The following is a 99161-nucleotide window of genomic DNA, read 5'->3' on the forward strand; positions in this document are numbered from 1 at the left end:
CCAAGGCACCTTGCTCTCCTTGCAAAGGCCGAAAGTGTAACCCATGTCTCCGGAATGAACTGTCACCCATCTCTCGGGAAGGGCACTGAACATCAAGGGCTTGACTTCCTGGCGCCGCACCGACGGATTCCTGATTTCGGCCTGCCGGCTGTGCCGGCAAGCCTGCGCAACCGAGTTATGAACTTTCGGGGCGCACGGTCTCCACGCGCAGCGAGCCGGCTGGAAGCGGCTGCAGCAGTTCGGGTTCCGGCTTCGTCAGACTGAGCCAAGCCGCCCAATCGCCGGGCCGAAGCACCACGACGTGCCGACTGTGATAGGGCGCAATATCCGGTCCAGGCTCGGTTGTCAGCATGGTGAAGGTTGGCGGCTTGTTGCCGGCAGCTTCACGCCAAAGCCCTGCGATGGCCATGAACGGCGAGCCGTTGAGCGTGAAGCGATGCTTTGCCTTCGGATACTTCGTGCCCGTGAACTCGAAGAAGGCGGATGCCGGAACGAGGCAGCGTTTGCTGCCGGCGAATTGCCTGCCTTCGGAGCGGAAGTTGAACACTGGTCCGCCTTTCGGGCCGGCCGGCGGAAATCCAAACGTCATCGACGTCAGTTCAACGACGCCAGTGTCGCCGGCGGCGCGCATGATCGGGGCTGGATCGTTGATATGGATGTCATCAACCCGCGGCAGGTCAAGTTCGGTCTGATGGGTCGGGATCTCAAGTGCCAGCGACTCCAGCATCCGGCAATATTCAGCCCAGAGAATATGCTGCTCATAGTCGTTGCACATGGAAGGCTCCCGACCGGTCTGCCAGTTTACCTCACGCCAAACAAAGAGGCGATGGACCGCTCAACCCTCGCGGTCGCGCTCGACCAGTATATCGGCCTCGATCGCCGCGTTGACGAAGGCGGCGCGGGCATAGCGCGCCTCTTGAAGGCCTTCCAGAACGCCAAGGCAGGCTTTGCGGGCGGCGACGTGATAGCCGCCTGTCTTCACGGGCCATCGGTTCATCAGGATATCGGCGGCCTGCGCGACACGCTCCACCTTGTAGATCTTGTTTCTGGATCTGCCGAGCGCCACGCGAACCGGCTCATCGAAATGCTGATCTTGCATGCTTCCCCTCCCGAACGCGATCGCGAGTCAATTCGGGGAGGCAAGTTCGGTTCCACGGGAGCGATCTGCCAACGCAATAAACCCGCCTTCTGAAATCACTTTGCGCGCATAGGCCAAATGGCGGATTTGATTTGCTTGGTGATCCCCTCTCCTTGGGGCAAACTACCTGCCGGGGCTGCAGGAGGAGAAATGCGAGCACGCGCAGCTACGATCGGCGATCTCGAAAGTGTCTTCCGTGATCTGTCCACGCGGATGTCGGACGAGTATGTGGCCGCCGGCAAGGACAGCAAGGTCGCCTACGACAATCTGATGATGAATTTGAAGGAAGGCCGGGCGCACGCGCTGGTCGACGGCGACAAGACGGTGGCGATCGTCGCCTGGCACGAAAACAGCGACGCCGCCGACACGCTGTTTGCCGCGCAGGAGGGTTTCTTCAGCGCCGCGACGGTCCGCTTCTGCAGGCGCCACATCCGCCACATTCAGGCGCTGGCCGGCAACCTGCCCATCCACTCGCGCAGCTGGCTGCAGCGGGCCGACGTCGGCAAATGGTTCCGCGTCATCGGTTATGTCGAACGCGGCCGAGAGAACGGCGCCACTGTGTTCGAATTGCCGCCGGCACGGGGAGCGTCAGCTGCGCGGGCTGCCTAGGGCTGCGCACCCACGGATGCCATCACGGAAAAGCCCCCGCCAGGATGGCGATGGGCCAATATCGCCTGCAATGGGCTCATATCGGGGGCTCAGATGTCGGGGCTCAGATATCGGGCTGATCCAGCGCCTCGAAAATCACCCGTTCCAGCGGACCGAGATCCTCTTCGATCTCGCTGACCTCAAGGCCTAAATGCCGAGCATCCAGGGCAGCTCGCGTGGTTAGGGTTCGAGCCGTTGCCTTGTCGGCAGGCAGTTCGCCCGGCAGGTGCTCGTGGATCCAGCCCTGCAGGAAATCAACGCCGCGCTCGCTCATCGATTTATCCCTTCCGTTATCTGGGGGATCATTCCCCCAGAATGACCCCAGAAGCGACGATCTGAGCCGTCAGGCTGGTGAGCCTGCCTCGCTTCACGAGCGTCGGCTTTTGGTAGATTTTCTTCATGGCGGTGCCTTTCGCGACAAATCGCTCGTCGGCAACAACGTCCGTCGCGGGGCAGCGTTCCATGGCGGGCTGTCAGGTCGCGCCAAGCACCTCCCAGGCCGAACCTCAGCTTCAGGCGGGTCCCGGACCGCCGGCTGGGGATCGACCCAGAGCAAGATCCCGAAAAGTGGAATCCGGTTTTCGGAAAAGATCATGCTCAAACTAGAAGATAGGGCTCCATCCCGATTTCCATCGGGATGGACCGGGCTCTAGCCGCGAAACCGGTTTGCCAAGCGCTTCTTGAGCCCGCGCAACGACAGGCTTCGCCTGAGGGAAAACCAGGCGATGCGCCGACGCACTTTGCGCATGGCATCGGCGTGGATTGCGTCAACGCTGCGGCTTCCGTCCCCAAGCTTCAGTGGCGGGGCGGATGATGCCGACCGGATGATGCCCTGCAGCGCCTTTGCGTGCAGATCGGCGTATCGGCCGTAATTGGCGCCCGCATCCCAGCCGGGAGGCCGCGCCAGGACGGTCGGGTTGTTGTTGATCTCGAAGGTCTGAATGCGGCCGCCGATCATGCCGTAGTCGATGCGGCCATAGTCGATCCCGGCTAGCGCGAACACCCCCTTGATCTCGGCCGCGTGCGGATTGTCAGCGACATAGGCGCGGCTTTCAGCCCTGTCCGCCTCAGTGAAGCGGGTGCTTGGAAACTTGATGTACCAGTTCTCGTTGATGAAGCAGTGCTGCGGATAAATGGTAGAACCGACCTTGTAGGCCGAATATTTGCGGAAGCGCCCATCGGCCGAGGGGGCGGCGCCATATTCGACGATCATCAGGTCCGGGTCATGCCGGATAGGCTCCGGCAGGGCGGCGATTGCCACTTCCAGCGCTTGCGCGCTGTCCAACAGTCCGGTCAGCGGCGGATCGTGCCGGCTTTCCCAGCGCACGAACACCGGAAAGCGCGAAATGGCCTGGCGCTGATCGAGGCGATGGACATCGAAACCGTTGAGGCTGGCTCCCTTCAACCGCTTCAGCAGGTCAAAGCGGCCAAGCGCCTTGGCGGGGTTGTTCAGCAGGAGCAGGCCGGGATCCTGGGCAGCGACGCTGTCGAACAGGTCAGTCGCCGCCTGCATCTGAACCGGCGTGAGCCTTTCGAAATCGGTAAAAATGAACGTTCCCGGCGCGACCGAGCCAAGACTGCCGGTCTCTTCATAAGGGATTATCCGCAAGACATCGCCAAGCCCATGCGGGTAATAGCCAAGGAACACACCTATCGTGTAAGCGTGCTGGCGGGTACAAAGGTAATAGACCGGGCTGAAGCCCGCGGCAACGGTCATGGCCATGACCCTGCCCGCCGGTCATAGTTCGACGGGTGGTTGTGATTCAGGGTGAGGTAACCGGGGTTATTCACAAGAAAATGCATGGAGAATTTCCATCGGCCGACCACAGCTGGCGGCAAGTACGCGCCGGTTGCTTCAATGGTTCTACAGACATCTACGCGATCTACGATGAGATGCGCCAGCAGGCGCCTGTTTGGCAGGCGCCGTGGGGCGACGTCTACGTAACGAAATACGATCTTGTTTCGGCCTGTCTTGTCAACCGGCAGCTGTCGCATGTCCCGCCGAGCGGCGAAGCCGATACCGGCCGATCAGCCATCAATGACTGGCTGATGTATCAGGAGGGACGCGCGCACGCCGCTATCCGGCAAGCCCTGCAGCAGCCCTTTGTAGGCAACGGCACGGCAGTTCTGGCGCCCGTGGTCGACGAGGCCATCGACCAGCTCGTTTCAAAGGCGGATCTGTCCGGCACGGTCGACGTCGTCGCCGCCTTCACGCGCGCGGTGCCGGAACGCATCATCGGCCGGCTGCTCGGCGTTCCAGCCGAAGACATGCCGACGCTGCGCGCCTGGTCGGCGTCGATCCGCACCATCCTCGACACTGGTTTCGATGACGCCTTCGGCTCGGCGCCGAACGCCGCCCACGAAATGTCGGCCTATTTCGCCGAGCTGTTGCGCAGCCACCTTGCCGGCGCCGTAATGCCGCCGTTGCTGGTCGGATTGCCGGCGCTGGTCGATGCCGTCGGGCTGACGGTTGCCGGCCGCAACATCGCCTTCCTGGCTTTCGCCGGGCACGAGACCACCGTGCATCTGCTTGGCAACATGCTGTTCCATCTCGCCCACGCGCCCGCCCAATGGGCTGCCTTGCGGGCCGATCCGCATCTAGTTGCCACTGCGGTTGCCGAGACCCTGCGGCTTGAAAGCCCGGTTCAGAAAATCTGCCGCTGGCCGCTGCAGCCTATCGAACTGAACAATCAGCCGATCGATAAGGAGCAGATGGTCGTCCTGCTCGTCGGCGCAGCCAATCGCGATCCGGCCCGGTTCAGCCAGGCCGAGCGCTTCGACATCAGCCGTTCGGGCAAGCAGAACCTCGCCTTCGGCCGCGGCGCCCATGTCTGCATCGGCAAGGCGCTTGCCGAAATGGAGGGAAAACGGCTGCTGGAGGCAGTGCTCCGTCGCTGGAGCAGCATCGAACCCGCCTCTGGACAGCCGACATGGATGGACAATTCGTCGATCCGCGGGCTGGAATCACTCGTCTTGCGGCTGGCTGCCTGACCGGCGCGGGGTCAAGCCCCGGTCGCCTCCAGCGCGGCGATGAGCTCACTGTCGGCCTGCCGCAACAGCACCGGCGCCTTCATCCCCGCAATGCTTATACCGCCTTTCAGGCGATGGCGTTTCAGCCGGCCATAGAGATCCTCGACCGGCGTCGCCTGGACAGGGCCAAGCTGGCCGATCCAGCGGGCATATTCGTATTGCGGGTTGGCGGCGAGTTCGGCATCGAGCTTTTCGTTAAATGCCGCAGCGGCCGGTCCGGCTTCGAGGAAGAGACGGTAGTGCGGATGCGGCTCTGTTGCCGCAACGACCAGCGCATAGGCCTGCTGCTGGCCAAGCCCGATCTTACCGATGCAATGAGCGACGAATGCCTCGGTCAGCTTCTCGCCGCAGAGATCGGAGACCATGCCGGCGCGACCGACGAATTGCAGACGCGGCGTGTCGCCGTCGAAGCCGACGACCTTCACCATGTCCTGCGTGTCATAGCGATAAAGGCCGGAGCCGGTGGTGACGATCAGCCGATAGGCCTGGCCGATCTCCAGCCGCCAGGCAAAATGGCTGGTGCCGCCATCGTCGACAAATTCGAAGAAGCCGCTTCGCGCGGCAAGGATCGATCCGGGACCGTCGCCATAGGGAAATGAAACGGCGGCTTCCGTCGACATCAACCCTTTCGACTGGATGAAGGCGGCGGGGAACAGGGCCTGCAGTTCGGCGGCGAAACCTTTGCTCGATGCATCGGTCCAGCAGCTGACGGTGTCAAGCTGCGGCCAGATAACCGAGAGGTCGCCTTGTGGGTCACGGAGCGCTTTCTCCAGCGTTTCGATACGGGTGCGCACCGCGGCGGCGGGGTGCGTTGCCGTCAACATCGAAGTCAACTGGGGTAAGAGGATGCCGGCATCGCGCCGCATCGCGCGGAGGATTTCGGTGAAATAGGTAGGGCTCCACACCCAGACCAGGGCAAGATCCTCGCAGGCCAGAAGATGCAGGCAGGTCTGCCGCTGCCAGCTCTCGAAATGGGCGAGCAGCCGCAGCTCCATGGGCACGGCAGACAGGGCGATCAGGCTGTCGCGCAAGGCGCCGAAATAGGCGAAAGGCACGGGGCTGCCGACCCGGTGCACGCCGATGCGCTGATCCAGCGACCGGCCGACGGGGCTGAGCGCGAAATAACTGCGGCCTCGCGTGACGCCGGGCCGGCGGCGGATCAAGTCGGCAAGCCAGGGATAAAGGCAGTCGGTGAACGATCTCAACCCGGTGTCCGTATAGGGGATGTTCTTGGAGCCGCCCGAACTGCCGCCGGTCTGCTCGATGAACCGGATCGGCTCGGTTGTCAGCACCCCATCCTCGCCGCCGATCGCCCGGTGGATGTAAGGCTGGAGCGCGGCATAGTCGGCGATCGGCACCAGATCGCGAAACGCTTCCGCCGAACGGATTTCGGCGAACCGGCGGTCCTTGCCGAACGCGGTCGAACCATTGGCACTGATGAGACCAGCCAGGGTGCCGCGCTGGGCCGTTTCGACGCCGCTCAGCCCGGCGCGGAACCCGGCGTCGGTAGCCGCGGTGAGATCGGCAATCCGCGACCAGGCGTCAATGACCATCCGCCAGGCCTTCGGCAAAGCTGGTCGCCCCGTAGCGCTTCAGGTTGGCGATGTCGAATTCGGCCAGGCAGGCAAGCTCGACACCACGAAAATGCCAGGGATTGGCCTTGAGGAAGAAGGCCGCGTAGCGGTTGCGCGCGGCGGTTTCCTCGACGCCTGCCCATTCGTGCCGCAGATGCCCATGCGACTGGCCGAAATCGATCAGCCCGGTCTCGGGATTGAAATACTGTCCATAGCGCACTGCGGCGATCTCGTTGCGTATCCGCGCCAGACCGCTGGTATCTCGTCCGTCGATCGAGGGAAAGAAGTCGCGGAAAAAATTGGGCAGGATGCGGAACGTGCGGTGGCCCATCATGATGGAAAACCAGAACAGCCGGCCCTCGCCGATCCTTGCCTTGACGGCGCCGGCAGCGCGAAACCAGGCGCGCAGCAGCACCGGATCGCCCCAGCGTGATGAATCCAGAACCGTGTCGCCGGAAAAGAGATAGTGAACCGTGTCGTCGGCAATCTCCTGGCTTCCGACGAAAATGGTCGAGAAGCCGATGATCTCGTGCCGGCGTCGGATAAGGACGACGACCTCTTTTTCAGCGAGATCGCGATCGAACCGGTCGCGATCGGCAGCATCGTAGTATTTCTCGTAAAGGCGGAACATCTCGTCACGATCGTCTTTGCTGAGATCGCGCACCGGCATCGTTCCGGATTCGGTCGAACCGGCGTCATGCGCCACGGTTTTCCCCCCGTCAATCGATGCCATGCGTGCGACATACGGGACAAGGCAGCGACACTTCAACCGAAAAATGCCTTCGATCCACGGTAAACGATCCCACCAATTGTCGGCAGGTTGCGAAGCCAATGCGGGGCGTGGCATTTGTCGATGCCGATCATTGGGATGGCAAGCAGGACATGGCACGGCCACCAGACACCGCCCAACACCAGACCGCGAGCGCAGGCGTCAGCCTGAACCGGGCGCTTTCTAAACTCGGCCTGTGTTCGCGCAAGCAGGCCGAGCTGCTGATAGCCGAAGGGCGCGTGCGGGTTGGCGGCAAGGTGGTGCGCGATCCGTCGCTGCGTGTCGATCTCGGCCGCGACCGCATCGCTGTCGACGGCGAGCAGATCGTCGGCGAGGCAAAAGTCTACCTGATGATCAATAAGCCGCGCGGACAGGTCACCACGCGCGATGACCCGCAGGATCGTGGCACCGTCTATAACTGCCTGGTGGAACTGGAGTTGCCTTTCGTGTCGCCGGTCGGCCGCCTCGACAAGGCCAGCGAAGGCCTGTTGCTGATGACCAACGACACGCGCTGGGCCAACCGCCTGCTCGATCCGGCCTCGCATGTCGCCAAGACCTATCATGTCCAGATCGGCACCGCGCCCGACGAAGCGATGCTGGCGCGCTTTCGCGACGGAGCGATCGTCGACGGCGAACTGCTGACCGCAAGTTCGATCGAACTGCTGCGCAGCGGCGGCCGCACTGCCTGGCTGGAAATCGTGCTCGACGAGGGCCGCAACCGCCAGATCCGCCGCCTGCTCGGGGCATTCGACATCGAGGTGCTGAGGCTGGTTCGGGTGGCGATCGGCGGTTTGCAGCTCGGCGAACTCGCCAAGGGCAAGGCGCGGCATCTGACATCGGAGGAATTGGCGGTGCTCGCGCGTTAAGAGGCAGGCTTGCCGCGAAACCCTACTTCTGGTTCCACCTGCGTATCACCGGCTCGCTCAGATCGTGCTCATAGCCGAGGATGCTGAGGCTCGCGGTATCAAGTACGAAGTGCGCACCGCCTTCGGGTGGCAGACCGAGCCAGCGCGCGGCCAGCACGCGCAGGAAATGCGAGCTTGAAAACACCAGCACATTGCCCTCGATTGCCCGCAGCCCGGCGATGATCCTGTCGGCCCTGGCGCCAACATCCGCTACCGACTCGCCGTCGGGACAGCCGTCACGGAACAATTGCCAGCCGGGGCGCTGCACAAGAATCTCCTTGGTCTTAACGCCCTCATAGGCGCCATAGTCCCATTCCTGCAGGTCGTCCTTCTTGACGGCAGCAGCGCCGAAGCCGGCAAGCGTGCAGGTGCTGAAGGCGCGCTGCGACGGGCTCGACCACACCGCCTGGAAGGACAGATCCTTGAGCCGGTCCGCCACGCCGCGAGCCGCCGCCTCGCCCTTTGGCGTCAACGGTATGTCGGTGCGGCCGGTGTGTTTTCCCGAAGCGCTCCACTCCGTCTCGCCGTGACGGACCAGATAGATCTCGGGGTATGCACTGCTCATTCGCCGGCCTTTCGGTTGAAAACCGCCGACATCCTAGCCGGGAAGCTTTGGCCAACACCAGCCGCCATGCGCGCCAAAACAAAAGGCCGCAACGGGCGAACCGGCTGCGGCCTTGTGGCGAACGTCTGCGTTCAGTAATCAGGCGGGCTGCAGATCGCCCGACAGCGCCAGGTCGGCTTCCTCGGACAATGTGCCGGCCATGGCGGCGGCGAACTTGGTCTGGTCGAGTTCGCCTTCCCAGCGCGCCACAACGATCGTCGCCACTGCATTGCCGACGAAATTGGTCAGCGCTCGGCATTCCGACATGAAGCGGTCGACGCCGAGGATCAGTGCCATGCCGGCAACGGGTACCGTAGGCACGACAGAGAGCGTGGCGGCCAGCGTGATAAAGCCGGCGCCGGTGATGCCGGCGGCACCCTTGGAGCTCAGCATGGCAACCAGCAGCAGCAGGATCTGGTCGCCATAGGTGAGCGGCGTGTCGGTCGCCTGGGCGATGAACAGCGCCGCCAGCGTCATGTAGATGTTGGTGCCGTCGAGGTTGAAGGAGTAGCCGGTCGGGATGACCAGGCCGACCACCGAGCGGTTGCAGCCGGCGCGCTCCATCTTGGCCATCAGGCCGGGAAGAGCGGCTTCCGAGGACGAGGTGCCGAGCACCAGCAGCAGCTCTTCCTTGATGTAGCGGATCAAGGCGAGGATCGAGAAGCCGTTGTACCAAGCGACAGCGCCGAGCACGACCAGCACGAAGAGCAGCGACGTCAGGTAGAAGGTGCCGATCAGAAAGGCGAGGTTGGCAATCGCGCCGATGCCGTATTTGCCGACGGTGAAGGCCATGGCGCCGAAGGCGCCGATAGGGGCGGCCTTCATCAGGATGGCGACCAGGCGGAAGATAGGCGAGGTCAGCGCCTGCAGGAAATCGACGACCGGGCGGCCGCGCTCGCCGACCAGAGCGAGAGAGATGCCGAACAGCACCGAGAAGAACAGCACTTGCAGAATGTCGCCTTGCGCGAAGGCGCCGGTGATGGTGTCGGGGATGATGTTGAGCAGGAAGCCGACGATGGTCGTGTCATGCGCCTTCTCGGTGAAGGTGGCGACCTTCGAGGGGTCGAGCGTCGCCGCATTGATGTGCATGCCGGCGCCCGGTTGGACGACGTTGGAGACGACCATGCCGACGACCAGCGCCAGGGTCGAAAAGACCAGGAAATAGATCATCGCCTTGCCGGCGACGCGGCCAACCTTTTTCAGGTCGGAGACGCCGGCAATGCCGGTGGTCACCGTCAGGAAGATGACCGGCGCGATCACCATCTTGACCAGCTTGATAAAGGCATCGCCGAGCGGCTTCAGCGAAGCACCGAGTTCGGGATAGAAATGACCGAGCAGCACGCCGGCGGCGATCGCCGTCAGGACCTGCACGTAGAGATGACGGTAAAAGGGTAGCTTGCCGCGCGGTTCGGCGGCAGCGAATGCTGGCTGCATGACGTCCTCCATGGCGCCCCGATCGAAAGCTCGACCTCCCGGGGCAGTTGTTTTCCGCAGCCTTGCGACTGCTGTATTGGTCACTGCAACTGCCGTGCCAGACTGTGCGGCATACCGCAGCCATTGATTTTGTTGGGTATTCGTCCGATCGAGGCTGCTGCCGCTCAACGCAAGTGCGGACATCCGCATGACTGAATTGTGCTTTGTGCGAAATCATGCACAAATAGGGAATGCTGCAACGCCCTGCCGCGGTCCTGTCGCCGACGCCCGAGCAACTCGGCAAACGCGCGCGTCGCGCCTGGCTGCTGTTTGCGGCGATCGCGCTGGTGATCGTTGCCACGGCGCTCACCGGCGCCGGCCTCTACGCGCGCCGCGCCGAGGTCGCGGCACTGGCGGCGCAAGGCCGCACCGATGCCAATCTGAAGGTTGCGTTGCTGCGCGCCGTGCTGGAAAGCCCGCGGGCGCTGCCGCTGCTCTTGTCCGAGGACCAGCAGGTGCATGACGCCCTGCAGAACAAGGGCGCTGTCACGATCGACGTGCTCAACCGCAAGCTCGAAGGGCTAGTCTCCGGCACCAAGGCTTCGGTGCTTTACGTCACCGGCGTCGACGGGTTTGCGATCGCCTCCAGCAACTGGCGCGAAACAACCAGCTTCGTCGGCAACGACTATGGTTTCCGCGCCTATTTCTCCGGCGCCATGCAATCGAGAACGGCCGAATATTTTGCGCTGGGCAACATCAGCAAGCGCCCGGGCCTCTATATTTCGCGTCGCGTCGGCAATGCGGCGGCACCGCTCGGCGTCGTCGTCGTTAAGATGGAATTCGACCAGCTTGAAGCCGACTGGCATGAGGCCAACCGGCCGGCCTATGTCAGCGACGACCACGGCGTCGTGCTGATCACCAGCGTGCCGTCCTGGCGCTTCATGACCACCGCGCCGCTGACCGGCCCGGTGGCTGCCACCATCCGGAGCAGCCAGCAATTCGGCAACGCGCCGCTGATCCCCTTGCCGATCACACGCCCCGAGGCATTGAGCCCTGACGTGTCGATGGTGCATGCGATAACACCGGGCGGCAGCGATGCCGAATATCTCAGGCTTTCGACACTGGTCCAATCGACGCCATGGCGGCTCGATTATCTCGTGCCGGTCGAAGCGCCGATCGCGGCTGCGGTGCGTGAGATGCGGCTGCTGGCGCTGGGCGTCGTGGTGCCGTTGCTGGCGCTGGCCGGCTATCTCCTGTGGCGCCGTCAGTCGGCGCAGATGCGCATCGCTGCCGAACAGGCAGCGCGCATCGAGCTCGAGCGCCGCGTCGTCGAGCGTACGCATGACCTCAGCCTGGCGCGCGACCGGCTGCAGGCCGAGATCACCGATCACCGCAGCACCGAAGCCAAGCTGCAGGTCATGCAGCAGGAATTGGTGCAGGCCAACCGTCTTGCTACCCTCGGCCAGGTTGCCGCCGGGGTCGCGCATGAGATCAACCAGCCGGTGGCGACGATCCGCGCCTATGCCGACAATGCGCGTGTGTTCCTGGAGCGCAAGCAGACCGCCTCGGCCGAGGAGAACCTTGGCGCGATTGCCGCGCTGACCGAGCGCATCGGAGGCATCACCGAAGAGTTGAAGGTCTTTGCCCGCAAGGGGCGCACGGCAGCCGAACCGGTCGAATTGCGCGGCGTCATCGAGGGCGCCGTGGTGCTGCTCAGAAGCCGCTTTGCCGGTCGGCTGGACGCACTCGATATCACGCTTCCGCCGGTAACGCTCAAGGTGATGGGCAACCGGCTGCGGCTCGAACAGGTGCTGATCAACCTGTTCCAAAATGCGCTGGAAGCGCTGGACGGGCGCGACGGCGCCAGGGTGCAGGTGTCGGCCCAGGAGACGGCCGACGGCGTGGCGCTTGCCGTCGCCGACAATGGGCCGGGCATTTCGCCTGCCATCCTCAAGTCATTGTTCACGCCGTTCAACACCTCGAAGGAAAAAGGCCTCGGGCTCGGCCTCGTCATCTCGCAGGACATCGTCGCCGACTATGGCGGACGCATCGAGGTGGCGAGCGACCAGGCCGGCACGCGCTTTACCATTCACCTCGCCAGGGCAGCATGATGGACACCGCACCGGTCGTATTGATCGACGACGACAGCGAATTGCGGAGGGCCACGCGGCAGACGCTGGAACTCGCTGGTTTTTCCGTCTCGGCCTTTGCGGTGGCGAACGAGGCGCTGGCCGGGCTCGACGCCAATTTTCCCGGCGTGGTGGTGTCCGACATCCGCATGCCCGGCATTGACGGCCTGCAGCTCTTCGACCGCGTCTTGCAGCTTGATGCCGACATTCCGGTCATCCTGGTCACCGGGCATGGCGACATCGCGGTTGCGGTCAAGGCGATCAAGGATGGCGCCTACGACTTCATCACCAAGCCTTTCGCCGCCGACCGGCTGGCGCAAAGTGTGGCACGGGCGGCGGAAAAGCGCCGGCTGGTGATGGAGAACCGCGCCTTGCGCGAAAGCGCCGAACAGGCGCAAGACGGCCTGCCGCTGATCGGGCAGACGCTGGCGATGGAGCGATTGCGCCGGACGCTGCGGCAAATCGCCGATACCGATGTCGACGTTCTGGTGACCGGCGAGACCGGCTCCGGCAAGGAGGTGGTGGCGAGCCTGCTGCATCGCTGGAGCCGCCGCGCCAGGGGCAATTTCGTGGCGCTGAATTGCGGCGCGCTGCCGGACACGGTCATCGAAAGCGAGCTGTTCGGCCATGAGGCCGGCGCCTTCACCGGCGCACAGAAGAAGCGCATCGGCCGGATCGAGCATTCGAGCGGCGGCACGCTGTTCCTCGACGAGATCGAAAGCATGCCGGCCTCGACCCAGGTGCAGATGCTGCGGGTGCTGGAAATGCGCGAGGTGACGCCGCTCGGCACCAATGAAATCCGGCCGGTCGACCTGCGCGTCGTCGCCGCCGCCAAGGTCGATCTCGGCGATGCCAGCCGGCGCGGCGCCTTCCGCGAGGATCTCTACTACCGGCTCAATGTGGTGACGATCTCGATCCCGCCGCTGCGCGAACGCCGCGACGACGTCGCCCTGCTGTTCTTCTACTTCGCCGAGCGTGCAGCCGCCCGCTTCCGCCGGCAAATGCCAGCAGTGCCTGCCTCAGTGCACCGCCATCTGAGCCAGCACGACTGGCCGGGCAATGTGCGTGAACTCGCGCATTTCGCCGAGCGTTTCGTGCTGGGACTCGAGGAAGCGGCGCAAGCGCCACCTTCCGCCCCGGCGGAGCCGGATGACGCCAGCTCACTGCCGGAACGGCTGGAACGCTATGAAGCCAATGTCATCCGCGAGGCGCTTGGCCGCAATGACGGCGATGTCCGGCGAACGATTGAAGCGCTCGGCATTCCGCGCAAGACCTTCTACGACAAGCTGCAGCGGCACGGCATCGTGCGCAGCGATTTTTCCAGGTAATTCATTTTCTAGGTAATTCAGGCGTGTGGACCCGAAAGCAGGGTAGATTTTGTGAACCGGCGCAAAAAAACCGTGGCAAGTCGGCATCAGAAAGTGTTGAAGACCGCATCGGCGGCCTTCGGCACGGCGCGATCCGGTTGCGCTCGGCAGATGTTGATGATTTGTTGCCGGTCAGCGGAGAATGAATGATGCGAGAACCTGTCGGTCAAGATGAATATGGATCGACCAACCCGTTCGATCCGGACGATTTGACCAATTTGAACGCGATCGGCCCGGCCATGGGCGGCGGCAACGACTTCGAGAAATACGCCGTTGCCGTGATCATCGTCTTCGGCGCGCTGATCATTGGCGGGCTGATGGCCGCTTCCATGACCTTTGGTCACCGGAACGGCTTCCTGTTTGCGCTTGGCGGCGCAACCGCGGCCTGGATATCGGGCAATGCGCTGCTCCTCGACCGTCCCCGCATCTACGCGGCGTTCGTCGTGATCGCGGCGCTGATGCTCGTCGGGTCGACGCTTACGCTCGTCCTCTGATCAATCTCTTGTTTTGATCAGTAGCCAATCGCCTCGCCGGATGCGGCGCGGCTGTCGATGGCGCCGTTGTAACGGGCGCCGCCGCCCTTCTCGATTTCCGCCAGGCTCTTGCCGCCGACAAGAATGCCGGCAGCCTGACCCCAGGTAGAATCCGCGAGATCGAGGTGGTAGCCCATGCCGGCCAGCAGTTTTTCAGTGTCGGGCGACAGGCCGAACGGTTCGACATAGATCGTGTCGGGCAGCCATTGATGGTGGATGCGCGATGCGTCGATCGCCTCCTGGATGTTCATGCCGTGGTCGATGACGTTGACGATGGCTTCCAGCGTGATGGTGATGATGCGCGAGCCGCCGGGGCTGCCGATAACCATGAACGGCTTGCCGTCCTTGGCGACGATGGTCGGGCTCATCGATGACAGCGGCGTCTTCTTCGGCTGGATGGCATTGGCCTCTCCCTGCACGAGACCGTAGAGGTTGGGCACGCCAGGCTTCTGGGTGAAATCATCCATCTCGTTGTTGAGCAGGATGCCGGTGCCGTCCGCGACCACGCCGGCGCCGAACGAGCCGTTCAGCGTATAAGTGACCGCGACCGCATTGCCGTCATCGTCGATGATCGAATAGTGCGTCGTTTCCTTCGACTCGCCGAAGCCCTTCGGCATCAAATCCTGCGAGACGCCGGCGCGGAACGGGTCGATCTTGTCGCGGATCTCCTTGGCGTAACCCTTGTCGAGCAGTTTCGAGACCGGATTGTCGACGAAATCGGGATCGCCGAGCGCCGAGTTGCGGTCCACATAGGCGTAGCGCATCGCCTCGACCATGACATGCACGGTCTCGGCCGAGCGGGCGCCGAGATAAGACAGCGGGTAGCCCTCCAGCACGTTGAGGATTTCGCAGATGATGACGCCGCCGGAGCTTGGCGGCGGCGAGGACGTGATCTCATAGCCCCGATAGGTGCAGCTCACCGGTTGCAGCTCGCGTACCTTATATTGCTCGAAGTCTGAGTTGGCCAGAATGCCGCCCTTGGCGCCGCTCGCCTTGACGATGGCGTCGGCGATGGCGCCTTTGTAGAAGGCGTCGGCGCCTTTTTCGGAGATGGCGGCGAGCGAGGCTGCAAGATCGGGCTGGAGGAGACGCTCGCCGGCGCCATAGGGTTTGCCGTCCGGCTTCAGGAAGATGGCGGCGGCGGCAGGGTCCTTCGCCAGCCGTGCGGCATTGCTCGCGAATGAAGCAGCGTCGCCCTGGTCGAGGATGAAGCCATCCTTGGCATAGGCAATTGCCGGCGCCATCAAATCCTGGCGTGGCAGCGTGCCATATTTTTCACGAGCCATCTCGAACCCTGCCACGGAACCCGGTACGCCGACCGCAAGGTAGCCATCAAGGCTGGCGCCCTTCACCGGATTGCCGTCCTTGTCGAGATACATGGTCTTGGTTGCCGCCAGCGGCGCGCGCTCGCGGAAATCGAGGAAGGTCGATTTGCCGTCCTTGAAGCGGATGGTCATGAACCCGCCACCGCCGATATTGCCGGCATTAGGGTAGACGACGGCGAGCGCATAGCCGACGGCGACCGCCGCATCGACGGCATTGCCGCCCTTCTTCAGCACCTCGACGCCGGCTTCCGACGCCAGATGCTGGGCGGTGACGACCATGCCGTGCTCGCCCTTCGCCGGTTGTGGCGAGGCGGCATGGAGCGCGCCGGATGGCGCGAGCGCAATTGCGAGCGAAAGGGTGACGCCAATCAGCGTCCGGCGGGTCAAGGGCATGGCGGTGCTCCAAGTGCGGTGCCTAGAAGAGCTACATGGAGCGGCCGAGTCCATCATCAATATGAGCGAACACATATTGATGTTCGCCTGCCGGCAGAGGCAAGCTGATCTCCCCCCTGTGGTGGAGATTAGCCAATCTCAAACAATCCCGCCTGAACCGCCCACAACCGCCGGCCGTTCCGCCGCGACCTTCGCCCGGTAGCCCGCCGCGCGATATGCGGCGACTGGATCGATGGCGCCGCCTGTGTTCAGCCGCGCCATGGCAAGGATCGGCTCGACATCGGTGCGGTAGGCAGCTTTCAGCGTCTGCGTCGCCATCAGCGCATCATTGCCGTCTTGGAAACCCTCGAGCGCCTTGCGGTCGACCAGCAGCGCCTGCGCATAGGCGCGCTGCACCTCGACCGCCGACAGCATCAGGCTTTCGATCGGATCGGTGACGTTGTGGCTCTGGTCGAGCATGTGGGCGGGATCGAAACCCTCGGCGCCGGACAGCTCGGCATCGACCAGTTCGTTGAAGACCAGGAACAGCCGATAGGGATCGATCGAGCCGGCATCGAGATCGTCGTCGCCATATTTGGAATCGTTGAAGTGGAAGCCGCCGAGTTTCTTGAACTGGATCAGCCGCGACACGATCATCTCGATGTTGACGTTGGGCGCATGGTGGCCGAGGTCGACCAGGCAGTAGGCCTTGTCGCCCAGCTCCTTGGATATGAGGTAGTTGGTGCCCCAGTCCTGCACGACCGTGGAGTAGAAAGCCGGCTCGTACATTTTGTGTTCGGTGAACAGTTTCCAGTCGGCGGGCAGTCCGGCATAGATCTCCTTCATCGCGTCGAGATAGCGCTCGAAGGCTTTGGCGAAATTGACCTGGCCGGGGAAATTCGAGCCGTCGCCGATCCACACTGTTAGCGCCCTGGACCCCAGCGTCTTGCCGATCTCGATGCATTCCAGATTGTGCTCGACCGCCTGGCGGCGCGTGCCGGCATCGGCATGCGACAGCGACCCGAACTTGTAGGACAGTTTTTGGTCCCTGGCATCCGAGAAGGTGTTGGAATTCATGGCGTCGAAGCCGAGGCCGAAGCGCGAGGCCGCCTGCTTCAGCCGGTTCGGATCGGCCTTGTCCCACGGTATATGCAGCGAGACGGTCGGCGTCGCCTGTGTCAGTTGGCTGATGACGGCGCAGTCCTCGATCTTGTCGAAAATGTCGCGCGGCTCGCCGGCGCCGGGAAAGCGGGCAAACCGCGTGCCGCCTGTGCCGACGCCCCAGGACGGAATGGCGACGGCGAATTTCTCGACCTTGTCGCGGATGGCATCGATGGCGATGCCGCGGCGGTCGAGGCGTTCGCCGAGCGACGCGTAGTCGCGCTCGAGGTCGGGTTTGCGCTGGGCGTTGTGGCTGGAGACGAGATCGGCGGCGATGATGGTTTCGGACAAGTGCTATTCCTCCCAATGCGTTCAGTCAGCGCTGCCCTTCATCCGGCCCTTCGGGCCACCTTCTCCCCGTATAGTGACGGGGAGAAGAGAAGCGCTCCGCCCTTAACTCAGCGCGTAAAGCTCTGCGCGTTGCCGGCGTCGACGTTGATGATGTTGCCGGTGGATTTGGCCGACATGTCGGACGCCAGGAAATAGATCGCTTCGGCGATGTCTTCGGGAAACACCGAGCGCTTCAGCATCGAGCGCGAGCGGTAGTGTTCTTCCAGATCGTCGGTCGACATCTTGTAGGCGGCGGCGCGCTGTTCCTTCCACTCGCCGGTCCAGATCTTCGAACCGCGCAGCACGGCGTCCGGATTGACGACGTTGACCCGGATCTGGGCTTCCGCGCCTTCCAGCGCCAGGCAGCGGGCGAGATGGATTTCGGCCGCCTTGGCGGTGCAATAGGCGGCGGCATTGGGTGACGCGGCAAGACCGTTCTTGGAGGCGACGAAGACGACATTGCCGCCGATCTTCTGGGCCCGGAACAGCCGGAAGGCTTCGCGCGAGACCAGGAAATAGCCGGTCGACAATATGTCCATGTTCTTGTTCCACAGCGCCAGCGTCGTCTCCTCGATCGGCGCCGAGGAGGCGAGGCCTGCGTTGGAGACGAGAATATCAATGCCGCCGAACTCGACGGCTGTCTGGGCGAAGCCGGAAATCACCTGCTCCTCCGCGGTGACGTTGATCAGCACCGGCCGGACGAAGTCCTTGCCATAGGCTTTCGCCAGTTCGTCGTTGGCGTTGGCAAGTGCGGTCTCGTCGATATCGGCCAGCACGACGCAGGCGCCTTCGCGCAGCAGGCGATTGGCGGTGGCGCGGCCGATGCCGCCGGCGCCGCCGGTGACCAGCGCGATTTGGCCGGCGAGCGACTTCGGCTTCGGCATGCGCTGCAGCTTCAAATCCTCGAGCAGCCAGTATTCGATGTCGAAGGCCTCCTGCGCCAGCAGGCCGACATAGGACGAAACGGTCGAGGCCCCGCGCATGACATTGATGGCGTTGACGTAGAATTCGCCAGAGATGCGGGCGGTGGCCTTGTCGCCGGCGAAGGTGAACATGCCGACGCCGGGCATCAGGTAGACCACGGCGTTGGGGTCACGGATCGGGGGCGAGTCCGGATGCTTGCAGCTGTCGTAATAGGCCTGGTAGCCGACACGGTACTCAGCAATATCGTCGGCGAGGCGCGCAATCACGGCTTCGACGTCGGGCTTCGCTGGGTCGAACTCGATAACCAGCGGGCGGATTTTTGTGCGCAGGAAATGATCCGGGCATGAGGTACCGAGTGCCGCCAGCGGGCGCAAATCCCTGGAGTTGACGAATTCGAGCACAGCGGCGGAATCGTCGAAATGGCCGAGCTTGTGGCTCTTCTCCGAAATCAGGCCGCGGATCCTCGGCATCAGTCTCGCCGCGATGGCGCGGCGCTCAGCGGCGTCTAGCGATTTGACGACTTCGCCGCCGAAGATGGCGAGACCCTCGGAGCGGCGCTCGAACCATTCGATCGCCTGGTTGATGACCGAGATCGTCGTCTCATAGCACTCCTTGGGTGTGTCGCCCCAGGTGAACAAGCCGTGGCTTTCGAGGATGACGCCCTTGGCCTCGGGGTGTTCGACGCAGAATTTCTCCAGCCAGAGGCCAAGTTCGAAGCCCGGCCGCTTCCACGGCAGCCAGCCGATGGCGTCACCGAATATCTCCTTGGTCAACGCCTTGGAATCCTTGGCCGCGGCAATCGCGATAATGGCATCGGGATGCATGTGATCGACGAACGGCTTCGGCACATAGGCGTGCAGCGGCGTGTCGATCGAGGCCGCGCGCGGGTTGAGATTGAAGGTGCAGTGGGGAAGATAGCCCACCATGTCGTCCTCATGCGCGACGCCGCGATAAAGGCCTTTCAGCGCCTGCAGTTTGTCCATGTAAAGCGTGGCGAAACCGTCCAGCTTGATCGAGGCGCTGTCGCCGCCCGAGCCCTTGACCCATAGCACTTCGACTTCGGCGCCAGAGAGCGGGTCCTTCTGCCGGATCTTGGACGAGGTGTTGCCGCCGCCATAATTGGTGACACGCTTGTCGGAGCCGAGCGTGTTGGAGCGATAGACCAGAAGCTCAGGCTCGCTCAGCCCCTTGGCTTTAGCATCGTCCCAAAGGTTGGCAAGGCGCGAGCCGGAGCGCTTGTCGAGCATGATTATCCTCCCTGGGACGCAAAAGGCGCGGTCCATTTTGCCGGAAATGTCTACGCAAGCATCTCGGTTGTCAATCATAAACGATCAAGATCGATCATATTGCACTGCACAATGAAATTATATGAGCGGAAATGATTGACACTGGTGGTTTTCTAGTGCCTCATGACCATGCAGGGAGGAACCATGCACGAAAAAGAGCGCCACAGGATCATTCTGTCCGCCGTCCAGGAAAAGCCTGTGGTGACGGTGCAGGAGATGGTCGACCTGACGGACTCCTCCGAGGCGACGATCCGGCGCGATATCGCGGCTCTTCATGTGCAAAAGCGCCTGCGTCGCGTGCGTGGCGGCGCCGAGGCGATCTCGCCACCGCAGTTCATCGGCCTCGCCGGCCGGCCCTTTTCCGTCAACGAAACGCTTAACGCTTCGCAGAAGCGCGCGATTGCGCGCGAAGCGGTGGAGCTGTGCAAGGACGGCGAACCGATCATCATCAATGGCGGCACCACCACCTTCCAGATGGTGCATTTCCTGACCGGACGCCGCATGCCGATCTTCACCAATTCGTTCCCCATCGCCGAGCACCTGCTCAAGCATTCGAAGAACACCGTCATGCTGTCGGGCGGCACCATCTACCGCGAGCAGAACATCATCCTCTCGCCCTTCGACAATGACGTGACGCGTAATTTCTACGCGCGCCGCATGTTCATGGGCGCTCAAGGGCTCGGGCCGCTTGGCCTGATGGAAGGCGACCCGCTGCTGATCCAGGCGGAGCAGAAACTGATCGACCAGGCCGACGAACTGGTGGTGCTGGTCGACTCATCGAAATTCCGCCAGCGCTCGAGCCTGATCCTGTGCGGGCTCAAGCGCATCGCCACCGTCATCACCGATGACGGCATCGAGGATCGCGAAGCCAACATGCTGGAGGCCGCGGGTGTGACGCTGATCGTCGCCCGCAAGTCGGCAAAGGAAGAATCCTCGCTGCAGGCCTGAGGCCAACCGCAGCGACGATGGAATGCAACGCTCAAGGGAGGAAATACGATGAGCTTTCTGAAGAAATTGATGGTGACGGCCGCGTTCTCGGCCGCCATGTTCGTGAATGCCGCCTATGCCGAGAACGTCAAGATCGCGCTGGTGGTGAAGTCGCTCGGCAACGGCTTCTTCGACGCCGCCAACAAGGGCGCCGAAGAGGCGGCCAAGGAACTCGGCGATGTCGACATCATCTACACCGGCCCGACCAAGGCGACCGCCGAAGCGCAGATCGAAGTGGTCAATTCGCTGATCGCGCAGAAGGTCAACGCCATTGCGATTTCGGCCAATGACGCCGACGCGCTGGTGCCGGTGCTGAAGAAGGCCATGGAGCGCGGCATCACCGTCATCTCGTGGGATTCGGGCGTCGCCAAGGAAGGCCGCCAGCTGCATCTCAACCCGTCCGACACCGGCCTGATCGGCGAGACCATCATCAAGCTGGCCGCCGACTATCTGCCGGAAGGCGGCGAAGTCGCCATTCTGTCGGCTTCGTCGACCGCGACCAACCAGAACGCCTGGATCGACGCGGCCAAGAAGATCCTGCCGGAGAAATTCCCCAAGATCAAACTCGTCGCCACCGTCTACGGCGATGACGATTCGGCCAAGAGCACCGACGAAGCCAAGGGCCTGCTGAAATCCTATCCGAACCTCAAGGCGATCATCGCGCCGACCACCGTCGGCGTCGTTGCCGCTGCCCAGGTCGTCACCGACGCGAACCTGATCGGCAAGGTCAATGTCACGGGTCTGGCGCTGCCGTCGGAGTTCAAGAAGTTCATCGACAACGGTTCCAGCCAGGCGGTTGCCCTCTGGAATCCGATCGACCTCGGCTATTCCGCCGTCTACCTCGCTCATGATCTGGCGGTGAAGAAGGAAGAGGCAAAGCCGGGCGCAACGCTGTCGATCGGCCGCGTCGGCAAGGTCACGCTCGATGACAGCAACTCGGCTGCGATGGCTCCGCCCTTCCAGTTCGACAAGTCCAACATCGAAAAGTTCTCCAAGATCTATTGATCTCGGACGTCTCGGACCAAGCGCGGCGGGACCAAAATCCCGCCGCGACTTTAAACGGACCTTGTTTCAGGGCTTGATACGGATATGGACACGACAGCCCAGCACGGCATTGCGAAGGAGGAGCCCACGGGTCCTGCCCCGCGCCTGACGCTGTCCGGCGTCTCCAAAAGCTTTCCCGGCGTGCGCGCGCTGCACAATGTCAGCCTGTCGCTTTACCCCGGCCAGGTTACGGCGCTGATCGGTGAAAACGGTGCCGGCAAGTCGACGCTGGTCAAGATCATGACCGGCATCTACCAGCCCGACGCCGGCACGATCAGCATTGACGGCCAGGCCGTCACCCTGCCCAGCGCGCATGCCGCCTTCGGCCACGGCGTCACCGCCATTCATCAGGAAACCGTCCTGTTCGACGATCTGAGCGTCGCCGAAAACATTTTTCTCGGCCATGCGCCGCGCACGCGGCTAGGCACCATCGACTGGCGCACCATGCGAAAACACGCGCGCGAAGTGCTCGACACCATGCATGCCGGCCATATCAACGCCGATGCGCGGCTGAAAGACCTCGGCATCGCCAACAAGCATCTGGTAGCGGTTGCTCGCGCGATGTCGATCGATGCGCAGATCGTCATCATGGATGAGCCGACCGCAGCCCTTTCGATGAAGGAGATCGAGGAGCTTTTCCTGCTGATCGAATTCCTCAAGGAGGAAGGCAAGGCGATCCTGTTCATCAGCCACAAGTTCGACGAGATCTATCGGATCGCCGATCGCTACACCGTGTTCCGCGACGGCGAGATGGTTGGCGAGGGCCTTATCAAGGATACCGGCCAGAGCCAGATCGTGCGCATGATGGTCGGCCGCTCGGTCGATCACATCTTTCCGCAACGCAAGGCCGAGATCGGCGCGCCGGTGCTGTCGGTCGCTGGCCTTTCGCACCCGACCGAATTCAACGACATCGGCTTCGAACTGCACAAGGGCGAGATCCTCGGTTTCTACGGCCTTGTCGGCGCCGGGCGGTCAGAGGTGATGCAGGCGATATCGGGCATCACCCGCATATCGGGTGGAACGATCACGCTGGAAGGCAAGACGATCACGCCGAAATCGGCGGCGGATTCCATCGAAGCCGGCATCGTCTATGTGCCGGAAGAGCGCGGCAAGCAGGGCGTGGTGATCGGCCTGCCGATCTTCCAGAATGTCTCGCTGCCTTCGCTGAAGCGCACCTCCAAATCCGGCCTGCTGCGATTGTCGGAAGAATTCGCGCTCGCCCGCTCCTACACCGAGCGGCTTGACCTCAGGGCCTCCTCGCTCAGCCAGGATGTCGGCACGCTGTCGGGCGGCAACCAACAGAAGATCGTCATCGCCAAATGGCTGGCGACGGCGCCCAAGGTGATCATCCTGGATGAGCCGACCAAGGGCATCGACATCGGCTCCAAGGCCGCCGTCCACGGCTTCATGGCCGAGCTCGTCGCGCAGGGCCTGTCGGTGATCATGGTGTCGTCGGAACTGCCGGAGATTCTGGGCATGTCCGACCGCGTCGTCGTCATGCGCGAAGGGCTGGTTGCGGCGGTCTACGATAATAAGGGGCTGGACGCCGAAACGCTGGTCCGGACGGCAGCGGGGATCGCGGCATGAAGGCTCTCCTGAAATTCCGCGAGATCTGGCTGGCAGCGGCGATCGTCGCTTTGATTGCTCTGATCTCGACGCGCTTCCCGGCCTTTGCCGACCCCGGCAATCTCGCCCAGGTGTTCAACGACACCTCGATCCTGATGATCCTGGCGCTGGGACAGATGGTCGTCATCCTGACCCGCTCGATCGACCTGTCGATGGCCTCCAACCTGTGCTTCACCGGCATGGTGGTGGCGATGCTGAACGCCGCGCATCCGGCGATCCCGATCCCGCTGCTGATCGTCATTGCGCTGGCCGTCGGACTGGTGCTCGGCGCCATCAACGGCCTGCTGGTGTGGCGGCTGAACATCCCTTCGATCGTGGTGACATTGGGCACGCTCACCATCTATCGCGGCGCCACCTTCGTCCTGTCCGGCGGCGCATGGGTCAATGCCGACAAGATGAGCCCTGAGTTCATCGGCTTCCAGCGCGCAGCTTTCCTGGGCATTCCGGTTCTGTCCTGGATCGCCATACTGGTCATCGCGCTGTTCTTCGTGGTGATGACGCGAACCGCGCTTGGCCGTTCGATCTATGCCATCGGCGTCAACCCGACGGCGTCGGTCTATGCCGGCATCGATGTCGGCCGAACCAAATTCATCGTCTTCTGCATTTCCGGCATGATCGGCGGGCTCGCCGGTTATCTCTGGATTTCTCGTTATGTCATCGCCTCGGTCGAGGTCGCCAACGGCTATGAACTCAACATCATCGCCGCCTGCGTCATCGGCGGCATTTCGATTGCCGGCGGCATCGGCTCGGTCGGGGGCGCGGTGTTAGGGGCGCTGTTCCTCGGCATCATTTCCAACGCGCTGCCCGTCATCAACATCTCGCCCTTCTGGCAGATGGCGATTTCAGGCAGCGCCATCATCCTGGCCGTCGTGCTCAACGCGCGTGGCGAACGTCAGCAGGGGCGGATTATCCTGAGGAAAGCGGAAGCGGCATGACCGACACCCCCGCCCCGCGCCACATTCCCGACCGGCTCGACAAGCCGCTCTCCTCGGCGATCTTTTCCTGGGAGGCGCTGCTGGTCGTCGTGGCGGTCGCCATCTTCGCCATCAACAGTTTCGCCTCGCCCTATTTCCTCGACGCCTACTCCCTGTCGGATCTGACTTTCAATTTCACCGAGAAAGGCCTGATCGCCTTCGCGATGGCGCTGCTGATCATTTCGGGCGAGATCGACCTGTCGGTCGCCGCCATCATCGCGCTCGCCTCGACCATGATGGGCATGGCTGTGCAGGCCGGCGCCGACACGCCGGTGCTGGTGGCTATCGGCATCGTCGTCGGGCTCGGTTGCGGCGCCTTCAACGGGCTCCTGGTGACAAGGCTCGGCCTGCCCTCCATCGTCGTCACCATCGGCACGATGAGCCTGTTTCGCGGCATCGCCTTCATCATCCTGGGCGATCAGGCCTACAAAGGCTATCCCGAGAGTTTTGCTTTCTTGGGCCAGGGTTACGTCTGGTGGGTGGTGTCGTTCGAACTGGTGCTCTTCCTCATCGCGGCCGTCGCCTACTGGTTCCTGCTGCATCGCACCAGCTTCGGCCGCCGTGTCTTTGCCACCGGCAACAATCCGGTCGCGGCACAGTTTTCCGGCGTTCGCGTCGGCCGCATCAAATTCATCCTGTTTTGCCTGACCGGACTGATGGCGGGCATCGCCTCGGTGCTGATCACCTCGCGGCTCGGCTCGACGCGGCCGTCCATCGCGCAGGGCTACGAGCTTGAGGTCATCACCATGGTGGTGCTGGGCGGCGTCAGCATTCTGGGCGGCTCCGGCAGCATTGTTGGCGTCGTGCTCGCCGCCTTTATCATGGGGCTGGTGACCTTCGGCCTCGGCCTGCTCAACGTGCCCGGCATCGTCATGTCGATCTTCATCGGCCTGCTCTTGATCTTCGTCATCGCGCTGCCGATCGTCTGGCGACAGCTGCGTGGTAACAGCTGATGCCTGAGAAATACGCCTTCAAGATGCAGCTCAAACCCGGCATGAAAGCCGAGTACAAAAAGCGCCACGATGAGATCTGGCCGTCGCTGGTGGCGCTGCTGAGAGAGGCCGGCGTCGCCGATTATTCGATCCATCTCGATGAAGACACCAACATCCTGTTCGGCGTGCTGTGGCGGCGGGACGACCATGGCATGGCCGACCTGCCGAAGTATCCGGTGATGCAGCGCTGGTGGGCGCACATGGCCGACATCATGGAGACCAGGCCGGACAACCAACCGGTGGCCATCCCCCTGGAAACAATGTTCCATATGGCATGAGTGCGCTGCGCCACATCGCCGTCATCGACATCGGCAAGACCAACGCCAAGGTGGCGCTGGTCGATCTCGTCACGCTGAGCGAGGTGGGGTTGCGCCGCATGGCGAACGCGCCGCTGCGACAAGCGCCCTATCCGCATCACGATGTCGAGGCGCTGTGGACGTTTATCCTCAACAGCCTTGCCAGCCTCGACCGCGAACAGCGTATCGACGCGATTTCGATCACCACGCATGGTGCGACCGGCGTGCTGGTCGACGCCTCGGGCGAGCTGGTGCTGCCGGTGCTTGACTACGAGTTCGACGGCCCCGACCGGCTGGCGGCGGAGTATGACGCTGTCCGAGCGCCCTTCGCCAAAACCGGTACGCCGCGCCTGCCGGTCGGCCTCAATCTCGGTGCGCAATTCTTCTGGCTTGAGAAGCGTTTCCCCACCGAATTCGCCAAGGCCGCCGCGATGCTGATGTATCCGCAATACTGGGCGCTGCGCCTGACCGGCGTTGCCGCCAATGAGGTGACCTCGCTCGGCTGCCACACCGATCTGTGGAGCCCTTGGGAGGCGGACTTTTCCTCGATGGTCGACAGGCTGGATTGGCGCAGGCTGATGGCATCGGTGCGGCCGGCCAGGGACCAGCTCGGCCCGATCCTGCCGGCGCTTGCCGCGCGCACCGGGCTCGATCCGCAGACCCCGGTTTTCTGCGGACTGCACGATTCCAACGCCTCCCTATTGCCGCATCTTCTGTCCGACGAGCCGCCCTTCTCGGTCGTCTCGACCGGCACCTGGGTGGTATCGATGGCGGTCGGCGGCAGAGAGATTGCGCTCGATGCTGCGCGCGACACGCTGGTCAATGTCAGCGCGCTGGGCGACCCCGTGCCCTCGGCGCGTTTCATGGGTGGCCGTGAGTTTTCCCAGCTGACCAAGGACAAGCCGCAGGACTGCAGCGGCAGCGAGGTGCTGGCCGTTCTGACAAAAAAGATGCTGCTTTTGCCTTCTACCCAGCAGGGATCAGGACCGTTCCCGCACCATGCCGCGGCATGGCTTGGTGCCGAGGGCATCAGCAAAGGCGAGCGGTTCGCCGCCATCTCCTTCTATCTGGCGCTGATGACGGCGACCTGCCTTGAGCTGATCGGCGCCGACGGCCCGACCACCGTGGAAGGACCGTTTGCCCGCAACCGCCTCTTTGTCGGCATGCTGGCGGCAGCGACCGCGCGAATCGTCATCGCCTCCGAGGCCGCCACCGGCACCAGCATCGGCGCGGCGCTGCTGGCAACGGATCAGTCCGTTCCACACGGCAAGGGCGAGAGAACTGAACCGCAGACCGACCCGGTCTGGGCGGCCTATGTCACCGCGTGGCGCGCGGCAGTCGAGGCGCAAGGCTGATCACAAAATCCGCTTGCCAAAGGCCGACATGACGAAGTTGATGGCGTCGGCGCCGATCCGCGGCTCCAGACCGGCGGTCAGCCCGGAAACATCCATCGACAGCAGACCGCCGGACAGCGAGATCGCCTCCATTGCCTGATGCGTCTCGCGCACCGTCAGCCCGCCCGAGCCCGCAGCCCAGCCGGTAAATTCGGTCGCCGTCGGCGAATAGCTGACGTGAAAGCCCTGCGTGCCCGACGTCGCGATGCGGATCGCCTCATGCATGAGGTCGCGCATGCCCATGGCGTCGATGTCGGTCATGGTGAAGGCCGAGACACGCGAATCCTTGAGCACCCTTGCCTCCGCCGGATCGGCATGGCGCAGGCCGACGATGACGACATTTTCCGGCGACAGCTGCGGCTGCAGTGCGCAGGGCTTGTGATCGAGACCGAGCGCGCGGGCCAGCACCGAGACTTCAGGCATGTCTTTGGCCTCCTCGTACTCGGGCATCAGGGCGGCGATGGAATCGATCCAGATCAGGCCGAAGGAATGCGTCGCGCGCGCCGTTGCGGTCAGCGCCTTGTGGGCGATACGGCGATCGGCGCCGGCAGCGAGCCGGATCAAGCCCGAGGGCGGCCGCTCGACGTCGGCGAGTTCGACCACGTCGAAATTCATCGCCTCCAGACGCGCGCCGGTTCCCTCGCGGGCGATAATCCCGCCGGCTTCCGGTTCGGCCGAGATCGACACCATCTTGCGGCCGGAGAAATCCGCGACGTCGTGCATCGGCGCCTTCTCGACATATTCCGAGGTCATCGCCAGAAGCATGGCGCCATAATTCATGCGGAAGGCGACACGGTCGCCGACGGTAGGTCGCGGATCGGCATCCTGCACATCGAGCAGCAGATGGTCGCTGGAAGCGCCGAGCACCCTCACCCCCTTGGCGATCGGCGTCAGCCCTTCGACCAGCACGTCCTCGCGGCCTATATTGGCGATGGCGCGCAGCCGGTCGCCCTCGTCGGCGAAGACCGGCTGGTTGCCGAAGGCGTCGTAGCCGGATGTGCCGATCGGCCGCGAAGGCTTGAGTTTGACCTCGATGATGTCGCTGGTCAGCCGGCAGGCATCGGGTTCGAGTTCGGGCCACGGCACGTCGCGAAAGGTTTCGACACCGCCTTGCAGGATCGCCTCGCCCACGCGCAGATTGTTGATGCCGGGCGGCAGCTTGCCTTCGAGCAGCAGCGTCAGCGACGACGAGGCGCCGCCGGAAATGAAGTCGAGGCTTTTGCCGGACAGGCGCTCGGTCTTGTAGGCATGGGCGACGAGTTGGCCAAGGTTCTCCGGCGTCGGCATTATGGCGCCGAAGCAGCCGAGATTGGTGCCGATGCCGGCGATGCGCACGCCCTTGAATTCCAGGATCTGCTCGACGGTGGGGATCAGGTCGCTTGGCCAGATGCCTTCGCGGAGATCGCCGAGATCGATCATCAGCATGATATCGTGGACGCGGCCCATGCGCTCGGCAATGCGCGATATCTCGCGGATGGTGGTCAGTTCCGACTGCAGGCTGATGTCGACGGTGCGCACGACCTCCTCGACGCGCGCCATGGGCGGGCTGCGCAGCAGCATGACCGGCGCATTGATGCCGCTGTCGCGCAGCCGGCGGATGTTTTCGAAGCGCGATTCCGCGATGCCGGCAACACCGCCGCGCAGCATGGCCCGCGCCACTTGCGGCATGCCGCATGTGCCCTTCGTAACTCCGAACACCTTGATGCCGGACAGCGCGCAGCGCTCGACGATGGTGCGGGCGTTGCGCTCGATGCGGCCAAGGTCGATAGCGACTTGCGGTCCCGACATTTCGTCACTCAGGGTTTGTAGAATCTGTCAGCCAGATGCATCTTCCAGATCGTCGTACGATATTTGTCAAACTTTGCGCAGTGACGGCCTCAATGTTGGAAACCAGAGCAATTGTATGTGGGCACGTCTTTCGATCGGAGAGGCCGGTGACGCTGGTCGTTCATCATTTCGATGGTGAGTGGCAACTGACCTGCGGCGAACATGATCATCCTGCGGACTGTGGAGATTTCGAAGTTATCGGTCTCGGCCATTTGACCGCCAGGCAGGAAAACTTGGCACAGATTGGCCAGCTTGAGCGCGGATGGCTTGCCGAATGGGTGCACGGCGAATGGACTCCATGCCAACACGACGACTAGAGCTCCCTCAGTTCCCGTAGACCAGCCCTTGCGGGTCGATCTCCGGCTTGCGGCCGGCGACGAGGTCGGCCAGGAACTTGCCCGAGCCGCAGGCCATGGTCCAGCCGACATGGCCGTGGCCGGTGTCGAGGTAAAGGTTCTTGTATTTCGCCTTGCCGATGACCGGCACCGAGTTGGGCATCATCGGCCGCAGACCTGCCCACAACAGCGCCTTCTTCTCGTCGAAAGCGCCAGGGAAAAGGTCTTTGCCGGTGCTCAGCATGGACTTGAAGTCGCTGGGCTTGAAGCTGCGGTCGAAGCCGGTGAACTCGGCTGTCGAGGACATGCGCAGGCGGTTTCCGAGCCTGGAGTAGCCAACCAGCCGGTCCTCGTCGGCGCCGCCCATGGTCGGTCCCTTGCTCTCGTCCTCCAGCGGGATGGTCGCGCTATAGCCTTTAACCGGATAGACGGGCAGGTCGATACCGTAGCGGCGACCGATCAGGCCGCTCTCGGGGCCCATGGCGATGACGACGGCGTCGCCCGTCACCGGGCCGGCCGATGTCATGACCGCACGTACCCAGTCGCCCTCTATGTCGAGCCCCTCGACCGTGGTGTCGAACAGGAATCTGACGCCAAGCTTTTCGGCAGCATAGGCGGCGAGCCCGTCGACGAATATCCTGGAATCCCCGGTCTGGTCGATCGGCGAATAAACGCCGCCGGCGATCTTTTCCTTCACGCCCGCGAGCCCGGGCTCAAGTTCGACCAGCCGGTCGCGGCCCACGATCTCGATCGGCAGGCCATGCTTCGCCAGAAACTGGTAGTTGTCGGTGCCGGTGTCGAGGCTGTGCTGCGAGCGGAAGAAATAAAGAATGCCCTTCTTGCGCTCGTCATAGTGGATGCCGGTGGCGTCGGAGAGCGCGTTGATGCAGTCGCGCGAATAGAGCGCCAGGCGCAGTTTGACCTGGCTGTTGGCGCGCAGGCGCGCCACCGTGCACTGGCGCAGGAAGCGCAGGCTCCAGGCGAGGAAATAAGGATCGAAGCGCAGCCTGACCTTGATGCCGAGATCATGGTTCCAGAGCGCGCGCAGGAAGGTCTTCAGCGCCGCTGGCGAGGCCCAGGCGGTGGCGTCGCCCGGCGACACCAGACCGGCATTGGACTGGCTGGTGCCGCGCGCCGGCGCCGGATGGCGCTCGATAACGGTGACCTCATGGCCGTCGGCGGCCAGATAATACGCGGCCGCGGTGCCGACAACACCGGCTCCAAGCACCGTTATCTTCATGCCACCCCCCAAATCTCTTCGCGGCGCAGCGCCTCCACGCCGCATCGCCAATGCCTTCAATAGCGCTTCGCCGCGCGCCTTGCGAGCCCTCGGAAGTGCCCGGCTCAGCCCCGCGCGGAGTTCTTGCCGGTGAGGATACGCTCCCAGGCGAGCGCATCGGCGACGATCTGGTCGAGGTCGTCGCGTTGCGGGGTCCAGCCGAGTTCGGCGCGTGCAAGGTCCGAATTGGCAACCACGGCGGCGGCGTCGCCGGGGCGCCGGTCGCCCATCTTGACCTCGAAATCCCGGCCGAAGGCGCGCCGCACGCTGTCGATGACCTCGAGCACCGAATAGCCGTGGCTGTAGCCGCAATTGGCGACGAGGCTGCCGCCGCCGGCGCGCAGGCGCTGCAGCGCCAGCCGGTGCGCCGCAGCCAGGTCGCTGACATGGATATAATCGCGCATGCAGGTGCCGTCCGGCGTCGGATAATCGGTGCCGAACACCTGCATGAAGGGGCGTTTGCCGAGCGCGGTCTCGCAGGCGACCTTGATCAGATGCGTGGCGCCAGGCGTCGACTGCCCCGTCCGGCCCCTGGGATCGGCGCCGGCGACGTTGAAGTAGCGCAGCGCCGTGTAGCGCAAGGGATGCGCAAGCGCTGCATCGCGCAGCATCCATTCGCTCATCAGCTTGGACTGGCCGTAGGGCGATTCCGGCGCCAGGCGGGCATCCTCACGCACCGGCTCCAGGCCGGCGCCGCCATAGACGGCGGCGGTCGAGGAGAAGATGAAATGCGGCACGCCCTCGCGCACCGCGGTTTCGATCAGCGTGCGGGTCTTGGAGGTGTTATTCTCGTAATAAGCGAGCGGGTCGGCAACCGACTCCGGCACCACGATGGAACCGGCGAAGTGGATGATCGCGTCGACTTTGTTCTCGCGGATGATCTGGCCGACCAATTCCCTATCGGCGACATCGCCGACGACAAGCTTGGCTTCCGGCGCTACCGCCCACTCGAAGCCGGTGGAAAGGCGGTCGAGAACGACGACGCTCTCGCCGGCATCCAGCAGTTCCCAGACCATGTGGCTGCCGATATAACCGGCGCCGCCCGTTACCAAAACCGTCATCCGTGTCCTCTTTTACTCATGATTTATCGGAAACTGTCTCAATCACCGCCTTACTGGAAAGCCTGCGGCAAGGCCATTAGAAACGCCTGAATGTTAAATCCGTAACAGTCTCACCGGCCTGTGGCATCGTACGGAAACAAAATTGATCCACATCAAGGGAATAGGCCACGATCTGGCATCGTTAGGAACAGGCTTGGGGCGTGGCATTTTGACCAAAACGGCCCGGTGGACGACGAATGGGCCAACGATTATGATCCCGCGCAAAACTGGGAAGGCGACATGAACTATCAGCGGTTCTTCGAGGAAGCGATCGATCAGCTCCACGCCGAGCGGCGCTACCGGGTTTTCGCCGATCTCGAGCGCATTGTCGGCAAGTTTCCGCGCGCTATCTGGCGTTCCAACGGCCGCGCCGAGGAAATCACCGTCTGGTGCTCCAACGACTATCTCGGCATGGGCCAGAACCCCGATGTCATCGCCGCTTTCCAGAACGCGGCCGGCAAGATGGGTTCGGGCGCCGGCGGCACCCGCAACATTTCCGGCACCTCGAACCCGTTGGTCGAGCTTGAGTTGGAACTGGCCGACCTGCACGACAAGGAAGCCGCGCTCGTCTTCACCTCCGGCTTCGTCTCCAACGAGGCCTCGATCTCGACCATTGCGCGGCTTTTGCCCAATTGCCTGATCATTTCGGACGAGCTCAACCATGCCTCGATGATCGAAGGCGTGCGGCGCTCGGGTGCCGAAAAGAAGATTTTCCGCCACAACGACGTCGCGCATCTCGAAAGCCTGCTGCAGGCGGCGGGCCGCGAACGCGCCAAGCTGATCGTGTTCGAGAGCGTCTATTCGATGGATGGCGACATCGCGCCGATCAAGCAGATCGTCGAGCTCGCCGAACGCTGCAACGCCATGACCTATATTGACGAGGTCCATGCCGTCGGCATGTACGGACCGCGCGGCGGCGGCATCACCGAGCGCGAGGGGCTGGCCGACCGCATCGACATCATCGAAGGCACGCTGGCCAAGGCATTCGGCACGCTGGGCGGCTATATCGCCGGCAACAGCGCCGTCATCGACGCGGTGCGCTCCTATGCTCCGGGCTTCATCTTCACCACGGCGCTGCCGCCGGCCGTCGCCGCCGCCGCCACCACCTCCATCCGCCACCTCAAGCGCTCGCAAGCCGAGCGCGATGCGCAACAGCGCCAGGCGTCGCGGACCAAGGAGGTTCTGTCTGCAGCCGGCCTGCCGGTGATGGAATCGCCGACACACATCGTGCCGGTGCTGGTCGGTGACCCCGAACTCTGCAAGATGGCCAGCGACCGTCTGCTCGGCGTGCACGGCATCTACATCCAGCCGATCAACTATCCGACCGTGCCGCGCGGCACCGAGCGGCTGCGCATCACCCCGACGCCGTTCCATACCGATGCGCTGATTGCGGGACTTCAGGACGCGCTGATCGAGACATGGGATGCGCTCGGCATTCCCTACGGCTCCGCCGGACGGCCCACTGTCGCCAAGAGCGACCGGATTGTGCCGCTGCTGGTGCCGAAGTCGGGCGGCTGAAGCCGCCGCCCATTTATCTCAAACCGTCCTCATCCATCCCGCCAAGCGATGTGCCGCTTCCTCGAGCTGGTCGAGGCGGCGGTGGAAGCACAGGCGCAAAAACGCCTCTCCGCCAGGGCCGAAGGCGGTGCCCGGCGCCAGGCCGACATTGGCCTTGTCGACGATGTCGAAAGCAGCCCGGCGCGGATCGGTGATGCCGTCGACCGTGAAAAACAAATAGAACGCGCCTTGCGGCACGGTGAAGCGCGCTTTGCCGGTTGCGCCGAGAATATCGCAGACCAGGTCGCGCGCTTTCCTGGCGCGCTCCACCTGCTCGACGATGAAGGCATCACCGTGGTCCAGCGCCGCGACGGCGCCGCGCTGCATGAACTGGGCGACGCCTGAGGTCGAATACTGGATCAGATTCTCGAACACCTGCTGCAGCTCGGGATGGGTCTTGATCCAGCCGACGCGCCAGCCGGTCATCGCCCAGTTCTTGGAAAAGGAGTTGACGAACAGGATGCGGTCTTCCGCGGTCGAAATGTCGAGGAAGGACGGCGCACGGCCGTGGCCGTAGTGGAACAGCGAATAGATCTCGTCGGCGATGATCCACAGGCCCTTTTGGCGGGCGAGATTCAGGATCGCCTGCAGCGTTTCCTTATCGGCCGTCCAGCCGGTGGGGTTCGATGGCGTGTTGACGAACAGCGCCTTGGTGCGCGGCGTCACCGCAGCCGCAATCTTGTCGACATCGCAGGACCAGCCATTGCCCGACTGGTCGAGCGTGACCGCAACCGGGGTAGCGCCGGAAATACCGGCGGCGGCGGCGAAATTCGGCCAGGCCGGGGAGAGATAGACCACCTCGTCGCCGCTGCCGGCGACCGCGGCTAATGCCAACTGAATGGCATGCATGCCGGAACCGGTGGCGATGAATTCCTCTTCGGCGAAGCTCTTGCCGAAATGCCTGGCATAGTAGCGAGAAAGCGCTTGCCTCAGCTCCGGAATGCCTTTCTGCCAGGTATAGAAGGTCTCGCCATTGGCGAGCCCCTTGGCGGCGGCTTCCGAAATGAAGGCAGGCGTCGGCAAATCGCCTTCACCGGCCCAGAGCGGGATCATGCCCTCGCGCGTACGGCCGTAATTGACGACGGCGACAATGCCGCTTTCGGGGGCGGCCACCGCTTCGGCGCGCAAGCTATCGATCAGGGTCATGAACAGGTCCGTTTTGATGTCTGCTTTGATGCATGTCATTATCCAGAACCGCTGCGCACTTATGGGCGACATGCATTGGCGGATGCTCTTAGCAGATACGGCAACAGAAAACCCCGGCCGCGAACGACCGGGGTTTTGGTCCAGAAATCTGGCCTTGTCTATTTCCTGGCGAGGAGATCGCGAATTTCGGTGAGCAGTGCGACGTCAGCCGGCGGCGGAGCCGCAGGTGCGGCCGGCTTCTCGCGCTCGAGCCGCTTGCGCATGTTGTTCACGGCCTTGACCATAAGGAAGATGATGAAAGCCAGGATGACGAAATTCAGCGCCACGGTGATAAAATTGCCGTAGGCGAACACCGCGCCTTCCTTACGCGCTTCGGCAAGATTGGTCGAATGCACTGTTGATGAGAGGCCTATGAAGTAGTTGGAAAAGTCGACGCCACCAAGTGCGCCGATGAAAGGCATGATGATGTCATTCACAAGAGAATCGACGATCTTGCTGAAGGCCGCGCCGATGATGACGCCGACCGCAAGGTCCATCACATTTCCTTTGGAAATGAATTCCTGGAATTCTTTCAGCATTCGACCCTCCTTGTCATGACGGACCGCGCTGCCGCCGTCCCTCCGGCGTCGGCCCGTGCGCACCATAACAAAAACCTGCGGTTGCAACAGAAGCAAAAGCTGGAAAACACCGCTTTCTCCTTACCTTAGGTCACGGTTCGACAGGGCGGCGTCGCGGCCATGCGCCGGAAAGCCGCGATGGACTTGACCTTAGAGCTGTGATTGCCTCTGGGCAGGCCGGGGTGAAAGCTGGCCTAGGAGGATTTTCGGGCCGTGCAGGGCTGGTTCATCGTCATCATTGCGGTCGCCTATGTAACGCTGCTGTTCGTCATCGCCAGCCTCGGCGACCGGCGTTCAACGGCGCTGGGACCCGGCCGCGCCCGGCCCTTCATCTATGCGCTCAGCCTCGCCATCTACTGCACCTCCTGGACCTTCTTCGGCTCGGTCGGCCTGTCGTCCGAGCGCGGCCTCGAATTTTTGGGCATCTACACCGGGCCGGTGCTGGTGTTCGTGTTCGGCTTTCCGCTGCTCAATCGCATCGTGCGGCTGGCCAAGAGCGAGAAGATCACCTCGATCGCCGACTTCCTCGGCGCGCGCTACGGCAAGAGCTTTGCCGTCTCGGCGATCGCCACGCTGATCGCCACCATCGGCGCGGTGCCCTATATCGCACTGCAATTGAAGGCGATCTCCGGTTCGGTAGGCCTGATGGTCGAGCATTATACGGGATCGCCGCCCTCCTTCGATCCCTTCGTCAGCGACATCTCGCTGGTGGTGGCCATGCTCTTGGCGCTGTTTGCGGTGCTGTTCGGCACCCGCCATGCCGACGCCACCGAGCACCAGGACGGGCTGGTGCTGGCGGTGGCGGTCGAAACCGTGGTCAAGCTCGCCGCCTTCCTGGCGATCGGCCTGATGGTCACCTTCCTGATCTTCGGTGGCCCGGGCGACATGATCGACAAGCTGGCCGAAAACAGCCAGGTGCGGCAAGCCATGGGCTACAACACCTCGCTCGCCACCTGGCTGGTGCTGACTTGCCTGAGCGGCTTTGCCATCCTCATGCTGCCGCGCCAGTTCTACGTCACCATCGTCGAGAACCGCGGCGAGGCCGAACTGCGCACCGCGACCTGGGTGTTTCCGCTCTATCTCGTGGCGATAAACCTGTTCGTGCTGCCGATCGCCTTCGCCGGCCTGGCGCTGGTCGGCGCCAAAACCACCAGTGACCTCTATGTGCTGGCGCTGCCCTTGTTCGGCGGCCATGACTTCCTCGCCATGGCCGCCTTCATCGGTGGGCTGTCGGCGGCGACCGCCATGGTGATCGTCGAAAGCGTGGCGCTGTCGATCATGATCTCCAACGACCTCGTCATCCCGCTGTTCGTGCGCCGCCTGCTCAAGACCACGACCTCTGAGAATGAGGATTGGTCGACGCTGATCCTCAACGTGCGGCGCGGCGCCATCTTCATCCTGTTGTTCATCGCCTTCCTCTACTACCGCGAAAGCACCAACTCGGCGCGGCTGTCGTCGATCGGCCTGATGTCGTTCGCGGCAATCGCCCAATTCGCGCCGGCGCTGATCGGCGGGCTGATCTGGCGCGGCGCCAATGGCCGCGGCGCGGCCCTTGGCATGGTCGCCGGCATCCTCGTCTGGGGCTATACGCTGCTTTTGCCGTCGCTCTCGGCAGCCGACGCGGACATCGTCGTGCAGGGGTTGTTCGGTTTCGAGGCGCTGCGGCCGCAGGCTCTGTTCGGCACCGTCGCCGAACCGTTGAACCACGGCGTGCTCTGGAGCCTGTCGGTCAACACGCTGTTCTTCGTGCTCGGCTCGCTGTCGCGCGCGTCAGTGCCGCTGGAGCGGATCCAGGCGTCGATCTTCGTGCCGCGCGAATCCGGCCCGATGCCCAGCCTGCGCCGCTTCCGCACCGCCATCACCGTCAACGTGCTGAAGGACACCATCTCGCGCTACCTCGGCGTCGAGCGCACCGAGCGCTCCTTCCAATCCTTCGAGAAAAGCAATGGCGTCTCGCTGCACGGCAATGAGCAGGCCAGCATGGATGTCATCCGCTTTTCCGAGCAGCTGCTGGCGAGCGCGGTCGGCTCGTCTTCGGCGCGGCTGATCCTGTCGCTGCTGTTTCGCCGCAACGACCGCGAGTCCAAGGACGCCTTTCGCCTGCTCGACGACGCCACCGAAGCGCTGCAGCACAATCGCGACCTGCTGCAGATCGCGCTCGACCAGATGGAGCAAGGCATCACCGTATTCGACCGCGATTTTCGTCTGATCTGCTGGAACAGACAATATCGCGCGCTGTTCGACCTGCCCGACGAGATGGGCCAGGTCGGCGTCTCGCTCGACCGCATCCTGCGCCACCTCGCCGAGCGCGGCGATATTCCGGCCGACCAGCGCGTGGCGATGCTCAACCGGCTGACCAGTTTCGTCAGCCCGTGGCAGATGGAGTTGAAGACCAGCGGCCGCATCCTCGAACTGCGCTCAAACCCGATGCCGGACGGCGGAATCGTCGCCACCTATGCCGACATATCAGGACGCGTCGAACAGGATTTGGCGCTGAAGCGGGCCAATGAATCGCTGGAGCAGCGGGTCAAGACGCGCACCATCGAACTGACTAGAGTCAACGAGGAGTTGACCCGGGTCAATGAGGAGCTGGCGCAGGCGCAGATGCTGGCCGAGGAGGCTAATCTGGGCAAGACGCGCTTCCTCGCCGCCGCCGGCCACGACATCCTGCAGCCTTTGAACGCCGCCCGTCTCTACTGCTCGTCGCTGATCGAAAAAGCCGGCAAGGGGCCGGCGGGCAAGGCTGCCGTCAACATCGAATCCTCGCTCGAATCGGTCGAGACGATCCTGGGCGCCGTGCTCGACATTTCGCGCCTCGACGCCGGCGCAATGAAGCCGGACGACAGCGCCTTCCGCCTGGACGGGCTGCTGCGCCAGATCGGCAATGATTTTCAGCCGCTCGCCGCCGAAAAGAAACTCGATCTGACGATCATAGCCTCGTCGCTCAGCGTGTTGACGGACCGCAACCTGCTGCGCCGGCTGATCCAGAATCTGGTCTCCAACGCCATCAAATACACCCCCCATGGCCGCATCCTGGTCGGCGTGCGACGGCGCGGCGAACTCGCCGAAATCCAGGTGATCGACACTGGCATCGGCATTGCCGGCGACAAGCTGAACACGGTCTTCAACGAGTTCACCCGGCTGGACGAAGGCGTGCGCGAGGCCGAAGGTCTCGGCCTTGGCCTGTCCATCGTCGACCGCATCGCGCGGGTGCTGCGGCTCGAGATCCAGATCTTTTCCAACCCGGGCAAGGGTACGCGCTTTTCCGTTATCCTGCCGGTTGCGGCGGTTGAGGCGCCGCGGCGCGAGGTCGAGCCGAAGGCGCCTGCCCGCACCGCGAATTCGCTGGCCGGCCTGCGCGTCATGTGCATCGACAACGACGCCCGCATCCTCGACGGCATGCGGCTTCTGCTCGAGGGCTGGGGCTGCAGCATCGGCACGTTTTCGGGTTCGGAGGATTTTGGCAGGGCCGATCGTCCCGACATCGTGCTTGCCGACTATCATCTCGATGGCAGAAGCGGCCTCGACATCATCGCCCGCCTGCGTGACATCCATGGTTCGGACCTGCCGGCCGTGCTGGTCACCGCCGACCGCTCCACCGAGGTCCGTGCCGCTGCCGCCGCCCTGGACGTGCCGGTGATCAACAAGCCGCTGAAGCCGGCCGTGCTGCGTTCCATGATGGCAAGGGTCAGGCCGCTGGCATCGGCGGCCGAGTAGGGTTCAATGCATGTCGCCCAGAAGTGTGCCCCGGTTCTGGGACCACGACATGCATCGAACAAGAGCTAAAGCGGGTCGCATGAATCCGTTCAGCGCGATGCGCTTTAGCCTGCTGGCTGCAACGGATCGCTGCCGATCTTGGACAGCTGGATCACCGCCTGGGTGCGGCTGTCGACGCCGAGCTTCTGCAGGATGGCCGAAACATGCGCCTTGACCGTCGCTTCGGAGACGCTGAGCTCGTAGGCGATCTGCTTGTTGAGCAGGCCTTCGGCCAGCATGCCGAGGACACGCGTCTGCTGCGGTGTCAGCGCCTGCAGCCGCTTGATCAGGTCGGATATTTCCGGGTCGCGCTCGACGCCGAGGTCGATGCCGACGGGGGCTGCGATATCGCCTACCAGCACCGATTGCACAGCGCTGCGGATTTCCTCCATGCTGGCCGATTTGGAGATGAAGCCGGATGCGCCGAGATCGAGCGCGCGCCGGATGGTCACCGGGTCGTCGTGGGCCGATACCACCACCAGCGGCACCGCCGGGTGGATGCCGCGCAACGCGATCAGACCGGCCAGGCCGCTGGCGCCCGGCATCGACAGGTCGAGCAGCACCAGGTCGACATCCTCATTGGCCACGACCAGGGCCTTGGCGCTTTCGAAATCGCCGGCCTCGTGAATGGCGGCGACATCGCCGACGCCGGCAAGCGCCTCTTTCAAGGCGCCGCGGAACAGCGGATGGTCGTCGGCAATGACGAAGGTGTAACCCGACGGCAAATCTTCCTCCCAAATCCCTTATCGATTATCGGCTTTTACGGGACCGGACGATTATGCGGCGAAGCGCTTTGTTTCAAGCGGCAATGGCCGGACGGGGCATTTCCCCGCCGGGCAGTTCAGGTCTTTTGCGAGTTGAGTTTGGCGCCGTCGCCATTATCCTTGTCCATCTCCTTGACGATGCCCATGAAGCCGCGCAGCATGCGCTCCATATAGCTCATCGTCTTGTCGAAATCCTCTTCGCTCGGCAATTTCGATTCGAGACGGGCCGACAGCGAATTCTCCAACCTGGTGACGCGTTCGTCCATGGCCTTCATCGAGGACTGCAAACTATCGACCTCGTCCTGGAAGGCAGCGCGTTCGTCGGCCGCGATCTTGCAGACGAGCTGGCCGGAGCGCTCCTCGCAGATCGACATGGCGCCGGTCCGGGTGTCCATGCGGACATAGCCGTTGGCCGATTTTTCCAGCCGGTAGCGGTCGGTCTCTTCGGACCAGGCCGATGCCGCAACCAGCGAGACCAGTGCGGCGGGGATCAGTATGTGCTGCAGACGCATGTTCCATCCTCCACGAGCCAGTATGCGCAACCTATCACAGCTTTGCGCCGTAAATGCGGACGAGTTGCCCTTCCCCGCATGATCGGTTCGGATTATAGCGCAACCATGTCTCAGATTATCTACAAGATCGCGCCCGAAGCGCTTTGGCGCGAGGCCGAGAAAAACGGCCGTTTCACCGGCGCTCCGATCGATATCGCCGACGGCTTCATCCATTTCTCCACCGCTGATCAGGTCAGGGAGACGGCGGCGAAGCATTTCGCCGGCCAGATGGATTTGCTGCTGATCGCCATCGACGGGGCGCTGCTCGGTGACGCGCTGAAATACGAGGTCTCGCGGGGCGGCGCGCTGTTCCCGCATCTCTATGGCGTGCTCGATATGAGCGCCGTGCTGTGGGTGCGGCCACTGCCGCTCGGGGCCGACGGCGCCCATCAATTCCCGGCGCTGGAGGCCGAATGATCGTGTTCGATCGCATCGGCCAGAAACTGCTGTTCACCTTCGATCCGGAAACGGCGCATGGCATGTCGATCGCGGCGCTGCGATGCGGTCTGCCGGTCGGCGCGCGGACGGTGCGCGACGACAGGTTGAAGCTCAGCCTCTGTGGCATCGCCTTCCCCAATCCGCTCGGCATGGCCGCAGGCTACGACAAGAACGCCGAGGTGCCCGACGCGCTGCTTGGCCTCGGCTTCGGCTTTGCCGAAGTCGGCACCGTGACGCCGCTGCCGCAGGCCGGCAATCCGAAGCCGCGCATTTTCCGGCTGACGGAGGATGATGCGGTGATCAACCGCCTGGGCTTCAACAATGAGGGCCACGAGGCGGCGGAAAAACGCCTTGCCGCGCGCCAGGGACGCGGCGGCATTGTCGGCGTCAACATCGGCGCCAACAAGGACAGCGCCGATCGTGTCCGTGACTATGAGTTGGGCGTTTCCCGTTTTGCGAAATACGCCAGCTATCTCACCGTCAACATCTCGTCGCCCAACACGCCCGGCCTGCGCACCATGCAGGCGCGCGAACAGCTCGGCGAACTGTTGTCTCGGGTCATGTCGGTGCGTGCAGCAGCTTCGGCGCAGCCGCCCCTCTTCCTCAAGATCGCGCCCGATCTGGTCGAGGCCGAGCTTGAAGACATCGCCGCCGAAGTCAGCGAGAAGCAGATTGACGGCGTCATCGTCTCCAACACGACGCTGGCGCGAACCGGATTGCGTAGCACAAGCGGCGAGACCGGCGGTCTCTCGGGAAAACCGCTGTTCGAGCGTTCGACCATCGTGCTGGCCAAGATGCGTCGGCTGCTCGGGCCGGAGCGCGCCATTATCGGCGTCGGCGGCGTCGATTCCACTGATGCCGCGCTGGAGAAAATCCGCGCCGGCGCCGACCTCGTGCAGCTCTATACCGGCATGGTCTATGCCGGGCCGGCGCTGCCCGGGCGCATCCTTGCCGGGATGGTGCGATTTGCCGACAAGGAGCGGCTGAAATCATTGCGCGAACTGCGCGACAGCCGGCTCGATCAGTGGGCTGCCAGGCCGCTCTAAAACGCCGTGCGCAACCGGAGCCGCAGGATGGCCAGCAGGCTGAAGCCGCGCACCAGCAGGAAGACGTGCAGCGCCGCCCACAGGCCGTGATTGCCGAGAGACGGCGCCAAGCTGAACAATGCGGCGCTGAAGGCCAGGAACGACACCAGCATCATGTTGCGCATCTCGCGCGACCAGGTAGCGCCGATGAAGACGCCGTCCATCTGGAAGGCCAGCACGCCGCTCAGCGGTGTCAGTGCCGCCCACGGCAGATAGATGTCGGCAACAGCACGAACATCCGGCGACGTGGTGATCAACGAAATCAGGCCGGCGCCGCCGAGCCAGAAGATCAGCGTGGCGGTTCCGGCGAGGCCGAACCCCCAGAATAAGGTCAGACGTACCGCCCGGCGGAACGCCGTCTCGGCACGTGCGCCGATCGCGCGTCCCGCCAACTGTTCGGCCGCGGTGGCGAAACCGTCGAGAAAATAGCCGGCGACGAGGAAGAAGTTCATCAGCACGGCATTGGCGGCCAGCGTCAGCGTGCCGAACTGCGCGCCCTGGCGGGTGAACAGCGCGAAAGCGGCGAGCAGCGAGAACGAGCGGATCATGATATCGCGGTTGAGCGACAGCATGCGCAGGAAAGCGGGCATGTCGAGCAGGCGATGCCGCGGCAGGCGGGGTGCGGCCCGGAAGCGCCAGACAACGATGGCGAGACCCAGCAGCATGGCCAGACATTCGCCGGTGACGGTCGCCCAGGCCACGCCGGCGACGCCCCAGCCAAGCTTCAGGCCGAGCAGGATGCAAAGCACGATGTTGATGCCGTTGAGCACCGCCTGCAGCATCAGCCCAAGCCCGCCCTCGCCGCGTCCAAGGACATAGCCGAGGATGGCGTAGTTGATCAGCGTGAAGGGGGCGGCGAGCATTCTGATGTGGATATAGACGCCCATCGCCTCGCCGACGCGCGCTTCGCCGCCGATGAATTTCTGGCCGGCGATGGCAATCAGCGGCGCAAGGACGACAAGCACGATGCCGGCGGCGACCGCGATCAGCACGGCGCGCCAGAACACCGCCTGCTCCTCGGTTTCGTCGCCGCGCCCAAACGCCTGGGCGACGAGGCCGGTGGTGCCGGAGCGCAGGAAATTGAAGGTGCTGAAGACGACGTCGAAGACCAGGGCCCCGGCCGCCAGGCCGCCGAGCAGGGCGGCATCGCCGAACTGCCCGACCACCGCCGTGTCGACGATGCCGAGCAGCGGCGTCGTCAGATAGGCGAGCGTCATCGGCACGGCGATGGCGAGCACCGAACGGTTGGTGACGGCGAAGGGTCTCGCGTCGGCTGGGGTTGCACCCGTGTCCAGGGGATTGCTGCCTTGCTGGTTGCGGCTTGATCGAACAGCCGATGTGCCCCATTTTCCCGCCACCGCGCAATCACTCTTGCCGTGACGGCCAACCGAAATGTTCTTCTGGCGCGAGCCCGCCGGATCCCAGTACTGGTTTTAAGCAATTCCCAAAGGGAAGCGCTACGCGCTTCTCCCGGGAAAACCGCTGCACACTTTTCCTGGAATTGCTTTAGCCATGCCCCTGCAGATCGTCCATCATCCCGACTACGATGCCGGCTTCGCCGTCAATCATCGCTTTCCGATGAGCAAATATCCGCTGCTGATGCAGGCCTTGCATATCAGGGGCCTGATCCATGCCGGGGCGCTGTGGATGCCCGAGCCGGCGCCGGCCTCCTGGCTGAAGCTCGCCCATGCGGCTGATTATGTCGACCAGGTCATCACGTGTTCAGTGCCTGAAAAGATCGAGCGCGAGATCGGCTTTCCCGTGGGACTGCGCGTTTCGCTCAGGGCGCAACTCGCCGCCGGCGGCACGGTGCTGGCGGCGCGACTGGCGCTTATCAATGGCATTGCCTGCAACAGCGCCGGCGGCAGCCACCATGCGCGGCGCGCGCAAGGCGCGGGCTTCTGCACCTTCAACGATGTTGCCGTCGCTTCGCTGGTGCTGCTAGCCGAAGACGCGGTGAAAAACATCCTGATCGTCGATCTCGATGTGCATCAGGGCGACGGCACGGCGGACAGAGACGAACCACGCGCCTTCACCTTCTCCATGCATGGCGGACGCAATTATCCGGTGCGCAAGATTGCCTCCGATCTCGACGTTGCGCTGCCGGACGGCACCGGCGATGGCGCCTATCTCGAACGGCTGGGTGTCCTCCTGCCGGAGCTCTCGGCCAAGGCGCACTGGGACATCGTCTTCTACAATGCCGGTGTCGACGTGCATGCCGAGGACCGGCTCGGCCGGCTATCGCTCAGCGATGACGGCGTGCGTGCCCGCGACGCCATGGTGATCGGTCATTTCCGCGCGCTGGGCATCCCGGTCTGCGGTGTCATCGGCGGCGGCTATTCGACCGATGTCGCAGCGCTCGCGGCGCGCCACGCCATCCTGTTCGAGGTGGCGTCGGACTTTGCCTGAGTGGCCTTTGGTTTGAGCACAATCTTTTCCGAAAACCGGTTTCCACTTTTCGGGATCGTGGTCCGCTTCACTTCCGGTAGTTCGCGAGCCTGAGCAGGATGAACACCGGCACGACGATCGCGGCGCCGAGCAGGATATAGCCCAAGAAGCGATAGACCGCGTTGAAGCCGAGGTTCCAAAGATCGATGAAGAAACCCTGGATGCGGTAGAAGACGTCCATCGGCGTCCAGCCGAACGCATTCATGACCAGGCCGACCAGGAACGACACGACCAGCAGCTTGACGATCACCCTGACGGGCGAGTCACCGAGAAAGCGCGTCACTGTGGACAAGGGGCCTGCCTCCAGATTGGTTTGCCCGGATTCGGGGTACAAACCCACGAATACGCACTTGCTGCGCCCGCATCAAGGCGGGCGGACGGCGCAATCGGTCGGGTTTCCAACAGCCGTTTCCGAAGAGCTGTCCAAGGGCGATTGCCCGAAGCACGCCCATCATGATATCGAGAGGCCGACGCGGGTATGATGTAATGGTAGCTTGTCAGCTTCCCAAGCTGAACGCGAGGGTTCGATTCCCTCTACCCGCTCCAGTTCCTATCCCACTTCCCGCAAGATAAAATCGTGCAGCATCTTGGCTGCCGGCGACAGCACGCGGTTCTTCACCGTGATCAGGCTGTAGGGGCGGACCTCGATGTCGAACTCGGTCTGGACGACATCGATGGCGCCGGCGAGACCGTCGGGGTTCTGGATGAATTTTGCCACCTGGATCGACACCGGGGCGATGGCGTCGGACTGCGCCACCATGACCAGTGTGAGCAGCAGCGACGAGGTGTTGAGGATGCGGTCCGGCAGGGCGATGTTGCGGTTCAGGAAATTGCTCTCCATCGCCTGGCGCAGCGGCGACCCGCCCGACTGGAACACCCAGTCGAAGGCGGCGGTGTCCTCCAGCCTCACCGCCTTCCCATTGTTTAGAGGATGGCCGTTGCTCAGCGGGTGGCCTCGGCGCACGATCAGGCAGGCCTTCTCGACGCCGATGACGCGCGATTCGAACAGGCGCGGATTGAGGTCTTCGGGGACACGGGCGATGATGAAATCATGGCGCGTGGCGATCAGTTCGCGCGCCAGCACATTCGACGTCTCGACCTGCATGGTAATCTCGATGCGCGGATAGAGGCGGCGTATCTCGCGGATCGCCGGGACCGCCAGTTCGATCGCCGGCGCCGTCACCGCGCCAAGGAACACCGAGCCGCCCTTGCCGGCCTTGAGCTCCGATATTTCGCGGTCGGCCTCGCGCATTTCGAGCAGGATCGAGCGCGCGCGCCGGGCCAGCGCCTTGCCGTAAGGGGTGAGCGTGATGCCGCGCGGCAGCCTTTCGCAGAGCTTCACCTCGAGCACCGCTTCCATCTCGGAAATCATGCGCGAGGCCGCCGGCTGCGAGATGTTCATCACCTGGGCGGCAGCACTCACCCGACCGTGATCGTCGAGTGCTGCGATCATGCGCATGTGACGCAGGCTCAAGCCGCTACGCAGAAGTGTCTCGCCATCGCCCGGCAATTCATCGTAACCGCTTGAAATTCCCTGAGGACCTCGTAAAGCCGCCATGCCTTTTCCCGCTTCCGCCACTGTTCCAGCCCGGTTTAGTCATATACCGGTTTTGGTATAGCAACCACCGAAGATCGCATTTGACAGTTATGGCAAAGGGTCACACTTTCGCGCGTCCTCAAGACTTGACGGTCGATGACGAGCAAAATCGTATCGATTTAAATCTGAGGGCCGATTGGGAGGATACCGGAGATCGATTATGACGGCGGCGGCGCTTTGGCGCATCCGCCCGACTGCGCGGCCCGCGAAGCCCCGAGGTGTCGCGTCCATCAACCAGGGAGAGTTTTACGTGAAAATCATCAAGACACTGGCCGCCGTCGCGGCCCTTGGCATCGCTGCCATGACCTACTCGGCGCATGCAGCCGACAAGGGTCTTGTCGGCGTGCTGATGCCGACCAAGACCTCGCAGCGCTGGATCAATGACGGCGATGCCGTCAAGTCCCAGCTCGAAGCTCTCGGCTACACGGTCGACCTGCAGTACGCTCAGGACGACATCCCCAACCAGCTCAGCCAGCTGGAAAACGAAATCACCAAGGGCCCGAAGGCGCTGATCATCGCTTCGATCGACGGCACGACCCTGTCGGACGCGCTGCAGAAGGCCGCTGACGCCGGCGTCGTCGTCGTCGCCTATGACCGCCTGATCAAGAAGACCGCCAATGTCGATTACTACACCACCTTCGACAATTTCGGCGTCGGCGTGATCCAGGCGAACTCGCTGGTCAAGGGCCTCAAGGAGCGCTTCCCGAACACCAAGCCGTGGAACGTCGAACTGTTCGGCGGCTCGCCGGACGACAACAACGCCTTCTTCTTCTACAACGGCGCAATCTCGGTGCTGCAGCCGCTGATCGATGACGGCTCGATCAAGATCAAGTCCGGCCAGACCGGCATGGACAAGGTCGGCACGCTGCGCTGGCTCGCCGCCACCGCCCAGGCCCGCATGGACAACCTTCTGTCGGCCAACTACTCGGACGGCAGCCGCGTCGATGGCGTTCTTTCGCCCTATGACGGCCTGTCGCGCGGCATCACCGCTTCGCTGCGCGCCGTCGGTTACGGCACCGACGCCCAGCCGTGGCCGATCGTGACCGGCCAGGACGCCGAGACCGCTTCGGTCAAGCTGATCATCACGGGCGAGCAATACTCGACCGTGTTCAAGGACACCCGCGAACTGGCCAAGGCCACCGTCGAACTCGTCGACAAGGTGCTCTCGGGCGGCAAGCCGGACGGCCTCGATGAAAAGACCTACAACAACGACGTCAAGGTCGTCCCCTCGATCCTTTTGACGCCGCATGAGGTCGACAAGTCGAACTACCAGGCACTGGTCGTCGACTCCGGCTACATCAAGGCCGACGAACTGAAGTAATCATTTATAAAGACAGGGGTCCTGCGCGACGCAGGACCCCTTTCCGTTCACAAGCGACCCCGGTATTGTTTCTACCGGACTTAGTTTGCGTGCATGTCGTTGTCTCAAACCGCAAGCACTTTGGAGCGACATGCAACAGGAGGAGCTTGCCCTGATGACGACGATTTTGGAGATGCGCGACATCACCAAGACCTTCCCCGGCGTGAAGGCGCTGTCGAACGTCAACCTCAGCGTCGAGGAAGGCGAGATTCATGCCGTTGTCGGTGAAAACGGCGCCGGTAAGTCAACTTTGATGAAGGTTCTGTCGGGCGTCTATCCCGCGGGCACCTATGACGGCCAGATCAATTTTCAGGATCAGGAATGCCACTTCAAAGGCATTCATGACAGCGAACACAAGGGCATCGTCATCATCCACCAGGAACTTGCTCTGGTGCCGATGCTGTCAATCACCGAAAATATCTTCCTCGGCAACGAAAACGCCCGATACGGCGTCATCGACTGGGATGCCAACGAGGCGCGCACCGCTGCCCTGTTGAAGAAGGTGGGCCTCAAGGAGGACCCCAAGACACTGATCACCAATATCGGCGTCGGCAAGCAGCAGCTGGTCGAGATCGCCAAGGCGCTGAGCAAGGACGTCAAGCTTTTGATCCTCGACGAGCCGACCGCGTCGCTCAGCGAGAAAGACAGCCAGGCGCTGCTCGATCTTCTGCTCGAATTCAAGCGCCAAGGCATGACCTCGATCCTGATCTCGCACAAGCTCAACGAGATCAACCGGGTCGCCGACAAGGTAACCGTCATCCGTGACGGGCGCACCATCGAGACGCTGGCCAAGAAGGATATCTCCGAAGACCGCATCATCACCTCGATGGTCGGCCGTTCGCTAGACGACCGCTATCCGCCGCGCGAGCCCAAGATCGGCGAAGTCGTGTTCGAGGTGAAGAACTGGTCGGTCTATCACCCACTCCATGCCGAGCGACAGGTGATCAAGGGCATCGACATCAATGTGCGCAAGGGCGAGGTGGTCGGCATCGCCGGGCTGATGGGCGCCGGCCGCACCGAATTCGCCATGAGCCTGTTCGGCCGCTCCTATGGCCGCCGCATCACCGGCGAAGTGCTGCTCAAGGGCAAGCCGGTCGATGTCTCCTCGGTAAGCAAGGCGGTCCAACACGGCATCGCCTATGTCACCGAGGACCGCAAAACCTACGGCCTCAACCTTATCGACCATATCAAGCATAACATTACGCTGGCCAATCTCGACGGCGTGTCGCGCCACAGCGTGATCGACGACATGCGCGAGCTTGCGGTCGCCAACGACTATCGCAAGAAGACCAATATCCGTGCGTCAAGCGTCTATCAGATGACCGGCAATCTTTCCGGCGGCAACCAGCAGAAGGTGGTGCTGTCGAAATGGTTGTTTGCCGACCCTGACGTGCTGATCCTCGACGAGCCGACACGCGGCATCGATGTCGGCGCCAAATATGAAATCTACACGATCATCGCGCGCCTTGCCTCGGAGGGTAAGGCGATCGTGGTCATCTCGTCGGAAATGCCGGAATTGCTGGGGATTACCGACCGCATCTACGTCATGAACGAAGGGCGCATGGTGGGCGAAATGCCGGCGGCGGAAGCAAGCCAGGAAAAGATAATGCGCGCCATCGTCCGGGGAGAAGGAAAAGCAGCATGAGCACCGAAAGCGCCCCCGCCCCGCAGGGCAACGTCGCCGACGAACAGCGCCCGCGCATCGCCGTCTCGGCGCTGGCGACGAATTTACGCGAATACGGACTGATCATAGCCCTGATCGTCATCATGCTGTTCTTCCAGTTCACCACGTCGGGGACGTTGTTCAAGCCGGTCAACCTCAGCAATCTGGTGCAGCAGAACTCCTTCATCATCGTGATGGCGCTCGGCATGCTGCTGGTGATCGTATCGGGCTATATCGACCTCAGCGTCGGATCGGTCGCCGGTTTCATTGGCGCGCTGGCGGCAAACATGATGGTCATCTGGCAACTCGGACCGCTGAGCAATCCCCTGGTGGTTTCGATCGTCTGCCTGGTCGCGGGTGGCCTGATCGGCGCCGCGCAAGGGTATTGGATCGCCTATCACCGGATACCGAGCTTCATTGTCACGCTGGCCGGCATGCTGATCTTCCGCGGCATTTGTCAGGCCTTGCTTGGCGGCGGCTCGTCGGTTGGTCCGCTTCCCGACGACTTCAAGATGCTCAGCTCCGGCTTCATCCCGGATGTGATCGGCCCACTGACGCTCGTCCCGCCGGTCGTGAACGCAGCCGGCAAGACCATCATGGGCAGCGGCGTGACCCTGCACATGACGACGGTCGTGCTGGGGCTGATCGCCGTGCTCGCCTATGCCTATTTCGGGGTCCGCACCCGGCGCAAACGAGAACGCCATGGTTATGAGGCCGAGCCCTTCACCCTGTTCGTCGTCAAGACGCTGGTCGCCAGCGCGCTGGCGCTGTTCCTGGTCTATGAGTTTGCCAGCTACCGCGGCCTGCCCGTGGTGCTGCTGGTCATGGGCGTGCTGATCACGCTGTTCGTCTTCGTCACCAAGCGCATGACCATCGGGAGGCGCATCTACGCCATGGGCGGCAATCCCAAGGCGGCGCAGCTGTCGGGCATCAACACCGAGCGGCTGACGCTGATGGTGTTCATCAATATGGGCGTGCTGTCGGCGCTTGGCGGCCTGATCATCGCGGCTCGTCTCGGCCAGGCGGTGCCGGCGGCGGGTCTCGGCTCGGAGCTCGATGTCATCGCCGCAGTGTTCATCGGCGGCGCCTCGGCGATGGGCGGCGTCGGCCAGGTTATCGGGGCGGTCGTCGGCGGCTTCATCATGGGCGTGATGAACAACGGCATGTCGATCATGGGCGTCAATGTCGACTGGCAGCAGGTGGTCAAAGGCCTGGTGCTGCTCGGCGCCGTGATCTTCGACGTCTACAACAAGAACAAGGCCTGACAAGCTTCAGGCGAGGCAAGCAGGAGGCATACGATCGCGGCGCAGCCGGCAAGTTGTCGGCATAAGAAGTCCCCGAGGGATCAAGTTCGCGAGCGCAATCCGGACGAAGAGTTCAACCCGTGGCGCGGCTAGGTCCGAGCCGCGCAGGTCAAGGTTTGCCAAGAGGCATCCAAGGCCAAGCACATGAGAGAGGATTTAATCATGCTGATCTCCCAGATCCTCGACGACGCCGAGACCATCCGCGTCGTCGCCCGCAATGGCGGCGGCAAGACCAGGATCATCAACGGCGCCCGCAGCGTCTATTCGCTGGCCATGGAAGCCGCGCGCACCGGAACGGCCCTCGCCGCGCTGATCGAACGCAAGGGGTTCGGTGAAGCGATAGACCTCGACGCCGTCTACAAGAAGGGCCGGCTGGTGTCCCCGATCAACCATCCCGATCCTGCGCATCTGCATCTGACCGGCACCGGCCTGACCCATCTCGGCTCGGCGGCGACGCGCGATTCCATGCACAAGAAGCTCAGCGATGGCGGCGAGGAGCAGCTTACCGATTCCATGAAGATGTTCCGCATGGGGCTCGAAGGCGGCAAGCCGGCCAAGGGCCAGACCGGCGTGCAGCCGGAATGGTTCTACAAGGGCAACGGCACCATGGCGGTGGCGCCGGGCGCCGCACTGATGTCGCCGGCCTTTGCGCAGGACGCCGGCGAGGAGCCGGAAATCGCCGGCATCTATGTCATCGGCGACGACGGCGCGCCGTTCCGCGTCGGCTTCACGCTGTCGAACGAGTTTTCCGATCATGTTACCGAGCGGGTGAACTATCTGTTCCTGGCACATTCCAAACTGCGCAACGCCTCGTTCGGGCCGGAAATCCTGATCGGCGACCTGCCGGCCGACGTCAGAGGCTCATCGCGAATCTATCGCGACAGCAATTTGCTGTGGGAAAAGCCGTTCCTGTCGGGCGAAGCGAACATGTCGCACACAATCGCCAATCTCGAACATCACCACTTCAAATATTCGGCCTTCCGCCAGCCGGGCGACGTGCATGTGCACATGTTCGGCACGGCGACGCTGTCCTTTGCCGACGGCATCAAGACTCAGGCTGGCGACGTGTTCGAGATCGAGGCCGGGGATTTCGGCCTGCCGCTGCGCAACCCGCTGGAGATTGAGCAGCCGGTTAAGGTGGCGGTGAAGGCGCTTTGAGGCAGCATCACAATTTGGGAGCCGGAAATGAACGGAATGCGGCTTGTCATTGTGTTCACGGGCGTGGCCCTGTTCCTGACCCAGCCGTCGGTGGCCTTTAGCGCCGGCCAGTGCAGCCCGAAGTCCTATCGTGAAGCCCGTTTGGCGATGACGAGCCGTCTTCTAGCAACCGGCTATTCGAAAGCCCAGGTGAGCTTTCTGATGCGCAACACGGATCACATGACATCAGCGCTTCGCAGCGACAGGCTGAACAACAATGGCAAGGTCTGCGGCATCGACTCCGCCAAGGCCCATGTCCTCGGTTGCCTCGACAAGCAGTTGTTCCCGTTGAAGCGCGGCTCAAACGCTTCGCTCGACGAGGTCAACTGACCGAAGGCTTTTGGGGCAGGAAACGTTTGGCCGCACGCGAACTGCTGTTTATCGGCCATTTTCATGCCTGCCTTGGAGCCGCGAAATCGTATCTCTTTCGCGGCTGACGCCGGCGGACGGGACTCAATAGATATCGAAATCGAAATACTTGGCCTGGATCTTCTTGTAAGTGCCGTCGGCGACGATGGCGTCTATCGCCGCGTTGAGCTTGTCGCGAAGTGCCGTGTCCTCCAGGCGGACAGCGATGCCGGCTTGCGTCTCGGTGCCCTTGACGTCACCGACAAGCTTGCAGCAGCCGTCGCTCGCCTTCTTCAGCCAGTCCATCAGAACGAATTTGTCGGAGATGACGGCGTCGAGACGGCCGTTCTGCAAGTCGGTGATCGCCTCTTCCTGGGTGGGGTAGAGTTTCGCCTCGGCGCCGGCCTTGCCATAGGCGTCCTGCGCATAGTCGGCCTGGGTGGTCGAGGCCTGCGCGCCCACCGTCTTGCCGGCAAGGGCTGCCGGTTCGGTGGAAGTGAGGTCGCCGTCCTTGGGCGCCACCAGCGCCAGCGGCGTCGTGTAGTATTTGTTGGTGAAGGCGACCTGTTTCTTGCGCTCCTCGGTGATGCTCATCGAGGCGATGATGGCGTCGAACTTTTTCGCCTGCAGCGCCGGGATGATGCCGTCCCAGTCCTGGGTGACGATCTCGCACTCGACCTTCATCTGCGCACACAGCGCATTGGCAATGTCGATGTCGAAGCCCTCGATCTTGCCGTCCGCGGTGATGGTGTTGAAGGGCGGATAAGCGCCCTCGGTGCCGATCTTCAATTTCTCCTGCGCCTCAGCCAGCGAGCCGGCCGATATCACCAGCATGGCAGCGCCCGCTGCCGATATGATCCATCTTGAAATCTGCATTTTGGTTCCCCTTGCGCGCCGTTCTCTTGCCGGCCACCGAAAGGCAGCCAAGCATGGTGAGGCAGCGCAGGCAAGTATTTTGCCTGACGGTGATCGAAGGTTCAGCCGGCGGGGCGGAAATGCTTGGAGAGCTTGAGGCCTTGCGCCTGGTAATTCGAGCCGAGATCGGTGCCGTAAAGCGCCTGCGGCCGCTTCAGCATGTGTTCGTAGACCAGCCGGCCGACGATCTGGCCGTGGTCGAGGATGAACGGCACTTCGTGGCTGCGCACTTCGAGCACCGCCCGGCTGCCGGTGCCGCCTGAGGCCGAATGGCCGAAGCCCGGATCGAAGAAGCCGGCATAGTGAACACGGAATTCGCCAACCAGCGGATCGAAGGGCGTCATCTCGGCGGCGTAGAGCGGCGGCACGTGCACGGCTTCGCGGCTGACCAGGATGTAGAACTCGTCAGGGTCGAGCACCAGTTCGCCGGCGCCGCTCTTGTAGAGCGGCTCCCAGAAATCGACGGCATCCTGGGCGGCGCGCTTGTCGACATCGACCAAGCCGGTGTGATGCTTGCCGCGATAGCCGACCAGGCCGTTCTGGTCGCCGTCAAGATCGATCGACAGCGCAATGCCGCCGCCGGAAATGTTGGGCGGCTCGGTCGCCACCAGCATCTCGGCGCGGTGCAATTCGTTCAGTTCTGCCTCCGACAACAGCGCGTTGCCGGTGCGAAAGCGGATCTGCGACAGCCTCGATCCGGCGCGTACGACGATCGGGAAGGTGCGCGGACTGACTTCGAGATAAAGCGGCCCGTGATAGCCGGGGGCGATCTTGTCGAACTCATGGCCGCGATCGGTCATCACCCGGGTGAAGATGTCGAGCCGGCCGGTCGAGCTCTTCGGGTTGGCCGAGGCCGACACATTTGCGGGCAGCGCCAGGCTTTCGAGCAGCGGCACGATGTAGACGCAGCCGGTTTCCAGCACCGCGCCCTCGGCGAGACTGAATTCGTGCAATTTCAGCCGGTGAAGCTTGTCGGCCACCAGATGATCGGGACCCGGCAGGAAGGAGGCGCGCACGCGAAAAGCCTTGTCGCCGAGCCTGAGATCGAGGCTCGCCGGCTGCACCTGGTCGACATCGAGCGCGCGCGGCGACTTCAGCGCGCCGGACTGAAACAGCGCGGAAATGTCCTGATCGGGAAGAATGCCTGTCTGCCGCAAAAGGCTGGCTCCGCTCCAAGGTCGGTCTCTTTGTGGCAGGTTCTTGCCGCAAAACCGCTGGATATTATTGCGGAACCTGCCTGGTACAAACCTCTTAATGAAGCCGGCAATTGACGCAAGCGCAGGTGAGGTCTAAAGGGTCGTTATCCCGTGGTGATTTGGCCGGTCGGCTTGCAGCCACGTTAAACAAGTCGCTAAAGGACCGTCGGGCCGCAAGGCCATATGGACCGGTTGCGACTTTCGCGGCCGGTTTTTTTGTGTCTGGAACAAAAGCGATGAGCACCAAGAAGCGTAACTGGAAACCTCAGACCGCACTCGTGCACGGGGGAACGCTGCGTTCCCAGTTCGGCGAGACGTCCGAAGCGATGTACCTCACCCAAGGCTATGTCTACGAGACGGCGCAGGCCGCGGAAGCCCGTTTCAAGGGCGAGGAGCCGGGCTTCATCTATTCGCGCTACGCCAACCCTACCGTCGACATGTTCGAAAAGCGCATGTGCGCGCTGGAGGGTGCCGAAGATGCCCGCGCCACGGCGTCGGGCATGGCGGCGGTGACGGCAGCGCTCCTGTGCAGCGCCAAGGCCGGCGACCATATCGTTGCGGCGCGCGCGCTGTTCGGCTCCTGCCGCTGGGTGGTGGAGACGCTGGCGCCGAAATACGGCATCGAGGCAACGCTGGTCGACGGCACCGACATCGCCAACTGGGAAAAGGCGGTGCGGCCGAACACGAAACTGTTCTTCCTGGAAAGCCCGACCAATCCGACGCTTGAAGTGGTCGACATCGCAGCGGTGGCGGCGCTCGCCACCTCGATCGGCGCCAGGCTGATCGTCGACAATGTCTTTGCCACGCCCTTGCAGCAGAAGCCCTTGCAGCTCGGCGCCCATATCGTCGTCTACTCCGCGACCAAGCACATTGACGGCCAGGGACGCTGTCTCGGCGGCATCATCCTGTCGGACAAGAAATGGATCGACGAGAATTTGCACGACTATTTCCGCCATACCGGCCCGAGCCTGTCGCCGTTCAACGCCTGGACGTTGCTCAAGGGCCTGGAGACGCTGCCGGTTCGGGTGCGCCAGCAGACTGAAAGCGCGGCCAAGATCGCGGATTTCCTGGCAGGACGGCCGGAAATCGCCCGCGTCATCTATCCCGGCCGCGCCGACCACCCGCAGGCCGACATCGTCAAGAAGCAGATGACGGGCGGATCGACGCTGATCTGCCTCGACGTGAAGGGCGGCAAGCAGGCGGCCTTCGCCTTGCAGAACGCGCTCGACATCGTGCTGATCTCCAACAATCTCGGCGACGCCAAGAGCCTGATCACCCATCCGGCGACCACCACGCACAAGAACCTCAGCGACGAAGCTCGCGCCGAGCTTGGCATCGAGCCGGGAACGCTCAGGCTGTCGGTCGGTCTTGAGGATACGGACGATCTGCTGGAGGACGTTGCGCAGGCACTGAAGGCAGCCGGGTAGGCCGCGAGGCGTCACGCTCCCGACGAGGCCTCTTCCAGCTCGGCTGCCTTGGTGCCGATGATCATGGTGTTGCCGCGCCAATCGACGGCGCCGCTCAGCCAGCCGCGCGCCCAGATGGCGGGAAGCATCATGTCGCGGACCATCATCGCCGGGACCATGCGCAGCGACAGGTGCCAGCCCTTGGCCGCGGCCAGCGCGCATTCGGGAATGTAGGCCGCCGCCAGCACGGCCAACACCGTGGCCGGCAGGCTGACGCCGGCACTTGCTGCCGCCACCAGCGCCAACGCCAACGGCACGGCGACGCCGGTCAGGATCTCGGGTGCGAAAAACAGCGGGAAAGTGACGCGGCGCAACCGCGCCCAGCGCGCCTGACGCGACCAGATGTCGGCAAGTCGGCGCTGCCCCAGTGGTTGCTCGAAAGGCGAGGCAACGAGATTGACGCGCAGGCCCAGTCCGTTGACCAGCTTGGTTGCAGCAGCATCCTCGGCGATCTCGGCGGCCAGCGCGCGGATACCGCCATTGGTATCGAGCATCGGCTTGTTCCACAGCATGCTCTTGCCCTGGGCAAAGCCGAGGCCAAGCGCCTCGCCGGCATATTGCGAGCGCGCCTGCAGCGTGTTGAGGAACGCGCATTCGACCTCGGCCCAGAAGCCATCCGGCCGCGAGCCGATCGGCGTCGAGCAGATAAGCCCGGTATTGGTCCGCCAGGCCGCCATCAGGTGCTGGACGTAATCCCTAGGCATCAGCACGTTGGAATCCGCCAGAATAACCCAATGATTGCGCGCCGCTTCCCAGCCCTTGACGCAGTTGTTGAGCTTCGGGTTGCTGCTGACGCGGTCGTCGCCGATCAGCAACTGGGCCGGCACGTTGGGAAACAGGACGATCGCCCTGTTTATCAGTTTGACGACGGGATCGTCGGCGTGAGCGACGCAGAAGATCAGTTCGTAGCGCGGCCAGTCGAGCGAGAAGGCTCGATGCAGCGTCTCTTGTGTGAACGGCTCCACGCCGCGCGACGGCACGACGATCGAGACCGGTGGCTGCTCGTCGGACGGCGGAGGGATAAGGCGACGCGCTTGCAGTTTCGACGAAGCAAGCAGGATGCTGGCGAGATTGGAAAGAAGCAAAGCGGAGGAAGCGAAGGCGGCTGTGAGAGCTAGTTCCATGAGATCTGGTCACTCCGGAAAGGCCGCTCGCGGCTGCTTTGTCAGTCGACAGATGGGCCTTGAGTCGCCGGCAAGGTTTGCGCACACCAACACTGTCATGTGTCACTTAAATGACATTGTTTGTCGGCACCTCCGCTTTGAGGCTGGCAGGACATGCCGTTGTGCGCGTATCAAACCGCATAGCGCGACAAATGTTCCTTGCCGCGCAACCGGAGCAGCCCATGTATCGCGCCGTCACGCGCAACATCGAAGTGCAGGTCAGACCGTTCTACCTGGAGGACCGCTCGGACCCGGCGGAGAACCGTTATGTCTGGGGCTACCAGGTGACCATCGACAACCAGTCGGACGATTTCGTGCAGCTTATGGCGCGTTACTGGCACATCATCGACGGCAGCGGCCGGGTCGAGGAAGTGCGCGGCGCCGGCGTGGTCGGCGACCAGCCTGAGCTCAATCCCGGCGACAGCTATCAATACACGTCAGGCTGCCCGCTCTCGACGCCGTCCGGCTTCATGGTCGGCCACTACACCATGCGCAACAAAAAGGGCGAGACGTTCGACGTCGCTATTCCCGCGTTTTCGCTGGATCTGCCGGGGACCCGACCGACGGTGAATTAGGGGTTTTCTCCCCGTCACTATACGGGGAGAAATGCCCGGCAGGGCGATGAGGGGCAGCGCCAGACTCATGAGGTCATCTTCCACGCACATGACGTAGGCTATGCGCGGCCATTCACCAAAGTTCGCGCTGCCCCTCATCCGCCCTTCAGGCACCTTCTCCCCGTGAACGGGGAGAAGGAAGAGATGCTACTGAGCTGCAAACTCCGCCGGGTCGAAGTCGTACTGCTTCGAGCAGAACTCGCAGGCGACGTGGATGCCGCCATCTTCGGTGCTGTCCTTGATCTCCTGCGCGGAAAACCCCTCGAGGATGCCGCGTATCTTGTCCCTTGAGCAGGAACATTGGTCGGCGACCGGCACGCCGCCGAAGACGCGCACGCCATGTTCGTGGAACAGCCTGTAGAGCAGCCGCTCGGCGCCGATGGTCGGGTCGATCAGCTCGGTCGGCTCGATGGTGCCGAGCAGCGCCACCAGCTCGCGCCACGAATTGTCGGCCGGCTCCTGCGTCACGTCACGCGGATCGCCGTCGCCGCCCGAAATGTCCGGCACGCGCATGCGCTCGGGTGACTGCGGCAGGAACTGCGCCAGGATACCGCCGGCGCGCCACTGCTCGCGCGCACCGCCGGGGCCGGGCGTCAGCAGCTTGGCCACCGACAGCCGGAGGTCGGTCGGGATCTGCTCCGACTGGCGGAAATAGGTGCGCGCGGCGTCTTCCAGCGTCTCGCCGTCGAGCTGGACGATGCCCTGATAGCGCTGCGTGTGCGCGCCCTGGTCGATGGTCAGCGCCAAAACGCCGCTGCCCAGCAGCGTCTGCTGCGAGGTCTGGCCTGCGGCCACCAGGGCCTCCAGCCGGTCGGCATCGAAGCGCGCATAGGCGCGCAATGCCGAAGGCGTGGAGAAATCCGCGACCAGCATGTCGACAGGCCCGTCGGTGCGGGTCTGCAGGATGAACTTGCCTTCAAATTTGAGCGAAGTGCCGAGCAGCACCGTCAGCACACAGGCTTCCGCCAGCAGGCGGGCGACCGGCTCGGGATAGTCATGACGGTTGAGGATGGCGTCGAGCATCGGCCCGAGCTGCACGGTGCGGCCGCGCACGTCGAGCGGGCCTACCTCGAAGGGCACGACATGATCGTCGCCGGCATAGCCGAACTCGCCGAGTTTGGGGTGATGTTCAGTCACTTGATGCGTTTCCAACATGACAAAGCTCCAGGGCGCGGCCATGCGGCCCGGAGGGGTGCATGCGTCCAAACGCGCTTGATTTGCGTGATGGGGCGCAAATAGGCATCGCGCCGCCCCGGATCAAGCGCTTGGAGATCAAGCGCCTGGAGATCAAGCGCCCAGACACCAGGCCAAAACCGCCTTCTGGGCGTGGAGCCGGTTCTCGGCTTCGTCGAAGACCACCGAATGCGGACCGTCGATGACCTCGTCGGTCACTTCCTCGCCACGATGGGCCGGCAGGCAGTGCATGAACAGGGCGTCGGGCTTGGCCCTGGCCATCAGCGCCGCATTGACCTGATAGGGCGAGAAGACATTATGGCCGCGGGCGCGGTGTTCCTGGCCCATCGACACCCAGCAGTCGGTGACGATGCAGTCGGCCTGGTCGACGGCCTCTTCGGGCGAGCGGGTGAAGTGCAGCTTGCCGCCATTGGTCTTCGACCAGTCGATGTGCTTCTGCGCCGGCTCGCTGCCTTCCGGTACGGCGACATTGAGGTTGAAGCGGAACCGCGCCGAGGCCTCGAGCAGCGAATGCAGCACGTTGTTGCCGTCGCCGGTCCAGGCGATGGTCTTGCCGGCAACCGGACCGCGATGCTCCTCGAAGGTCATGATGTCGGCCATCAGCTGACAGGGATGGGTGTCGTCGGTCAGCCCGTTGATGACCGGAATCGTGGCATTCTCGGTCAGCTCGAGCAGCCGCTCATGCGACGTGGTGCGGATCATGATGGCGTCCACATAGCGCGACAGCACCTTGGCGGTGTCGGCAATGGTCTCGGAGCGGCCGAGCTGCATTTCGGTGCCGGTCAGCATGATGGTCTCGCCGCCGAGCTGTCGCATGCCGACGTCGAAGGACACGCGCGTGCGCGTCGACGGCTTGTCGAAGATCATGGCCAGCACCTTGCCTTCGAGCGGTTTGGTCCGTTCGCCGGCCTTGAGGCGCGCCTTGCGCACCACCGCATCGTCCAGCATCAGGCGCAGATCGCCTTCGGAAACGGCGGAAAGATCGGTGAAATGGCGAAGGCTCATCGGGAATGGTTCTCGGGATTACTTCGCGGCGGCCGCGGCGATGGCGTCGGTCAGGCCCTTGGCGCCGGCGCGGATGCGATCGAGCGCTTCGCCGATCTCGGCGTCGGTGACGGTCAGCGGCGGCAGCAGACGAATGACGTTGTCGCCTGCCGGCACCGCCAGCAGATGCTGGTCGCGCAGCGCCATGTTGACCTTGGTGTTGGGCATGGCGCATTTCAGGCCAAGCATCAGGCCGCTGCCCCTGATGCCTTCGATGACATCAGGAAATTCGTCGGCGACCGCCGCCAGGCCCTGCTTCATCAGCAATGCCTTGCGCTGGACGTCTTCGAGGAAGCCGTCTTCCAGCACGACGTCGAGCACAGCGTTGCCGACCGCCATGGCCAGCGGATTGCCGCCGAAAGTGGTGCCATGCACGCCTGCCGTCATGCCGACGACAGCGTCGTCGGTGGCGAGGCACGCGCCCATCGGGAAGCCGCCGCCAATGCCCTTGGCAATCGCCATGATGTCGGGCGTCACGCCGGTCCATTCATGCGCGAACAGCTTTCCGGTGCGACCGATACCGCACTGGACCTCATCGAAGATCAGCAGCAGGCCATGCTGGTCGCAGAGCTGCCGCAGCCGCTTCAAGGATTGCGTCGGCACCGGGCGGATGCCGCCCTCGCCCTGTACCGGTTCGATCAGGATCGCGGCGGTCTCTGGTGTGATCGCCTTCTCGGCGGCGTCGATGTCGTCGAAGCCGACCTGGTCGAAGCCTTCGACCTTGGGGCCGAAGCCTTCGAGATATTTGTACTGGCCGCCGGCGGCGATGGTCGCCAGCGTGCGGCCGTGGAAGGCGCCTTCGAAGGTAATGACCCGGAAGCGCTCGGGATGGCCCTTGACGAACTGGTAGCGCCGCGCCGTCTTGATCGCGCATTCGAGCGCCTCGGCGCCGGAATTGGTGAAGAACACCTTGTCGGCGAAGGTGGCGTCAGCCAGCCGCTCGCCGAGCCGGGCCTGCCCCGGGATCTCGTAGAGATTGGAGACGTGCCAGAGCTTGGCCGCCTGTTCGGTCAGCGCCGAGACCAGATGCGGATGGCTGTGGCCCAACGAATTGACCGCGATGCCGCCAGCGAAATCGAGATATCGCTCGCCCTTGTCGGTAACCAGCCAGGTGCCTTCGCCATGGTCGAAGGCCAAAGGGGCGCGGGCAAAGGTCTCGTAAAGCGCCGAACCGCTCATTATATGCGTCTCCGGTACCGGAAAAATCAAAAAAGCCGCCAAAGCGGCGGCCTTTGCGGCTTATCGTGTTTTTCGGCCATGAAGTCAACGAAAACGTCGCGCAGAGGCGCGCGGCAAGCTCCCGACGAGACGCCGGCTCATAAGCGACCGGGCAAGTTGGGGAAAACCTAAAAAACCGATTCGTGTTGCACCTGGGACTCTTGTCACCGAGTCAACACATGAGGTAATTGTAGTCGGGAAATAACTAGATTTCGTGCGGCGGACCTAATCACCTAATATATGTGGTGTCTGCCCCGGCAAAGATTGCCGGGTCGGGAACGGATTCCGGCTGCCGCACACATAGCAGGAGCGCGGTCTCATGAACTGGACTGACGAGCGGGTCGAACTTCTCAGGAAACTGTGGTCGGAGGGCTTGAGCGCAAGCCAGATCGCCGCACAACTCGGCGGGGTCAGCCGCAACGCGGTCATCGGCAAGGTGCACCGGCTGAAGCTGTCGGGCCGCGGACGCTCGACCGCGACGCCGGCGCGTCAGAAGAAGACAACGCAGGGATCTTCGATCCAGAAATCGGTGCCTCGCGCCGCAACCACGCAGCGCCATGTCACGACGTCGATCGGGGCGAACGCGCTGCAGGCGCAGTTCGACGCCGAGCCAGTGGCGCGCCACTACATCCGCCCGGTCGAAAACGTCGTCGTGCCGATCTCGCGGCATCTGCAGCTCACCGATCTCACCGAGCGCACCTGCAAATGGCCGAATGGCGACCCGCTGTCGGAAGACTTCAACTTCTGCGGCAACGAGGCGGCTGAAACCGGACCTTACTGCAAGTACCACGCAAGGGTGGCGTTCCAGCCAGCTTCAGAGCGGCGCAGGAGCCGGTAGTTAGGAATAGGGATTGGGGACTGGGCAGTAGGGAATGGGGTAGCGCTCGTGAGGCGCTACCTTATACTGCCTACTGCCTACTGCCTACTGCCTACTGCCTACTGCCTACTGCCTACTGCTGCCTGCCCCCTCACAGCCACCCACTCTTCCGAAATCGCCAATACAAAAACGAGCAGATCAGCGCGATCGAGACCAATACGACGGGATAGCCGTATTGCATCTTCAGTTCCGGCATGTCGTCGAAATTCATGCCGTAAATGCCGGCGAGCGCCGTCGGCACCGCCAGGATCGCCGCCCATGAGGCCAGCTTCTTGGTGTTCGCGGTTTCCTGGCTCTGGCCGACCAGCAGGCTGGCTTCGAAAGCGAACGCCAGAACCTCGCGCAGGCTGTCGATCTTTTCCTGCACGGTGCGGATATGGTCGGTGACATCGCGAAACAGCGGATGCATGGCGGTATGGATCTGCGGCAGGTCGGCGCTGGTCAGCCGGCGGCAGACCTCGACCAGCGGCAGCGCCGCATTGCGCAGGCGCAACAGATCGCGGCGCAGCATGTAGAGCCGCTCGATGTCGGGACCGGTCATCGGCTTCAGCAGCACCCTGTCCTCGATCGCCTCGACCTCGTCCTCGATCTGCTCGAGCACCGGCATGTAGTTGTCGACGATGAAGTCGAGAATGGCGTAGAGGACGAAATCCTCGCCCTTGGCCAGTGAGTGCGGACAGCTTTCCCAGTGCTGGCGCACGGCGGCGTATGAGGTCGAGGGACCATGCCTGACGCTGACGATATAGCCTGAGCCGACGAACAGATGCGTCTCGCCGAAGGTGACGCGTCCGTCGATCAGCTGTGCAGTGCGGGCAACGATGAACAGCGCATCGCCATATTGCTCGATCTTCGGCCGCTGGTGCGGATGTTCGGCGTCTTCAATCGCCAGCTCATGCAAATGGAATTGCGCCTTGACGCGCAGCAGAAGCTCGCGGTCGGGTTCGAGCAGCCCGATCCAGACGACATGGCCCGACTTCTTGGCCCATTCACCGGCTTCCTCGATCGGAATGTCGGCGATCCGCTTGCCGGCGGTGTAGACGCTCGACGCGATGATGCCGGACGATGCCGGCGCCGGCTTGAACTCTCGGACATATTCCATCGCAGCCTCCTGAGCGCCTGGCCTTGGCCAGGAACCGAGACGCTAACATCCGGGCAGTTTAGCGCAATATGATTAAGCGTTCGAGGGGCGCGCGATCACTTCACCGGCAGCGCCGGCAGGGCAACCTTGTCGGTCTTGTCGCCCTTTGGACGCTCGGCCGGCAACTGCTCGCCGGTGACGATGTAGTAGATCGTCTCGGCAATGTTGGTGGCGTGGTCGCCGATGCGCTCGATGTTCTTGGCGCAAAACAGCAGATGCGTGCACGGCGTGATGTTGCGCGGATCTTCCATCATGTAGGTCAAAAGCTCGCGAAACAGCGAGGTGTACATGGCGTCGATCTGGTCGTCGCGGTCGCGAACGAAGCCTATTTTCTCGACCGAGCGCGAGGCATAGACGTCGAGCACTTCCTTGAGCTGGGTCAAAGCGAGTTCGGCCAGCGCCTCGAGGCCGCGAAACAGGCTGGTCGGCTGGCGGCCGTCAATGACGCTGACCACACGCTTGGCGACGTTCTTGGCGAGGTCACCGACCCGTTCGAGGTCGGCCGAAATGCGGATGGCGCCGACGATCTCGCGCAGATCCGTCGCCATGGGCTGGCGCTTGGCGATGATGACGATGGCTTTGTCGTCGATTTCGCGCTGGCCATCGTCAAGCACGATGTCGTCGCGGATGACCTTCTGGGCGAGGCCGGGATCGGCATTGACCAGCGCCTGGATCGCCTGCTCGACCATGCGCTCGGCATGGCCGCCCATCGCAGCGATGCGCTTCGCCAGGTATTTCAGCTCTTCGTCATAGGCGCTGACAATGTGTACGGACTGCATGGGCGAAATGCCTTCCTTAAATCTTTGGCCTTTTGCGTCGTTTCCTCGACCCCTGTGCTGATACGCTAGCCGGATGACAGAAAGAAGAAACAGGCAGTTAGCAGATAGTACCGCCTCAGCCTGCCGGCAAATGGACCGTGAACGCCGCGCCCTTGCCAACCTCCGACTTGATCGAAAGCCGGGCGTTGTGGCGCGTCAGAATATGCTTGACGATGGACAGGCCAAGACCGGTGCCTTTCTGGGTGCGGCTGCTCTCCACGTCGACGCGATAGAAGCGCTCGGTAATGCGCGGTATGTGCTCTTCCGGGATGCCCGGGCCATAGTCCCTGATGGTGACATCGATGCCCGGTTCCGGGCCGGCCTCGCCCCGCGCGATCGACACCGTGACGCGTCCGCCAGGCTGGCCGTATTTGCAGGCGTTTTCCAAGAGATTCTCGAACACCTGGAACAGCTCGTCGCGGTCTCCGGGCACGTCGAGCGGCCCCTCGGCGTAGCCGCGTTCGATGACGACGCCGTTCTCGCTGGCGAGCGGGCCCAGTGAATCGATGACGCTGTCGATGGTCTGGCGCAGATCGACCTCGGTTCCCGGCCTCAGGTAAGGCTTCATTTCAAGCCTCGACAGCGACAGGAGATCGTCGATGAGGCGCGCCATGCGGCCGGTCTGGTTCTGCATGATCTGCAGGAACTGCTCGCGCGCCGCCGGATCGTTGCGGGCCGGGCCGCGCAACGTCTCGATGAAGCCCGAGATCGAAGCAAGCGGGGTGCGCAACTCGTGGCTGGCATTGGCTATGAAGTCAGCGCGCATGCGGTCGATGCGGCGCGTCTCACTCTGGTCCTTGAATACCAGCACATAGAGATCGGTGGCGTGGCCGACCGAGGACGCGCTGACCCGGTAGGCGCGTTCCACCGGCAGCTTCTCGGTGTAGTCGACGGCATCGGAGGCGACGGCTCCCGACAGTACGCCGTCCAGCAATGCCTGCATTTCCGGGGCGCGGAATTTCAGCGACAGCGACAGGCCGGGCGCGATGCCGCCAAAGGCGGCATAGGCGGCGGCATTGGCGTGGACGATGGTGGCGGTGCGGTCGAAGATGATCAGCGGATCGGCAACGGCAGCCGCAAGATATTCGCCGGAAAGCCGCTGCAGCCCGCTCGCCTCGACCGTGGTAATGGTCTCAGCAGACCGGCTGGCGCCACCGGTTGGCAGAAGCGCGGCGGCCAGCAGCACCGTCAACGCAGCCAGGACGACATAGGCAGAGATACCGGCAAACCCATAAACGGCCATGATGGCGATCGCACCGGCGGCAAGCAGCCATCGGCTGTTCCACAGCCGGCCGGCGACGGCCTGCCCCGTGGTTGTCCGCTCTGCGCCGGTGTCAGCCATTCGTGCTTTCCGTGCTTCTGCGCCGGTCCCGCCGAAACTTCCGCTGGACCGGGTTTGAGGCCCCCCATAGCATGAGTCCGCAGGCTGGAAAGGTTCGTCTCGATGAAAAAAGCCAAGGAAAGTCCCGCCGCAGAGCCGGCAAAGGGGCCGCTGAAGATCAAGGTGGACGGCAAGGAGCGGGAGTTCGACATCGAAAACCCCGAGCTTCCCAGCTGGATCGAGGACCACAAACTGACCGCAGGCGACTACCCCTACGACAAGAAAATGAAGAGCGAGGAGTATGACGAGACGCTGGAGCGGCTGCAGATCGAACTGGTCAAGGCGCAGGCCTGGCTGCAGGCGACCGGCAGCAGAGTGATGTCGCTGTTCGAGGGGCGCGATGCCGCCGGCAAGGGCGGCACCATCTCGGTGCTGCGCCAGTATCTCAATCCTCGAACCGCGCGCAATGTGGCGCTGACCAAGCCGACCCCAACCGAAGTCGGGCAATGGTACTACCAGCGCTACGTCGCCCATTTCCCGACATCGGGCGAATTCGTCACCTTCGACCGGTCCTGGTACAACCGCGGCGGCGTCGAGCCGGTGATGGGCTTCTGCACACCGGAACAGCATGCAAAATTCCTCGACGAGACGCCGCATTTCGAGCGGATGATCTCCAACGACGGCATCTATTTCTTCAAATTCTGGCTCAACATCGGCCGCGAAACCCAGCTCGAACGGTTTCACGACCGCCGCTGGTCTCCGCTGAAGAACTGGAAGTTCTCGCCGATCGATATTGCCGGCATTACCAAATGGGACGACTACACCAAGGCGCGCGACCAGATGGTCGAGCGCACGCACAAACAGTTCGCGCCCTGGATCATCGTGCGGGCCAATGACAAGCGACGCTCGCGGCTGGCCGTCATGCGGCGCATCCTGTTGTCACTGCCCTATGATGGGCGCGATCTCGACGCCATCGGCAAGGAAGATAAGAAGATCGTCGGCGACGGGCCGTCGTTTCTCGAGAAGTAGAGACGGGCCTCGATAGGCAGAGGCTGAAATTACAGAGCCCACCCCCACACGGAGGTGGGCTCTGTGGCCATTGTCTAAAGCGCATCGCATTTGAACGGATTCACGCGACGCGCTTTAGGTCTTTGTTTCATGCATGTCGTTCTCTCAAAACCGGGGCCACTTTGAGCGACATGCATTAAAGCGCGTCGGGTGAAGACAGTCTCACGACGCCTGCCGCATGCCGAGCATGTGGGGGGTGCCCCTGGCCAACACCGGGGCGTGATGGTTGCGGCGCGAACGCACGACATCCAGCGTATGCTCGTTGAAGGTCAGCAGTGTGGCGACGACCTGCTGGTTGCCATAGGTGCGCTGGTAACCGAGCGGCGTCGCCAGGAAGTGCAACTGCAGCGTCCGCAGCACCCACACCGGCTCGACCTCGATAATGACCTGATCGACATTGCGAGCAAGGCCCCATTCGACGAAGCCGGCGATCAGTTCGGTGCCGACCGTAGACACGCCGCGCTTGCCATCGCGAAAGCCTGGCGCCACCGCGTAACGGGTTAGCTCCCAGACATTCGGTCCCGAAGGGCGCTTTCCCTCGCAGAGTTCCGGCATCACATCGCTAAGGAGATGCGGCCGTGTGGTCGGCAGCATCCGATGATAGCCTGCAAGCTCGCCATTGCGTATGACAAGGTGGTGTTCGGCCTCATTATGGTCGAATTGATCGATTTCGAGGCCGTCCGGGCGATCGAGATCGGTCCACCGCATCTCATCGACGAAGACCTTGTAACGCAGGCGATGGACGGCCTCCCATAGGTCGGGACGTTCCATCAGTTGTTGAGTGGTAAGGGAAAATAGCATTAGCCGTCTCCTGGGCTTAAGAGGAAGATACGGCCGGGCTTTCCCGAAAAAATTGCGCGAAGGTGTTGGCAAGGATTTCCAGGCTGCCACAGCCGACATGGCTAATATAGCTGCGTCTAAACGCCTCCGCGATGGCGTGCACCCTGTTGGCGACGCCGAGTCTGCTTTTGGCGTTAAGAAAGCATTAGCCGTCTCAAGAGGACGACAGGGGCCGGTCTTTTCTGAAATTATGACGCCAACAATGCGGCCATAAATTTCGGGCCGCCAGAACCGGCCTAGCTGATATAGCCGTGCCTGACTGCTTCGGCGACTGCCTGCACACGGTTGGCGGCGCCTAGTTTGCTCTTGGCGTTGAGAAGGTGTTTCTCAGAGGTATGCTCCGAGATGCCGAGGATCTGCGAAATCTCCCACTCGGATTTTCCGACCGCCGCCCATTGCAGGCATTCGCGCTCGCGCGGCGTCAATTCAATGTGATCGATAGATTTGCCGGCCGTCGTTTGAAGCTGCATGGCGCGGCCGATGGCATAGGTGGAGGCCAGCGAGACCATTGCGAATTCGGCTTCGGACAGTTCGACCGCCTCACCGCCCAGCGAGACCAGCGCGATCTGGCCTTCGAGCGTGATCAGCGGGAAGGCGAGGCCGTCACGCAGCTTGAACTGGCGGGCGTCGCGCATTACCTCGGCGCTGCTCTTGTCGGCGGGCATGCTTTGAACGGCATCGCGCCATTGGAATGGCGCCCGAAACTGCTTCAAATGGCTGACGACCGGATCGTGGTCGACGTAGTTGCGCGATAAGTAACGCTCCAGCCATTCGCTAGGCCAATCGCAGAGCAGCACATGGTCCTTCGTCTGGCTGCTTGGTGTACCGGGCTGCGGCACCGTTGCGGCTATCAGGGCCGTCAATCCGAAATTCGAGGTGACACTAAGTAGCTGCTCGCACACCGCAGCCGACGTGTCGGCACGCTGCACCCGGTCAATATATTCAAGTGTCCGGTCAAAATAACCCATCGCAACATCTACCCCATGTTGCCTACCGCTCTTGAGACCGATGCTACGTGCCTGCCCCGCACTTAGCCATCAACCCCGGATTGCAAAGCCACATCCTTAGCTTCTCTAACGCCAGCGACCGCCAACCCCGGGCCGACTCTGTGCGGCTATTTGCAACCTCGCCAAAGCATAACCCGAAATTTGCCCGTTGAAATCAAAAACAATTGTGCCTGCGCCGTTTTCGTATCACAAGCCAACGGTCAAGACGGGCGGAGTTTTTTCGTGACACCTCGCTGGATAGCCATCGCCTTGCTGTCGATGCTGATGGGAGTGCAGCCGTTTGCCGGCGATGCGCGGGCAGCGGAACCGCAGGTACCGGTGCTTTGGGATGCCAAGGAGCGGCTGCCGAAACCGGACCTTTCGGCGCTGCCGAGGCTCAGGTTCCTCACCACAACCGATTTCCCGCCCTTCAACTTTCTCGACGGCACGGGCCGATTGTCCGGCTTCCACATCGACCTGGCGCGGGCGATTTGCGCCGAACTCGACATCGCCGACAAATGCCAGATCCAGGCGCTGCCCTGGGCCGAACTCGACGACGCGTTGCAGAAGGGCGAAGGCGAGGCGATCATCGCCGGCATCGCCGCTACGCCGGAGACGCGGGCGAAGTACAGCTTTTCGCGCTCCTATCTACAGTTTCCGGCGCGCTTCATCATGCCGAAGACCAAGGCCTTCGCGGAGCCGATCCTCGACAAATTGCGCTCGAAGCGGGTCGGCGTGCTGGCCGGCTCGGCGCATGAAAAGATGCTGCGCGATTATTTCGGCACCGTGCAGATCATCCGCTTCGACCGGCCGGAAGACCTCTACAGCGACTTGAAGAGGGCCAAGATCGATGCCGCCTTCGGCGACGGCATGCGCTTTTCCTTCTGGCTGGGCGGCACGGACGCCGCCGGTTGCTGCCGCTTCGCCGGTGGACCCTACCTGGCGCCGGAATATCTGGGCTCCGGCATGACCATTGCCACCCGGGCCAGCGACCCAGCGCTGGTCGCAGCCATGGACTACGCGCTGCAGGAGATATCGGTGAAAGGCACCTTCGCCGAATTCTACTTGCGCTATTTCCCGGTCAGTTTCTTCTGATCCGGTTCCCGGTCCGCTTTTTCTAGGGGCTGGATCAGGTCAGCGTGCGCAGGCGGGCCTTCGCCCCGCGCGCGATGGCTGCGGCGGTCAGCGTGTCGAGATCGAGCTCACGCCGGATCAACTGCAGCACCCGCAATTCCTCCATGCGCATTTCTAGATCGACGGCGGCAACCTCGAAGGCCGCGGCATAGGCGGTGTCGTGCAGCCGTTCGGGCAAAATCTCGGCGACACGCTCGAGCACGCCTTCCAACCCATCCTTTTCATGCAGCATCTTCTGGCAGTCCTGCGCAATGGCGATCAGCCTGTCCTGCTTGAAATCCTCGAACACCGGCCAGCTGCGGACGACGTCGCCGATGCGCGCCAGTTCGATATCGGTCATGTCGCGATCGGAAGCCGAGGTGATGACCATCAGGTAGATCAGGGCTTCATGGGTGGACGGCAACGGCATTCAAAACTCCTTGATAGTGAGGGTCGAAGGTAGGGACGCCACGGCGCCGTCGCAACGAAAACGCCTGATATCGTTGACGCTCCGCCCTGTCGCGCCTAGAGACCCGGTTGAAAAATCTTACCAGCCGCGAAAGCCGGCCATGACTGGAACTTTGACATGACGGGATCAAACATCGCCGATCTCAACCCCGAAATGCTTGCGGCAGCCGCCGAAAGCAAGGCCTGGCCGTTCGAGGAAGCCAAAAAGATCATCGAGCGCTACAAGGGCGGCGACTTCCCGGAGATCGTCCTGTTCGAGACCGGCTACGGCCCGTCGGGCCTGCCGCATATCGGCACGTTCGGCGAGGTCGCGCGCACCTCGATGGTGCGCCATGCCTTTCACGTGCTGACCGGGAACAAGGTCAAGACCAAGCTGCTCTGCTTCTCCGACGATATGGACGGCATGCGCAAAATCCCCGACAATGTGCCGGATCGCGCAGCGCTCGAGCCCTATCTGCATATGCCGCTGTCGGCGGTGCCCAATCCGTTCGGCGGCGACTATCCGAGCTTTGGCGACCACAACAACGCGATGCTGTGCCGCTTCCTCGACACGTTCGGCTTCGACTACGAATTCGCCAGCGCCACGCAGTACTACAAGGCCGGCCGCTTCGATGCGATGCTGGTGCGCGCCGCCGAGCGCTATGAGCAGATCATGGCGGTGATGCTGCCGACGCTGGGGCCGGAGCGGCAGGCAACCTACAGCCCGTTCCTGCCGATCTCGCCGAAGAGCGGGCGCGTGCTCTACGTGCCGATGAAGCATGTCGACGCCAAGGCCGGCAACATCACCTTCGACGATGAGGGCACCGAGACCACGCTTTCGGTGACCGGCGGGAAGGTCAAGCTGCAGTGGAAGCCGGATTTCGGCATGCGCTGGGCAGCGCTCGGCGTCGATTTCGAAATGTTCGGCAAGGACCACCAGACGAACGCGGTGATCTACGACCGCATCTGCAACATTCTCGGCGGGCGCGCGCCCGAGCATTTCGTCTACGAACTGTTCCTGGACGAGAACGGCCAGAAGATCTCGAAGTCGAAGGGCAACGGGCTGACCATCGACGAATGGCTGCGCTACGCGCCGACCGAAAGCCTCGGCCTCTATATGTATCAGCGGCCAAGGCAGGCGAAAAAGCTCTATTTCGACGTCATCCCACGCGCCGTCGACGAGTACTACACCTTCCTCAACGCCTATCCGCGCCAGGACTGGAAGGAGCGGCTGGGCAATCCGGTCTGGCACATGCATGACGGCAAGCCGCCTTCCATCGACATGCCGGTGCCGTTCTCGCTGCTGCTCAACCTGGTCAGCGCCTCCAACGCGCAAAACAAGGATGTGCTGTGGGGCTTCATCTCGCGCCATGCATCTGGCGTGACGCCGGCGACGCATCCCGAACTCGACCAGCTGGTCGGTTTCGCCATCCGCTACTTCGACGATTTCGTGAAGCCGACGAAGACCTTCCGGCCGGCCGACGATGTCGAACGCGTGGCGCTGGAAGCGCTTGGCAACGCGCTTGCTGGCCTGCCGGCCGGCGCCGACGGCGAAGCGATCCAGAACGCTTCGCTCAACGTGGCGCGCAAGATCGAACGCTATCAGGACCATTCGAAGAAGAGCCCGGACGGCGGCCCTGGTGTCTCGGGCGCTTTCTTCCAGATGATCTACCAGGTGCTGATCGGCCAGGAACGCGGACCGCGCTTCGGTTCGTTCGCAGCCCTCTACGGCATCGCCGAAACCCGCGCGCTCATTGAGCGGGCGCTGGCTGGTCAGCTGGCGGCGTAATTTCCGTCCCGGACGGCGGCGTGTCTATCGCCGGGGCATCGAGGATCGGTTGCGACGCCGTCGGTGCCACAACAGGCGTTGGCGCCGGTGGCAGGCCGCCAAGATCGGGCGCGGCGCCGAAGACGCCCTTCTTGGCGGCGCGCGCCTTGTCGCCCGCTTCGACATAGGGGCCGGCTGCCGTGGCGCGCGCCCAGCCGTTTTCGACCAGCCACTGGCCGACATCCAGCTTGCCGATGCGGCATTCGGCGGCGATCAGCGCACGGTCGGCCTCCGGCGGCACCTTGCAGGCAACGGCCCGGCCGCGCAGGAAAGACCGGAACGCGGTGCGCGCCCTGATACCGCAAGCCCAGGACTTGCCGCCCTCGGTGCAGGTCTCGTCTTGCCTGACGATGTCGATGCCGGAGACCGTCACGGAATAACCATTGGCTTCGATCAGGCCGGCGGCGGCCGCGACCGGCTGGAACAGTTTTGTTCCTCCCCAGTCGTCGACCGCTCTGCGCCCACGCGGCTTGGGCGGCCCGGCCAGCGCCAGGTCGCTCAGCGGCGCGCGTGGCTCAACCCGTTCAAGTTCTTCTACCGGCAGCGGCGGCGGAGCGATGGCCTCGGGATCGATCGCCCTCGAATGCACCTGAGGCGAGTGCATCGGAGGCTTGACGGGCCGGACCTCGGGGATCGCCGACGTCGCCGGCTCCTCGGGCACGGCCTCGGTGTCCGGGTCGATCTGGTCGACGGTGATGGCGGGGCCGTCGCGATGCAGCGCGCGACCGCCGGCGACGACAATGGCGACCATCACCGGGATCGCCAGGAGGGCTATGAGGATTTGAAGCAGACGCACCGCGAGACCTACTGGCTTGCCCAGACGATCCGCGCCACCCATTCGACATCGCGCATCGCGATGTCGCGGTCCGGGTGGTCGGGGTTGAGCGAAATCAGCACGATCGATTTCGTCGTCTGGCGGTCGAGCACCTTGGCCATGACTTCGCCGGCATTGGTCTTGACGACGACGCGGTCGCCCTTGCGGGTAGCGGCGCCCGGCTCGACGATCAGCACATCGCCATTGCGGTACAGCGGCAGCATGGAATCGCCCTGCACCTTCAACGCATAAGAGGTTTCGGTCGCCCGTGCCGGAAGCTCGACAAGGTCCCAGCCCTGGCCTGAGGGATAGCCGGCATCATCGAAGAAGCCGCCGGCGCCGGCCTGGGCAAAGCCGAGCAGCGGCACCGCCGAACGCTGCGCGGCTACCGAGCCCGAAGCGGCCTTGGCACGGCCTTCGACCAGCCCGGTGAATTCGTCGAGCGAGGCGCCGGTCGCCTCGATGATCTTCGCCAGCGATTCGGTCGACGGCCAGCGCGGCCGTCCATCCGAGGACAGCCGCTTCGATTTGTTGAAAGCGGTGGAGTCCAGACCGGCTCGCCGGGCCAGGCCGGAGGCCGACAACGAATAGCGCTCAGCGAGAGCGTCGATGGCTGCCCAAACTCGGTCATGCGAGAGCAATTCGCTCTCCTCAAAACAGGAAAAAATACCTTTTCCTTCTAACGCGCGGTCATCCGATTGTCCACCGGCGCGCGGCCCGATCCCCTAAAAAGCTGTGTGCGGCGAAGTCGTCATGGATGCCTCAAACTGCCTTGGCAAGGCTGCGCAATCCCTGGTCGGAGCTCATGAAACCCCGCTCGGCCTAGGTCGGCGGTCGCGGTTGAACGGAGCGGGCAAGCGTACTGTTGGACGCGCCAAGGACGCTGTAGCATTTTGATTTGGCGCATGACCCCGAAAATCGATTCCGATTTTCGGGGTCATGCGCGAGGTCGGCGAGCATCATGTAGCGGGCGTTGTTGAGATGGAGGTTGAAGTCGATCTCGGTCGGCAGGCAGCGAAAAGCCAGTCGGCTTTCGCTACCGACCGCATAAGGCCACGGCGCCTTGCCGTGGCCATCATGCGCGCAAGGCGCCCCCAGACGTACATGGGGCGCTAGCTCAAGCGGCCTTCTGCACCTCGCCTTTCGCATAGGGATCGAAGCGCTGGTAGAAGGTCTCGCCCTTCTCGGCCAGGTCGAGCAGCAGCTTGGGCGCCTTGAACTCGGCGCCGTATTTCTTCTGCAGGCCTTTGGCTATTCTGACGAACTCCCTGGCGCCGATGCCGTCAATATAGGACAGCGCGCCGCCGGTGAATGGCGCGAAACCAAAGGCGAGGATCGACCCGAGATCGGCCTCACGCGGATCGGTGACGATGCCTTCCTCCATCACCCGGGCCGCTTCCAGCGCAATGGTTACCAGCAGGCGCTGCTGCAGTTCCTCATAGTCGACCTTCTCGGCCTCCAGCTGCGGATAGAGATCCTTCAGGCCCGGCCACAGCTTCTTCTTGGCAGGCTTGGCGGGATAGTCGTAAAAACCCTTGCCGTTCTTGCGGCCGAAGCGGCCATGGGTGTCGACCAGCGTGTTGATCAACGCCATCTGCCTGGGGTCGACGGCCTTGTCGCCGAGGTCCCTGATGGTCTGCTTCATGATCTTCTGGGCAAGGTCGATCGCCGTCTCGTCGGTCAGCGCCAGGGGGCCGACCGGCATGCCGGCGGCCTTGGCGGCGTTCTCGATCATCGGCGCCGGAACGCCTTCGATCAGCATCTTGTAGGCTTCCGACATGTAGCGCAGCACGCAGCGGTTGACGTAGAAGCCGCGCGTGTCGTTGACGACGATCGGCGTCTTCTTGATGGCGCGCACGAAATCGATCGCGGTGGCCAGCGCCTTGTCGCCGGTCTTCTTGCCCAAAATGATCTCGACCAGCATCATCTTGTCGACCGGCGAGAAGAAGTGGATGCCGACGAAATTCTTCGGCCGCGCCGAATTCTTGGCCAGTGCGGTGATCGGGATGGTCGAGGTGTTGGAGGCGAAGATCGCCGACGATTTCAGCACGGCTTCGGCCTGCTCGGTGGCAGCCTTCTTGACGGCCGAATCCTCGAACACCGCCTCGACCACCAGATCGCAGCCGGCGAGATCGGCATAGTCGGCCGACGGCGTGATCAGCGACAGAAGTCTGTCCTTCTCCTCGGGCTTGACGCGGCCCTTCTTGACCTGATCGGAGATCAGGCTGTCGGAATGCGTCTTGCCCTTTTCGGCCGACGCCATGTCGCGGTCGAGCAGGACGACCGGGATGCCAGCCTTGGCGGTGACAAAGGCGATGCCGGCACCCATGAAGCCGGCGCCGAGAATACCGATCTTCTTGAACTTGGTCTCCGGCACGCCGGCCGGGCGGCGGGCGCCCTTGTTGAGCTCCTGCAGCGAGACGAACAGCGAGCGGATCATCGCTGCTGCTTCCTTGGACTGCATGATTTCGGTGAAATAGCGCTGTTCGATGCGCAGACCGGTGTCGAACGGCACCAGCAGGCCCTCATAGACGCATTTCAGGATGGCCGCGGCGGCCGGATAATTGCCGTAGGTCTCGCGACGCAGGATGGCGATGGCCGGCGGCCACAGATTGAAGCCGGCGGGCGAATAGATCAGGCCGCCGGGCAGCTTGAAGCCCTTCTCGTCCCAGGGTTGGACGGCTTTCAGGCCGTTCCTGATCATCGCCTTGGCGGTCTCGATCAGCTTGCCGGGTTCGGCGATCTCGTGGATCAGCCCCATCGCCTTGGCTTTCTGCGGCGACAGCGTCTGGCCGGTGGTCAGCATCTGCAACCCCTGCTGCTGGTCGGTCAGGCGCGGCACGCGTTGGGTGCCACCGGCGCCGGGGAAGATGCCGACCTTGACTTCCGGCAAGGCCATCTTGACCTTTTCGGAGTCAGCGGCAACGCGGCCATGACAGGCCAGCGACAGCTCGAACGCGCCGCCCATGCAGGTACCGTTGATCGCCGAGACCCAAGGTTTGCCCGACGTTTCGAGCTTGCGCCACAAGCCACCCATGCGGCCGGCATTGTCGAACAAAAGCTGTGCCGCCTTCTCCGGGTCCTTGGTCTTCTCCTTGGCAAATACGGCCAGCATCTTCTGCAGCATGGTCAGGTCGGCGCCGCCGGAGAAGCTGTCCTTTCCCGAGGTGATCACCGCGCCCTTGATGGCGGCGTCGGCCACCACCTGGTCGATGATCTTGTCGAGCTCGTTCATCACCTCTTCGGTGAAGACGTTCATCGAGCGGTCCGGCATGTTCCAGGTGACCAGCGCGATGCCGTCTGCGTCGGTGTCGACCGTGAAGTTTGTATAAGTCATGTCTCTCTCCTTCCGGCCGAAAATCAGACGCGTTGGATAATCGTTGCGGTGCCCATGCCGGCGCCGATGCAGAGCGTCACCAGAGCGGTGTTCAAATCGCGGCGCTCGAGCTCGTCCAGCACCGTGCCCAGGATCATCGCGCCCGTGGCGCCGAGCGGATGGCCCATGGCGATAGCGCCGCCATTGACGTTGATCTTGTCGTGCGGGATGTCGAAGGCCTGCATGTAGCGCAGCACCACCGAGGCGAAGGCCTCGTTGAGCTCGAACAGGTCGATATCCGACAGCTTCATCTTGGCGCGCTTCAGAAGCTTCTCGGTGACGTCGACCGGACCGGTAAGCATCAGCACCGGCTCGGAGCCGATGTTGGCAAAGGCGCGGATGCGGGCGCGTGGCTTCAGGCCCATCGTCTTGCCGGCCTTCTTCGAGCCGAGCAGTACGGCGGCCGCACCATCGACGATGCCGGACGAGTTGCCGGCATGGTGGACGTGGTTGACCTCTTCCACCTCAGGGTGCTTCTGCACGGCGACCGCGTCGAAGCCGCCCATTTCACCAGGCATGACGAAGGACGGGTTGAGCGAGGCCAGCGACTGCATGTCGGTCGACGGCCGCATATGCTCGTCATGATCGAGGATGGTGAGGCCGTTCTGGTCCTTGATCGGTATGACGGAGTTCTTGAAACGGCCATCGGCCCAGGCCTTGCCCGCACGCTTCTGGCTCTCGACCGCATAGGCATCGACGTCGTCGCGCGAAAAACCATACTTGGTGGCGATCAGGTCGGCCGAAATGCCTTGCGGCACGAACCAGCCGGGCAGGCCGACGGACGGGTCCATGAACCACGCGCCGCCCGAGGCGCCCATGCCGACGCGCGACATCGATTCCACGCCGCCTGCAATGACGATCTCGTCGGCGCCTTGAGCGATCTTGGCGGCGCCGAAATTGATGGCGTCGAGGCCTGAGGCGCAGAAGCGCGAGATCTGCATGCCCGGCGCCTTGTTATCGTAGCCGGCCTCGAAGGCGGCGGCACGCGGAATGACGGAGCCGGCTTCGCCGACCGGATCGACGCAGCCGAAGATGATGTCGTCGACGTTTGCGGTGTCGAGGCCGTTGCGGTCGCGCAACGCCTCAAGCGTCCTGGCGGCGAGCCGCACCGCCGGCACCTCGTGCAGCGAGCCATCCTTCTTGCCCTTGCCGCGCGGTGTGCGCACGGCGTCATAGACATAAGCTTCGGCCATTTGCTTGCTCCTTGCTTTGCCGACGTCGCTCTCAGAGAGAGCGGCCGATCAGCAATTTCATGATCTCGTTGGTGCCGCCGTAGATGCGCTGGACGCGGGCGTCGCGGAACATGCGGGCGATCGGATATTCATTCATGTAGCCATAGCCGCCATGCAATTGAAGGCATTCGTCGACGACTTTTCCCTGCAGGTCCGAGAGCCAGTATTTCGCCATCGACGCCGTCACCGGATCGAGGCCGTCATTGATGTGGCGGGTGACGCAATCATTGTAGAAGACCCGGCCGATGGTCGCCTCGGTCTTCAGTTCGGCGAGCTTGAACTGGGTGTTCTGGAACTCGATGATCGCCTTGCCGAAGGCCTTGCGATCCTTGACGTAGTCGATGGTCAGCGCAAGCGCGCGTTCGATCATGGCGATGGCGCCGGTGCCGATCTGCAGGCGCTCCTGTGGCAATTGCTGCATCAGCTGGATGAAGCCCTGTCCCTCTTCGTGGCCAAGCAGGTTCGAGGTCGGCACGCGCATATCATTGAAGAACAGCTCCGACGTGTCGTTGGCCTTCAGGCCGATCTTGTCGAGGTTGCGGCCGCGTTCGAAGCCTTCGGCCTCGTCGGTCTCGACGACGATCAGCGAGGTGCCCTTGGCGCCTTTGGCCGGATCGGTCTTGGTGACGACGATGATGAAATTGGCCAGTTGGCCATTGGTGATGAAGGTTTTCGAACCGTTGATCTTGTACTGGTTGCCGTCCTTCTCGGCGCGCGTCTTGACGCCTTGCAGGTCGGAGCCGGCGCCCGGCTCGGTCATGGCGATGGCGCCGATCAGTTCGCCGGTCGCCAGTTTCGGCAGCCATTTCTTCTTCTGCTCTTCCGAGCCGTAGTGAAGGATGTAAGGAGCAACGATCGCGTTGTGGAGACCGATGCCGAAACCGTCGACGCCGACGTGGCCAATTGCCTCGATGATGGCGCTCTCATGCGCGAAGGTGCCGCCGGAGCCGCCATATTCCTCCGGCATCGAGGCGCAGAGCAGGCCGGCGGAACCTGCCTTGCGCCAGCTCTCGCGGTCGACCATCTCGTTCTTCTCGAACTCGTCGTAGCGCGGCGCGATCTCTTCCGACATGAAGCGATGCGCCATGTCGTAGAGCATGCCGACTTCGTCCGCCGCCCAGGCTGGCTTCGGCAAAGAGAGCACTTCTGATGGATTTGTCATGCCGTTTCTCCCGCGCCAACGTCCCCCTCCCCCTCGAGGGGAGGGTGGCCGCGAAGCGGTCGGGTGGGGTCGCCGATGACGTGCTCGACCTTATCTTCGGAATTGACGCGGGTTTGGGGCATTGCGATCATCTCCTACCAAAGCGCCAACCAGCCGGCGCACTGCACGCAAGGACCCCTCCCGGCCCTTCGGGCCACCCTCCCCTCAAGGGGGAGGGGGACGCCAGCCATTTCTAGAACGCTTCCGCAGGCAGCGCCATTAGCGTGTCCGCACCACTGGAAATGCGGGCGAGATGTGCCGATGTCTCGGGCATGATCCGCTCCATGAAGAAGCGCGCCGTCACCACCTTGTTGTCGTAGAAAGCCCCATTTTCGTGGACAGATTGGGAGCCATTGGCGCCGGTCTTGCCGAGCGCGGCCTTGGCCATCTGCGCCCACATGTAGCCGAGCGCCACAAGGCCAAAGAGATGCATGTAGTCGGTGGATGCGGCGCCGGCATTGTCGGGCTTGGCCATGCCGTTCTGCACCAGCCACATCGTCGCCGCCTGCAGATCGTTGAGGCCCTTCTTCAACGCCTTGGTGAACGGCGCCAGCTTCTCGTCGGCACGGTTCTCCTCGCAGAACTCGCCGACGTCCTTGAAGAAAGCCTGCACTGCGCGGCCGCCATTCAGGCCAAGCTTGCGGCCGACGAGGTCGAGCGCCTGGATGCCGTTGGCGCCTTCATAGATCATGGCAATGCGGGCATCGCGCACGAACTGGCTCATGCCGTGTTCTTCGATGTAGCCGTGGCCGCCGAACACCTGCTGCGCCATGACGGCATGGTCGAAGCCCTTGTCGGTGAGCACGCCCTTGATCACCGGCGTCAGCAGGCCCGTATAGTCGTCGGCCGCCTGGCGATCCTTGTCGTCGGCGGAGCGGTGGGCGATGTCGGACTTGATCGCCGTCCACAGCGCCAGCGCGCGGCCGGCCTCGTTGAAGGCCTTCATGGTCATCAGCGAGCGGCGGATGTCGGGATGCACGATGATCGGATCGGCTTGTCTGTCCGGCGCCTTGGCGCCAGACAGCGAGCGGCCCTGCAGCCGGTCCTTGGCGTAGGAGACCGCGTTCTGGTAGGCGATCTCGGACAGCGACAGGCCCTGCAGGCCGACGCCGAGCCGGGCTTCGTTCATCATCGTGAACATCGCCTTCAGGCCGCCATTGGCCTCGCCGAGCAGCGTGCCTTCGGCCTCGTCATAATTCATGACGCAAGTCGAATTGCCGTGGATGCCCATCTTCTCCTCGATCGACCCGCAGGAGAGCGTGTTCTTCTCGCCCGGATTGCCCGAGGCATCGAGCTTCAGCTTTGGCACGATGAACAGCGAGATGCCCTTCACGCCTGCCGGCGCGCCTTCGATGCGGGCCAACACGAGATGAACGATGTTTTCCGACATGTCGTGCTCGCCGGCCGAGATGAAGATCTTCTGGCCGGATACCTTGTAGGTGCCGTTGCCGTTCGGCACCGCCTTGGTGCGCAGCAGGCCGAGATCGGTGCCGCAATGCGGCTCGGTCAGGTTCATGGTACCGGTCCAGGACCCCTCGACCAGCTTCGGCAGCCATGTCGCCTTCTGCTCGTCGGTGCCGTGTGTGATGATCGCCGCGATCGCGCCTTGCGTCAGGCCGGGATACATCATCAGCGCCATGTTGGCCGAAACCATGTATTCGGCAACCGCGGTGTGCACGGCATAGGGCAGCCCCTGGCCGCCGAACTCGATGGGCGCCGCCAGTCCCATCCAGCCGCCTTCGCGATACTGGTCGTAGGCTTCCTTGAAGCCCTTCGGCGTCGTCACCGAGCCGTCCTCATGGCGCACGCAGCCTTCCATGTCACCGACGCGGTTCAGAGGATGCATAACGTTTTCGGCGAGCTTGGCGCCTTCGGCGAGGATCGCCTCGACAACGTCGGGCGTCGCGTCGGCAAATCCGGGAAGGTTGGAGTAGCGCTGATAACCCAGCACCTCGTTGAGCACGAACAGCGTGTCCTGGACCGGCGCCCTGTAGATCGGCATGTGTTTCCTCCACCATGCGGGTCTTGGCCGCGAGATCGGGCCCCGAAACATGAGGTTGGGGGCGGCATGCGGGCCAATCTTGAAAGCGGGATAGCAAAAATTGACGTTTGCGTAAACGTCAATTTTGTCGCCGCGACAAAATTTACCTATGCCAGCCTGTCGGCACGAGCGGTGCATGGCTTTGCGCAAAGCGAGGGGGGTCAAACAAAAAGAGCCGCGTGGGCGGCCGCGCGGCTCTTCCGTTCAAAGCTTTCGCCGGGAGCTGCGGAGCGAAATCAGCTGGCGGCGCTGGCCGGGGCCGAACGCTCGGACAGCATCTGGCGCACGGCCGACATCGAGCCGCTCAACTCGTTGATGGCGTCGTCGATCAGCGCGCGCTGCTTCTGCAGGCGGGCAAGCTGCTTCTCCGACTTGTCGAGAGCCAGCCGCAGCTGCTTGGTGTTGGATCCCGTCGGATCGTAGAGATCCATCATCTGCTTGACGTCGCGTAGCGAGAACCCGACCTTGCGGCCGAGCAGGATCAGCTTCAGCCGCGCCTTGTCGCGACGCGTGTATAGCCGCGTCGCCCCATCGCGCTTTGGATTGAGCAGGCCCTTGTCTTCATAGAAACGCAGCGTGCGCAGCGTCACGCCGTATTTCTTGGCCATCTCGCCGATGCGCACGAGCTCCTCACTGGCTTCGGCAGACATATTGTTGGTGTTGGCCGCGGCTTCGCCGGGCGAAACAAGTTTCATAGTCACTGGCTTTCCCCTGTCGTGGCATCGCGGTCTCGGACCTTGCAACGCCTGAGTGGAAGCGGGGGCATGCTTCCAGTCGTGGTTTCAACTAATTCATCGCAAAAGGCACGAACGGCGCCCCTCTTACGTTTACGTCAATTCTATATCGATAGCCGCCGCATGACGCAAGGGCGTTCTGGGATTGCGAAACCTTATGCCGCACCCCCGGCGCCGGGTCCGAACGGGCACCGCCTGTATTTCAGCAATGCCGTAACTTCTTAAGCTTGGTTAACACCTTGTTTACCACGATGAGTGAAATGTACGGATGTCGGTCACCCGTGTTTATCCTGTAGCGAATTTTTCACGGTTTTTCGGAGAGCGGGCCTGGCCCGGGAAGCTCGTCTTCCGCCGCAGCAGTGCCGCGCGGCCGCCTTCGTTCCCGACAAGGACTTGGGAAACTGGCAGCAAGCCGGCCATTCTGAAAAACGGACGCATCGATGAACAGCAAGCGGTCCTATCTCGATACACTCAACGCCGGCAGGCCGCGCAGGCCGAACACCACACTTGATGAATTGAACCGCTCGCTGGAAACGCTGGAGCAGCGGCTGGAGCGCAAGCGCGAGGACGCCGCCGAGCGCTTCGATCCGCGCCGGCCGCCGGCAGAGCCGCGCTACGCAAGCGTCCAGCCCTACGCCCCGCCGCGCTGGTACGAGGACCCGCAGCCCACGCCGCGGCCGAAAGGCGCCGGGCCGGCCGGTTTCGACCAGAACTATCAGGCGATCGCGCGCGACATCGACCGCGTGCGCGGCCAGGAAGACAGCGTCGCCGTGGTCGGCAAGATCGCCGGCGAATTGCGTGGCCTGCGCGAGGAACTGCGCCATCAGATGACGGCCGGCCTGCAGCGCGAATTCGCCGCGTTGCGCAAGGACATCGAACGGGCCTTCCAGGCGAGCAACCAATCGGGTGGTCAGGCAGGCGGCTTGCCCGGCAAGGGCAGCGCCGAACTCGGCGTCGAATTCGAGCGGCTGTCCGGCGCCATCCAGACGCTGGCCGAGAAGAGCGACGACCGAAGCGTCAACATGCTGCGGCTCGAGCTCGAGCAGGTAAAGACGGCGCTCGACACATTGGCGCGCGAGGAAAGCGTGCTGAAGGTCGACCGCCGCTGGGACGATTTCGACCGCCGCTGGAGCGCGTTCGAGGACCGTGTCGACGCCGACCAGCGCAACCGCGCCGACGGCCCCGGATTTTCGGCCCTGACCGACCGGCTCGAACAGATCAGCAATGCGGTCCACAATCTGCCGGAATCGCTGTCGCTGCGCTCGATGGAAGAAAAGGTCCGCACGCTTGCCGGCGCCGTCGATCATTTCGTCAGCCAGCAGAGCAACCGCGGCGGCGACACGCTTGGCCTGATCGACGAACGGCTCGATGAGATTTCGCGCGCCATCGTCGCCTCGACCGTCGCCGCACAGGCCAATTCCTTCGACCCCGAACCGTTCGAGCGCATCGAGAAGCGGATCGCCTCGCTGGCGCAGCAGATCGAGGAAGTCGTGCAGGTTCGTCCGAGCGGCGAGGTTCTCGACCGTCTCAGCACGCTGTCGAACAGGGTCGACGAGCTTGCCGGCCGCGCCAATCTGCCGGAACAGGCGATGGAGCGCCTCGGCAAGCAGATCGCGATGATCGCCGACAAGATCGACCGCGCCCCGGCCATGCCCGACGCCGACTATATCTTCCAGGGTCTGGAACAGCGCTTCGACGTGCTGTCGGGCATGATGGAACGTCGGCAGGGCGACGCCATCGAACAGGGCAACATGCTGTTTCGCGATCTCGAGCGGCGGCTGGACGAGGTTGCCGACCGGCTGGACCAGCGTCAGCCGCAGGCTGACAGCGCCGGCATCATGGACGCCATCGACGCACGCTTCACCGCACTCGCCCAACGCATGGAGACGCGCATTCCCGATCCTGCCAACGAGGCGGCGATCCGCGGCCTGGAAAGCCGGCTCGAAGACATTTCAAGCCGGCTGGAATCGTCGGCCGCGCAGGTCGCCGGCATCGATCCGGCACTGATCCGCAGCCTCGAGGCGCAGGTCTCCGGCCTGTCGGCTCACCTGTCGAAGCCCGGGACGCCGCTGCCGGAATTCGAGGACATCAGCCCGCGTCTCAACGAAATCGAGAAGTCGCTGGCTGGAACCCGCGAATCCATCATGGGCGCGGCACGCGAAGCGGCCGAGAGCGCCGTGCGCTCGCTGGCAGATTCCAACGCCAACACCGCGGCCGTTACCGGCCTTGCCCAGGATCTGAAGACGCTGGAAGCGCTGACGCGTCGTTCGGACGAGCGCAATTCACGGACATTCGAGGCTATCCACGACACGTTGCTCAAGATCGTCGATCGTCTGGGCTCGCTGGAGACCAGCGAACCGGCCGAGGCGGTGAGCGAGCTTCTGGATGCCCAGGCCGAGCCGGCGCGGCGGGCCCGCGATGCACGCGCCTCCAAGATTTCGGTGCAGGACGCGCCGTCGATGGATATCGACCAGCCGCTGCCGCTGACCGGAGACATGGCCGACCTGGACGGCCGCGCCGCCGCCATCATGCGCAGCGAGCCGGATATGCGCAGCGACCCGGGTACGCGTAGCGACCTGGGTACGCGTAGCGACCCGGTCATGGGCAGCGAACCAGTGCGGCGCTCGCCAGCCGAGGCTGCCGCGGCCGCTGCCCAGGCAGCGCTCGGTTCCGACAGGATTGCCGAGAAAGGCGAAGGCACGGCCAAGAAGTCGCTGTTCGGTGGATTGGCGCGCGCCTTCAGGGGCAAGAAGCCGGCTGACATGCCGCCGCTTGCCGGCTCGGGGCCTAATGTCGACATGCCGAGCGTCGATCTCGACGAGCCGCTCGATCCGAAGCTCGCCAACCGACCGTTGGAGCCGGGCTCCGGCGCGCCCGACCTCAACGCCATCATGAAGCGCGTGCGCGACGAGCGCGGCCCGCCGGTGCGCCAAAACTCCGGCGATGCGTCGAAATCCGACTTCATTGCCGCGGCCAGGCGCGCGGCGCAGGCCGCGGCCGCCGAGGCCGACGCGTTGAAACGCCAGTCTACCATGAAGGGCCCGGTCAAGGCGCTTCGTATCGGCGACCTGCTCAAGGCGCGGCGCAAGCCGATCCTGATGGGAGCGGTCGCGATCATGCTGGCGCTTGCCGGCCTCCAGTTGGGCAAGGCCTTCTTCGCCGACCCGGTCGAGGTCGCAAGCAACGATACAGCGCCGATCGTCGCCTCGCAGCCGGTCGAGACTGCCTCGGTCAACGCTGCCAGCCAACCCAAGGCAGATGCGCAGGTGACCATGCAGGACGCGCCGGCCCGGATCGTCAGGCAGGCGGAGCCCTCAGAGCCAGCAGGCGGCAACGATGCGCCAATGAATGCGGCCTCGGTCGCCGGGCCCGAAGTGCCGGCGGTGGAGCCCGCGCCAGCGCCGATGGCTCTGGCCGATCCGGCCCCCGCGCCAAATGCAATGCTGCCGACCACCGCCACTGCGGGACCGGCGGCTGCCGACGCGCAGCCTGCGGCCGCCGTCATGGCGCCCTCGGCCTCGGATACGACGGCCTCGGATACTACCGGCGCCGTTCCGCCGGCTGATGCCGCGGTACCAGCTGTCGTGGCCAAGATAGACGTTCCGGCCGATGCAGGCCCGCAAGCCTTGCGCGACGCGGCTGCCGGCGGTGACGCCAAGGCGCTGTTCGAGCTCGGTTCGCGCTATGCTGAATCGCGCGGCGTCAAGGAAGACATGGCGGCAGCGGCCAAATGGTACGAAAAGTCGGCCGAGCTCGGCTTCGCACCGGCGGAATACCGCATCGGCAATTTCTACGAGAAGGGCATCGGCGTCACGCGCGACGTCAAGAAGGCAAAGACCTTCTACCAGCTCGCCGCCGCGCAGGGTAATGCCAGCGCCATGCACAACCTGGCCGTTCTGTTTGCCATGGCCGCCGACGGCGTGACCGACAATGAATCGGCCGCGCACTGGTTTCAGGCGGCGGCCGATGTCGGCGTCAAGGACAGCCAGTTCAATCTCGGCATCCTGGCGGCAAAGGGCGTCGGCATGAAGCAGAGCCTGGAGGAATCCTACAAATGGTTCGCGCTCGTCGCCAAGACCGGCGACAAGGATGCGGCTGCCAAGCGCGACGAAGTCGCCACTGCGCTGCGCCCCGAACAGCTGGAGCGGGCCCGCGCCGCCACGGAACTGTGGAAGCCGAAGCCGCTCGACCCGGCGTCCAACTCGGCCGATATTCCTGAATCCTGGCAGGAAGGCACGCCGCAGACCACCGCCAGCGTCGACATGAAGAAGGCGGTCAAGAACATCCAGCTCATCCTCAACAAGAACGGCTACGATGCCGGCGGCGCCGATGGCGTGATGGGCGGCAAGACCAAGACCGCAATCATGGCTTTCCAGACCGACAACAAGATGCAGGCGACCGGCGAAATCGACGAAAAGCTGATGAAGGCGCTGCTGGCGCACAAATAACGGCAGATGCGTCGCTAACGCGACGCCCTTGCCATACATTTGCCTGTTAACTGCTTGAGATGTTTTTTGTTTCGGTAGGGCGGCGGGGTTTGATCCCACTGCCCCGGCGGTGCAAGAAAGAATTGGCTTTTCGGTGCGACAATGCCCTGGAATGGCTGCAATCGCCGACAGGCAAACTGATCGAGACTGACGGGTGGGCATCTATCTCCCGATCGCGGAAATTTCCGTCAACGTCTTCGTGCTGCTGGCAATGGGCGCGGCGGTGGGTTTCCTGTCGGGCATGTTCGGGGTCGGTGGCGGCTTTCTGATCACGCCGCTCTTGATCTTCTACAACATCCCGCCGGCAATCGCCGTTGCCACCGGCGCCAACCAGGTTATCGCCTCCTCCTTCTCCGGCGCGCTGTCGCACATGAAGCGCGGCACGCTCGACTTCAAGCTCGGCGGGGTGCTGCTGGCCGGCGGCATCGTCGGCTCGACCGGTGGTATCTTTGTCTTTGCCTTCCTGCGCCGGCTCGGCCAACTCGATTTGTTCATTTCGCTGCTCTACGTCGTGCTGCTCGGCACCGTCGGCGGGCTGATGCTGGTCGAGAGCGTCAATGCGCTGCGCGCGACGCGCAGCGGTGCGGCGCCGGTCTTGAAGAAATCCGGCCAGCACAACTGGATCCACCGGCTGCCGCTGAAGATGCGCTTCAGGGCCTCGAAGCTGTTCGTCAGCGTCATTCCGGTGCTGGGGCTCGGCGCCGGCATCGGCTTCCTGTCGTCGATCATGGGTGTCGGCGGCGGCTTCATCATGGTGCCGGCGCTGATCTATCTCCTGAAAGTGCCGACCAACGTCGTCATCGGCACCTCGCTGTTCCAGATCATTTTCACCTCGGCCTACACCACGCTTGTCCACGCCACCACCAACCAGACGGTCGACGTCATGCTTGCCTTCCTGCTGATGGCGGGCGGCGTTGCCGGCGCGCAATATGGCGCCAAGGCAGGACAGAAGCTGCGCGGCGAACAGCTCAGGGCACTGCTGGCGCTGCTGGTGCTGGCGGTTGCCATCCGGCTTGCCATCGATCTCTTCGTCACGCCGCCAAACCTCTATTCGCTGACCGCCGCGGGCCTGAACTGATGCCGCGGTGGGGGATTTTTTCGGCTGCCGCTTTGCTTTTCGCCGTCGCTCTGCCGGCCGCAGCGCAATCGCCGAACCCCTTGCCGGAAGGCATCCAGATCGGTCTCTCCACCGACGCCGTGTCGATCACCGCCGGTTTTTCCGGCGCCGACCTGACCATTTTCGGTTCGCTGGAAAATCCCGACCCGCTGGTCGCGCGACAGGGGCGCTATGACGTCATCGTCGTGCTCGAAGGCCCGCCGCGGCCGGTGGTGGTGCGCCGCAAGGACCGCGTGCTCGGCGTCTGGGTCAATCTGGAATCCGAGACCTTCGAGAACGTGCCGGTATCCTACTCCGTCGCCACGACGCGGCCGCTGCAGGACATCACCGAACCCAACAGCTATAAGCAGCTGTCGCTCGGCGCCTCCAACCTTTACATGCAGCCGGCCGAGGTAACCGACAGTCCGGCGACGATCGAGGAATTCACCGTGGCGCTGCGCGAGCGCAAGGCGGCGACCGGCCTCTATAGCGAGAATGTCGGCGGCGTGCAGTTCTTGTCGCAGAACCTGTTTCGCGCCACGGTGCGGCTGGCGCCCAACGTCCCGGTTGGAACCCATAAAGCCCGCGCGTTCCTGTTCAAGAGCGGTCTGTTCCTCAAGGAAAGCTCGGCCCAGCTCGAAATCCGCAAATCGGGCTTCGAACAGTCGATCTTCCGCGTCGCGCATGATTACTCGTTTCTCTACGGCGTCTTCTCCGTGTCGCTGGCCATGATCACCGGCTGGCTGGGCAGGCTGATTTTCCGCAGGGATTGACGCGCAGGACCCATTTCCGGGGAAAAGGGGTTCCCCTTTTCTCAGTCTTGCGATAGACCGCCGCCTCCCAACCCTCGGGTAACACGCACAATCATTCGGCAGAACGGTCAGGCCTCTGGACGGCGCGCGCCTTGCGGACGCCTGCCACAGCGATGACCCAATGACAGGAGGCTGCAATGCACCAGGCATTTGGCGGCATCGATTTCGGCACGTCCAATTCTACGGTGGGCGTGATCCGCAACGGCCAGGCACGGCTGGTGGCGCTGGAAGGTGAACAGCCGACATTGCCAAGCGCGGTTTTCTTCAACTTCGAGGACGGTCACACCTATTTCGGCCGCCGCGCCATTGCCGACTACACCGATGCCATCGAAGGCCGGCTGATGCGGTCGCTGAAGAGCGTGCTCGGCAGTTCGCTGGCGCATGAGAAGACGCGGATCAAGGCCCGGCAGATCGGTTTCATCGACATTGTCGGCATGTTCGTCGGCCATTTGAAGAAGCGGCTTGAGGAAGATGCCGGCGCTCCGGTGGAGAACGTTGTGCTCGGCCGGCCGGTGCAATTTGTCGACGACGATGTGGAAGCCGATGCCAAGGCGCAAAGCGAGCTTGAAAAAGCGGCGCGCGCGCAAGGCTTCAAGCACATCGCCTTCCAGTTCGAACCGATTGCGGCAGCACTCGACTATGAGCAGGACGTGAAGCGCGAGGAACTGGCGTTGATCGTCGACATGGGCGGCGGCACGTCCGACTTCTCGATCGTGCGCGTTTCGCCGCAACGCGCCCGCTCACGCGACCGCAAGGACGACATCCTCGCCAACCGAGGCATTCATATTGGCGGCACCGATTTCGACCGGCTGCTCAGCATCGCCCATGTCATGCCCAAGCTCGGCTATCTCTCGCCCACAAAAGACGGCAAGCGCAACCTGCCGGCGAGCTATTTCATTGATCTCGCGACGTGGCAGCGCATCAACCTCGTCTATACTGCCAAGGCGATGACGCATCTGAGGCAAATCCGCTTCGAGGCCGTCCGCGCCGACCTTGTCGACCGCTTCATCCATATTGTCGAGCACCGTTACGGCCATGCGCTGGCCGGCCTCGTCGAACGAGCCAAGATCGCGCTGACGGATCAGGCTTCGGCCGATGTAACGGTGGCGCTGCCTGGCGCGCATTTCGCCGCCGAGATCTCGCGGACCGGCCTGGAAGAGACCATCGCCGCCGACATCGAGCGGGTGTCCGCTACGGTGCGGCAGACGATTGCCGATGCCGGCATAACGGCCTCTGCGATCACCGCCGTATTCCTCACCGGCGGTTCGACCGCGATCCCGCTGGCACGGCGTGAAATCCTGTCGCTGGTGCCGCAAGCCGCCGTTATCGAGGGCGACATGTTCGGCTCGGTCGGCCTTGGCCTGGCGCTGGATGCGCAGCGGAAGTTCGCCTGATCGCTTACGCCGGATTGCTGACGGCTTCAGCGCCGAGATGCGCCTTGAGCGCCATCTGGGCCAGGCTTGCCTGGCGGTCACGATGGGTGATCATGGCGAAGTCACGCTTCGGCAGTTCGAGCGGCACCGACCGGAGACTGCCCTCGGCGACGGCGCGTCCGACGACGAGGTCCGAGATGATGGTGGCGCCGGCGCCGGCCTCGACCGCCTGGCGAACCGCCTCGTTGCTCGGCAGCACCAGAAATATCTGCAGGTCGCCAAGCGATATCCCCTCGCGGCGGGCCAGGTCCTCCAGCACCTCGCGCGTGCCCGAACCACCCTCACGGATGATCCAGCGCAGCCCTGTGATATCCGGGCGGCCCGGCGCGATCTCGGCGATTTCGGGATGCGAGGCGGCGACGACCAGCATCAACCTGTCGACGTCGACCTTGGTGCGGCGGAGGATGTCTGACTCGGTGCGCCCCTCGACCAGACCGAGATCGGCGGTGCCGTCGAGCACATTGGCCTCGACCTGCCTGGTGTTGCCGATGCTGACGCTTAAGCGCACCGCCGGGTAGGCTTCATGGAAAGAGGCCAGCCTGCGCGGCAGCCAGTAGCTGGCGATGGTCAGGCTGGCGGCGATCGACAGGCTGCCGGCGACCGTCTGCGAGACATGCTCCAGCACATTTCGGGCGGCGGCGGCGCGTTCCAGCACCGCCTTGGCCTCGGGCAGGAAACGGTGGCCGGTCTGAGCCAGCTCGATGTTGCGGCCGACACGGTTGAACAGATGAACGCCATGCTGCTCTTCCAAAGCGCGGATGGCCGCCGACGCCGCCGACTGGGAGATGCCCAAAAGCTCCGCCGCCTTGGTCATATGGCCGCGTTCGGCAACGGCAACGAAAATGCGCAACTGGTCCAGCGTCATGTGTGCATTAAGAACCAATTCCGATCGAATTTACAAGAACAACTGATTAGACGGATCGATAGCTTTATTCTACTTTTTCAGTCGAAGTTAGAAAAAATTCGCCAACAAATCGCGGCCAACAAAATGATCGGGCGGTTCAGATCCCTTTTTGCGCATTGGACCCGTGGCCTCAGGCGGCGGCTGGCCGGCGATCGATATCATCCTGAAGAACACTATATGCGTGGCCCCGGACCGAAGACGCGGGCCAAATTCGCAGGTAGCAAAAGCACGCCGGCATCATGAATCCAGCTGCGCCGCGCGGGGCCAATTCCGCACCGTCGCAACGGCCGCTTCCCAATACACGCGCGCCTGATGAAGGCGACGGTGTCGACACCTCGCCAACCGTTTCCGACAGCATCGCCAAGACCACCTGCTATATGTGCGCCTGCCGCTGCGGCATCGACGTCCACATCAAGGACGGCAAGGTGCGCTACATCAACGGCAACAAGGACCATCCGGTCAACCGCGGCGTAATCTGCGGCAAGGGCAGCTCCGGCATCATGCAGCATTACAGCCCGGCGCGGCTGAAGAAGCCGCTGTTGCGCAGCGGCCTGCGGGGCTCGGGTGAATTCCGCGAGATCGAGTGGGAGGAAGCGTTTTCGATTGCGACCGAGCGGCTATCGAATATCCGCCGAACCGATCCGAAAAAGCTCGCCTTCTTCACCGGGCGCGACCAGTCGCAGTCGCTGACCGGCTGGTGGGCGAGCCAGTTCGGCACGCCGAACTTCGCCGCCCATGGCGGCTTCTGCTCGGTCAACATGGCGGCCGGCGGGCTCTACACGATCGGCGGCTCGTTCTGGGAGTTCGGCGAGCCGGACTGGGACAATACGAAATACTTCATGCTGTTCGGCGTCGCCGAGGACCATGATTCCAACCCGATCAAGATCGGCTTGGGTAAACTCAAGGCGCGCGGCGCCAAGGTGGTGTCGATCAACCCGTGCCGCACGGGCTACAACGCGATTGCCGACGACTGGATCGGGATCCGGCCCGGCACCGACGGCCTCTTCGTCTTCGCCCTCATCCACGAACTGCTCAAGGCGGGCCGCGTCGATCTCGATTATCTGCTCCGCTACACCAACGCCCATGTGCTGGTCATCCAGGAGCCGGGTGCGGCGGACGACGGGCTGTTCCTGCGCGACAGCGACAACAATCTTCTCGCGTGGGACAGAGTGGCGAAGACAACCGTCAACGCAGCCGATGCGGATGCGAAGCCGGCGTTGACCGGCAGCTTCACGTTCGCCGGCCGCCGCTGCGTGCCGGTGTTTCGGCTTATCGCCGACCGCTACATGGACGACAGCTACGCACCCGATGCGGTCGCGGCACGATGCGGCATTCCGGCCGACACCATCCGCCGGATCGCTGCCGAACTCGCCCACGTCGCCTTCGAACAGACGATCGAACTGCCGGTTGCGTGGACCGACTGGGCCGGACGGCGGCACGAGACGATCAAGGGACGGCCGGTGTCGATGCATGCCATGCGCGGCATCTCGGCCCACTCCAACGGCTTTCACTCCTGCCGTGCCATCCACCTGCTGCAGGTGCTGCTCGGCACGGTGGACGTGCCCGGCGGCTTCCGTTTCAAGCCGCCCTACCCGCGCTCGGCGCCGCCGGGACCGAAGCCGACCGGCAAGGTGGTCAAGCCGATGACGCCGCTCGACGGCATGCCGCTCGGCTTCGTCTGCGGGCCGGACGATCTCCTGGTCGACGAGGCCGGAACGCCGCTCCGCATCGACAAGGCTTATTCCTGGGATGCGCCGCTCGCCGCGCATGGGCTGATGCATACGGTCATCCGCAATGCGTGGGCCGGCGACCCATACCCGATCGACACGCTGATGATGTACATGTCGAACATGGCGTGGAATTCCTCGATGAACACCGTCGAGACCATTGCCATGCTCACCGACCATGACGAAGCGGGCAACTACAAGATCCCCTTCATCATCTATTCCGACGCCTATTATTCCGAGACGGTGCCGTTCGCCGACCTGGTGCTGCCCGACACCACCTATCTCGAACGTCACGACTGCATCAGCCTGCTCGACCGGCCTATCAGCCATGCCGACGGACCAGGCGATGCCATCCGCCATCCCGTCGTCGAACCCAACCGCGACGTCAGGCCGTTCCAGTCAGTATTGATCGAACTCGGCGCCCGGCTCGGCCTGCCCTGCTTCGTCAACGACGATGGGGTGGCGAAATACCGCGACTATGCCGACTACATCGTCAATCACGAGCGCACGCCAGGCATCGGCCCGCTCGCAGGCTGGCGCGGCAAGGACGGCACGTCTGCAGGCAAGGGCGAGGTCAACCCAAACCAGCTGCAGCGCTACATCGACAATGGCGGCTTCTGGCACCAGGACTTTGCTGAGGACCAGCGCTATTACAAGATGGCCAACCGCTCCTATCTCGACTTCGCGGAGCAGATGGGGTTCATCCCCAAGGCCGAGCCGATCGTGTTCCAGCTCTATTGCGAACCGATGCAGCGCTTTCGCCTCGCCGCGCGCGGTCATGGTCGCGTCCAGCCGCCCGAGAGCGAACGCCAGCGCATCGAGACCTATATGGATCCGCTGCCGTTCTGGTTTACGCCGTTCGGAGAGGCCGCGGTCGATCCGCAGAAATACCCGCTGCATGCGCTGACGCAGCGGCCTATGCACATGTATCATTCCTGGGGCTCGCAGAATGCGTGGCTGCGGCAAATCACCAGCCAGAACCGCCTGTTCGTGCACCACAAGACCGCGGCAGTTCTCGACCTGGCCGACGACGACTGGGTGTGGATCGAAAGCATCAACGGCCGGGTGAAGGGGCAGATCAAGCTGGTCGACGGCGTCAATGCGGATACGGTCTGGACATGGAACGCCATCGGCAAAAGGCGCGGCGCCTGGGGGCTGAAGGACAACGCCGCCGAGAGCAATCGCGGCTTCCTGCTCAACCACATCATCGGCGACCAGACCTCGGCCGATGCGAACGGTAAACGCTATTCTAATTCCGATCCGGTCACCGGCCAGGCGGCGTGGTTCGATCTCAGGGTTCGCATCGTCAAATGCGCCTCCGAAGAAGCCGGCTTCACCGAGCCGCAATTCGAGCGCTTCAGCCAGCCGCCAAATGTCGAGCCATCGCCCGACATCCTTCGCTTCGGCGCCGAGTTCCGCGTCCATAGGGAAGCTGTGGAATGACCTGCCTTCCCGCCCATACAGACAAGAAGCTTGGCCTGGTCATCGACCTCGACACCTGCGTCGGCTGCCAGGCCTGCGTCACCGCCTGCAAGGAGTGGAACACCGGCGGCCACATGGCGCCACTGACCGACATCGACCCCTATGGCGGCCATGTCGACGGCGTCTGGTTCAACCGCGTGCACAGCTACGAGCACACGACCGAGGCGGGCGGGCGCACGGTCAACTTTCCGCGCTCCTGTCTGCATTGCGAGACGCCTGCCTGCGTCACTGTCTGCCCGACCGGCGCGTCCTACAAGCGGGCGTCGGACGGCATCGTGCTGATCGACGAAAGCAAATGCATCGGCTGCAAACTGTGCAGCTGGGCGTGCCCCTATGGCGCGCGCGAATTCGACACCGATGTCGGCGTGATGAAGAAATGCACGCTTTGCGTCGATCGCATCTACAATGACAATCTGGCCGAGGAAGACCGCGTGCCGGCCTGCGTTGCCGCCTGCCCGACCAGCGCCCGGCATTTCGGCGATCTCGGCGATCCCTCGTCGGCTGTCTCGCAACTGGTGGCGGAGCGTCGCGGCGTCGACCTGATGCCGGAGATGGGCTACAAACCGACCAACAAATATCTGCCGCCGCGCGCCCAGCGCGCCGCATCGGTGCCGGCGCCAAGGCTCGAGCCAGTCACGGCCGAAGGCGGTTTTCTCGGCTGGATCGACCGCATGCTTTCGAACTGACCAATGCATCCAGCCTTTTCCGTCGTCTTCTTCACAACTGCCACAGGAGCGGGCTACGGACTGCTGGCGCTGCTTGGCGTGCTTGGCGGACTGGGTTTTATCCCGGCCCATTTCTGGCCCGGCCTTATCGGCATGGGGCTGGCGCTTGGCCTGATTGCTGCCGGCCTTTTGTCGTCGACCGGCCATCTTGGCCGGCCCGAACGCGCCTGGCGCGCCTTTTCGCAATGGCGTAGCTCCTGGCTGTCACGCGAGGGTGTATCGTCGGTCGCGACCTTCATTCCCGCCGGGCTGTTCGGCATCGGCTGGGTGTTTTTTGGCCGCACCGGAGGCTGGATGGCCATCGCCGGGTTTCTCGCAACTATCGGCGCAATCGTCACCGTCTGCACCACCGGCATGATCTATGCCTCGCTGAAGCCGATCGCGCAGTGGCATAGCCCGTATACGCTGCCGGGCTATCTCATCTTTTCGGCGATGACCGGCAGCGTGCTGTTGAACGCGCTGCTGCAGGCTTTCGCCATCAGCCCGACCGCCGTTGCGGTAGCCGCCCTGCTGCTGACCTTGCTCGGCTGGGGCTGGAAGCTGGCGACGTGGCGATACAATGACGCGCTGGAGATCGCGACCACCGCCAACACGGCGACAGGCCTCGCCGGAGGGACGGTGCGCTCGCTGGAATGGCCGCACACCGAGGAGAACTACCTGCTCAAGGAAATGGGCTTTCGCATCGCCCGCAAGCACGGTGCAAAGCTGCGGCTGATCACGCAGTTGCTGGCTTTCGCCTTGCCTGCCCTGCTGCTGCTTTCTGTCTTATTCGCTTTGCCCTGGCCATTCGCAGCGGTGCTGTCGGTGCTTGCGGCAACCGTCCAGTTCGCCGGCATGCTGGTCGAGCGCTGGCTGTTCTTCGCCGAGGCCAAGCACACCGTCACCCTCTATTACGGCCGGTAGAGCGTCCCGCCGTCAGGCGGCCCGTGCTCGTGGCGCCGCCGGCAAATCCTTAAGCAGGATTTCGATCGCGGCATCGATTACAGCTGTCCTGCGGTCGTGCGCGTAAAGGCCGTATTGGACCGTGAGCGGCTCGGGCAGGCCGGCTGACGTCTTCAGCACCCGCATCGAAGCAGTGCGCACGGATTCGGGCGGAAGCAGTCCAACGCCCAGTCCGTTCTCGATCGCGGCCTGAAGGCCGGTGACGCTCTGGCACGACAGGACGATCCGGTGCTCCCGGCCGGCGGCGACCAGCGCCTCGATCATCCGCCTGCGCCAAGGGCAGGTTGCGCCGAAGGCGGCGAGATCGAGTGGCCGGTCATGGTCCAGCACATAGTCCTGGGCGCAGACCCACTGCAGTTCGACGTTCCATGTCGTCACGGCATCGGCCGCGACGACGGATGTCGGGGCAATCATGACATCCAGCGCATCCTCGCTCCACAGCCGTCCCAGCGCGACGCTGTGCTCGACCATCGCGTCGAGGCTGATGTCGGGATAGGTGCGATGCAGCCGCCCAAGCGCGGCCGAAAGCGCGGCCGTGGTGACCTCTTCGGCAAGACCAATACGCACGCCGCCGCCAATGCTAGCCTGCTGCAGACGCGCCACCGCTTCGTCGCCGAGAGCGAGGATGCGGGTCGCGTATCCCAGAAAGAGCTCTCCCGCCGCAGTCGGTACGACACCGCGGCCGGTGCGCTGGAACAAGTGCCGTTGGAGCAGGCCCTCCAGCCGGCGCATCTGCATGCTCATCGCCGATTGGGTCTTGCCGGTCTGCGCGGCGACCCTGCTCAGGCTACCTTGCCGGCAGACCGCGACATAGGTGCGGAGAAGGTCGAGGCCGATCTGCTCAGATATCATTTTGTTTGAACTCTGATGTCATAGGTATCAGTCTACAATGATATCTCGCCACGCGCTATCTCACACTCAAGAGAACAGCGCAGGGAAGAAAACCATGAAAGCGATCCGTGTTCACCGCCATGGCGGGCCAGATATGCTCGCCTACGAAGATGTCGACATCGGCCAGCCCGGACCGGGCGACGTGCGCGTGCGCAACCGGGCGGTCGGCCTCAACTTCGTCGACATCTATTTTCGCACCGGCGAATACGCGCCGCCCGCTCTGCCATTCATTCCCGGCAATGAAGGCGCCGGCGAAATCGTCGCCGTCGGTGAAGGCGTCAGCGGCTTCGCGCCTGGCGACCGAGTCGCCTATGTCGAGACGCTCGGCGCCTATGCCGAAGAACGCATCGTGCCCGCGCATTTCGTCGTGCATCTGCCCGACGCCATCGATTTCGAGACAGGTGCGGCGATGATGCTGAAAGGGCTGACGGCGCAATATCTGCTGCGCCGCACGTTTCGCGTCGAGGCGGGCCATACCATCCTGGTGCATGCCGCGGCGGGCGGCGTCGGCCTCATCCTGACGCAATGGGCCAAACATCTCGGCGCGACCGTCATCGGCACGGTCGGTTCACCCGAAAAGGCCGAACTTGCGCGCGCCAATGGCTGCGACCATGTCATCGACTACAGCAAAGAGAATTTCGCCGCACGGGTGAAAGAGGTCACCAACGGCGAAGGCTGCCACGTCGTCTATGACGGCGTCGGCAACGCGACCTTCCCCGCCTCGCTCGACTGCCTGCGGCCGTTCGGCACCTTCGTCAGCTACGGCACAGCGTCGGGGTCGATCCCGCCATTCGACATCATGCTTTTGATGCAAAAGGGTTCGCTGTTCGCCACCTGGCAGTTGCTGTTCCATCATCTCGCCAGGCGTGAGGACGTCGTCGCCATGAGCGAGGATCTGTTCAGCGTCGTCCTCAGCGGCGCAGTGAAAATCCCGGTGCACACAAGCATGCCGCTTGCCGAAGTGGCGGAGGCGCACCGCCGGCTCGAAGCACGGCAGACGACAGGCGCAACCGTGCTTATACCGTAGAAACTCAGCCCGGCCGCAGCATCGAACCGGAAATGGCGAAGATGCGCGCGGCGCCCATCATATAAGCTATCAACGTCTCGCGGCGGAACAGGCCGGCATAGGCGCGGTCGAGCACGTTGAGCGAGCCGGTATAAGCGCCGAAGGCCGGCATGATCATGCGGCCGCCATCGCCGGCAAAGCAGCGCCGCCGCACCGAGCGGCCCTGCTGGACGATGCGGGCGCAAGGGTGAAGATGGCCGGCAACTTCGCCCTCGGTTCTTATCTTCGACGGCTCGTGGCGGAACAGCAGCGAGCCGATGGCGAGTTCGCGCACCGTCTCGCCGGGCAAATCCGCCGGCGCTTCCGGGTCATGGTTGCCGGCGACCCAGAACCAGTCGCGGCCGGCCATCAATGCTTCCAGCCGATCGCGGAAGGTTTGATGCATGCGCTCGGCGCCGCCGCCGTCGTGGAAGGAGTCGCCCAGGCTGATGACGATGGCCGGCTGATAGTCCGCGATTACCGCCTGCAGCCGGAGCAGAGTGGCGCCGGTATCGTAGGGCGGGATCAGTGCGCCGCGCCTGGCGAAGGACGAGCCCTTTTCCAGATGCAGGTCGGAGACCGCGAGCAGCCTCAGATCGGGGAAATAGAGCACGCCGCGCGAATCACAGACCGCGCGCTCGCCCGCGATGCCGACAAAGTCGGCCTCGGCGATCAGCGATGCCCGCGCCAGCGAAAAATTCATTCCTCAACCATCCCAGGACCCATGGCTTCCTCGACCAAAGTCGCGGCATCCATCAGCAGCGTTTCGTCGGCCTCGCCGTTCACCGGCATCTTGCCGATTTCGAGCATGATCGGCACGGCCAGCGGCGATATCTGTTCGAGTGCCTTATGCACGATTCGACCCTGGATACGCGAGAGCATGTCGGCAAGTCTGCTGACATCGAGCAGACCGGTCGCCGCGTCGGCGCGCGTCGCCTGCAGCAGGATGTGGTCGGGCTCATGGCTGCGCAGCACGTCATAGATCAGATCGGTCGAGACGGTGACCTGGCGGCCGCTTTTCTCCTGGCCGGGGTGACGTTTCTCGATCAGGCCTGAAATCAGCGCGCAGTTGCGGAAGGTGCGCTTGAGCAGCCAACTGTCGGCCAGCCAAGCCTCGAGGTCGTCGCCCAGCATGTCCTGGTCGAACAGAGCGCCAAGCGAAGGTTTCCGCGATTTGAACATCGCGCCCATATCGCCCAGCGACCAGATGGCCAATGCGTAGTCGGTGGCGACGAAGCCAAGCGGCCTGGCGCCGGCCCTGTCCAGCCGGCGGGTGAGCAGCATGCCGAGCGTCTGGTGCGCCAGCCTGCCCTCGAAAGGATAAGCGACGAGATAGTGACGGTTGCCGCGCGGAAAGGTCTCGATCAAGAGGTCGTCGCGTTTGGGCAATTCCGATTTGTCGGCCTGGAACCGCAGCCAGTCCGATACCTGCTCGGGCAGCTTCTTCCAGCGCTGCGGGTCGTCCAGCATGGCGCGCACCTGCTCGGCGAGGTAAGTCGAAAGCGGAAATTTGCCGCCGCCATAATAAGGAACCTTGGCGTCGCTTCCCGGCGCATTCGAGACGAAGCATTCGTTCTCGCGGATGCCTTCGAAGCGCAGCACTTTGCCGGCAAACATGAAGGTGTCGCCATGCGTCAGCGTTTCGAGGAAGGCCTCCTCGATCTTGCCCAGAGCCCGGCCGCCGTGCGAAGCCGAGCCTTTGCTGCCGGCCTTGACGTAACGCACATTGAGCGCCGGCACCTCGATGATGGTGCCGACGTTCAGCCGATATTGCTGCGCGACGCGGGGATTGGAGACCCGCCACATGCCGTCCTTGTTGAGGCGGATGCGGGCGTAGCGCTCGTAGTTCTTCAGTGCGTAGCCGCCGGTGGCGACGAAATCGATGACGCGGTCGAATGTCGGCCGGTCGAGGCTGGCATAGGGCGCTGCTGTCAGCACTTCCTCGTAGAGATCGTCGGCGCGAAACGGCGCTCCGCAGGCGCAGCCCAGCACATGCTGGGCCAGCACATCGAGCCCGCCATTGACCAGCGGCGGCGTATCCTGGGCGCCCAGATAGTTGGCGTCCAGCGCTGCCCGGCACTCCAGCACCTCGAAACGATTGGCCGGGATGAGGATCGCCTTCGACGGCTCGTCCATGCGGTGGTTGGCACGGCCGATGCGCTGCGCCAGCCGGCTGGCGCCCTTGGGCGCCCCGACATGCACGACCAGATCGACGTCGCCCCAATCGATGCCGAGATCGAGCGTCGAGGTGGCAACGATGGCACGTAAGGCATTGTCTCCCATCGCCTTCTCGACGCGGCGGCGCTGGGTGACATCGAGCGAGCCGTGATGCAGCGCGATCGGCAAGGTATCCTCGTTGACCCGCCACAATTCCTGAAACAGCAGCTCGGCCTGGCTGCGGGTGTTGACGAACAGCAGGGTGGTCTTGTGGCGCTTGATCTCGCGGTAGATTTCCGGCGTCGCATAGCGCGCCGAATGGCCGGCCCATGGCACGCGCTCTTCCGAATCGAGGATCGAGATTTCGGGCTTCGCGCCGCCGGTTACGACGATGAGCTCAGACATATCGGGACTTGCCAGGCCTTTGGGCGGATTCTGGCTCACCAGCCAGCGCCGCAACTCGTCGGGCTCGGCCACCGTTGCCGACAGACCGATCGTCTGCAGGCCGGGCACGATGCTGCGCAGCCGCGCCAGCCCGAGCGCCAGCAGATGGCCGCGTTTCGATGTCACCAGCGAATGCAACTCGTCGAGCACGACATAGCGCAGATCCTCGAAGAAGCGCCCGGCATCGCCGGCCGCAATCAGCAGCGCCAATTGCTCGGGCGTGGTGAGCAGGATATCGGGCGGCGCCAGCTTCTGGCGCTGCCGCTTGTGGGAAGGCGTGTCGCCGGTGCGCGTCTCGATGGTGACGGGCAGGCCGATCTCCTCCACCGGCTTGCCGAGGTTGCGCTCGATGTCGACGGCCAGCGCCTTCAGCGGCGAGATGTAGAGCGTATGGATGCCGCGCCGTGCCATACCGGCTTTGCGTCTGGGGCGGTTGGCCAGTTCGGTCAACGATGGCAAGAAGCCGGCCAGTGTCTTGCCGGCGCCGGTCGGTGCGATCAAGAGCACCGATTGCCCGGCTTGAGCCTTCGCCAGCAGCTCGATCTGGTGAGCGCGCGGCGACCAGCCTTTTTCGCCAAACCATCTGATGAATGGCTCGGGCAGAAGGACGGCGGCATTTTGTTTGGCAAGGCGCGGCTGCTCGGTCACGCGAAAGAGGTAGCGCGACGGCGCGCGATCGCCAAGGAAAATCGGAACAAAAGGTGATCGGGTGAGTTGCCCTCACCCCGTACGGGGAGAGGATGCCGGCAGGCACGTGAGGGACAGCGCGAGCTTTCAATCGCTGGCGCCGCCCCTCATCCGCCCTTCGGGCACCTTCTCCCCGTGAACGGCATAGGCGCTAAGATAGCTTTGGCATGGACTGAAATTTGCGCTTTCGTGGTGGCTCACGCCAGCGATATCGCAAGGCACGGAGATTTCGGCGCAGGGTTGCCAAGGGAGGTTGAGCGAAGATCGCTGCGATCAGAGAGGCGACGATCTGGCGGGTTGCGCGCCACAGCAGCGGGCGCCCGTCGCTCAAGGGGGAGAGACACCCAACTCCTGCGAGAGGGGTTCGGTCACGAGCGCGATGAGGAAGTGTGCAAGGATCCAAGGCTTTGCGATCCTTGGGTCTTTGGCGGGAGGAGAGCGCAGCCCGATCAGGCTCTTCAGGCGCTTGAAGGCGAGCTCGATGCGCCAGCG

General features: G+C 63.4%; 84 protein-coding genes, 1 tRNA gene, 1 pseudogene and 1 riboswitch. Of the genes and pseudogenes, 40 read left to right on the top strand and 46 right to left on the bottom strand.

All coding sequences use genetic code 11. From position 1 onward, the window contains the following. Positions 1 to 175 precede the first annotated feature (175 nt). Both NKJ64_RS24065 and NKJ64_RS24070 read right to left on the bottom strand, forming a co-directional pair. Positions 176 to 775, bottom strand: coding sequence for an SOS response-associated peptidase (locus tag NKJ64_RS24065; RefSeq protein WP_023755076.1), 600 nt, complete (start codon positions 773 to 775; stop codon positions 176 to 178). A gap of 60 nt (positions 776 to 835) precedes the next feature. After that, complete coding sequence (locus tag NKJ64_RS24070; RefSeq protein ID WP_023669675.1) at positions 836 to 1099, bottom strand: DUF982 domain-containing protein; 264 nt, start codon at positions 1097 to 1099, stop codon at positions 836 to 838. A gap of 189 nt (positions 1100 to 1288) precedes the next feature. Between NKJ64_RS24070 and NKJ64_RS24075 the strand changes: the two genes are divergently transcribed. After that, a complete protein-coding gene (locus NKJ64_RS24075) occupies positions 1289 to 1747 on the top strand; it encodes a hypothetical protein (RefSeq protein WP_023696662.1) in 459 nt (152 codons plus the stop codon). Between the two features lie 103 nt (positions 1748 to 1850). Here the strand turns inward: NKJ64_RS24075 and NKJ64_RS24080 are convergent, their stop codons facing one another. The 3 genes from NKJ64_RS24080 to NKJ64_RS24090 all read right to left on the bottom strand — a co-directional run bounded on the left by NKJ64_RS24080 (position 1851) and on the right by NKJ64_RS24090 (position 3503). Continuing rightward, a complete protein-coding gene (locus NKJ64_RS24080) occupies positions 1851 to 2060 on the bottom strand; it encodes a DUF768 domain-containing protein (protein ID WP_023669673.1) in 210 nt (69 codons plus the stop codon). Between the two features lie 28 nt (positions 2061 to 2088). Continuing rightward, a complete protein-coding gene (locus NKJ64_RS24085) occupies positions 2089 to 2250 on the bottom strand; it encodes a hypothetical protein (protein ID WP_023669672.1) in 162 nt (53 codons plus the stop codon). A 185-nt stretch (positions 2251 to 2435) separates the two neighbouring features. After that, positions 2436 to 3503 (bottom strand): hypothetical protein, encoded by a 1068-nt coding sequence (locus tag NKJ64_RS24090; protein WP_155923869.1) that lies wholly within the window; start codon positions 3501 to 3503, stop codon positions 2436 to 2438. 80 nt (positions 3504 to 3583) lie between these two features. Here NKJ64_RS24090 and NKJ64_RS24095 point away from each other — a divergent pair, with 80 nt between their 5' ends. Then, positions 3584 to 4777, top strand: a complete 1194-nt coding sequence (locus tag NKJ64_RS24095; RefSeq protein WP_023829787.1) for a cytochrome P450 — start codon at positions 3584 to 3586, stop codon at positions 4775 to 4777. A gap of 11 nt (positions 4778 to 4788) precedes the next feature. Here the strand turns inward: NKJ64_RS24095 and NKJ64_RS24100 are convergent, their stop codons facing one another. Continuing rightward, positions 4789 to 6369 carry a GH3 family acyl-acid amido synthetase gene (locus NKJ64_RS24100; RefSeq protein WP_023829788.1) on the bottom strand — a complete coding sequence of 527 codons (1581 nt, stop codon included), beginning with the start codon at positions 6367 to 6369 and terminating at the stop codon, positions 4789 to 4791. Continuing rightward, a complete protein-coding gene (locus NKJ64_RS24105) occupies positions 6359 to 7123 on the bottom strand; it encodes a hypothetical protein (protein ID WP_155923870.1) in 765 nt (254 codons plus the stop codon). The genes NKJ64_RS24100 and NKJ64_RS24105 overlap by 11 nt, the downstream gene beginning before the upstream one ends. Before the next feature lie 149 nt (positions 7124 to 7272). On the opposite strand from NKJ64_RS24105, the gene NKJ64_RS24110 reads away from it, so the two are divergent. Continuing rightward, positions 7273 to 8025 (top strand): pseudouridine synthase, encoded by a 753-nt coding sequence (locus NKJ64_RS24110; protein ID WP_023829790.1) that lies wholly within the window; start codon positions 7273 to 7275, stop codon positions 8023 to 8025. A gap of 22 nt (positions 8026 to 8047) precedes the next feature. On the opposite strand, the gene NKJ64_RS24115 is transcribed toward NKJ64_RS24110, so the two are convergent. Continuing rightward, a complete protein-coding gene (locus tag NKJ64_RS24115; protein WP_023703410.1) occupies positions 8048 to 8629 on the bottom strand; it encodes a histidine phosphatase family protein in 582 nt (193 codons plus the stop codon). Between the two features lie 138 nt (positions 8630 to 8767). After that, positions 8768 to 10102, bottom strand: a complete 1335-nt coding sequence (locus NKJ64_RS24120; protein WP_023681916.1) for a dicarboxylate/amino acid:cation symporter — start codon at positions 10100 to 10102, stop codon at positions 8768 to 8770. Between the two features lie 230 nt (positions 10103 to 10332). Here NKJ64_RS24120 and NKJ64_RS24125 point away from each other — a divergent pair, with 230 nt between their 5' ends. The 3 genes from NKJ64_RS24125 to NKJ64_RS24135 all read left to right on the top strand — a co-directional run bounded on the left by NKJ64_RS24125 (position 10333) and on the right by NKJ64_RS24135 (position 14071). Then, complete coding sequence (locus NKJ64_RS24125) at positions 10333 to 12192, top strand: sensor histidine kinase (protein WP_023816202.1); 1860 nt, start codon at positions 10333 to 10335, stop codon at positions 12190 to 12192. Continuing rightward, positions 12189 to 13538, top strand: coding sequence for a sigma-54-dependent transcriptional regulator (locus NKJ64_RS24130; protein WP_352463466.1), 1350 nt, complete (start codon positions 12189 to 12191; stop codon positions 13536 to 13538). Before NKJ64_RS24125 ends, NKJ64_RS24130 begins: the two co-directional genes overlap by 4 nt. Before the next feature lie 185 nt (positions 13539 to 13723). Next, entirely contained in the window at positions 13724 to 14071 is a 348-nt protein-coding gene (locus NKJ64_RS24135; protein ID WP_032885862.1) for a hypothetical protein, read from the top strand. 17 nt (positions 14072 to 14088) lie between these two features. Here the strand turns inward: NKJ64_RS24135 and ggt are convergent, their stop codons facing one another. The 3 genes from ggt to NKJ64_RS24150 form a co-directional block, all read right to left on the bottom strand. Beyond that, complete coding sequence (gene ggt, locus NKJ64_RS24140; protein ID WP_023669665.1) at positions 14089 to 15828, bottom strand: gamma-glutamyltransferase; 1740 nt, start codon at positions 15826 to 15828, stop codon at positions 14089 to 14091. Positions 15829 to 15966: 138 nt separating this feature from the next. Then, complete coding sequence (rhaI, locus tag NKJ64_RS24145; RefSeq protein ID WP_023669664.1) at positions 15967 to 17259, bottom strand: L-rhamnose catabolism isomerase; 1293 nt, start codon at positions 17257 to 17259, stop codon at positions 15967 to 15969. 107 nt (positions 17260 to 17366) lie between these two features. Beyond that, the gene (locus tag NKJ64_RS24150; RefSeq protein WP_023736114.1) at positions 17367 to 19469 is read right to left on the bottom strand and encodes a bifunctional rhamnulose-1-phosphate aldolase/short-chain dehydrogenase; all 2103 of its coding nucleotides are present in this window, start codon (positions 19467 to 19469) and stop codon (positions 17367 to 17369) included. 183 nt (positions 19470 to 19652) lie between these two features. Between NKJ64_RS24150 and NKJ64_RS24155 the strand changes: the two genes are divergently transcribed. From NKJ64_RS24155 to NKJ64_RS24185, 7 genes are all read left to right on the top strand, one after another. Next, the gene (locus NKJ64_RS24155) at positions 19653 to 20456 is read left to right on the top strand and encodes a DeoR/GlpR family DNA-binding transcription regulator (RefSeq protein WP_023669662.1); all 804 of its coding nucleotides are present in this window, start codon (positions 19653 to 19655) and stop codon (positions 20454 to 20456) included. A 48-nt stretch (positions 20457 to 20504) separates the two neighbouring features. Next, the gene (rhaS, locus tag NKJ64_RS24160; RefSeq protein ID WP_023669661.1) at positions 20505 to 21500 is read left to right on the top strand and encodes a rhamnose ABC transporter substrate-binding protein; all 996 of its coding nucleotides are present in this window, start codon (positions 20505 to 20507) and stop codon (positions 21498 to 21500) included. Positions 21501 to 21584: 84 nt separating this feature from the next. Beyond that, positions 21585 to 23126, top strand: coding sequence for a sugar ABC transporter ATP-binding protein (locus NKJ64_RS24165; RefSeq protein ID WP_023708171.1), 1542 nt, complete (start codon positions 21585 to 21587; stop codon positions 23124 to 23126). Beyond that, positions 23123 to 24100, top strand: coding sequence for an ABC transporter permease (locus NKJ64_RS24170; RefSeq protein ID WP_023699531.1), 978 nt, complete (start codon positions 23123 to 23125; stop codon positions 24098 to 24100). The genes NKJ64_RS24165 and NKJ64_RS24170 overlap by 4 nt, the downstream gene beginning before the upstream one ends. Continuing rightward, complete coding sequence (locus tag NKJ64_RS24175; RefSeq protein WP_023827389.1) at positions 24097 to 25092, top strand: ABC transporter permease; 996 nt, start codon at positions 24097 to 24099, stop codon at positions 25090 to 25092. The genes NKJ64_RS24170 and NKJ64_RS24175 overlap by 4 nt, the downstream gene beginning before the upstream one ends. Further along, positions 25092 to 25409, top strand: a complete 318-nt coding sequence (rhaM, locus tag NKJ64_RS24180) for an L-rhamnose mutarotase (RefSeq protein ID WP_023827390.1) — start codon at positions 25092 to 25094, stop codon at positions 25407 to 25409. The genes NKJ64_RS24175 and rhaM overlap by 1 nt, the downstream gene beginning before the upstream one ends. Then, positions 25406 to 26782 carry an FGGY-family carbohydrate kinase gene (locus NKJ64_RS24185; protein ID WP_023745311.1) on the top strand — a complete coding sequence of 459 codons (1377 nt, stop codon included), beginning with the start codon at positions 25406 to 25408 and terminating at the stop codon, positions 26780 to 26782. Before rhaM ends, NKJ64_RS24185 begins: the two co-directional genes overlap by 4 nt. On the opposite strand, the gene NKJ64_RS24190 is transcribed toward NKJ64_RS24185, so the two are convergent. Then, the gene (locus NKJ64_RS24190) at positions 26783 to 28609 is read right to left on the bottom strand and encodes an alanine racemase (protein WP_023726823.1); all 1827 of its coding nucleotides are present in this window, start codon (positions 28607 to 28609) and stop codon (positions 26783 to 26785) included. Positions 28610 to 28755: 146 nt separating this feature from the next. Between NKJ64_RS24190 and NKJ64_RS24195 the strand changes: the two genes are divergently transcribed. Further along, positions 28756 to 28965 (top strand): hypothetical protein, encoded by a 210-nt coding sequence (locus NKJ64_RS24195; protein ID WP_023703422.1) that lies wholly within the window; start codon positions 28756 to 28758, stop codon positions 28963 to 28965. A 7-nt stretch (positions 28966 to 28972) separates the two neighbouring features. Here the strand turns inward: NKJ64_RS24195 and NKJ64_RS24200 are convergent, their stop codons facing one another. Together NKJ64_RS24200 and galE are read right to left on the bottom strand one after the other, a co-directional pair. Beyond that, a complete protein-coding gene (locus tag NKJ64_RS24200) occupies positions 28973 to 30223 on the bottom strand; it encodes a D-amino acid dehydrogenase (protein WP_023669653.1) in 1251 nt (416 codons plus the stop codon). A 104-nt stretch (positions 30224 to 30327) separates the two neighbouring features. Beyond that, a complete protein-coding gene (gene galE / locus NKJ64_RS24205) occupies positions 30328 to 31323 on the bottom strand; it encodes a UDP-glucose 4-epimerase GalE (protein ID WP_023703423.1) in 996 nt (331 codons plus the stop codon). A gap of 279 nt (positions 31324 to 31602) precedes the next feature. Between galE and hemA the strand changes: the two genes are divergently transcribed. Beyond that, positions 31603 to 32880 carry a 5-aminolevulinate synthase gene (gene hemA / locus NKJ64_RS24210; protein WP_023703424.1) on the top strand — a complete coding sequence of 426 codons (1278 nt, stop codon included), beginning with the start codon at positions 31603 to 31605 and terminating at the stop codon, positions 32878 to 32880. Positions 32881 to 32898: 18 nt separating this feature from the next. On the opposite strand, the gene NKJ64_RS24215 is transcribed toward hemA, so the two are convergent. Continuing rightward, a complete protein-coding gene (locus tag NKJ64_RS24215; protein WP_023669650.1) occupies positions 32899 to 34065 on the bottom strand; it encodes a pyridoxal phosphate-dependent aminotransferase in 1167 nt (388 codons plus the stop codon). A 158-nt stretch (positions 34066 to 34223) separates the two neighbouring features. After that, positions 34224 to 34643, bottom strand: coding sequence for a large conductance mechanosensitive channel protein MscL (gene mscL, locus NKJ64_RS24220; protein ID WP_023726824.1), 420 nt, complete (start codon positions 34641 to 34643; stop codon positions 34224 to 34226). A 252-nt stretch (positions 34644 to 34895) separates the two neighbouring features. On the opposite strand from mscL, the gene NKJ64_RS24225 reads away from it, so the two are divergent. Continuing rightward, positions 34896 to 38399 carry a PAS domain-containing hybrid sensor histidine kinase/response regulator gene (locus NKJ64_RS24225; RefSeq protein ID WP_352463467.1) on the top strand — a complete coding sequence of 1168 codons (3504 nt, stop codon included), beginning with the start codon at positions 34896 to 34898 and terminating at the stop codon, positions 38397 to 38399. A gap of 104 nt (positions 38400 to 38503) precedes the next feature. Here the strand turns inward: NKJ64_RS24225 and NKJ64_RS24230 are convergent, their stop codons facing one another. Beyond that, on the bottom strand, positions 38504 to 39163 hold the full coding sequence (locus NKJ64_RS24230; protein WP_352463468.1) for a response regulator transcription factor: 660 nt from the start codon (positions 39161 to 39163) through the stop codon (positions 38504 to 38506). Between the two features lie 116 nt (positions 39164 to 39279). Further along, on the bottom strand, positions 39280 to 39714 hold the full coding sequence (locus NKJ64_RS24235; RefSeq protein ID WP_352463469.1) for a hypothetical protein: 435 nt from the start codon (positions 39712 to 39714) through the stop codon (positions 39280 to 39282). A gap of 105 nt (positions 39715 to 39819) precedes the next feature. Between NKJ64_RS24235 and NKJ64_RS24240 the strand changes: the two genes are divergently transcribed. Both NKJ64_RS24240 and NKJ64_RS24245 read left to right on the top strand, forming a co-directional pair. Next, positions 39820 to 40170, top strand: a complete 351-nt coding sequence (locus NKJ64_RS24240) for a DUF952 domain-containing protein (protein WP_023669645.1) — start codon at positions 39820 to 39822, stop codon at positions 40168 to 40170. Beyond that, on the top strand, positions 40167 to 41237 hold the full coding sequence (locus tag NKJ64_RS24245; protein WP_352463470.1) for a quinone-dependent dihydroorotate dehydrogenase: 1071 nt from the start codon (positions 40167 to 40169) through the stop codon (positions 41235 to 41237). Before NKJ64_RS24240 ends, NKJ64_RS24245 begins: the two co-directional genes overlap by 4 nt. Here NKJ64_RS24245 and NKJ64_RS24250 read toward each other — a convergent pair. Further along, positions 41234 to 42571 carry an MATE family efflux transporter gene (locus tag NKJ64_RS24250; RefSeq protein WP_023746699.1) on the bottom strand — a complete coding sequence of 446 codons (1338 nt, stop codon included), beginning with the start codon at positions 42569 to 42571 and terminating at the stop codon, positions 41234 to 41236. The genes NKJ64_RS24245 and NKJ64_RS24250 overlap by 4 nt on opposite strands. 217 nt (positions 42572 to 42788) lie before the next feature. Here NKJ64_RS24250 and NKJ64_RS24255 point away from each other — a divergent pair, with 217 nt between their 5' ends. Next, positions 42789 to 43685, top strand: coding sequence for a histone deacetylase family protein (locus NKJ64_RS24255; protein ID WP_352463471.1), 897 nt, complete (start codon positions 42789 to 42791; stop codon positions 43683 to 43685). Positions 43686 to 43752: 67 nt separating this feature from the next. On the opposite strand, the gene NKJ64_RS24260 is transcribed toward NKJ64_RS24255, so the two are convergent. After that, positions 43753 to 44016, bottom strand: coding sequence for a DUF6460 domain-containing protein (locus tag NKJ64_RS24260; protein WP_023696688.1), 264 nt, complete (start codon positions 44014 to 44016; stop codon positions 43753 to 43755). A gap of 180 nt (positions 44017 to 44196) precedes the next feature. Here NKJ64_RS24260 and NKJ64_RS24265 point away from each other — a divergent pair. Further along, a tRNA-Gly gene (locus tag NKJ64_RS24265) sits at positions 44197 to 44270 on the top strand. 4 nt (positions 44271 to 44274) lie between these two features. Here NKJ64_RS24265 and NKJ64_RS24270 read toward each other — a convergent pair. Continuing rightward, a complete protein-coding gene (locus NKJ64_RS24270; protein WP_023681942.1) occupies positions 44275 to 45282 on the bottom strand; it encodes a LysR family transcriptional regulator in 1008 nt (335 codons plus the stop codon). A 289-nt stretch (positions 45283 to 45571) separates the two neighbouring features. Here NKJ64_RS24270 and chvE point away from each other — a divergent pair, with 289 nt between their 5' ends. The 5 genes from chvE (at position 45572) to NKJ64_RS24295 (ending at position 51175) form a co-directional block, all read left to right on the top strand. Further along, positions 45572 to 46642: a multiple monosaccharide ABC transporter substrate-binding protein gene (gene chvE / locus NKJ64_RS24275; protein ID WP_023681943.1), complete on the top strand. Its 1071-nt coding sequence runs from the start codon at positions 45572 to 45574 to the stop codon at positions 46640 to 46642. 151 nt (positions 46643 to 46793) lie between these two features. After that, on the top strand, positions 46794 to 48326 hold the full coding sequence (gene mmsA / locus NKJ64_RS24280) for a multiple monosaccharide ABC transporter ATP-binding protein (RefSeq protein ID WP_352463482.1): 1533 nt from the start codon (positions 46794 to 46796) through the stop codon (positions 48324 to 48326). Next, on the top strand, positions 48323 to 49609 hold the full coding sequence (gene mmsB / locus NKJ64_RS24285; protein ID WP_023669637.1) for a multiple monosaccharide ABC transporter permease: 1287 nt from the start codon (positions 48323 to 48325) through the stop codon (positions 49607 to 49609). The genes mmsA and mmsB overlap by 4 nt, the downstream gene beginning before the upstream one ends. Positions 49610 to 49810: 201 nt before the next feature. Then, positions 49811 to 50806, top strand: a complete 996-nt coding sequence (gene araD1 / locus NKJ64_RS24290; RefSeq protein WP_023726828.1) for an AraD1 family protein — start codon at positions 49811 to 49813, stop codon at positions 50804 to 50806. A gap of 27 nt (positions 50807 to 50833) precedes the next feature. After that, positions 50834 to 51175 carry a hypothetical protein gene (locus NKJ64_RS24295; RefSeq protein ID WP_352463472.1) on the top strand — a complete coding sequence of 114 codons (342 nt, stop codon included), beginning with the start codon at positions 50834 to 50836 and terminating at the stop codon, positions 51173 to 51175. A 123-nt stretch (positions 51176 to 51298) separates the two neighbouring features. On the opposite strand, the gene NKJ64_RS24300 is transcribed toward NKJ64_RS24295, so the two are convergent. Together NKJ64_RS24300 and NKJ64_RS24305 are read right to left on the bottom strand one after the other, a co-directional pair. Continuing rightward, a complete protein-coding gene (locus NKJ64_RS24300) occupies positions 51299 to 52069 on the bottom strand; it encodes an ABC transporter substrate-binding protein (RefSeq protein ID WP_352463473.1) in 771 nt (256 codons plus the stop codon). Positions 52070 to 52170: 101 nt separating this feature from the next. Next, positions 52171 to 53265, bottom strand: a complete 1095-nt coding sequence (locus NKJ64_RS24305) for a 2'-deoxycytidine 5'-triphosphate deaminase (RefSeq protein WP_023699517.1) — start codon at positions 53263 to 53265, stop codon at positions 52171 to 52173. Positions 53266 to 53405: 140 nt separating this feature from the next. After that, positions 53406 to 53483: riboswitch (SAM riboswitch) on the top strand. Positions 53484 to 53540: 57 nt separating this feature from the next. Between NKJ64_RS24305 and NKJ64_RS24310 the strand changes: the two genes are divergently transcribed. Beyond that, a complete protein-coding gene (locus NKJ64_RS24310; RefSeq protein ID WP_352463474.1) occupies positions 53541 to 54731 on the top strand; it encodes an O-succinylhomoserine sulfhydrylase in 1191 nt (396 codons plus the stop codon). 11 nt (positions 54732 to 54742) lie between these two features. Here NKJ64_RS24310 and NKJ64_RS24315 read toward each other — a convergent pair whose 3' ends face one another. Then, positions 54743 to 55894 carry a ceramide glucosyltransferase gene (locus NKJ64_RS24315; RefSeq protein WP_352463475.1) on the bottom strand — a complete coding sequence of 384 codons (1152 nt, stop codon included), beginning with the start codon at positions 55892 to 55894 and terminating at the stop codon, positions 54743 to 54745. A gap of 221 nt (positions 55895 to 56115) precedes the next feature. Here NKJ64_RS24315 and apaG point away from each other — a divergent pair, with 221 nt between their 5' ends. Further along, positions 56116 to 56508: a Co2+/Mg2+ efflux facilitator ApaG/CorD gene (gene apaG / locus NKJ64_RS24320; RefSeq protein WP_023827402.1), complete on the top strand. Its 393-nt coding sequence runs from the start codon at positions 56116 to 56118 to the stop codon at positions 56506 to 56508. Positions 56509 to 56694: 186 nt separating this feature from the next. Here apaG and NKJ64_RS24325 read toward each other — a convergent pair whose 3' ends face one another. The 3 genes from NKJ64_RS24325 to NKJ64_RS24335 all read right to left on the bottom strand — a co-directional run bounded on the left by NKJ64_RS24325 (position 56695) and on the right by NKJ64_RS24335 (position 59964). Then, a complete protein-coding gene (locus NKJ64_RS24325; protein ID WP_027049368.1) occupies positions 56695 to 57726 on the bottom strand; it encodes an Hsp33 family molecular chaperone in 1032 nt (343 codons plus the stop codon). A gap of 108 nt (positions 57727 to 57834) precedes the next feature. Next, positions 57835 to 58746 carry an ornithine carbamoyltransferase gene (gene argF / locus NKJ64_RS24330; RefSeq protein ID WP_023681949.1) on the bottom strand — a complete coding sequence of 304 codons (912 nt, stop codon included), beginning with the start codon at positions 58744 to 58746 and terminating at the stop codon, positions 57835 to 57837. Between the two features lie 18 nt (positions 58747 to 58764). Next, on the bottom strand, positions 58765 to 59964 hold the full coding sequence (locus tag NKJ64_RS24335) for an aspartate aminotransferase family protein (protein ID WP_023681950.1): 1200 nt from the start codon (positions 59962 to 59964) through the stop codon (positions 58765 to 58767). Positions 59965 to 60322: 358 nt separating this feature from the next. Here NKJ64_RS24335 and NKJ64_RS24340 point away from each other — a divergent pair, with 358 nt between their 5' ends. Beyond that, on the top strand, positions 60323 to 60841 hold the full coding sequence (locus tag NKJ64_RS24340) for a GcrA family cell cycle regulator (protein WP_023669627.1): 519 nt from the start codon (positions 60323 to 60325) through the stop codon (positions 60839 to 60841). Between the two features lie 130 nt (positions 60842 to 60971). Here NKJ64_RS24340 and NKJ64_RS24345 read toward each other — a convergent pair whose 3' ends face one another. The 3 genes from NKJ64_RS24345 to NKJ64_RS24355 all read right to left on the bottom strand — a co-directional run bounded on the left by NKJ64_RS24345 (position 60972) and on the right by NKJ64_RS24355 (position 64178). Continuing rightward, a complete protein-coding gene (locus tag NKJ64_RS24345) occupies positions 60972 to 61979 on the bottom strand; it encodes a magnesium and cobalt transport protein CorA (protein ID WP_023669626.1) in 1008 nt (335 codons plus the stop codon). 95 nt (positions 61980 to 62074) lie between these two features. Further along, entirely contained in the window at positions 62075 to 62797 is a 723-nt protein-coding gene (gene phoU / locus NKJ64_RS24350; protein WP_023692535.1) for a phosphate signaling complex protein PhoU, read from the bottom strand. Between the two features lie 115 nt (positions 62798 to 62912). Next, positions 62913 to 64178: an ATP-binding protein gene (locus tag NKJ64_RS24355; protein ID WP_023826797.1), complete on the bottom strand. Its 1266-nt coding sequence runs from the start codon at positions 64176 to 64178 to the stop codon at positions 62913 to 62915. Between the two features lie 102 nt (positions 64179 to 64280). Here NKJ64_RS24355 and ppk2 point away from each other — a divergent pair, with 102 nt between their 5' ends. Next, positions 64281 to 65186, top strand: a complete 906-nt coding sequence (ppk2, locus tag NKJ64_RS24360; RefSeq protein WP_023738211.1) for a polyphosphate kinase 2 — start codon at positions 64281 to 64283, stop codon at positions 65184 to 65186. A 201-nt stretch (positions 65187 to 65387) separates the two neighbouring features. Here the strand turns inward: ppk2 and NKJ64_RS24365 are convergent, their stop codons facing one another. Together NKJ64_RS24365 and NKJ64_RS24370 are read right to left on the bottom strand one after the other, a co-directional pair. Next, positions 65388 to 66026 (bottom strand): acyl-homoserine-lactone synthase, encoded by a 639-nt coding sequence (locus NKJ64_RS24365; RefSeq protein WP_023749998.1) that lies wholly within the window; start codon positions 66024 to 66026, stop codon positions 65388 to 65390. Positions 66027 to 66301: 275 nt separating this feature from the next. Further along, a complete protein-coding gene (locus NKJ64_RS24370; protein WP_023669621.1) occupies positions 66302 to 67033 on the bottom strand; it encodes a helix-turn-helix transcriptional regulator in 732 nt (243 codons plus the stop codon). 303 nt (positions 67034 to 67336) lie between these two features. On the opposite strand from NKJ64_RS24370, the gene NKJ64_RS24375 reads away from it, so the two are divergent. Beyond that, a complete protein-coding gene (locus NKJ64_RS24375; protein ID WP_502902888.1) occupies positions 67337 to 68146 on the top strand; it encodes an ABC transporter substrate-binding protein in 810 nt (269 codons plus the stop codon). Between the two features lie 34 nt (positions 68147 to 68180). On the opposite strand, the gene NKJ64_RS24380 is transcribed toward NKJ64_RS24375, so the two are convergent. Then, on the bottom strand, positions 68181 to 68594 hold the full coding sequence (locus NKJ64_RS24380) for a tellurite resistance TerB family protein (protein WP_023703444.1): 414 nt from the start codon (positions 68592 to 68594) through the stop codon (positions 68181 to 68183). Between the two features lie 156 nt (positions 68595 to 68750). Here NKJ64_RS24380 and NKJ64_RS24385 point away from each other — a divergent pair, with 156 nt between their 5' ends. Further along, on the top strand, positions 68751 to 70400 hold the full coding sequence (locus tag NKJ64_RS24385) for a lysine--tRNA ligase (RefSeq protein ID WP_023732412.1): 1650 nt from the start codon (positions 68751 to 68753) through the stop codon (positions 70398 to 70400). Here NKJ64_RS24385 and NKJ64_RS24390 read toward each other — a convergent pair. The 8 genes and pseudogenes from NKJ64_RS24390 to NKJ64_RS24420 form a co-directional block, all read right to left on the bottom strand. Further along, positions 70363 to 71235, bottom strand: a complete 873-nt coding sequence (locus tag NKJ64_RS24390) for a thermonuclease family protein (RefSeq protein WP_023738208.1) — start codon at positions 71233 to 71235, stop codon at positions 70363 to 70365. The genes NKJ64_RS24385 and NKJ64_RS24390 overlap by 38 nt on opposite strands. 8 nt (positions 71236 to 71243) lie before the next feature. Next, entirely contained in the window at positions 71244 to 71894 is a 651-nt protein-coding gene (locus NKJ64_RS24395) for a S24 family peptidase (RefSeq protein ID WP_023681959.1), read from the bottom strand. 304 nt (positions 71895 to 72198) lie between these two features. Continuing rightward, a pseudogene (locus NKJ64_RS30550) lies at positions 72199 to 72359 on the bottom strand (thioesterase family protein); the annotation flags it as partial. Between the two features lie 11 nt (positions 72360 to 72370). Then, a complete protein-coding gene (locus tag NKJ64_RS24400) occupies positions 72371 to 74590 on the bottom strand; it encodes a 3-hydroxyacyl-CoA dehydrogenase NAD-binding domain-containing protein (RefSeq protein ID WP_352463476.1) in 2220 nt (739 codons plus the stop codon). 23 nt (positions 74591 to 74613) lie between these two features. Next, on the bottom strand, positions 74614 to 75822 hold the full coding sequence (locus NKJ64_RS24405; protein WP_352463477.1) for an acetyl-CoA C-acetyltransferase: 1209 nt from the start codon (positions 75820 to 75822) through the stop codon (positions 74614 to 74616). 31 nt (positions 75823 to 75853) lie between these two features. After that, complete coding sequence (locus tag NKJ64_RS24410; protein ID WP_352463478.1) at positions 75854 to 77023, bottom strand: acyl-CoA dehydrogenase family protein; 1170 nt, start codon at positions 77021 to 77023, stop codon at positions 75854 to 75856. A gap of 232 nt (positions 77024 to 77255) precedes the next feature. After that, the gene (locus NKJ64_RS24415) at positions 77256 to 79064 is read right to left on the bottom strand and encodes an acyl-CoA dehydrogenase (RefSeq protein ID WP_023726837.1); all 1809 of its coding nucleotides are present in this window, start codon (positions 79062 to 79064) and stop codon (positions 77256 to 77258) included. A 275-nt stretch (positions 79065 to 79339) separates the two neighbouring features. Further along, the gene (locus NKJ64_RS24420) at positions 79340 to 79798 is read right to left on the bottom strand and encodes a MerR family transcriptional regulator (protein ID WP_023669610.1); all 459 of its coding nucleotides are present in this window, start codon (positions 79796 to 79798) and stop codon (positions 79340 to 79342) included. A 479-nt stretch (positions 79799 to 80277) separates the two neighbouring features. Between NKJ64_RS24420 and NKJ64_RS24425 the strand changes: the two genes are divergently transcribed. From NKJ64_RS24425 to NKJ64_RS24440, 4 genes are all read left to right on the top strand, one after another. Next, positions 80278 to 84285 (top strand): peptidoglycan-binding protein, encoded by a 4008-nt coding sequence (locus tag NKJ64_RS24425; protein ID WP_352463479.1) that lies wholly within the window; start codon positions 80278 to 80280, stop codon positions 84283 to 84285. Positions 84286 to 84478: 193 nt separating this feature from the next. Next, positions 84479 to 85402 (top strand): sulfite exporter TauE/SafE family protein, encoded by a 924-nt coding sequence (locus NKJ64_RS24430; protein ID WP_023669608.1) that lies wholly within the window; start codon positions 84479 to 84481, stop codon positions 85400 to 85402. Next, a complete protein-coding gene (locus NKJ64_RS24435) occupies positions 85402 to 86193 on the top strand; it encodes a TIGR02186 family protein (RefSeq protein ID WP_352463480.1) in 792 nt (263 codons plus the stop codon). Before NKJ64_RS24430 ends, NKJ64_RS24435 begins: the two co-directional genes overlap by 1 nt. 176 nt (positions 86194 to 86369) lie before the next feature. Continuing rightward, positions 86370 to 87626 (top strand): Hsp70 family protein, encoded by a 1257-nt coding sequence (locus NKJ64_RS24440; RefSeq protein WP_023669606.1) that lies wholly within the window; start codon positions 86370 to 86372, stop codon positions 87624 to 87626. 4 nt (positions 87627 to 87630) lie between these two features. Here NKJ64_RS24440 and NKJ64_RS24445 read toward each other — a convergent pair whose 3' ends face one another. Next, on the bottom strand, positions 87631 to 88530 hold the full coding sequence (locus NKJ64_RS24445; RefSeq protein WP_023669605.1) for a LysR substrate-binding domain-containing protein: 900 nt from the start codon (positions 88528 to 88530) through the stop codon (positions 87631 to 87633). A gap of 278 nt (positions 88531 to 88808) precedes the next feature. On the opposite strand from NKJ64_RS24445, the gene NKJ64_RS24450 reads away from it, so the two are divergent. From NKJ64_RS24450 to NKJ64_RS24460, 3 genes are read left to right on the top strand one after another with little or no spacing between them, the layout of a single operon-like run. Beyond that, a complete protein-coding gene (locus NKJ64_RS24450) occupies positions 88809 to 91739 on the top strand; it encodes a molybdopterin oxidoreductase family protein (RefSeq protein ID WP_352463481.1) in 2931 nt (976 codons plus the stop codon). After that, positions 91736 to 92464, top strand: coding sequence for a 4Fe-4S dicluster domain-containing protein (locus tag NKJ64_RS24455; protein ID WP_023834317.1), 729 nt, complete (start codon positions 91736 to 91738; stop codon positions 92462 to 92464). Before NKJ64_RS24450 ends, NKJ64_RS24455 begins: the two co-directional genes overlap by 4 nt. A gap of 3 nt (positions 92465 to 92467) precedes the next feature. After that, positions 92468 to 93406 (top strand): dimethyl sulfoxide reductase anchor subunit family protein, encoded by a 939-nt coding sequence (locus tag NKJ64_RS24460; protein WP_023692554.1) that lies wholly within the window; start codon positions 92468 to 92470, stop codon positions 93404 to 93406. A 12-nt stretch (positions 93407 to 93418) separates the two neighbouring features. On the opposite strand, the gene NKJ64_RS24465 is transcribed toward NKJ64_RS24460, so the two are convergent. Next, on the bottom strand, positions 93419 to 94297 hold the full coding sequence (locus NKJ64_RS24465; protein WP_023688709.1) for a LysR substrate-binding domain-containing protein: 879 nt from the start codon (positions 94295 to 94297) through the stop codon (positions 93419 to 93421). A gap of 94 nt (positions 94298 to 94391) precedes the next feature. Between NKJ64_RS24465 and NKJ64_RS24470 the strand changes: the two genes are divergently transcribed. Continuing rightward, the gene (locus NKJ64_RS24470; RefSeq protein WP_023688710.1) at positions 94392 to 95363 is read left to right on the top strand and encodes a quinone oxidoreductase family protein; all 972 of its coding nucleotides are present in this window, start codon (positions 94392 to 94394) and stop codon (positions 95361 to 95363) included. A 4-nt stretch (positions 95364 to 95367) separates the two neighbouring features. Here the strand turns inward: NKJ64_RS24470 and pdeM are convergent, their stop codons facing one another. After that, the gene (gene pdeM / locus NKJ64_RS24475) at positions 95368 to 96084 is read right to left on the bottom strand and encodes a ligase-associated DNA damage response endonuclease PdeM (RefSeq protein ID WP_023669598.1); all 717 of its coding nucleotides are present in this window, start codon (positions 96082 to 96084) and stop codon (positions 95368 to 95370) included. Then, positions 96081 to 98585 carry a ligase-associated DNA damage response DEXH box helicase gene (locus NKJ64_RS24480; RefSeq protein WP_245262675.1) on the bottom strand — a complete coding sequence of 835 codons (2505 nt, stop codon included), beginning with the start codon at positions 98583 to 98585 and terminating at the stop codon, positions 96081 to 96083. Before NKJ64_RS24480 ends, pdeM begins: the two co-directional genes overlap by 4 nt. Between NKJ64_RS24480 and NKJ64_RS24485 the strand changes: the two genes are divergently transcribed. Further along, the gene (locus tag NKJ64_RS24485; protein WP_245260071.1) at positions 98493 to 98687 is read left to right on the top strand and encodes a hypothetical protein; all 195 of its coding nucleotides are present in this window, start codon (positions 98493 to 98495) and stop codon (positions 98685 to 98687) included. The genes NKJ64_RS24480 and NKJ64_RS24485 overlap by 93 nt on opposite strands. Positions 98688 to 99161: the final 474 nt, after the last annotated feature.

It is taken from the genome of Mesorhizobium sp. M0062 (genome assembly GCF_040323125.1).
Lineage (GTDB): Bacteria > Pseudomonadota > Alphaproteobacteria > Rhizobiales > Rhizobiaceae > Mesorhizobium.

Bases quoted from the DNA above. Each gene is read 5' to 3' on its own strand.
- argF (WP_023681949.1), bottom strand. From the start codon at position 58,746: ATGAGCCTTCGCCATTTCACCGATCTTTCCGCCGTTTCCGAAGGCGAT.
- NKJ64_RS24075 (WP_023696662.1), top strand. From the start codon at position 1,289: ATGCGAGCACGCGCAGCTACGATCGGCGATCTCGAAAGTGTCTTCCGT.
- NKJ64_RS24335 (WP_023681950.1), bottom strand. From the start codon at position 59,964: ATGAGCGGTTCGGCGCTTTACGAGACCTTTGCCCGCGCCCCTTTGGCC.
- mmsB (WP_023669637.1), top strand. From the start codon at position 48,323: ATGAGCACCGAAAGCGCCCCCGCCCCGCAGGGCAACGTCGCCGACGAA.
- NKJ64_RS24155 (WP_023669662.1), top strand. From the start codon at position 19,653: ATGCACGAAAAAGAGCGCCACAGGATCATTCTGTCCGCCGTCCAGGAA.
- NKJ64_RS24450 (WP_352463481.1), top strand. From the start codon at position 88,809: ATGAATCCAGCTGCGCCGCGCGGGGCCAATTCCGCACCGTCGCAACGG.
- ggt (WP_023669665.1), bottom strand. From the start codon at position 15,828: ATGCCCTTGACCCGCCGGACGCTGATTGGCGTCACCCTTTCGCTCGCA.
- NKJ64_RS24340 (WP_023669627.1), top strand. From the start codon at position 60,323: ATGAACTGGACTGACGAGCGGGTCGAACTTCTCAGGAAACTGTGGTCG.
- NKJ64_RS24085 (WP_023669672.1), bottom strand. From the start codon at position 2,250: ATGGAACGCTGCCCCGCGACGGACGTTGTTGCCGACGAGCGATTTGTC.
- NKJ64_RS24385 (WP_023732412.1), top strand. From the start codon at position 68,751: ATGACGGGATCAAACATCGCCGATCTCAACCCCGAAATGCTTGCGGCA.
- pdeM (WP_023669598.1), bottom strand. From the start codon at position 96,084: ATGAATTTTTCGCTGGCGCGGGCATCGCTGATCGCCGAGGCCGACTTT.
- NKJ64_RS24190 (WP_023726823.1), bottom strand. From the start codon at position 28,609: ATGTCGGGACCGCAAGTCGCTATCGACCTTGGCCGCATCGAGCGCAAC.
- NKJ64_RS24130 (WP_352463466.1), top strand. From the start codon at position 12,189: ATGATGGACACCGCACCGGTCGTATTGATCGACGACGACAGCGAATTG.
- NKJ64_RS24270 (WP_023681942.1), bottom strand. From the start codon at position 45,282: ATGGCGGCTTTACGAGGTCCTCAGGGAATTTCAAGCGGTTACGATGAA.
- NKJ64_RS24175 (WP_023827389.1), top strand. From the start codon at position 24,097: ATGACCGACACCCCCGCCCCGCGCCACATTCCCGACCGGCTCGACAAG.
- NKJ64_RS24095 (WP_023829787.1), top strand. From the start codon at position 3,584: ATGCATGGAGAATTTCCATCGGCCGACCACAGCTGGCGGCAAGTACGC.
- NKJ64_RS24460 (WP_023692554.1), top strand. From the start codon at position 92,468: ATGCATCCAGCCTTTTCCGTCGTCTTCTTCACAACTGCCACAGGAGCG.
- NKJ64_RS24125 (WP_023816202.1), top strand. From the start codon at position 10,333: ATGCTGCAACGCCCTGCCGCGGTCCTGTCGCCGACGCCCGAGCAACTC.
- NKJ64_RS24440 (WP_023669606.1), top strand. From the start codon at position 86,370: ATGCACCAGGCATTTGGCGGCATCGATTTCGGCACGTCCAATTCTACG.
- NKJ64_RS24325 (WP_027049368.1), bottom strand. From the start codon at position 57,726: ATGGCCGCGCCCTGGAGCTTTGTCATGTTGGAAACGCATCAAGTGACT.
- NKJ64_RS24300 (WP_352463473.1), bottom strand. From the start codon at position 52,069: ATGCAGATTTCAAGATGGATCATATCGGCAGCGGGCGCTGCCATGCTG.
- NKJ64_RS24465 (WP_023688709.1), bottom strand. From the start codon at position 94,297: ATGATATCTGAGCAGATCGGCCTCGACCTTCTCCGCACCTATGTCGCG.
- NKJ64_RS24310 (WP_352463474.1), top strand. From the start codon at position 53,541: ATGAGCACCAAGAAGCGTAACTGGAAACCTCAGACCGCACTCGTGCAC.
- NKJ64_RS24245 (WP_352463470.1), top strand. From the start codon at position 40,167: ATGATCGTGTTCGATCGCATCGGCCAGAAACTGCTGTTCACCTTCGAT.
- NKJ64_RS24090 (WP_155923869.1), bottom strand. From the start codon at position 3,503: ATGACCGTTGCCGCGGGCTTCAGCCCGGTCTATTACCTTTGTACCCGC.
- apaG (WP_023827402.1), top strand. From the start codon at position 56,116: ATGTATCGCGCCGTCACGCGCAACATCGAAGTGCAGGTCAGACCGTTC.
- ppk2 (WP_023738211.1), top strand. From the start codon at position 64,281: ATGAAAAAAGCCAAGGAAAGTCCCGCCGCAGAGCCGGCAAAGGGGCCG.
- NKJ64_RS24470 (WP_023688710.1), top strand. From the start codon at position 94,392: ATGAAAGCGATCCGTGTTCACCGCCATGGCGGGCCAGATATGCTCGCC.
- NKJ64_RS24135 (WP_032885862.1), top strand. From the start codon at position 13,724: ATGATGCGAGAACCTGTCGGTCAAGATGAATATGGATCGACCAACCCG.
- NKJ64_RS24295 (WP_352463472.1), top strand. From the start codon at position 50,834: ATGAACGGAATGCGGCTTGTCATTGTGTTCACGGGCGTGGCCCTGTTC.
- NKJ64_RS24405 (WP_352463477.1), bottom strand. From the start codon at position 75,822: ATGGCCGAAGCTTATGTCTATGACGCCGTGCGCACACCGCGCGGCAAG.
- NKJ64_RS24080 (WP_023669673.1), bottom strand. From the start codon at position 2,060: ATGAGCGAGCGCGGCGTTGATTTCCTGCAGGGCTGGATCCACGAGCAC.
- NKJ64_RS24235 (WP_352463469.1), bottom strand. From the start codon at position 39,714: ATGCGTCTGCAGCACATACTGATCCCCGCCGCACTGGTCTCGCTGGTT.
- NKJ64_RS24115 (WP_023703410.1), bottom strand. From the start codon at position 8,629: ATGAGCAGTGCATACCCCGAGATCTATCTGGTCCGTCACGGCGAGACG.
- NKJ64_RS24070 (WP_023669675.1), bottom strand. From the start codon at position 1,099: ATGCAAGATCAGCATTTCGATGAGCCGGTTCGCGTGGCGCTCGGCAGA.
- NKJ64_RS24110 (WP_023829790.1), top strand. From the start codon at position 7,273: ATGGCACGGCCACCAGACACCGCCCAACACCAGACCGCGAGCGCAGGC.
- NKJ64_RS24435 (WP_352463480.1), top strand. From the start codon at position 85,402: ATGCCGCGGTGGGGGATTTTTTCGGCTGCCGCTTTGCTTTTCGCCGTC.
- NKJ64_RS24170 (WP_023699531.1), top strand. From the start codon at position 23,123: ATGAAGGCTCTCCTGAAATTCCGCGAGATCTGGCTGGCAGCGGCGATC.
- rhaS (WP_023669661.1), top strand. From the start codon at position 20,505: ATGAGCTTTCTGAAGAAATTGATGGTGACGGCCGCGTTCTCGGCCGCC.
- hemA (WP_023703424.1), top strand. From the start codon at position 31,603: ATGAACTATCAGCGGTTCTTCGAGGAAGCGATCGATCAGCTCCACGCC.
- NKJ64_RS24410 (WP_352463478.1), bottom strand. From the start codon at position 77,023: ATGACAAATCCATCAGAAGTGCTCTCTTTGCCGAAGCCAGCCTGGGCG.
- NKJ64_RS24380 (WP_023703444.1), bottom strand. From the start codon at position 68,594: ATGCCGTTGCCGTCCACCCATGAAGCCCTGATCTACCTGATGGTCATC.
- NKJ64_RS24120 (WP_023681916.1), bottom strand. From the start codon at position 10,102: ATGCAGCCAGCATTCGCTGCCGCCGAACCGCGCGGCAAGCTACCCTTT.
- rhaM (WP_023827390.1), top strand. From the start codon at position 25,092: ATGCCTGAGAAATACGCCTTCAAGATGCAGCTCAAACCCGGCATGAAA.
- NKJ64_RS24105 (WP_155923870.1), bottom strand. From the start codon at position 7,123: ATGGCATCGATTGACGGGGGGAAAACCGTGGCGCATGACGCCGGTTCG.
- araD1 (WP_023726828.1), top strand. From the start codon at position 49,811: ATGCTGATCTCCCAGATCCTCGACGACGCCGAGACCATCCGCGTCGTC.
- NKJ64_RS24200 (WP_023669653.1), bottom strand. From the start codon at position 30,223: ATGAAGATAACGGTGCTTGGAGCCGGTGTTGTCGGCACCGCGGCCGCG.
- NKJ64_RS24455 (WP_023834317.1), top strand. From the start codon at position 91,736: ATGACCTGCCTTCCCGCCCATACAGACAAGAAGCTTGGCCTGGTCATC.
- NKJ64_RS24400 (WP_352463476.1), bottom strand. From the start codon at position 74,590: ATGACTTATACAAACTTCACGGTCGACACCGACGCAGACGGCATCGCG.
- mscL (WP_023726824.1), bottom strand. From the start codon at position 34,643: ATGCTGAAAGAATTCCAGGAATTCATTTCCAAAGGAAATGTGATGGAC.
- NKJ64_RS24240 (WP_023669645.1), top strand. From the start codon at position 39,820: ATGTCTCAGATTATCTACAAGATCGCGCCCGAAGCGCTTTGGCGCGAG.
- NKJ64_RS24370 (WP_023669621.1), bottom strand. From the start codon at position 67,033: ATGGGTTATTTTGACCGGACACTTGAATATATTGACCGGGTGCAGCGT.
- NKJ64_RS24355 (WP_023826797.1), bottom strand. From the start codon at position 64,178: ATGGCTGACACCGGCGCAGAGCGGACAACCACGGGGCAGGCCGTCGCC.
- NKJ64_RS24315 (WP_352463475.1), bottom strand. From the start codon at position 55,894: ATGGAACTAGCTCTCACAGCCGCCTTCGCTTCCTCCGCTTTGCTTCTT.
- NKJ64_RS24375 (WP_502902888.1), top strand. From the start codon at position 67,337: ATGGGAGTGCAGCCGTTTGCCGGCGATGCGCGGGCAGCGGAACCGCAG.
- NKJ64_RS24425 (WP_352463479.1), top strand. From the start codon at position 80,278: ATGAACAGCAAGCGGTCCTATCTCGATACACTCAACGCCGGCAGGCCG.
- phoU (WP_023692535.1), bottom strand. From the start codon at position 62,797: ATGCAGTCCGTACACATTGTCAGCGCCTATGACGAAGAGCTGAAATAC.
- NKJ64_RS24165 (WP_023708171.1), top strand. From the start codon at position 21,585: ATGGACACGACAGCCCAGCACGGCATTGCGAAGGAGGAGCCCACGGGT.
- NKJ64_RS24065 (WP_023755076.1), bottom strand. From the start codon at position 775: ATGTGCAACGACTATGAGCAGCATATTCTCTGGGCTGAATATTGCCGG.
- NKJ64_RS24345 (WP_023669626.1), bottom strand. From the start codon at position 61,979: ATGGAATATGTCCGAGAGTTCAAGCCGGCGCCGGCATCGTCCGGCATC.
- NKJ64_RS24365 (WP_023749998.1), bottom strand. From the start codon at position 66,026: ATGCTATTTTCCCTTACCACTCAACAACTGATGGAACGTCCCGACCTA.
- NKJ64_RS24445 (WP_023669605.1), bottom strand. From the start codon at position 88,530: ATGACGCTGGACCAGTTGCGCATTTTCGTTGCCGTTGCCGAACGCGGC.
- NKJ64_RS24100 (WP_023829788.1), bottom strand. From the start codon at position 6,369: ATGGTCATTGACGCCTGGTCGCGGATTGCCGATCTCACCGCGGCTACC.
- NKJ64_RS24185 (WP_023745311.1), top strand. From the start codon at position 25,406: ATGAGTGCGCTGCGCCACATCGCCGTCATCGACATCGGCAAGACCAAC.
- NKJ64_RS24415 (WP_023726837.1), bottom strand. From the start codon at position 79,064: ATGCCGATCTACAGGGCGCCGGTCCAGGACACGCTGTTCGTGCTCAAC.
- NKJ64_RS24215 (WP_023669650.1), bottom strand. From the start codon at position 34,065: ATGACCCTGATCGATAGCTTGCGCGCCGAAGCGGTGGCCGCCCCCGAA.
- NKJ64_RS24420 (WP_023669610.1), bottom strand. From the start codon at position 79,798: ATGAAACTTGTTTCGCCCGGCGAAGCCGCGGCCAACACCAACAATATG.
- galE (WP_023703423.1), bottom strand. From the start codon at position 31,323: ATGACGGTTTTGGTAACGGGCGGCGCCGGTTATATCGGCAGCCACATG.
- NKJ64_RS24150 (WP_023736114.1), bottom strand. From the start codon at position 19,469: ATGCTCGACAAGCGCTCCGGCTCGCGCCTTGCCAACCTTTGGGACGAT.
- NKJ64_RS24255 (WP_352463471.1), top strand. From the start codon at position 42,789: ATGCCCCTGCAGATCGTCCATCATCCCGACTACGATGCCGGCTTCGCC.